Consider the following 111,324-nt stretch of genomic DNA (forward strand, 5'->3'; position numbering starts at 1 on the left):
CCGTTCGCGTTGATCGCGGCGCTCTGGGCGAGGCTGCAGCGGGCGCCTTGCTGCAGCGGTTTGCCAAGGATCAGGACGCCCGCAGCGTCATTGATGTGGGCTTTGAACTGATCCGGCGGGGATCGGCCTGACGGATCCTCCACACGGGTAACTGCAACGACAGTTGTGCTGCGCGTGACGCCAGCTCACCTCGAAATGGAAAACGGGCCGCCTAGATAGTGGCGACCCGCGAGTTACACGGAGATGGTCCGGTTAGGGATGGTAGAAATCCGTCCGGTCCCAATCAGGGTTTACGACCCAAAGGGCTGCCCCTAGGCCACGGCCCCCCTGACTGTTCCGACACCTCTCTCCAATATCACTCTCGACACTGGACCACCTCCTTTCAAAATGTTGCCGTTGTATGAGAGAGGGTGCCACAGATTCCGAATCTGTCAATCAGATTTCTTGTGTCTTGCTCAACAAATTGTTGATGATGATGCGGAAGGGCACAAGAGCCAGTAGAGCCAACGTCAATTTGACCAGCCAATCTGCGAAGGCCAGCGATACCCAAAGCGGCACTGCCGGACCCATGCCCAGCAGCGGCAGGACCTCATTCGCCCAGCCAACATTATCGGCGGGGTCGATGAATGACAGCCCCGACGAGAAGGCGATCGAAAAGAACAGCGAAGTGTCGACCAGAGAGCCAACCAGCGTCGAGGCCAGCGGCGCGCGCCACCATGCCCCACCGCGCAGGCTGTCGAACACGGCGACATCCAGCAACTGTGCCACCAGAAAGGCCGTGCCAGAGGCAATGGCGATGCGCAGGGTGGTGACGTTCAGCCCGGCTGCGATCAATGAGCAGACAACGCCGATCACAAATCCCGACAGGACCACGCGGCGGGCGGCAGCGGGGCCGTAGACGCGGTTCATCACATCGGTGACCAGAAAGGCGATGGGATAGCTGAGTGCACCATAGGTGAGCCAGTTGCCCAGCTGGTATTGCACAAGGATATTCGAGGCCGCAACGATGACGGCCATGGCAAGCGTGCCAGGAAGATAGCGGATCATTTGGCTTTCCGTTTTACAAGGTGGCGGAACAACTCGGCCCCGATGATCGGGACGTGGCGCGCATACGCCCTTGCGGCCCGGCTTGTCAATCGCGGGCTTGCGACAGGGTTCCGCGGCGCTTGCCAGAACTTTGGCGGGTGCGAACGAAAAACGCTGCGCCAGGGTCCCCCGCGCAGCGTTCAGCTGTGATGGGCCGGATCGGCCTCGTCAGACCAGTTCGATGGCGATGGCGATGCCCTGCCCGCCGCCGATGCACATGGTGATCAGGCCGCGTTTTCCGCCTGTCCGCTCTAGCTCGTAAAGGGCCTTAACGGTCAGGATCGCACCGGTTGCGCCGACCGGATGGCCCAAGGCAATCGCACCGCCGTTCGGGTTCACCTTGGCCGGATCCATGCCCAGTTCCTTGCTGACCGCCAGCGCCTGCGAGGCAAAAGCCTCGTTCGATTCGATCACGTCGAAATCGCCGATGCTCAATCCGGTCTTTTCCATCAGCTTCCTGACCGCCGGGACCGGCCCGATGCCCATGATCCGCGGCGGCACGCCTGCCACGGCATAGCCCAGCACCTTGGCGCGCGGCTTGAGCCCGGCGGCCTCGGCGGCCTCGGCGCGGGCCAGAACCACTGCTGCCGCGCCGTCATTGATACCGCTGGCATTGCCCGCGGTGACGCTGCCATCCTTTTGGAACACGGTTTTCAGGCCGCCCAGCTTTTCGATGCTGGTTTCCTTGGGGTGTTCGTCCGTGTCAAAGGCGACCATGCCCTTGCGCGTCTTGATCTCGACCGGGACGATCTGCTCCTTGAAATAGCCCTCCTTGATCGCATTTGCCGCGCGGTTCTGTGATTGCAGGGCAAATTCGTCCTGCTGTTCGCGGGTGATCTCGTTTTCGGCGGCCACGTTTTCCGCTGTTACACCCATATGACCCGTGCCCATCGGACAGGTCAGCGCGCCGGTCATCATGTCCAGCATCTTTTGGTCGCCCATCTTTGCGCCGAACCGGGCCGAGGGCACCGCATACGGTGCGCGGCTCATGCTTTCGGCGCCGCCGGCAACGGCGAAATCCGCATCGCCCAATTGCAGCGCCTGGACCGCCGAAACGATGGCCTGCGCACCGGAACCGCAGAGCCTGTTCACATTCATCGCAGGTGTAGTTTCGGGCACCCCCGCATCCAGCATCGCCACGCGCGACAGGTACATGTCGCGTGGCTCGGTGTTGATGACATGGCCAAACACGACCGTGCCGATCTTGTCAGCGTCAATGCCCGCACGCTCGATTGCCGCCTTTGTGACGGTCGATGCCAGGTCGATCGGTGGAATTGCGGCAAGGCTGCCGCCGAAGGTGCCAATGGCTGTGCGCGCACCGGACAGGATGACGATATCGGTCATTTCGGAATGCTCCCCCAACAGTGAGTAGACCCCAAGACTAGCGCCACGCCCGGGCGGCGGAAAGCCCTTGCGTTACGGTACGGAACGCCCCGATGATGCCCGTCATGAGCGTTCAGTCCGAACCACCCCGTATCAAGTTGCGCCTCGAGTTCGGCGATGAACTGGTCCTTGGCCCGGGCAAGGCCGAGCTGTTGGAGGGGATCGCGCAGCTTGGTTCGATCTCGGCAGCCGGGCGGCGCATGAAGATGAGCTACAAGCGCGCCTGGTCGCTGGTCGAGGAAATGAACGCCGCCTTTCGCGAGCCTCTGGTGGATAGCAGCCGAGGCGGGCCGGGTGGCGGTGGTGCTGCGCTGACGACGGCGGGGCAGACCGTGCTGGCCCATTTTCGCGCGTTGGAGGTGCTGGTCAGGCAGCAAGGGCAGGTGCAGATCGACGGTATTGGCGGGATGCTGGCCGATATGCCCGATGGGAAATAACGCTTGCCTTGCCTCCGCGCCGCTGGTTATGTCCGCTGAGACATAACCGAAGGTTGCCATGCGTCTCGCCCTTGCCGCCGTCCTGTCTCTCTTTGTCCTGCCAGTGCAGGCCGAAGAGATCACCGTCTTTGCCGCCGCCAGCCTGAAAACCGCGATGGATCAGATCGCCGCCGACTGGCAGGAACAGACAGGCGATATGGTTTTGGTGTCTTATGGTGGTTCGTCGGCATTGGGGCGACAGATCGTGCAGGGCGCGCCGGCTGATCTGTTCATTTCGGCCTCGCCGGCATGGATGGATGAGGTAGAGGCCGCCGGGCTGGTTCAGCCGGGCAGCCGCCGCGATCTATTGGGCAATACGCTGGTCCTGATCGCCAGTGGTGAGGCCGACCCGCTGACCGCAGTGCCCGCCGATCCGGTCGCGATGCTGGATGGCGGCAAGCTGGCCATGGCGCTGGTCGATGCCGTGCCTGCTGGGCAGTATGGCAAGCAGGCGCTGCAATCTCTGGGCGTTTGGGACGCAATGGAACCGCATGTCGCGCAGGCCGACAATGTCCGCGCGGCATTGGCGCTGGTCGCCACCGGCGCCGCGCCCTATGGCGTTACCTATGCCAGCGACGCCATAGCCGAGCCAAGGGTGACGGCGGTCTATACGTTTCCCGACGGTAGCCACGATCCGATCACCTATCCCGCCGCGCTGACCACCGATGCGGCACCCGCTGCCGCAGCCTTTCATGACGCCCTGTCCGGACCCGAGGCCGCCGCGATCTTTCGCGCAAATGGCTTCATACCGCTGACATGAGCTGGCTTGGCCCCGAGGAATGGCAGGCAGTTGCCTTGTCGCTGCGGGTCGCGGCGGTAGCAACGCTGGCTGCGCTGCCCTTTGCGGTCGGCATGGCCTGGCTGCTCGCGCGGCGGCGATTTCCGGGCCACGCGCTGCTGAGTGCGGCTATCCATTTGCCGCTGGTCCTGCCGCCGGTTGTCACGGGCTATCTGCTGCTGATGACCTTTAGCCGGAACGCGCCGGTTGGCGGATTTCTGGACCGGATCGGCCTGTCGCCAGCGTTTCACTGGACCGGTGCCGCCATCGCGGCTGGTATCATGGGTTTTCCGCTGATGGTCCGCGCGATCAGATTGGGTTTCGAGGCCGTTGATCCGCGTCTGGAACAGGCGGCGGGCACGCTTGGTGCAGGCCGGGCGGCGGTGTTCACGACCGTGACCCTGCCCCTGATCCTGCCCGCTGTTATCGCCGGAACGGTGCTGGGTTTTGCCAAGGCGATGGGTGAATTCGGCGCGACCATTACCTTTGTGGCCAATATTCCCGGCCAGACCCAGACCGTGCCATCCGCCATCTACGCCTTTCTGCAGGTTCCCGGTGGCGAGGGTGCGGCGCTGCGGCTGGTCGCGATTTCGATCGTCATCGCCGTGGCCGCCGTGATCTTTTCGGAACTGCTGGCCCGCCGTGCCGCGCGGCGTATCGCTGCATGAGCCTGAGCGTTGCCTTTCGCCGCCGTTTCGATGGGCTGTCGCTGGACGTGGCATTCGACGCGCCCGATGGTGTGACGGCGATTTACGGGCCATCGGGTTGTGGCAAGACCTCGACAGTGAATGCGGTTGCGGGGTTGTTGCGGCCCGATCAAGGCCGGATCGCGCTGGATGATCGCGTGCTGTTTGATGACAGCACGGATCTGCCGCCCGCACGCCGGCGGATCGGCTATGTCTTTCAGGACGCGCGGTTGTTTCCACATCTGACCGTGGCCAAGAACCTTGGCTATGGCGCGCGTTTCGCGCCAAACCCGCCCGATGCGGCGATGCGCGCGCGGGTCATCCAGATGTTGGGGCTGGACGACCTGCTGGACCGCCGACCCGCCGGGCTGTCGGGCGGGGAACGCCAGCGCGTCGCCATCGGTCGCGCCCTTCTGTCATCGCCCGATCTGCTGGTGATGGACGAGCCGCTGGCCTCGCTGGACCCGGCGCGCAAGGCCGAGATCCTGCCCTATCTGACGCGGCTGCGGGCGGGCGGAGGCCCCCCGATCCTGTATGTCAGCCACGCAATGGCCGAGATCGCCGCGCTGGCCGATCATCTGATCGTCATGATCGAGGGCAGGGTGACCCATGCCGGACCGCTGGCAGACGCGCTGGCCGATCCCGATGCCGCTGCGCTGATCGGCCCGGCCGAGGGCGGCGCGCTGTTGCCCGCGGCGCCCACCGGCCTGATCGAGGATGATCTGGCGCAGCTTGACACGCCTGCCGGCACGCTTTGGCTGCCCCGTCCCGCCGCGCATCCCGGGCCGCTGCGGCTGCGTATTCTGGCGCACGAGGTCATCGTGTCGCGCGACGAACCAAAGGCGATTTCAGCGTTGAACGTGTTGCCGGCGCGGGTGCTGCGGCTGGTCGGCGGACCCGACCGGACCTTGGTGCAGTTGCAGGTCGGCCAAACGCAGATTCTGGCCGCCATCACAGCACGTTCGGCCCGGACCCTTGGGCTGGTGGCCGGTGTGTCCTGCTTTGTCGTGATCAAGACGGTGGGTCTGATCCAGACCGGCTGAGGCCGCCTAATCGGCAACCACAACCCGCGTATCCCATTCGCGGCAGCGGCGCATCAGTTCTGCGGGCAGGGGTCTGTCGACAAACACCGAATGCAGCGCCTCGACCGAGATGATGCGCATTGGCGCGGATCGGTCCAGCTTGCTGAGATCGGTGACCAGAAACGCCTTGCGCGCCTGCGCGACAATGGCTTGGCTCACGCGCACCTCTGCCATATCGAAATCCAGCAGATCGCCATCCGCATCCAGCGCCGAGGTGCCGATCACCGCGTAGTCGGGCTTGAACTGAGCCATGAATTCGATGGTCAGATCGCCGACCAGCCCACCATCCGATCGCCGCAACGCGCCGCCGGCCACCATCACCTCGCAGCTGTCATTCGCGACCAGAATATTGGCCACGTTCATATTGTTGGTGATGACCGTCAGGTTGCGGTGGTGCAGCAATTCGCGGGCCACGGCCTCGGTCGTGGTGCCAAGGTTGATGATCACCGATGAATTGTCGGGGATCTGGGCGGCGCAAGCCCGCGCGATGGCGGATTTGGCCTCTTCGTGCATGCGCCGACGTTCGTCATAGCCGATATTGCTGACACCGCTTGGCATCACGGCACCGCCATGCACGCGGTCCAGCATTCCCTGATCGGACAGGTCGGACAGGTCACGACGGATCGTCTGAACGGCAACGTCGAACCGTTCGGCCAGGTCATCAACCGAGACATGGCCGGACTGGCGGGCCAGGTCCAGGATCTCCAACTGTCTGATATTCAGGGCCATCCACTTCCTCCTGACCCGAGGTAAGGTTTATGCGCGGTTTCTGTCAATACGAACATTGACGAACCAAAGCGAAGAATTTCGATTGACAGCGCGCACGGCTCTGTGATCGGATGCGCAGCGTTGGAAGGGGGATCCATGCCGGAAACAACCGATCTGTTCATCATTGGCGGCGGGATAAACGGCTGCGGAATCGCGCGCGATGCCGTGGGTCGCGGGCTATCGGTGCGGCTGGCCGAGATGGGCGATCTGGCACAGGCGACCAGTTCCAAATCAACCAAGCTGTTCCACGGTGGGCTGCGCTATCTGGAATATCTGGAGATCCGGCTGGTACGCGAGGCCCTGCGCGAGCGTGAAACCCTGCTGCGCGCCATGCCCCATATCAGTTGGCCGATGCGCTTTGTACTGCCGCTGGACCCGGAGATGAGCTTTGAATCCAACACGCCTGTCAGCAAGGCGTTGTCGCTGGTCATGCCGTGGAAAAAGGGCCATCGCCCGAATTTCCTGATCCGCACCGGTCTGTTCCTGTACGACAGCCTTGGTGGGCGCAAGATCCTGCCGGGGACCAAGTCCGTCGATCTGACCAAGGGCCCTGAGGGGCGGCCACTGAAATCACGGCTGACCCAAGCCTATGAATACAGCGATTGCTGGGTGGATGATGCGCGGCTGGTGGCGCTGAATGCGCGCGACGCAGCCGAACGCGGCGCAGATATCCTGGTTGGTGCAGAGGTGTCCGAGGCCGCCCGCGAGGGCAAGCTGTGGCGCATCGCGCTGACCGATGGCCGTGTCTTTCACGCGCGCGCGCTGGTAAATGCGGGCGGTCCCTGGGTTGGTCACGTGATCCGCGATGTGGTCCATTTGCCCACAACCGAATCCGTTCGGCTGGTCCGGGGCAGCCATATCGTGGTGCCCAAGCTATACGACCACGACAAAGCCTATTTCTTTCAGGGCGCCGATGGTCGGATCATCTTTGCGATCCCGTATGAGCGCGATTTCACGCTGATCGGCACCACCGATCAAGATCACGAGGGCAGCCCGCTGGATGCGCAATGCACGCCCGAGGAACAGCAGTATCTGTGCGATTTTGCCAGCCGTTATTTCAAACAACCGGTCACGCGCGCGCAGATCGTCTGGACCTATTCCGGCGTGCGCCCGCTGTATGATGATGGCGCGAAGTCAGCCACGGCGGCGACGCGCGAATATGTGCTGTCGCTGGACGATAACGGCGCGCCCTGCCTGAATGTCTTTGGCGGCAAGATCACCACCTATCGCAAGCTGGCCGAACATGCGCTGGAAAAGCTGGCACCGAATTTCCCGGATCGCGGCGGCGACTGGACGGCTGGCGTGCCCCTGCCCGGCGGGAATTTCCCGGTGACTGCGGTCGCTCAGTTGATCGCGGCACTTCGCCGCGACTACCCGTTCCTGACCAAAGATTGGGCGCACCGCTTGATCCGTGCCTACGGGCTGGATGCGCGCGCCATCCTTGGTGATGCGCGCGAGGCGGGTGATCTGGGCCGCGATTTCGGGGCCACCCTGACCGAGGCGGAACTGCGCTGGCTGATGGATCACGAATTCGCCCGCCACGCAGAGGACATCGTCTGGCGGCGCAGCAAGCTGGGATTGAGGATGCAGCCCGAACAGATCGCCGCACTGGACGTGTGGCTAAGTGAAAAGAGAGCCGCCGCATGAGCCTGGAGCTGAAAAATATCGTGAAATCGGTGGATGGGCGGACGCATATCCACACCACCAGCCTGACGCTGCAACCGGGCAGCATGAATGTGCTGCTGGGCCCGACGCTGGCGGGCAAGACGACCCTGATGCGTCTGATGGCCGGTCTGGACAAGCCGACCGAGGGCCGCGTGATGTGGAACGGTGAGGATGTGACCGGCCAGCGCGTTCAGGACCGCAAGGTCGCGATGGTCTACCAGCAATTCATCAACTACCCCTCGATGAGTGTGTACGAAAACGTCGCATCGCCTCTGCGGCTGATGGGCGTGGCCAAGGACGAAATCGACCGCCGCGTCCGCGAAACGGCCGAGATGATGCGGCTGACACCGATGCTGGATCGCAAGCCGCTGGAACTGTCAGGTGGCCAGCAACAGCGCTGCGCCTTGGCCCGCGCGCTGGTCAAGGGCGCCGGGCTGGTGCTGCTGGACGAACCGCTGGCTAATCTGGACTACAAACTGCGCGAGGAACTGCGCGCCGAGATCCCGCGCATCTTTGAGGAATCTGGCGCGATCTTCGTTTACGCCACAACCGAACCCGAAGAAGCGCTGCTGTTGGGCGGGCATACCGCGACCCTGTGGGAGGGCCGGGTAACGCAGTTCGGCCCGACGCCTCAGGTCTATCGCACACCTCAGGATGCCACGACGGCGCGGGTGTTTAGCGATCCGCCGATGAATTTCAAACGGGTCACGGTGCGCGGTGGCACAACCGCGATTGACGGGGCCGAATGGTCGGTCGATCTGCCGGACGGTGATTATCAGGCCGGATTCCGTCCTGCGCATCTGACGCTGCATGACCGCGCCGGCGCCCTGCCGCTGCAAACCACGCTGAACGTGACCGAGATCACCGGCGCCGAGACCTTCCTGCATCTGCATCATGGTGACGACCGTTGGGTCGGTCTGGTCGAGGGCGTGCACACGCCCGACCACGGCACACCGCTGACGGTCTGGGTTGATCCCGCGCATATCTATCTGTTCGGCACCGATGGCGCGCTGGCGCGACCCGCGCCCTATGCGGCGGCGGCCTGAGGGGGAACCATGGCAAAGATCACACTGGAAAACCTGGCCCATTCCTATCTGCCCAACCCGACGCGGGACGAAGACTGGGCGTTGAAATCCATGACCATGGCCTGGGACGATGGCGGGGCCTATGCGCTGCTTGGCAGTTCGGGCTGTGGGAAATCGACCCTGCTGAATATCATTTCGGGCCTTTTGAGGCCCTCGCAGGGCCGTATCCTGTTCGGCGATCAGGACGTGACCGGATTGCCCACGTTGGATCGCAACATCGCTCAGGTTTTCCAGTTTCCGGTGGTCTATGACACCATGTCCGTGCGCGACAATCTGGCGTTCCCGCTGCGCAATCGCGGCATGGCCGAGGCGCAGGTCGCAACACGGGTGGCCGAGGTGGCCGAGATGATCGGAATGGCCGATATGCTGGATCGGCGCGCCCGCGGGCTGACCGCCGATGCCAAGCAAAAGATCAGCCTTGGCCGCGGCATGGTGCGGCAGGATGTGAACGCGATCCTGTTTGATGAACCGCTGACGGTGATTGATCCACATATGAAATGGGAATTGCGCACCCAGTTGAAAGACCTGCACCGGCGCTTCGGTCACACGATGATCTATGTGACCCATGACCAGACCGAGGCGCTGACCTTCGCCGATCAGGTCATGGTCATGTATGATGGCCGGGTGGTGCAGGCGGGCACCCCTCAGGCGTTGTTCGACGCGCCGGAACATACGTTCGTCGGCTATTTCATCGGCTCGCCCGGCATGAACCTGCTGGATGCGCAGGTCGAGGGCGCAACGGCCCGGATCGCAGGTGCGTCCGTGCCGTTGGCCAATGGCTATGGCGCGCTGGCGGGCAAGGTGCAAATCGGCATCCGGCCAGAATTCATGCGCCTCAGCAATCAGGGCCAAGGCGTTCCCTTCCGGATCAAGCGGGTCGAGGATGTGGGCCACCACCGCATCGTGCGTGGTCAGGTCGAGGGGCAGGAGGTCAACGTGATTGTTCCCGAAGGCCAGCCGATCCCCGAGGCCACCGACAGCGTTATCCCCGACCCCGCGCATATCCATGTCTATGTCGATGATTGGCGGGTTGACCCCGCGCAAGCCGAGAGGGCCGCCTGATGGATAAACCCGTCAACAACCGCGCATGGTTTCTGGTGCTGCCCGTGCTGGCGCTGGTCGGATTTTCGGCGGTGCTGCCGTTGATGACCGTTGTGAATTATTCAGTGCAGGACACGTTCGGCAACAACCAGTTCTTCTGGGCCGGGCTGGAGTGGTTTCAGGAAACCATCAGCTCTGACCGCATCCGCGCCGCATTGGGGCGGCAGTTGCTGTTTTCTGGCATCATCCTGCTGATCGAGATCCCGCTTGGGATCTTTATCGCGCTGAACATGCCGAAAAAGGGTTTTTGGGCCAGCTTTTGCCTTGTCTTCATGGCATTGCCGCTGCTGATCCCGTGGAACGTGGTCGGCACCATCTGGCAGGTCTTTGGCCGCGTCGATATCGGTCTGCTGGGCTATACGCTGACCAAGCTGGGCATCGACTATAATTACGTCAACGACGCGGTGGATGCGTGGGTGACGGTCATCGTCATGGATGTCTGGCACTGGACCAGCCTTGTCGCGCTGCTGTGCTATGCCGGGCTGCAATCCATTCCTGACGCCTATTATCAGGCCGCCAAAATCGACCAGGCCAGCCGTTGGAAGGTGTTCCGCTATATCGAGCTGCCCAAGATGCAAGGCGTGCTGCTAATCGCCGTGTTGCTGCGCTTTATGGACAGCTTCATGATCTATACCGAGCCCTTCGTGGTCACCGGCGGCGGGCCCGGCAATGCCACCACTTTCCTGTCCATCGACCTTGTGAAGATGGCCGTGGGTCAGTTCGACCTTGGCCCGGCGGCGGCGTTCAGCCTGATCTACTTCCTTGTGATCCTGCTGATCTCGTTCGTCTTCTACACCGTCATGACCAAAGAACAGGAGACGCTGTAATGGCCGCTGTTGCCGAATCCAAAGGCCGTGGGTCCGCCCTTGTCATGGCGCTGTATCTGCTGTTCCTGATGCTGCCGATCTATTGGCTGCTGACCATGAGCCTCAAGACGAACACCGAGATCCTGGGCCAGTTCAGCCTGTGGCCGCGCAATCCGACGCTGGCAAATTACAAGGTCATCCTGACCGATCCCAGTTGGTATATGGGTTACGTCAACAGCATGATCTATGTGGTGATGAACACCGTCATCTCGATCAGTGTGGCGCTGCCCGCCGCCTATGCCTTCAGCCGCTATCGCTTTCTGGGCGACAAGCATCTGTTCTTCTGGCTGCTGACCAACCGCATGGCCCCCGCGGCGGTTTTTGCGCTGCCCTTCTTTCAGCTTTATTCTTCCATCGGGTTGTTCGACACGCATATCGCCGTGGCGCTGGCGCATTGCCTGTTCAATGTGCCGCTGGCCGTCTGGATTCTGGAAGGCTTCATGTCCGGCGTCCCGCGCGAGATCGACGAGACCGCCTATATCGACGGCTATTCCTTCCCGCGCTTCTTCGTCAAAATCTTCATGCCGCTGATCGCCTCGGGCATCGGGGTGGCGGCGTTCTTCTGCTTCATGTTCTCATGGGTGGAACTGCTGCTGTCGCGCACGCTGACCTCGGTCAACGCCAAACCCATCGCCGCGACGATGACCCGCACGGTCAGCGCCTCGGGGATGGATTGGGGCGTGCTGGCCGCCGCCGGTATCCTGACGATCATTCCGGGCGCTTTGGTGATCTATTTCGTCCGCAACTACATCGCCAAGGGCTTTGCCCTGGGGAGGGTGTAATGACCAAATCCGTCAACACCGGCTTTGCCATTCTCGGCCTGATCTGGCTGGGCTTCATCGGCTGGCTGCTCATGCTGGTCCCCATGCGTGATGAGGCGAAGGACTGGACAGGCAGCCTCAACCCTGGCGGCTGGATGGCGTGGACCTTTCCAAGTGCGCTGTTCTTTACCATCATCGCAGGTCTGCTGATCCTGTTCACATGGCTTGCGATTCGCTTCCCCGAAACGCCGCGCAAGGGCATTCTGGGGATCATGTCGACACGCGGCGACCGGCTGTTCATCAGTTTGCTGGGCAGCGCCTTTATCTGTCTGATCTGGCTGGGCCTTGTGGGCGCGCCGGTCTGGGGCGGGCTGGTCGTCGCATTGATTTACGCCGCAGCGGTGTTTCGCTGGGTGTGACAACGGCCGGTCAACCGGCATCCAAGGGAGGAAAAGGAAAATGAAACTGCACATGACAACGGCCATGGCGCTTGTGCTGATGGCCACCGCCGCACAGGCGGGCATGGAAGAGGCGACTGCCTTTCTCGATGCGGAAATAGACAACTCGACCCTCACCCGCGAAGAGCAAGAGGCAGAGATGCAATGGTTCATCGACGCCGCCGCGCCCTTTGCCGGCATGGATATCAACGTGGTGTCGGAAACGATTACCACTCATGAATATGAATCCAAGGTGCTGGCGCCTGCGTTCAGCGCCATCACTGGCATCAACATCACGCATGATCTGATCGGCGAAGGCGATGTGGTCGAAAAGCTGCAAACCCAGATGCAGTCGGGTGAAAACGTCTATGACGCTTATGTCAACGACAGCGACCTGATCGGCACGCATTGGCGCTATCAGCAGGCGCGTGGGTTGAATGACTGGATGGCGGGGGCCGGCGCGGATGTGACGAACCCCAACCTGGATATCGACGATTTCATCGGCAAATCCTTCACAACCGCGCCGGATGGCGAGATGTATCAGCTGCCCGACCAGCAGTTCGCGAACCTTTACTGGTTCCGCTATGACTGGTTCAACGACGAGACGATCAAGGCCGAGTTCAAGGAAAAATACGGCTATGATCTGGGCGTTCCGGTCAACTGGTCGGCCTATCAGGACATTGCCGAATTCTTCACCGGGCGCGAAATCGACGGCAAGCAAGTCTATGGCCATATGGATTACGGCAAGAAAGACCCCAGCCTTGGCTGGCGCTTCACCGATGCGTGGCTGTCGATGGCCGGAAACGGCGACAAGGGCGTCCCGAACGGCAAGCCGGTCGATGAATGGGGCATTCGCGTTGATGAAAACGACCGTCCGGTCGGATCTTGTGTGGCCCGCGGTGGCGACACCAACGGCCCAGCTTCGGTCTATGCGATCCAGAAATACCTCGACTGGATGGAGGCTTTTGCCCCGCCCGCAGCCCAGGGCATGACCTTCAGCGAAAGTGGTCCGGTTCCGGCACAGGGCGAGGTCGCTCAGCAGATGTTCTGGTACACCGCCTTCACCGCCGATATGGTCAAGGAAGGCCTGCCCGTCGTGAATGATGATGGCACGCCGAAATGGCGCATGGCACCGTCACCGCATGGTGCATATTGGCAGGACGGCATGAAGTTGGGCTATCAGGATGCCGGTTCCTGGACGCTGCTGAAATCGACCCCGGATGACCGCGCCAAGGCCGCATGGCTGTATGCGCAATTCGTGACCTCGAAGACCGTCGACGTGAAAAAATCGCATGTCGGCCTGACCTTCATTCGCGAATCGTCGATCCAGCACGAGAGCTTTACCGAACGTGCGCCCAAGCTGGGCGGTCTGGTCGAATTCTACCGCTCGCCCGCCCGCCTGAACTGGTCGCCCACGGGCACCAACGTGCCGGATTATCCCAAGCTGGCACAGCTGTGGTGGCAGGCCATCGGTGATGCCTCCTCGGGCGCGAAAACCGCGCAAGAGGCGATGGACAGCCTGTGCGCCGAGCAGGAAAAGGTGATGGAGCGGTTGGAACGCGCCGGTGTTCAGGGCGATATCGGTCCGCAAATGGCCGAAGAGCATGACCTGGAATGGTGGAACAACTTCGCCACCGAAAACGGCACCATTGCGCCTCAGCTTGCGTTGGAGAATGAAAAGCCCCAGCCCGAAACCATCGGCTATGATGAGCTGGTAAAGAGCTGGCAGTAAGATCACCGAAAGGGGGCGGCGCGATCTGCCCCCTTTCTTCTTCATTCAAATATCCATTCCGATGGCGATGCTGGGTGCCTCCGGCGGGGATATTTGCATGAAGAAGAAGCCGGGCGCTGCCGACAGGCCGAAAGGTTATCCAGGATGCAATCTGTTCCGCGCCAGATAGGCTGCAAGGCCGGCCCCGTCGTTCGCCGCGCCGATCCAGCCGATGTGACCGTCCGGGCGGATCAGATAGGCGGTGTGGCGGCGAAAGCCCACCTTGCCGGCCGCAGCCGTCCAGTCCCAATGGTGCAAGGGCAGGCCGGCGCCCCGCGCGGCGTTGATCAGGGTTTCGGGCGGTTGATCGTACAGGTGCAGTTGCCAGCGTTGCCCCTGCAGGGGCGCGAAGTTGTCCGGACCTTCGTCGCCGACCCACGGCAACCTGTCGCCGGCGCGCAGACGGCCGGCGCGCCCCCTGCTAAGCGGGCTGTCGGGATAGGCGATACGGATTTGCGAGATCGTCCGAAACAGCGTCCGGCGACCTCTTGCTGTCCTGACCACCAGTCGAACAAGCGCCGGCATCATCCATTGCCGGGCCAGTCGTCCGGGCAGGCCGCCGGCGATCAGGGGGCGAAAGGCTGTGTCGGTCGTGCCGACCAGCTTGCGGGCGAAGGCGATGCGTTCGGGCTCATAGCTGTCCAGCAGGGTAGGCCCGGCGCGGCCCTGCGCGACCATCGCCAGTTGCCAGCCGAGATTGATCGCATCGCCGATGCCGGTGTTCATGCCTTGACCGCCGACCGGCGAATGGACGTGTCCGGCATCCCCCAGCAGAAAGGCGCGGCCGATCTGAAAGCGGTCGGCGACGCGGTGATGCACGTGATAGGCCGAGAACCAGTTTACCTGCGCCACCTTCATTCCGATCAGTCGCTCGACGCGCGGCTGGATATCAGCGAAATCCACATTCTCGCGCAGGGCCAGATCCGGTGGCAGCAGCCCGATCAGCCGTTGCGTGCCACCATCGCGAAGGGGCAGCACCAGCGCCAGCAACCTGCCACCCAAGGTCATGGTCACATCCGAGGGGAAGCGTTCGTCCAACAGGACATCGGCGACATAAAAGGGCTGCGGGTAGGTGCCGCCCTCGAAGCCGATCCCGAGGCTTCGGCGCATCTGGCTATGGGCACCGTCGCACCCTGCGGCCCAATCGAAACGCGCCTCGGAAGGGCCGTCCGGTCCTTCGATCAATGCGGTAATGCCCGCCTCGTTCTGCGTCACCTCTGCCAATCGGGTGTTCCATTCGACCGCTCCGCCAGCAGTCTGAAGATGGCGCAGCAAGGCGGTTTCATGCTGGTCCTGCGGCAGCGCCAGCATGAAGGGAAAGGGCGAAAGGCCTTGGCCGAAATCACCCAGCCTGAAGTTCGCGATGCCGCGGATCGGCCCATCGCTTTCGGCGCGGCGCAAGGCGACCGTGTCAACCTTGATCCCTTTCGCGATGATGTCTTGGGCGATGCCCATTTGCGTGTAGAGTTCGAGAATACGGGCGTGAATGTTCATCGCGCGCGATTGCTGACCCGGCCCCGAATTCTTGTCGATCAGGCTGAAGGGCACACCGTGCCGCGCAGGGACCAGCGCAAGCGCCAGTCCTGTCGGGCCAGCTCCCGCGATCAGGATCTTCGAATTGCTGTGTGCCGTCATGCGCTGGCCCTTCGCTTCGCAGCGGTCGTCAACAAAGCATTGCGCGCAACGACACGGTTATCAACAATAGACGCAACAGGCTCCACAGGGGGAACGCAATGACCATTCTAGCCATTGATCAAGGCACCACATCCTCGCGCGCGCTGGTCTTTTCGGATGACCTGAAGGTGCAGGCGACCGCGCAGCAGGAATTCCCGCAGCACTTTCCCAAATCGGGCTGGGTCGAGCATGACCCCGACGATATCTGGACCACGGTGGCCGCGACCGCGCGCGGGGCCATCGAAAAGGCCGGCAACCCGCGGATCGATGCAATCGGCATAACCAATCAGCGCGAGACGACGCTGATCTGGGACCGCAAGACCGGGCAGCCCATCCACAACGCGATCGTCTGGCAGGATCGCCGCACCGCCGATCTGTGCGCGCGACTGAAGGACGAAGGTCACGAGCCTGCGGTGACCCAGACCACCGGGTTGCTGCTGGACCCCTATTTCAGCGCGACCAAGATCGGCTGGATACTTGATCAGGTCGAAGGCGCCCGCGAGCGGGCCAAGCGCGGCGAACTGGCCTTTGGCACGGTCGATACTTTCCTGATCTGGAAACTGACGGGCGGTCGCAGCCACGTGACCGATGCGACCAATGCGGCACGGACCATGCTGTATGATATCCGCGCCGGCCAATGGTCGGACGCCATGTGCGAGCTGTTCGACGTGCCTGCCTCGATGTTGCCAGAGGTGCGCGACAGCGCCGCCAAATTCGGGATGACGCGTAGCGATCTTTTCGGACGCGAGGTGCCGATCATGGGGGTCGCTGGCGATCAGCAAGCCGCGACCGTGGGGCAGGCCTGTTTTCAGCCGGGGATGATGAAATCGACATACGGGACCGGCTGCTTTGCGCTGTTGAACACAGGCGATGACGCGGTCGTGTCGCAAAACCGGCTGCTGACGACCATCGCCTATCAGCTGGATGGCCGGCCAACCTATGCGCTGGAGGGCAGCATTTTTATCGCCGGTGCCGTGGTGCAATGGCTGCGTGACGGTTTGCAGATCATCCGGGATGCGGCCGAAACGGCGCCGCTTTCGGCCAAGGCTGATGACAGCCAGAAACTGATCATGGTGCCCGCCTTTACCGGGCTTGGCGCGCCGCATTGGAACCCGAATGCCCGCGGGGCCGTGTTTGGTCTGACGCGCAATACCGGCCCTGCCGAATTCGCCCGCGCGGCGTTGGAAAGTGTCGGTTTTCAGACCCGCGATCTGTGGCAGGCAATGCGCGCCGACTGGCCGAATGCCGGCGATGCGGTTCTGCGCGTCGACGGTGGCATGACCGCCAGCGAGCCTGCGATGCAGTTTCTGGCCGATATTCTTGGCGCGCCGGTCGATCGGCCGGTCAACACCGAAACGACCGCACAGGGTGCGGCGTGGCTGGCGGGGTTTAAGGCCGGGCTTTGTCCCGAACCCGAGGAATATGCAAAGGCATGGCAGCTTGACCATCGTTTCGAGCCGCAGATGGATCAGGAAACACGGGATGCGCGATATGCCGCCTGGGGCCGTGCAGTGCAGGCCGTCATGACCGTCTGAGCCATTCGTGATTTCACCCTGGCGCGATTTCCCCTATGATCGCGGGAAAACGAAGAAACGGGGCGAGCGAAATGAACAGGCTTCTCAAACTGGCCATCGTGGGGCTGGTGGCATCTTGCGGCGGGGGAAATTACAGCGCGCCGCGCAATCTGGACAATGCCTGCGCCATTGCGGCCGAGCGTCCGGCCTATTTCCGCGCGATGAAAGCAAGCGAACGGAAATGGGGCGTGCCGGTCCATGTGCAGATGGCGTCGATTCACCAGGAATCGAAATTCGTTGGCGATGCGCGGACACCGCACCAATACGCGCTAGGCGTCATTCCCATCGGACGGCAATCGTCGGCCTTCGGCTATTCACAGGCGCTGGACGGCACCTGGGAGGAATACCTGCAAGAGACCGGCAAACGTCGCGCAAGACGTGACAATATCGGTGACGCGACGGATTTCATGGGCTGGTACATGGATGGATCGACCAAACGGTTGGGCATCTCGAAACAGGACGCGACCTCGCAATATCTGGCTTATCACGAGGGTCGGGCGGGTTTCGCGCGGCGCTCTTACCTGTCGAAAAGCTGGCTGGTCCGGGTCGCCAATAATGTAGGCACGCGCTCTTCCTTGTATCGTTCGCAGCTTGCGTCTTGTGGTCGTGGATAAGCGACGGGCGTCTTAAGGGCGGTTGACCTTGCCGCTTGGCTGCGGCCTGATACAGCAGTCGCAGCCAAGCCGGAGAAACGATGTATACGGTCATCGGCACAGCCAATAGTCGCACCTTGCGGGTCCTCTGGATGTTGGAGGAACTGGGCGTCGCGTATCAACACGTGCCCGCCAATCCGCGCAGTGACAGCGTGGTGGAGTTCAACCCGGCGGGCAAGGTGCCGGTGCTGATCGCCGATGGCACGCCGATCACCGATTCAACCGCGATCCTGACTTTTCTGGCCGATCATCACGGCGCACTGACCCATCGCGCCGGCTCGATCGAGCGTGCGCGGCAGGACAGCCTGACACAGTTCATTCTGGATGAGTTCGATGCGGCGCTTTGGACCGCGGCGCGGCACAGTTTCATCCTGCCAGAAGAGTTGCGAATGTCCGGCATCAAGAACACCTTGAGGTGGGAATTCGAGCGCAGTCAAAAGACCCTGATGCATCGCATGGCCGAGGGTGATTTTTTGATGGGTGATCAGATGACTGTGCCGGACGTCATTCTGGCGCATTGCCTGACCTGGGCCTTGATCGCGCGGTTTCCAATCGTCGATGCACGGTTGTCCGACTATCTGGACCGGATGCGAAGCCGCCCCGCCTTTCAACGCGCCGCGGCGAAATAGCGGTCAGCTATGATTGGCGCAGATGATATTGCGCTGCTGCCCGACCCGCGTGGCGACCACTGGCAAGGCAGCCGGTCAGCAGATAGCCGCCCGTCGGCGCCTCCCAGTCAAGCATTTCGCCAGCGACGAAAACGCCGGGCAGGGCCCGCAATTGCAAGCCCTCGTCTACCGCATCGAAACGAATGCCACCCGCCGAAGAGATCGCCCGCGCGATGTCCATCGGCCCCTCATGTCGCAGGGGCAATGACTTGATCAATCGGGCCAGGGTCTGCGGATCGTGGGGCAGCGGCCGCCCCCATTCCAACAGCAGCGCAACCTTTGGCGGATCGCCCAGCACACGGCGCAGCCAATTGCCGACCGAAAGCTTACCCCTTGGACGGTTCAGGTGCTGCATCAGCGCCGCGTGATCAAGATCGGGGGCCAAATCGACCGAACCTGCAGCGCCGTCACGCAACGCGGCCGAAATTTCATAGACCCCGCCACCCTCGGTCCCGTGCTGCGAGATCACCCATTCGCCGCGGCTGCTCGCATTGCCCGCATGAAGGGCAACACCTTTGATCGCACTGCCGAAAAATCGCTGCATGGGCGCGGACCAGTTCACGCGAAAGCCCATATTCGCCGGCTGAAAGGGTGCGATATCGACGCCGGCGTCGCGCAGCCATCCCATCCATGCGGCATCCGACCCAAGTTGCGGCCAGCTTGCGCCGCCCAGTGCCAGCACCGTCGCGCGGGGGCGCAGGTGTTGAACTCCCTCGGGCGTCTGAAAACGCAGCCCGTCCTCAAACCCTGTCCAGCGCCAGCGCACGCGCAACTGCACCCCGCTATCGCGCAATCGCGCCAGCCAGGCACGCAGCAACGGCGAGGCCTTCATGCCGACAGGGAAAACCCGGCCGGTCGAGCCGGTAAAAAGCTCGATCCCCAGCCCCCGGGCCCAGGCCATGACCTCGTCGGGGCCAAACGCGGCAGTATCGGCGCAGGGAACCCCCAAAGGGTCATGCTCCGCGTGCGACCTGCCCGCGCTGATATTCGCCCAGAACGCGGCGGCTGGCTGTTCCTTGGTCAGGTTCAGACCGGATTTTCCCGCCATCAGGAATTTGCGGGCCGGTGTGGGCATCGCCTCGGCGATCGCCACGCTGATCCCATCGGCGGCAAGTTGTTCGGCGGCCATCAGACCGGCCGGTCCCGCGCCGATGACCAGCGCGTCAGGTGTCTGGCTCACCGCCGGCCCCGTGGCATCATCGCCAAGCGGATCAGGGCGCGTTCGATCAGCGGCATTTGCGGGGCGCGGCTGCTGGAGCGCAAGGTCAGGTCGGTTTCCAGCAGATGATGAACCGCATCCTCGAGCGGTCGCATCCCCCAGCTTTGCGCCTGACGTGCCATGCGGTCGCGTCGCGGTCCAAAGACCGGTGGGCGCTGGCGCATCAGCCCCGCAGCCGGCCCACCCGGGTCGGCGGCGGCGGCATGCAGCGCGCGGAAATGGCGCAGCGCGGTGATGCATAGTGTGACCGGATTGGTGCCCTGCGCTTCGATCCGGCGCATCAGCGCACCGAATTGATCGGATTTGCCCTCGGCAACCGCGTGGATCAGATCGTCCAGATCGGCCTCTATGCTGGCAGGTGCCAATAGCGCGATCTCGGACGGCGTCAGCGGCTCGGGGTCGTTGTGCTTGTAAAGGCCGATCTTTTCAATGGTCTGGCGCAGATCGCCCGGGTCCAGCGCACGGGCCAGCACCAGCATGTCCTGCATCGCATCGCGGGGCACCTCGCGCAGACCGGCATCGGCCAGCCATTTGGCGACATCATCCTCGCCCGGCGGATCGTCATAGATCGGGGCGGTGACGGCGCTCTTGTGTGGTTCAAACAGCTTGCGCAGCGCCGAGGATTTGGCCAATGAACCTGCCGTGACCACCATCGCCGCATCGCCCGACTGCCATTCCTCGATCGCGGTCTTGATCGCGGGGGCGGCGCTGTCGGGCGTGTCCTCGACCAGCACGACGCGTTGACCGGGGAAAAAGCCGACCTCCTTGATCGCGTCCAGAAGTTGCGCCGGGTCCTTGCGCAGATCACCGCCGGCCATGCGGGCCACGCGCATATCCTGTTCCGCATCGGGACCGGCCAGCGCCGCCACCGCCTCGGCCCGTTTCAGCGAAACGCGCATGGCGTCCTGACCATAGATCAGCAGCGCCGGGCGCGAGGGGTCGGGACGCGCCAGATAGCGCGCGATCTCGCCCCCCTTCAGGATCATGGGGCCGCAGCCAGCAGCCTGGTAACGACCTGATCGGCCAGCATCCGCGCAAGCCGCTGCCGCGCGTCATATTCGGCCGTCAGCGTCGCCACCGTCGTGCCGGTGGTCGAATAAGAGGTAAAGCTGCTGACCTGCCCCTGCGTGACGGTCGCCCCGCTGGCTGTGTCGGTCAGCCGGAAATCGGCGCTGCCGTTCAGCGAATAACGCGTCGTGATCTCATCGGGCGTGATGCCCTGCGCGACGACACCGATACGCAGCGTGTAGTCCAGATCATAGGTGCTGCCCTCACCCCCCAGCCTTTCGGCCAGGCGCTGGTTGAAGATGAACGCATCCGGTGTATCGGGCTCGGACGGGCGAACCTGCCCGAACAGTTTGGTCGCAGCGCCGCCGGGTCCATAGACCGGCTGCAACCCGCAGGCCGACAATGCCAGCAGGCCAGCCAGCAGTGCCCGGCGGGGCAGCCGGTCGGGGGCGGTTGGATAGGAAAGCAGCTTAAGCCACGACATTGACGATCCGCCCCGGCACAACGATCAGCTTTTTCGGCGCCACGCCTTCAAGAAAGCGTTGCACGGTTTCATCTGCCATGACCAGTGCTTCGATCTGATCCTTGGGCATATCCTTGGGCACGATGATTTCGGCGCGGCGCTTGCCGTTGATCTGGATCGGCAAGGTCACGCTGTCATCGACCAGCATCGCCGGATCGGCCTGCGGCCAGGCCGCGTCGATGACCATGCCTTCGCCGCCGGCCTTGGACCAGATTTCTTCGGCCAGATGCGGCACCATCGGCGCCATCAGCTGTGCCAAGACCCGCAGCATCTCGCGGCGCTGTTCGCCGCCGGCCTTGGATTTGCCGATTGCGTTGGCCAGTTCGTATAGCTTGGCGACGGCCTTGTTGAAGGCAAAGCCCTCGATGGCGACGGTCACATCCTGAATTGCGCGATGAGCTATGCGGACCAGGTCAGGATCGTCGGTGCCATCGGTGGGGATCTCGTCCGCCATCCGCCAGGCGCGGTTCAGGAACTTATGCGCGGCCTCGGCCCCGGCGGCGGTCCATTCCACGTCGCGTTCAGGCGGGCTGTCGGACAGCATGAACCAGCGCGCGGTATCGGCGCCAAAGCTTTCGACGATATTCACCGGGTCGACGACGTTCTTCTTGGATTTGGACATCTTGGCCGAGGGGATGACCTCGACCGGCGTTCCGTCCGCGAGTTTGCCGTCGCCCACGTCCTCGGGCAGGTGATAGATCGGGCGCCCCTTTTCATCGCGGGTCAGATAGATCTCGTGCGTCACCATCCCTTGCGTGAACAATGCGTCAAAGGGTTCCCTGGCCGTCGCGGGCAAATGTCCGGTCTCGACCATCGCGCGGGCGAAAAAGCGGGAATAGAGCAGATGCAGAATCGCGTGCTCGACCCCGCCGATATACTGATCGACATTCATCCAGTAATCGGCATCCGCGCGGTCGGTCGGCGTGGCGGCGTGGGGCGAGGTAAAGCGTGCGTAATACCACGACGAATCGACAAAGGTGTCCATCGTATCGGTTTCGCGCAGCGCCGCGCCGCCGCAAACCGGGCAGGTGGTCTGACGCCAGCTCGGGTGCCGGTCCAGCGGGTTGCCGGGCACCTCAAAGCTGACATCTTGCGGCAGGATCACCGGCAGGTTTTCCTTGGCCTCGGGGACGGTGCCGCAAGCGTCACAATGCACCACCGGAATCGGGCAGCCCCAGTACCGCTGGCGCGAGATGCCCCAATCGCGCAGGCGGAATTTGGTCACGCCCTCGCCATAGCCCGCTGCCTCGGCATGGGTGATGGCGGCGTTGACCGCATCCTCGCCGGTCTGGTCCTGATCGCCGGCAAAGCCGCGCACATAGGTCACGGTTTCCGATTTCAGCGGCACATAGGGCGCGGCGGCGACCAGCGTATCGGCCTGTTCCAGCGTCATGCCCTCTTCGCCGAAGGTGGCGCGAATCGGCAAGCTGTACTTGGTCGCGAACTCGTGGTCGCGTTCGTCATGTGCCGGGCTGCCGAAGATGGCGCCGGTGCCGTAATCCATCAGCACGAAATTCGCGATCCAGATCGGCAGTTGCAGATCGGCGTCCAGCGGATGGCGCACGGTCAGTCCGGTGTCAAAGCCCAGCTTGGGCGCTGTTTCGATGGCCTCTTCGGTGGTGCCGATGCGGCGGCATTCCTCGATGAAGGCCGCGACCTCGGGGTCATCGGCCAGCGTCTTGACCAAGGGGTGGTCTGGCGACAGCGCGATGAACGACGCGCCCATCAGCGTATCAGGACGGGTGGTATAGACCTCTATTTCGTCAAAGCCGGCGGGGGCATCGACCGTCTGGAACCTGAATTGCAATCCGCGCGACTTGCCGATCCAGTTGGCCTGCATCAGGCGTACCTTGTCCGGCCAGCCGGTCAATCCGTCCAGCGCCTCCAGCAGTTCTTCGGAGTAATCCGAGATGCGGAAGAACCACTGCGTCAGTTCCTTGCGCTCGACCGCCGCGCCAGAGCGCCAGCCCTTGCCGTCTATGACCTGTTCATTGGCCAGAACCGTCATGTCCACCGGATCCCAGTTCACCTGCGCGGATTTGCGGGTGACCAGTCCGGCCTTGAGGAAATCCAGGAACAACGCCTGCTGCTGCGCGACATAATCGTCGTCGCAGGTGGCGAATTCGCGGGACCAGTCGATCGACAGGCCAAGAGGGCGCAACTGATCGCGCATGGTGGCGATATTGGCATAGGTCCAGTCGCGCGGATGGCCGCCCTGTTCCATGGCCGCGTTCTCGGCCGGCATGCCGAAAGCATCCCAGCCCATCGGGTGCAACACGCTGAAACCCTGAGCGCGCTTATAGCGTGCCACAACGTCGCCCATCGCATAGTTGCGGACATGGCCCATATGGATGCGCCCTGACGGATAGGGGAACATCTCTAGCACATAATATTTGGGCCGCTCGTCGCGAATGGCGGCAAAGCTGCCCGCATCGGTCCAGGCCTTTTGCCAGCCGGCTTCAATGGTCGCGGGATCATACGGCATGGGACATCCTCGGGCGGTCATGGCATTGCCCGCCGGGTTTATACGCCGATGAAAGTCAGGTCCAGTAGTGCGAGGCGGCCCTTACAGCCCGCCGTCGCGAATGCGCAGCTGGCGCGCGCGGGTCAGGATGGCGTCCTCGACCGCGCGGACGGTGCCCGGCTCGACCGCCGCGCCGCCGGCGCCTTGCAGCGCCAGTTTCAGGGAACGCGCGTCCAGCGCCGGATCGCTGACCCTGATGGTCGCGCGATAGGAACGGCCACCGCCGGGCGGAGTGCCGTAGCCGGTGACGATCACGCCAGTATAGGGATCGACCGACTGGATCGGCAGAAAGTTCAGCACGTCCAGACTGGCATTCCACAGATATTTGTTGACCGCGACGGTGTAATTCGGGTTCTCGCGATTGCCGAAAAGATCCCAGATGGTCGATTCCGCGCGCTGCGGATCGTCGCCAGTCAAACGGGCTTCGCCGCTGTTGCCGCCTCCACCCGTGAGTCCGCAGGCTGCAAGGCCAGCGCAAAGCGTCATTGCGATTGTCAGGCGCGTGGCGCGTGCGGTCATCATAATGTCCCCCGTCATCTGGGTATTCTGCTTAGCCGCAGCTTTAGCGCGGAACAGCCTGTCGCCACAAGCGTCTTGGTCCGCTGGCTGCTATAACAGGCCGGATTACAAGGTGTGGCGCAAACGCATCACAGAAAAGAGTAAAGATTTGAGTGGGTAGGCGATTCCGTTGCATCCGGGGTCCGAAAGAAGGATGACAGATGCATCCCCAAGGCGGGCGATCCGGTTTGGGCATTGAGAGAGACAAGAGGGATCAAAACCATGAAGAAGGTTCTTTTCGCGACCACTGCCCTGGTCATGACCGCCGGTGTTGCCGCTGCTGAAGTCAGCCTGTCGGGCGACGGCCGCATGGGTATGGTTTACGATGGCGACGACCTGCAGTTCACCAGCCGCGCTCGCGTCAAGTTCACCCTGACCGGCGAGTCGGATTCGGGCCTGTCGTTCGGCGGTGAGTTCCGCGTTGACCACGAAGACGAAGATGGCTCCTCGGCTTCGCGTGGCGGTGCTGGCCACGTTTACATCTCGGGCGCCTATGGCAAACTGAGCATGGGCGACATCGACAGCGCTTCGGAAAAAGCCAACGGCGACCTGCATGGCGTCGGCCTGACTGGCCTGGGCGACATCAACGAGTTCGTTTACCTGACCTCGGATTTCGAATCGAATGACAACCCGGGCGCGCTGTATGAATACACCACCGGTGCGTTCACGGCCTATGCCTCGATGATGGACGCTGGCGACGACTACGGTTTTGACGGCGACAACGACACTGTGTGGTCGATCGGCGGTAAATATGCTGCCAGCAACTATGCATTCGGTCTGGGCTATGAAGCTGTCGACGTTGACGGTTTCGACCTGAACCAGTGGACCATTTCGGGCGAAGGCACCTTTGGTCAAGCGACCGTCAAAGCCATCTACTCGGATATGGACAACGACGGTGTGTTTGATGACGTGAAGCAGTATGGCCTGTCGGTCATGTATGATGCCGGTGCGACCGACGTCAGCGCTTTCTACAAGAAAGACGAATACTCGTTTGCCGGCGTCGATACGGGCGATGCCGACACTTGGGGTATCGGTGCTGCCTATGACCTGGGCGGCGGTGCGACCCTGAAAGGTGGCATCGTGGACAGCGACTACAACGCTGACACCATCGCCGACTTCGGTGTTGCCTTCACGTTCTGATCGAACCTGAAGATCACTTAGGGAAGAGCGGGCCTTGCGCCCGCTCTTTTCTTTTTGGATGGTCCGGTCATGGAATTGGATGACATCAGGAATCGTGTTGCCAGCGCCGCGCGTCAGGCCGGGCGGGATGCGGGCGAGATTACGCTGATCGCGGTCAGCAAGGTGCAGCCGGATGACCGCGTTGTCGCGGTGCTGGATGCCGGCCAGCGCGTCTTTGGCGAGAATTATGTGCAAGAGGCGCAAGGAAAATGGCCGGCATGGCGTGATCGCTATGATGGCGTCGCGCTGCATATGATCGGGCCGCTGCAATCGAACAAGGCCAGGGCGGCGGTCGGGCTGTTCGATGCGATTCACACGCTGGACCGCATGTCGCTGGCCAAGAAGCTGGCCGCGCAGATCACTGAACAGGGCCGCGCGCCGCAGCTGTTCGTGCAGGTGAACACCGGGGACGAGCCGCAAAAGGCCGGCATTCTGGCCGATGAACTGCCGGGTTTTCTGGCCGCCTGCCGCGATCTGGGCCTGTCGCCCGAGGGTCTGATGTGCATTCCGCCCGAGGGCGAGGATCCGGTGCCGCATTTCCGCCTGCTGCGGCGGCTGGCGGGCGAGAACGGGCTGCCCTTGCTGTCGATGGGCATGAGCGCCGATTTCGAGGCGGCGATTGCCGAGGGCGCGACGCATATCCGGGTCGGTTCCGCCATTTTCGGCGCCCGTGACTACGGTTGAGACCGGGTCAGGGTATTTTTACAAGAAAGAAGCCACGATCAGCCGGGTTCCCGGCGCGGCGCGTTTCGCGATCCAGATCAGATGCGGGCGGGCGAAGGCGATGCAGCCCTCGGTGCCGAAATGCGGGCGGCGCCATTGGTGCAGGAATATGGCGCTGCCATGGCCGGGCGTGGCCTCGGGCCAGTTCCAGTCCGTTGTCAGGATCAGATCATACAGCGGATCAGAGCGGCGCAGGCGTTCATGGCTGGCCTTCAGTGGCACGCGGGCGTGGTGGTTATAGGCCGGGTGGTCTGGGGCGTCGCACCACAGGTCGCCGGGGCCAATGGGCCGGGCCCAGGGCGCAGGGCGAGGCAGGCGGTCGGGCCGATACCAGAGGCCGGTCACAAGGTGCAGCCCTGTTGGCGTTGCGCCGTCGCCTTCGCGTTTGGTCGTCGTCAAACCGGTCTTGCCGATGCTGCAGGGAAACAGCCGGCCCTGATAGCGAATGCCTTGCGGGGTCAGCACGAGGTCGTCGGGGCTCATAACAGATGCCCCGATTTCGCCGCCTTTGCGTCCAGATAGCCGGTATTGTGACGGTTGCGCGGGGTGATCAGCGGCACGCGCTCGGCGACGGATATGCCGTTTTCCTCAAGCATGGTCACCTTGCGCGGGTTGTTCGTCAGCAGCCGGACCTGATCAAAACCCAGCTTGCGCAACAGCGCCGCACCGATGCGGAAATCCCGCTCGTCATCGTCGAAACCCAGACGATGGTTGGCCTCGACCGTGTCAAAACCCTGGTTCTGCAACGCATAGGCCCGCATCTTGTTGGCCAGCCCGATCCCGCGGCCCTCCTGATTAAGATACAGCAAGATCCCTGCCCCTTGCTGACCCATCAGCTGCAACGCGGCGTTCAACTGCGGGCCGCAATCGCATTTCAGGCTGCCCAGCACGTCGCCGGTAAAGCAGGCCGAATGCAGGCGGGTCAGCACCGGCGCATCGCGCGGTGGGTCGCCGATTTCGACGGCGTAATGTTCTTCGCCACCATCGTCGGGCCGAAAGATATGCAGGCGCGACCGCTCGGACGCTTGCAGGGGCAGGCGGGCCGCTGCGACCGGCGCCATCGCCGCCTGCGCCTGCAGCAATTCGGTCAGCGCGGCGGGGTCCAGCACGGTCAGCCCCGGCTGCGCGGGGGCCTGCACCATCAGGACGGCGGGCAGCAGTTGCGCCGATTTCGCCAGCCCAAGCGCGGCGCGGTGCGGTGCCGCATCGCCTTCGCGGTCGGTGAAGAGTGGCCCCTTGAGCGGGGTCATCAGATCGCCGGTTGGATCGGCAAGCGCGCGCAGCCAGGCCAGATCCGCATCGGCGGGCACCTGCACCCGGGCCAGACCGATGTCATAGGCGCGTGCCTTGAGCGTCTCGGCCCGCCATTCGGTGATCGCCAGGACCGGGCGGCCAAGGGCGCGCATATCCGCCAGGCGGGCCGCTGACAGGGTTTCAACCGCTGCGGCGATGTGACCTCCGATCATCACCGGCAAGCCCATGCGCAGATCGGCGCGGGCGCGTGAAACCGTTTCAGCGAGAGAGGGAATCAGGGTCATCGGGCCGGAATTTTTGAAACAATCTGAAACATAACGCCTTCCCCCGACAACTCCATGTGAGAATTTCGACATGATGCTGGACGAAAAACCCGCGCAACCCCATCCATCACGTAATGAGGCAAAGGAGGCAAGTATGCCCGGACTGAAAAAGATCCTGTTGGTGGATGACGAAGACGATCTGCGCGAGGCGCTGGCCGAGCAACTGGTCGCAACCGATGATTTCGACGTGTTCGAAGCCGGCACTGGTGCTGCGGCGGTCGAGTCGAGCAAACAGAACATCTTTGATCTGGTGATCCTCGATGTGGGCCTGCCCGACACCGATGGGCGCGAGCTGTGCAAGAAGTTGCGCAAGCACAATGTCAAATGCCCGATCGTGATGCTGACCGGTCATGATACGGATGCGGACACCATTCTGGGGCTGGACAGCGGCGCGAATGATTACATCACCAAGCCGTTCAAATTCCCGGTTTTGCTGGCCCGGCTGCGCGCGCAGCTGCGCACGCATGAACAGTCGGAAGACGCGATTTTCCAGCTTGGGCCCTATACGTTCAAGCCGGCGATGAAGATGCTGATCGACACCAAGGAACGCAAGATTCGCCTGACCGAGAAGGAAACCAACATCCTGAAATTCCTGTATCGCGCGCAGGATGGCGTGGTGCCGCGGGACATTCTGCTGCACGAGGTCTGGGGCTATAATGCGGGCGTTACAACGCATACGCTGGAGACGCATATCTATCGCCTGCGCCAGAAAATCGAGCCCGATCCCAGCAATGCGCGGCTGCTGGTGACGGAATCGGGCGGCTATCGTCTGGTCGCCTGACCCGCGGGGATTAACGTTTGTGAACCGCCGGAACCCTTGAGGCCCTCCGGCGTTCACATCCCGAAGCCCAGTGGTCGGTGGATGCGGCCACATCAGTTAGAGCGGCCCCGGTGTGATCCCCACCGGGGCCGTTTCCATTTGCGACAACCCACCCGTCCGCAACAGCCGCGCGTTGCGTGGCCTGTGCGCGCAACGGGGGATTTCAGCCGGAATTGGAAACAGCCTGCAAACGCTGGGTTTGAGGCCGCACAGCCCGTACACAGACCGCGCACAACCTGTACACAGGGCGTACACAGGCAGCGCGCGGTAGTGTAGCATCCAGGGTAGACCTTGTGGACCTTGGTTCGATGCGCTTCAAGGTTCGCTTAGGTGGACCATTCAACAAACGGTCGATATCGCCGGTGACATCAACGTATGAGTTTTGACCAAATCAGACGGCACAGCGGACCTTGATCTAGGGTCGATCACCGTCTGGTGTGCGGACGAAGTGTGCATTCGCTGCGGCTGCGCCAAAGTCTGCTTTACTTGCCGTTGAAGCCGCGACATGACACCGTCGGTCGAAACTAAATCCTCGAATGCGTCGCAAAGATTTTGAGACATGGAAGAAACCAAGAGATGCGTCGAGTGCCGAAAAGCAATCCAACCAAGAGCGAGCCTTTGCGTTGAATGCGGCTCACATCAAGACTGGCGTCGGCATATCAAGACATGGACACCTGTTCTTGGGTTCATCCTCGCTTTTCTCGCCTTTGTGATCTCGATTGCCCCACAAATCAGGTCAAGTTTCTTTCCGTCCCCGCCGAAAATCAGCGCTCAAGTAAGCTCTGTCTCCGCGCGCAACCTGACCATTCTTGTGTCAAACTTGGGAGAAAGACGGCTGATCATTGATCCTGTGCTGAAATGCGTCTCTGCCGACACAATTGACGAGGAGATAGTGGACTACGAGGAGCCTTTCCGAGTTTGGTCCACAACGGTTGAAGGCCAACTTGAGAACCCGTTAACTGTTGCTGAGCTAGGTGGAAATGAAAGTGCAACGTTCTCTATATCCGAAAATTTGGTTGGGTCATGGTTAGAACATGAACCCTTATTTCTTCCACCGGATGATGAGAGAGTGAGCGCCGTAAGCGGCGCTTTTTCACTTGGATTGGGAAAGGGCTGGATTGGAATTAACAGATCATCAAATATCCCAACATTCCACATAATCGGCGAAGACAACGAGATTTCTCTGCAACCGGTCTCAGAGATTGCAACGTTCTGCCAATTGTCGATGTTGGACCCAGTCACCGGGGAACAGTTAAATGAGGGTTTTGCGGTTTGGTCGATTGGAAGTGGTCGTTGGCGAGGGGGTCGCGCCAACCAACTTTACAATGTCTTGGGAAGTCTGATTAGTCTGGGTGCACTCGGCCTGAACGAAACCGATCCTCAAATATGTGCTGTCGAATCCTCGCCATCCCACTGTATAACTGCTGATTAGGCAGTGTGCGAATGGAGTGTAAAGCAGACGTTAGTGCATTACGCAGCATCAGTGAGATTGGGCTCTTCACACGCCTTCGCCGCGCTGAGAACGAATGGCTGCTTAAATTCTGGCGCGGCGAAAACGGTCGTTTGCGCCGGTGACATCAACCTATGAATTTTGGCAATCTGAGCGCCGCACGGTGCTTGGCGGACGGTCTATGAAAATTTGCGATATTTCCTCGCCGAGTCAACGCAGGTGCAGAGATGCGCCACACATTTTCTGAGTTTCTCCGCACCGGCGGGGAGGGTGAATGTGTTCTTTCCCGTTCTTCCAGGGGAATTGTCGGAGGGCGAACCGGGTTGTCTGTCGGGAACACATTCTCGAACTATTCAGACCTGAGAGTGGGTTTCTGCGGCTGCACCGTTCGGGCAAAAAGGGGGGCGGACTCCATGTCAGTTTGCGCGGCCATGGACGAGGATCACGACAATCGACCGCGGATCAGGCAGGCTAGCCGGCCGACAGAATTGAAGGCTCTCGCCGTGCAGGGCAGGCATCGCGCGGGCAGATGCGGCAGCTAGAGCCGATGGGCAGAGGCGGCTCGGCGCGGTCGGCGCCAGCCGGCACGATCAGCATCTGCGCGCGGCTGAGAATAGGGCCCAGCAGCCCGCCCGGCTGCGCGCGGGTGGCATAGCTGAGCGTGTCGAACGTGGCCCCGTCCGGCATTTCGACACGGACACGCAGCGCGGTTTGCGGGTTGGCCAGCGATTGAAAGAGCGGCCACAGAGCACAGGCGTCGCCCTGACGCGGCAGACCAAAGCCGTGAGCGGCGCGGCGCAGGACCATCACCCCCGCACCATCGCAGATCAGCAGTCCGGCGCCATCGTAGCCAGAGGGACGCACCAGCGCCAGCCGGTGCATGACGAGATCCAGCGGCTGGCCCAGCATCTGCGCCATGGCCAGGGGATCGCCGGCCTCGGCGGCAGCGCGGGTCAGATCTTCATCGGGCAGGATCTGCCGCTCGGCATCCATGCGGTCCAGATGCGCCTGCGCCAGATCGCGGGCCGCATCCGAGGCCAGATCCGTCGCCTGATCCAGCGGCGCGCTGCCGGCGGCCATCCAGGCCTCGACCTCGTCCTGCGGGGTCAGGATGGCGCTGTCGGCCTCGAAACTATCGAGATAGGCAACCAGCGCCTGTGCGGTTCGCGAAAGCCGCTGGCTGTCATCATCAAGATTGGCGAAAAACCGTGCGCGCCATTCGGGCGTCAGCCCTTCGCCCCCTTCGGCGAGGATCGCGGCGGTGGACCGCAGTGCCGTTGCCGCCGACAGGGCCTCGTGCAGCGTGTCCAGCAGATAGGGGTCGCGTGTCATCCGTTCCGACAGCGAAACCAGCCGCTGCGACAGCGCCTGATTCTGCCCGGCGGCGGATACGAGCGCGTCGGCCCAGCCCGGAAACCGGGCGGCGAATTCGGCGGTCTGGTCTAACTCGGGCGCATTGCTGCCAAGTCGCCCGTCCAGCGCCGCCGCCGCCTCGCGCAGCGATGCCAATCGCGCCTCTTCGCGACCCGATTCCAGTTCGGCTGCCGGCACCGCAAGTGCATCCGCCAATCTTGCCATCAACGACGCGCCGACCGGTCGCCGATTGTGTTCGATGAGGTTCAGATAGGCCGCCGATATCCCTGCCGCCGCCGCGACATCGGCCTGCTTGCGCGACAGCGACAGCCGCCTTTCGCGAATGCGCGTGCCGGTGAGAATATGCATGGTGCCACGGTTGCTCATATCGAGGATGAAAGCCCGGCGCGCGGCGCGACGCAAGAGGCGACGCTGACCGCCAGCAGTTCCCCCCTGTCGCAGACCCGATTAGAGCCGCCGCATCGCGTTCATGCCCAACACCCGTGCGCGCTTGCGCGGATCGGCATCGAACAGCGCCGCCAGTTGTTCCGTCATTGCACCGGCCAGTTGCTCCACATCGGTGATGGTGACCGCGCGCTCGTAATAGCGGGTGACATCATGGCCGATGCCGATGGCCAGCAGTTCGACCTGTTTGCGGCGCTCGACCATGGCGATCACATCGCGCAGATGCTTTTCCAGATAGTTTGCCGGGTTGACCGAAAGCGTGCTGTCATCAACCGGCGCGCCGTCCGAGATCACCATCAAGATCCTGCGCGCCTCGGGTCGTCTGGCCAAGCGCCGATGCGCCCATTCCAGCGCCTCGCCGTCGATGTTTTCCTTGAGCAGGCCCTCTTTCATCATCAGGCCCAGATTCGGCCGCACGCGCCGCCAGGGGGCATCGGCGCCTTTGTAGATGATGTGCCGCAGGTCGTTCAGGCGGCCGGGCTGGGCCGGGCGGCCCTGTTTCAGCCATTCCTCGCGCGCCTGCCCACCCTTCCAGGCGCGGGTGGTGAAGCCGAGGATCTCGACCTTGACCGAAGACCGCTCCAGCGTGCGGGCCAGAACATCGGCACAGATCGCCGCGATGCTGATCGGCCTGCCGCGCATAGAGCCCGAATTGTCGATCAGCAGCGTCACGACCGTGTCGCGGAACTCGGTGTCCTTTTCGATCTTGAACGACAGCGGCATGGTCGGGTTTGCCACCACACGGGCCAGACGGCCGGCATCCAGCACGCCCTCTTCCTTGTCGAATTCCCAACTGCGGTTCTGCTGCGCCTGCAGCCGGCGTTGCAGCTTGTTGGCGAGGCGGCTGACCGCACCACGCAGCGGCTCTAGCTGCTTGTCCAGATAGGCCCGCAGGCGTTCCAGTTCCGCCGGATCGGCCAGTTCCTCGGCCTTGATTTCCTCGTCCCAGGTCTGGGCAAAGACCTTGTAATCGGCATTGGCCTCGCTGACCGGAGGCGGCATGTCGGGCGGGCTTTCGGCCTCGGGCATCTCGGCCTCGTCGGACAGTTCGTCCTCGGACTGGTCATCCATGCTGACCTGGGCCTGCCGCTCGTCCTGCTGCTGTTCCTGAGATTGCTCGGGCGAGGCTTCGGCATCCTCGCCGTCATCCTCTTCGCCGGACTGGTTGTCGCCGCCCTCTTCATCCTGCTCGGCGTTTTCATCGGCATCGTCGTCTTCGGGCTCGTCGGGGTCTTCGCCCAACTGATCGCCATAGCCCAGATCACTGATGATCTGGCGCGACAGCCGCGCGAAGGCCGCCTGATCGGCCAGCGTTTCGCCGACGCTGTCCAGCGTTTCGCCAGCCTGCTGTTCGATGAAGGGGCGCCACAGATCGGCCACATGATCGGCGCCGGGTGGCAGTTTGCGGCCGGTCGCTGCCTGACGCAGCAGATAACCCGCCGCAACGGATAGCGGCGCATCCGAGGGTGCCTTGATCTGGGCATAGCCCTTTTTCTCGGCATCGACCGCGATCCTGGCGTCGATATTGGACAGAGCACCGGGCATGTCGCGCGCGCCCAAAGCCTCGACCCGCGCGGTTTCCATCGCCTCATAGAGTTCCCGCGCCATCGGCCCTGCGGGGACGTATTTCGCATGCGTGCCCGCGTCGTGGTGGCGCACCCGCATCGCCAGGGCATCGGCCGTGCCGCGCGCCAGCAGAATTTCATCCCGCGACATCCGTCGGCTGATCTGCGGCAACCGCATCGTGTCACCCGCCACGCCCGAAGGATCGGCGCTGTAGGTGACGTTCAAATCGCCATCATCGGCCAGCGCACGCGTGGCCTCTGTCAGGGCCTTCTTGAACGGATCAGCGGGGTTGTCGGTTTTCTTCATGGCTCTCATAGATCACTGCCCGCGCCCTGTCGCAAGAGGCAGGCGGCGCGGCGCGTCGACACGCATTGGTTTCGCCATCTGAAAAACCGGCTTGCCAGATATGTCAGGGGCCGGTCGAGGAGAGGCGCGGACCGCCCGCGACCAATTCCTTGTCGTTTTCCAGATGCCGCCTTACGAACATCCTTTGCCGTTTTCCCTCGGGGATCAGGCGGACGCCATCGCGCTGCACCATATCGGGAAACAACGTGGCCAATTCCTGCATTGCCGCTGGAGACAGCGTTTGAAGCGCATTGTCGCCGCGATAGAAACTTTCGGTCGGCGCGCCCTCGGCAAAGATCACCAGATGATCATCCAGGATCAAATGATAGTAGTCGACCTCTTCAACCGCCGTATCGACATAGATGCCGGGTAAATCGGTCAGCTTGATGGCGCTGATCAGCACTTCGCTGACACCGAACATCCGCCGTGCGATCGGTGAGACGGCCAACATCCGGTGCTGCCGCGAGACCAGCAGATCACGCGCAGGCAACATGCCGCCAAGTGCGCCTGCCTTGATGCGCACAGGGCGCAGTTTCGGCGTTTCCCGCAATTCCGGCGATGTGACCTTGCGCGACAGTTTCAGCCGCAGAGGCTGAAAACCGGCATCCAGCGTCGCAATCATGTCGCCTTCGCGCAGATCCTCGACGGCCACCTGGCCACGATCAGTCTCGATGCGCGTACCGGCAGCAAAACAGGCGAAATAGCCAGCATAGCCGTTTGCTTGCTGGTGCGACGTCCGCTCTTGATTAAAGACATAGGTGCGGCCGGGAACAAGTTCGACGGTCGAGACAAGGCCATCAACCGCGCCCTGCTGAAAGCCGTCGCCACCAAACATGAGCGAGGTGACCTTGTGACCGCTAGAGGGGTTCAGCAGATCATAGGCCGTGTGTACGGTCGTGCCGGCAGGGATCGTTCGGCCATCGATGGTCACGGTCGATGTCACCGTCTGGTTTTCATCGACCTCGTCGAACACCGCGTCATCGTCGGAAATTTCTATGGCTGTCGGGGTTGCGCCGGGGCGAAGCGTCAGCCTGAAGTTCGGCGATCCCGCAGCAGCTGAGCCTTGCTCATCGGGCAGGCCCTGGACGAAATCGGACGGGCTGTAAACATATACTACTGGCATAAAAAACCTACATCGCTTGGCAACTCTTGCCAGCTATATAGCCGGTTTGAACCTGGCAGACCAGTTCCGGCACCAGGCAGCGGTCAAATGTCCCGGTTCCGCTACCTGGTTGCAACAGCATCTGTCGCGCGGTCGGGCGGGGCTGTCAGGTCGACGCAACCAGTTAAAATCGCGCCATTCCCTCATCCCGCCATTGCCGCCGCGCTTTCCGGCAGTTCCTCGTCGAACAGGCGCTGATAGAATTCGGCCACGGTCTGGCGTTCCAGTTCGTCGCATTTGTTCAGGAAGGTCAGGCGGAAGGCGTAACCCACATTGTCGAAGATGCGGGCGTTCTGGGCCCATGTGATCACCGTACGCGGCGACATGACGGTGCTGAGATCGCCCTGCATGAACGCGGTGCGGGTCAGATCGGCCAGCGTGACCATCTGGTTGATGGTTTTGCGGCCCTTCTCGTTATTGTAGTTCGGGTTCTTGGCCAGAACGATGGCGGCCTCTGCATCGTGGCGCAGGTAATTCAGCGTGGCGACCAGCGACCAGCGGTCCATCTGGCCCTGGTTGATCTGCTGGGTGCCGTGATAAAGGCCGGTTGTATCACCCAAGCCCACCGTGTTGGCCGTCGCGAACAGGCGGAAATAGGGGTTCGGCGTGATCACCTCGTTCTGGTCCAGCAGGGTCAGCTTGCCGTCGGCCTCGAGCACGCGCTGGATCACGAACATCACATCGGCGCGGCCGGCATCGTATTCGTCGAACACGATGGCCGTCTGGTTGCGCAGCGCCCAGGGCAGGATGCCTTCGTGGAATACCGTCACCTGCTTGCCATCGACCAGCTTGATCGCGTCTTTGCCGATCAGGTCGATCCGGCTGACATGGCTGTCGAGGTTGACGCGCACGCAGGGCCAGTTCAGCCGGGCTGCGACCTGTTCGATATGGGTCGATTTGCCGGTGCCGTGATAGCCCTGGATCATCACCCGGCGGTTATAGGCAAAGCCCGCCAGAATCGCCAGGGTCGTGTCGGGGTCGAATTTATAGGTGCTGTCGATATCAGGCACGCGGTCGGTCTTTTCGGCAAAGCCCTTGACCTTCATGTCACTGTCCAGACCGAAAACCTCGCGCAGGTCGATCTCTTCGGTGGGTTTGGCGTGTTCGTCCAGCATATCGGCCCCTCATACTCGTATCCGCAGCTTGATCGCGCATTCGTGGGGCGGACGCAAGATGGGCGGCGTTGACGACTGCACCTTGTGCAGCCTAACTAGGGGCGTGTTTGCCAAAGGACAGCCTTGCCCATGGATCGCCGTCTAGCCGATGTAGAAGACATGATCGCCCGCGTCGCGTTGGGCGACCGGCATGCATTCGAGGCGCTTTACGACGCCACCTCGGCCAAGCTGCATGCCGTCTGTCTGTCTGTGCTGAAGGATCGACCGCTGGCAGAAGAGACGTTGCAAGAGGTGTTCATCCGCGTCTGGAAGAATGCCGACCGCTATGCCGCGAACGGGCTGTCGCCGATGACCTGGCTGATCACGATCGCGCGCAACCGCTCTATCGACAAGCTGCGCGCCAAGAAGGGACGTCCCGGTGCCGCGCCGGCGGAAATGGCGGAGGCCGTGCCGTCCTCGGCCCCCGGCCCCGAAGAGATGACCATTCGCAATCAACAGCGACGGATGCTGGAAAGCTGTCTGGATGAGATCGGCTCGACGCAGGCCAAGGCGTTGCGCGCGGTTTATCTGGAAGGCGCCAGCTACGCCGAACTGGCGCAGACCGCCGGTGCCCCGATCAACACCGTGCGCAGTTGGCTGCGTCGCGGGCTGGTGCAGTTGAAGGACTGCGTGAGCCAATGAGTGATGAACACCTGACCCCGGAACAGGAAAACGAGGCACTGGCCGCCGAATTCGCGCTTGGCCTGCTTGAGCCCGACGAGGCCGAGGCGGTGCATCAGCGCATGGTCAATGACCCGGTCTTCGCCAGCGCCGTGCGCGACTGGCAAGAGCGGTTTTCGGCAATGGCCGATGAACTGACTGCCGTGATGCCGCCTGCCCGCGCCATGCTGAACATCCAGCGCGCCCTTGGCCTGGTCGATGAACCGCTGTCGAAGGTGCCAGAGATCCGTCGCGGACGCGGCAAGCAAACGGGCGGTGGCTGGTTCGGCTGGCTGGCCGGTGCGGTCGTGGCCGGTGCCGTGGCGCTGGCGGTGATCTTGTTGCCGCAGACGGATGCGCCCGGTTTCGCCGCCGATCTGGTGGCCGAACAGGGTGTGTTGCGGGTCGAGGCAAGACTGGACGGGCGCGATATGGAAGTCGCGCTGGCCGAGGGTGCGCCTGCGGATGATCGGGATTTCGAGTTGTGGTGGATTGCCGATCAGGATGCCACGCCTGTCTCGCTTGGGGTGTTGCCGCGCGATGGTCGGGCCAGCATGACCCTGCCCGAGGGGCTGGAGCCGGGTGATACCGTGCAACTGGCCGTATCGGACGAACCTCTGGGCGGTTCGCCCACCGGTGTGCATGGTCCTGTGCTGGCAATCGGGCCGCTCACACGTTTGTGAAACAAAAACCTGCGCGGGCAGGCGCAACTTTTCTGAAATGGCCTCGTGGATGTTGGCAGAGGGCGCGATTGGCGCGCCTCGCTGACAGACGGAGGAACTACCATGACCCCGAAGAAAACCACGATCCGCGCCGCGATCATCGCTGCTGGTGTCACTTTGGCCGCACCTATGGCCTTTGCCCAGAACACGATGGTCGGCGGAGCCGAGATGTTCCCGGACCGCAATATCGTCGAAAACGCCGTGAACTCGGCGGATCACACGACGCTGGTTGCTGCAGTTCAGGCCGCCGGTCTGGCTGAAACGCTGTCGGGTCCTGGCCCGTTCACCGTCTTTGCACCGACCAACGCAGCCTTTGCTGCCCTTCCCGATGGCGCAGTCGATGATCTGCTGAAGCCGGAAAACAAGGACGCGCTGACCACCGTTCTGACCTGCCATGTTGCCGCTGTGGACGCGATGTCGCCTGCCATCGGCCAGATGATCGCTGATGACGGCGGTTCGCACGCCATCGAAACGGTCGGCGGTTGTGTCCTGACCGCAGCGATCCGCGAAGGCGACAATGCGCTGACGCTGACCGATGAAAACGGCACCGTGGCGACCGTCACCATCCCCGATGTGGACCAGTCGAACGGCGTCATCCATGTCATCGACGCGGTTCTGATGCCGAAAATGTAAGCAGAGGCGCGCCTTGGGCGCGTTTCTACCACCCATTGTCCCCGTACCTTCCATGCGGAACGGGGCCACCCGCGCGCCCCCTCTTGAGCGCGGGACCGCCCGCCCGCCTCACCCGGCGGCGCGGGCGGTATTTATTCCGATATCCGGGCAGGTCGGCTTGCTCTTCTTGACCTGACAGCCTACGGCGCCGTGAACCAAGCTTGCATGAGATGCGTTAGCCCGGCAGGTTCGGACATAACGCGAGATGGAGTAGCAGTATGAGCGGTTTGATTGCCCTGTTGGACGATGTGGCCTCGATCTCGAAAGTCGCGGCGGCCTCTATCGACGATGTGGCAGGTCAGGCCGCCAAAGCCGGCGCCAAGGCTGCCGGTGCCGCGATCGACGATGCGGCCGTCACGCCCAAATATGTGCAGGGCTTCGACGCCAGCCGCGAATTGCCCATCGTCTGGAAGATCACGCGCGGGTCCATTTTCAACAAGATGGTGATTCTGCTGCCCGCGGCGCTGCTGCTGTCGGTGTTTGCACCCTGGCTGATCCCGCCGCTGCTGATGCTGGGCGGCTGTTATCTGTGCTATGAGGGCGCCGAAAAGGTTGCGCATGCCCTTGGCAGCAAATCCGACGCGCATGACAGCGAAAAGCACACCCACCCCGAATCCGAAGGCGCTGCACTGGAAGAAAAGCGCGTGGCAGGTGCGATCAAGACCGATTTCATCCTGTCCGCCGAAATCATGACCATCGCGCTGTCCACCATCCCAAGCGATGAAACGCTGTGGATGAAGGGGCTGATCCTGGCCGTGGTCGCCATTGGCATCACCGTCGCCGTTTACGGATTTGTCGCGCTGATCGTGAAGGCCGACGACGTTGGCGTGCATCTTGCCACCAGCCGCAGCGGCATTCTGGCCGGGTTGGGTCGGGGGATCGTGAAATTCATGCCCTATTTCATGAAGGTCCTGACCATTGTCGGCACCGCCGCAATGATCTGGGTCGGTGGCCAAATCATCATTCACGGCCTGCATCAGATGGGCCAGCACCAGCCCTATGAGTGGATCCATCACCAATCCGAGGCTGCCGCAGCCGCACTGCCGCAGGCGCCGGGTCTGGCCGCTTGGGCCACGACGGCCTTTTTTGACGGCATCGTCGGGCTGATCCTTGGCCTGATCCTGATCCCCATCGTCAAATACGTGGTCAACCCGTTGCTGAACGTGACGATCATCCCGTTGATCGCCTGGGTTAAGGGATTGTTCGGAAAGACTGAGCAGGTTTAGCATCGTTGACCGGACGGTCAAAGACTGTCACATTTCCTTCATAAAATGGTTGCCGGCTTGTCACGGAGGGGCGCTAGATCGCCGACAGGTCAGTAATCTCAACAGGAGGAAAATCTGATGAAAGCAATGTTCACGGGCACAGCCATGGCGCTGGCACTTTCAGTGACGGCGGCGCATGCGCAGACCGAGGTCCAGTGGTGGCATGCCATGGGCGGCGAACTGGGCGCCAAGCTGGAAGAAATCGTTCAGGGCTTCAATGACAGCCAGTCCGATTACAAGGTCGTGCCGTCCTACAAGGGTACCTATCCCGAAACCATGACCGCCGCGATTGCTGCGTTCCGCGCCGATGAGCAGCCTGCCATCGTGCAGGTCTTCGAGGTCGGCACCGGCACCATGATGGCCGCCGAGGGCGCAATCGTCCCGGTCTATCAGTTGATGGCCGATCAGGGCGCGAGCTTCGATCCCGCCGCCTTCCTGCCGCAGGTCGTGGGTTATTACACCGATACCGATGGCAATATGCTGTCGATGCCGTTCAACAGCTCGACCCCGATTCTGTATTACAACAAGAACGTCTTTGAAGCCGCCGGTCTTGATCCGGAAACCCCGCCCAAGACCTGGGGCGAGATGGAAGAGTTCTCGAAAAAGATCATGGAATCGGGCGCGGCTGACTGCGGCTTTACCACCGGTTGGGTCAGCTGGATCCAGACGGAAAACTTCAGCGCATGGCACAACCAGCCGATCGGCACGATGGAAAACGGTTTCGGCGGGCTGGATGCGCGGCTGTCGCTGAACGGTCCGGTGCAGGTCAAGCATTGGGGCAATCTGAAGAAATGGGCTGACGAAGGCATCTTCAAATACGGTGGCCCGGTTGGCGGCGATAACGCACCGCCGATGTTCTATTCGCAGGACTGTGCGATGATCATGAACAGCTCGGCCAGCCGCGCAGGCGTGATCGCCAATGCCACCGACTTCGAGGTCGGCTTTGGCCAGTTGCCCTATTACGACGATGTCGAAGGCGCACCGCAGAACACCATCATCGGTGGCGCGACGCTGTGGGTCCTGTCGGGCCGCCCCGACGAGGAATATGCGGGTGCTGCGAAGTTCTTTGAATACATGGCCAGCGCCGACGTTCAGGCTGACTGGGCCTCGTTCTCGGGCTATCTGCCGATCACTCAGGCAGCAGCCGATCAGATGTCGGGCTATTTCAGCGAAAACCCCGGTGCTGACACGGGCCTGAACGAGATCACGCTGAACGAGCCGACCGAGAATTCCAAGGGTCTGCGCTTTGGCAACTATGTCCAGATCCGCGGCATCATCGACGAGGAATTCGAGCAGCTGATGGCCGGTTCCAAGGATGCCCAGGGCGCGCTGGACAGTCTGGTCGAGCGCGGAAATGCGCAGATCGAAGAGTTCCAGGCACAGAGCCAATAACACCGGACCGGGGCCGAAGCAGTTCGCTGTGGCCCCGTCCTTTCACCTGCCGGGGCCGCGATGAAGCGCACAATCTTTCGCAACCAACTGTTGCCATGGCTATTGCTGGCCCCCCAGCTTGCCATCACATTCATCTTTTTCATCTGGCCCGCCGCGCAGGCCGTCTGGCAAAGTTTCCTGCGCGAAGACGCCTTTGGCATCAAATCCACCTTTGTCGGGATGGAGAACTATCTGCGGCTGATTGACAGCGCGGAATATATGAACTCGCTCAAGGTGACGGCCCTGTTTTCCGTCTCGGTCACCATCATGTCGATGGGCACGGCGCTGTTGCTGGCCATCGCGGTCGACCGGATGATCAAATCGACGCGCATCTATACGACGCTGCTGGTCTGGCCCTATGCGGTGGCGCCTGCCGTCGCCGGTATCCTGTGGTGGTTCATCTTCAACCCGACCATCGGGATCATGCCCTATATCCTGTCGGGGTTCGGCTATGACTGGAACCACATCTCTGACAAGGGCGACGCGATGCTGCTGGTGGTGATCGCCAGCGCGTGGAAGCAGATCAGCTATAACTTTCTGTTCTTCGTCGCCGGTCTGCAATCCATTCCGCCATCCCTGCGCGAGGCCGCAGCCATCGACGGCGCCGGCCCGGTAAAGCGCTTTTTCACCATCACCTTTCCGCTGCTGTCGCCCACGACCTTCTTTCTGCTGGTCGTCAACATCGTCTACGCCATGTTCGACACCTTTGCCGTGATCGACAGCACCACCGAGGGCGGACCGGCGCAGGCCACCAATATCCTGGTCTACAAGGTCTATTTCGACGGCTTCGTCGGCCAGAACCTTGGCAGTTCGGGTGCGCAGTCGGTGATCCTGATGGGGATCGTCATCATCCTGACGGTGATCCAGTTCCGTTGGGTCGAGAAGAAGGTCGAATACTGATGATCGAGAACCGGCCTGTTCTGAACTTTCTGGCGCATCTGGTGCTGATCCTTGGCGTGGCGATTGTGGCCCTGCCTGTCTGGATCGCCTTTGTCGCCTCGACCCATACCGCAACCGATTTCAGTTCCGGCACGATCCCGATGTGGCCCGGGCCCCATCTGGTCGAAAACTACAGCCGGATGCTGGACAGCGGCCTGTCGACCAGTGGCACGCCGCCGGTCGGGCGGATGATGTTCAACTCGATGATCATGGCGCTGTCGATCGCGATCGGGAAGATCATCATCTCGGTGCTGTCGGCATTCGCCATCGTCTATTTCCGCTTTCCGCTGCGCAATATGGCATTCTGGTGCATCTTCATCACCCTGATGCTGCCGGTCGAAGTGCGGATCGTGCCGACCTTTCAGGTGGTCGCAGGGCTGGGCCTGTTGAACAGCTATGCCGGCCTGTCGATCCCGCTGATCGCGTCGGCCACGGCGACATTTTTGTTCCGACAGGTCTTTATGACCATCCCGGATGAACTGACCGAGGCCGCACGCATCGACGGCGCTGGCCCGATGAAATTCTTTCGCGATATCCTGCTGCCGCTGTCGCGCACCAATATCGCGGCGCTTTTCGTCATTCTGTTCATCTATGGCTGGAACCAGTATCTGTGGCCGCTGCTGATCACGACGGACGCGCAATATTACACCATCGTCGCGGGCATCAAGCGGATGGCCGATGCGGTCGACGGCCTGCCGCAATGGCATCTGGTCATGGCGACGGCGATGCTGGCAATGCTGCCGCCCGTGGCGGTGGTGATCTTCATGCAAAGGCTGTTTGTCAAAGGCCTTGTCGAGACGGAGAAATAATCGTGGCATCCATTACCCTCGACAATGTCGGCAAGGTCTATCCCGACGGCACCCGCGCCATCGGCGGCGTTGATCTGGACATCGCGGACGGCGAGTTCATCGTGCTCGTCGGCCCGTCGGGCTGCGGTAAATCCACGCTGCTGCGCATGGTCGCGGGGCTGGAGGAAATCACCGACGGCACGGTCAAGATCGGCGACCGCGTCGTGAACAAAGTCGAACCCGCCGACCGCGACATCGCCATGGTGTTTCAGAACTATGCGCTCTATCCGCATATGTCGGTCAGGAAGAACCTGGAATACGGGCTAAAGAACCGCCGCACGCCACGCGCGGAAATTGATCGCCGCGTGAACGAGGCCGCAGCCATCCTGCAGATCGGCGATTACCTGGAGCGCAAACCCCGCGCCCTGTCCGGCGGCCAGCGTCAGCGTGTCGCCATGGGCCGCGCCATCGTGCGAGAACCCGCCGCCTTTCTGTTTGACGAGCCGCTGTCCAACCTTGACGCCAAACTGCGCGTTGCCATGCGGCTGGAAATCAAGGAACTGCAAAAGCGTCTGCGCACGACATCGCTGTATGTGACCCATGACCAGTTGGAGGCAATGACACTGGCCGACCGTCTGGTGGTTCTGAATATGGGCACGGTCGAACAGATCGGCACGCCGCTGGAGGTCTATCGACGCCCCGCCAGTGCCTTTGTCGCGGGGTTCATCGGCAGCCCTGCGATGAACCTGATCTCATCGCGTGCGGTGCCACAGCTACCGGGCAGTGCCCATGCCGGCCTGTTGGGCATCCGCCCCGAAGACCTGCAGATCGACCCCGCCGGACCGATCGAGCTGAATATCGGCGCGGTCGAGGAACTGGGTGCGCAACGCCTGGTTCATGGGCTTGTCGGCGGCGAGAATTTCACCGTGGCCATGCCATCGGACGCAGAACTGGGCGAGACGTTGCGCCTGACGATCCCTCCGCAGGCGCTGCACCGTTTCGACGCCGAAAGCGGCAAACGGCTGGACTGAACGCGCTTATCCACCCGGATCACGGCACGATCACAAGGTTGATTTTTGAGGACACTTTGCCGCCTGCGGTTGATGTTCCCCCTTTGTTCCGGGCCGACGATGTGTTAACCTCTATTCCCAAGCGAGAGGATAATGCGCATGTGCTTTTCGGTCTGTTCCCACGCCTCCCACCACCCCATCAACTGTATCGTGCCGCCGCATATTCTGCGGGTCGTTGCCCTGCGCGGTGACGAGCGTACGGCCGAGATGGCGCGCAGTCTGCTGAAGCAAAGCGAACAGTTGCGCGAGGAACGGCAGGACCACAGCCATGTCACGCCGCCACCACCCGAGGGGTCGCCCGCCGCGGTCAGGGCGCGCGCCGCAGGTGCGGTTGCAGCCTCGAGGTACAGTCCCAACCGACAGATCCATGACGGCCAGAACAAGGCCACACTGCCCGGCAAACTGGTGCGCGAGGAAGGCGATGACCCCTGCGGCATCGAGGATGCCGATCGTGCCTATGACGCGGCAGGCGAGGTCTTTGCGCTGTTCGGCGATGAGTTCGATCGCGATTCGCTGGATGGCAAGGGCATGCCCCTGATCGCGACGGTCAATCACCGGCGCCGCTATAACAACGCCTTCTGGGATGGCGAGCAGATGGCCTATGGCAATGGCGACGGTCAGTTGTTCACCACCTTCATCGATTTGTCGGTCATCGCCCATGAGATGACCCATGGCGTGATCCAGCATTCCGGCGGGTTGGTTTATCAGGATCAGTCGGGCGCGCTGAACGAAAGCATTGCGGATGTTTTCGGCACCATCGCGCTGCAGCGCCACAAGGGCCAGGATGTCTATCAGGCCGATTGGGTCATCGGCGGCGAAATCCTGGGTCCGGACATCAACGGCGTGGGTTTGCGCAGCATGAAGGCCCCCGGAACGGCCTATCACGACGATTTGATGGGTCAGGACCCGCAGCCCTTTCACATGGACAACTTCCTGTCCACCAGCGACGATCATGGCGGGGTGCATATCAATTCGGGCATCCCGAACCACGCCTTTTATCTGTACTGCATGTATATGGGCAGCAATTCCTGGGAAAAACCGGGGCAAATCTGGTATCGCGCGCTACAGGAACTGAACAATCCGCTGGCCAGCTTTGCCCAATGGTCCGACCAGACGGTCGCGGCGGCCATCGAGCTTTACGGCATCGGCAGCCTCGAAGTGACCATGCTGCGACGGGCCTGGAAGCTGGTCGGTCTGCCCACCTGAGCATCCTGTCCTTTCAGCGAACTTGCCGGAATCGGCATCAGCCCTTATCTTTTGCGTGATGAGTTGCGCAACGATAACGGCTGGATGCATCGCCATGATCATTGAAATTTCCTCCAGCGGTGGCTTTGGTGGGCTTGCTGCTGCTGGGCTGAACAAACGGATCGACGTGGATCAACAGGCCCCTTCGGTCCGTCAGGAAATCTGCGAGATGTTCGAACCACAGGATCTGCGCCAATTGGCCGCGCTGACCCCGAATGCGCGGCGCGCGGATGGCATGGTCTACCGCATCACCGTGACCGATCGTCAGGACGGCGCGCATGTCTATACCATCCCGGAGGATCAACTGCCGGCCGAGATGCTGGATCTGATCGACGCGATGTAACCCGGACCCGTGGCCGCAGAGCCGTAGGATCACGGCCCACACGCTGCGCCTGCCGGCCTAGACCCGCGCCTCGCTGCCGGGCAGCACCCCGAATTCCCGACGATAGGCGCGTGAAAACGCATCCGGCGCGCCATAGCCGAATTGCCGCGCCACCCGTTCGACCCGCGCGCCCTTTTGCAGTTCTCCGCGCGCCAGAATCATGCGCCAGCGCCGCAGATAGGTCATTGGCGACACGCCCACGGTTTCCCCGAAAAGCTGCTTGAAATGGCTGTGCGACAGCCCGGCCCGCTCGGCCAGATCAGTGCTGCGCCAGCCGCGTTCGGGCGCGTCATGCATCGCAACCAGCGCATGACTGATGCGCGGATGCGCCAGACCGCCGAACAGTCCCGGGGCAGCGGTTCCGCGTTCGATCTGGCGGCGCAGGATCCAGACGACCAGAACCTCACCCAAGCGCGCCATCACGGCAGGGCCGCCGCAGCGACCGTCGCGATATTCATGCGCCAGCAGCGCGGTCAGATGGCCTGTGTCACTGTCTGGCTGAGCCGTCTCTGAGACCAGCGCCGGCATGGCATTCAACAAAGGGCTGTATTCGCTGCCGAAATCCACCGACAGGCTGAACAGGATCCGCCCCGATGTATCAGGCACGATCCCGATTTCGCGGGGCTGCAAACAGATCTCGATCCGGCCCGAGGCATCCTCGACCGCCGCAAGATTGGCCTGATCGGCAGGCACGGCATGCACGCCAAGCCGCATCCGGTCCAGCAGCGCCGTCAGTCGGTCCAGGCCCATGAAAATCCTTTCAGTCGGTTCTTTCGGATCTATTCCGCTTATAAGGCTGATATCGACACCCGACAACAACATTTGAAGGAAATCGATATGCTTATCCCCCGTCAGAAAACCCCTGCGCTGGCCCTGCCTACCGTCGCCAATGGCGCGTTTGATCTGGCGACCGAGACCAGCCAGCGCGGCACCGTGGTCTGCTTTTACCGTGGGCTGCATTGCCCCATCTGCGCGACCTATCTGACCGAGTTGGAACGTCAGACCCCGAAATTCGCCGAGCGCGGCTTTGGCACCATTGCCATCAGCACCGACGGCGCCGATCGCGCGGCTGCGATGGCCGAGAAGATCAAGGCAAGCCAGCTGCGCATCGCCTATGATCTGAGCCTGCAGCAAGCGCGTGAATGGGGGCTGTATCTGTCGGCAGGACGCGGCAAGACCTCGATCGGGATCGAAGAGCCAGAACTGTTTTCCGAACCGGGCGTGTTCATCCTGCGCGAAGATCAGACGCTGTATTATGGTTCGGTCCAGACGATGCCATTCGTGCGTCCGCATTTCGCCGATTTCATGGGTGCGCTGGATTTCACCACCGCCAATGATTACCCGGCACGCGGCGAATTCACCGGCGAAGTCTGACCCGGAAACCGATCGCGGGCCGGTTCAGCCGGCCCGCAGCACGCCTAACCGGCAGCGGCCTTGGCGGGTTGCGCCCGTTCGACCAGCCGCGCGAAAAAGCTGGCCCCCACCGGCGCGATCTCGTCATTGAAATCATAGGCTGTGTTGTGCACGCCCGCGCTTTCGCCCTGCCCGATGAACAGATAGCAGCCCGGTCGTGTTTCCAGCATATAGCTGAAATCCTCGGCCCCCATCTCGCGCCCGCCATCGCCGATCACGCCATCTTCGCCCGCGATGTCTTGCGCGGTTTGCACGGCAAAGCTGGTCTGGTCGATATCATTCACGGTCGCGGGATAGCCGCGTTCGTAGTCCAGCTGGATCTGAATATCATAGGCCGCTGCCTGCCCGTCGCAGATCTGCTGCAAGCGGCGCTGCACCATCTGGCGCACCTCATCCGAAAAACAGCGCACGGTGCCGCAGATATAGGCGGTTTCAGGCACGATATTGTCGGCGCTGCCGGTGTGGATCTGGGTGACGGAAATGACCAGATCGTCCATCGCATAATGGTTGCGGCTTGAAATGGTCTGGATCGCACTGACGATAGCCACGGCAGCAACGACCGGATCGGCGGTCAGGTGCGGCATGGCGGCGTGGCCACCGCGCCCGCGCAGATTGATGTGGAAATTGTCGACCGAGGCCATGATCGGGCCGGGCGTCGTCTGAAACGTCCCCGCGCTCTGCCCCGGATTGTTATGCAGCGCAAAGACACGGGCGATGTCGAACTGGTCCATCATGCCGTCCTGCACCATGGCGTTGCCGCCGCCGCCATCCTCTTCGGCCGGCTGAAAGATCAGGGCGACGCGGCCGGCGAAATTGCGGGTCTCGGCCAGATAGCGCGCGGCCCCCAGCAGCATGGTGGTGTGCCCGTCATGGCCGCAGGCATGCATCCGCCCCGGCACTGTAGAGGTCCAGTCCGCGCCCGTTTCCTCATCCATCGGCAGCGCGTCCATATCGGCGCGCAGCCCGATGGTCGGCCCGGCACCTTGCCCGTTGATGATCGCGACGACGCCGGTGCGTCCGATGCCTTCGTGGATCTCATCGACCCCGAATTCCCGCAAACGCGCGGCCACGAAAGCCGCGGTCTCGTGGCAGTCGAAACCCAGTTCCGGGTGCTGGTGCAGGTGGCGCCGCCATGCGGTCATGTCGGGGCCGAATTCGGCGATGCGGTTCAGGACGGGCATGATGTGGACTTGGCTTTCAGGCTGTGGCACTTGGCGCGCATTGGTGCAGGAATGACGGGGGAATGCAATGCGTGACACCAGAGAGGCACAGGCCCAGATTGCGCGGCTGATTGGCATCATGGCCGATTTGCGCGACCCCGACAGCGGCTGCCCGTGGGATATCGAGCAGGATTTCGCATCCATCGCGCCCTATACGATCGAAGAGGCCCATGAGGTCGCGGATGCCATCGACCGCGCGGCATGGGATGAATTTCCCGGCGAACTGGGCGATCTGCTGCTGCAGGTGGTGTTTCACGCACAGATGGCGGACGAACAGGAGATGTTCGACTTTGCCGATGTCGCGCGTCGGATCAGCGACAAGCTGGTCGCGCGCCATCCGCATGTCTACGGCGACGAGTCGCGCGACAAGTCAGCCGAGCAACAGGTCAAGGACTGGGAAACGATCAAGGCTGCCGAACGCGCCGGCAAGGCCGAAAAGGGCGTGCTGGACGGGGTGGCGCTTGGGCTGCCCGCGCTGACCCGTGCCATCAAGCTGCAAAACCGTGCCGCGCGGGTCGGCTTTGACTGGCCGTGTGCGGCCGATGTGCTGGACAAGATCACCGAGGAGGCAGCCGAACTGGTCGAGGCGCGTGATACCCTTGGCCCAGAGGCACTGAACGAGGAATTCGGCGACCTGATGTTCGTCATGGCCAATCTGGCACGGCATCTGCAGATCGACCCCGAGCAGTCACTGCGTGCGGCCAACGCCAAATTCACCCGCCGTTTTCAGGCAATCGAGGCCGCGCTGGCCGCCGAGGGCCGCCGCGCCGAAGACAGCGATCTGGCGGAAATGGACGCGCTGTGGGATGCGGCAAAGCGGGTCGAAAAGGGCCGGGCCTGATCAGGGGCGCGGTCCGCCGGTCGACACCTGTCAGGGCAGAATGAAAAAGGCCGGCCCATGAGGTCCGGCCTTTCTGCGTTCCTGAACCCTGCGGTCAGCCCGCCTTGGCCCGTGCGGCAACGCCGTTGGTGCGGCGGTCGCGCAGTTCTTCGGCCACCAGGAATGCCAGTTCCAGCGACTGGCTGGCGTTGAGGCGCGGATCGCAGGCGGTGTGATAGCGGTCCGACAGATCCTCATCGGTCACGGCGCGCACGCCCCCGGTGCATTCGGTCACGTCCTTGCCGGTCATTTCGAAATGCACACCGCCGGGGATGGTGCCCTCGGCCTTGTGGATGGCAAAGAATTCGCGCACCTCGCGCAGGATCGAATCGAAGGGCCGCGTCTTGTAGCCGGTCGAGGATTTGATGACGTTGCCGTGCATCGGATCGCAGGACCAGACGACATTGGCGCCCTCTTCCTGCACGGTCTGGATCAGACGCGGCAGGTGGTCGCCGACATTGCCGGCGCCGAAACGCGCGATCAGGGTCAGGCGGCCAGCCTCGTTTTCCGGGTTCAGCTTGGCCATCAGCACCTTGAGATCCTCGGCCGTGGTCGAAGGGCCGGTTTTCAGGCCGATGGGGTTTTGAACGCCGCGCGCAAACTCTACATGGGCGCCGTCCGGCTGGCGGGTGCGGTCGCCGATCCAGATCATGTGGCCCGACCCCGCAACGGGAATGCCGGTGGTGGTGTCGATGCGGGCCATTGCCTCTTCGTATTCCAGCAACAGCGCCTCGTGGCTGGTGTAGAAATCGACCTTGGACAGTTGATGCGCGGTATCGCCGGTCACGCCGGCTGCCTGCATGAAGGCCATGGTATCGGCAATCCGTGTGGCCACTTCGCGGTATTTCGAGGCCTCGGGACCGTCAACGAAATCAGCGATCCAGCTTTGGACGCGGTGCATGTCGGCATAGCCGCCGGTGCTGAACGCGCGCAGCAGGTTCAGGCTGGCCGCGGCCTGCGTATAGGCCGCAAGCATCCGCTGCGGATCAGGGATGCGCGCATCGGCAGTGAAGTCAAAGCCGTTGACGATATCACCGCGATAGCTGGGCAGTTCCACGCCATCGACGGTTTCCGTGGGCGCGCTGCGCGGCTTGGCGAATTGCCCGGCCATGCGACCGACCTTAACCACGGGCAGTTGCGCGCCCCAGGTCAGCACGACGGCCATTTGCAGCATCACCTTGAAGGTGTCGCGGATATTGTCGGCGCTGAATTCGGCAAAGCTTTCGGCGCAATCGCCGCCCTGCAACAAAAAGGCCTCGCCGCGCGAAACCTGAGCCAGTTCGTCCCGCAGGCGGCGGGCCTCGCCTGCAAAAACCAGCGGCGGATATTTGGTCAGTTGCGCTTCGACCGCGTTCAGCGCGGCCTGATCGGTATAGTCCGGCATCTGGACGCGGGGATAGGCGCGCCAGCCGGCCTTGTCCCAACCTTGTGCGGCGGATACGGCGGTGCGATTTTCCTGCGTCGTCATGATACGAACTCCAAAGGGTTTATGTTCACCCCATATATGGAGAACTGACGTCGAGGAAAAGCCTTGCCTCTTGCGGCGGCTGCAATAGCGTGGATAGTCAAGCCGAAACGATAAGAATGCACTCGCATGACCAACGCGAAACCACGGCCCTATACTTTCCTACTGACTGATCGCTTTACGCTTTTGCCGTTCGCAGGCGCGATCGAGGCGATGCGGCTGGCCAACCGTGCTGTGGGGCACAGACTATATGACTGGCGGCTGATAGGTCCTGACGGCGACGTCGCCACCTGTTCCAATGGCGTACGAATCGCGCTGGATGGCGGGCTGGAGGACCTGCCCGGCCCGTCCCGCAGCGACGCCGTGGTGATCGTCTGCGGCGGCATCGATGTCCAGAAAGCGGCCTCGAAACCGGTGCTCAACTGGCTGCGCAAGCAAGAGCGCAGCGGCGCGATGATCGGTGCTGTTTGCACCGGCGCGTGGGTGCTGGCCGAGGCCGGCATGCTGGACGGGCGGCGCGCGACGATCCACTGGGAAAACCATGACGGTTTCGCCGAGGCCTTTCCGCAGGTCGATCTTTACCGCTCGGTCTTTGTCAATGACGGCAACCGGATCACGGCGGCGGGCGGCACGTCCTCCATCGACCTGATGCTGCACCTGATCGCGCAGGATCACGGCGATGCCCTGGTGGCCGAAATCGCCGACCAGATGCTGCACACGACGATCCGCAGCGATCAGGACGATCAGCGTCTGTCGATCCCCACCCGCATCGGCGTGCGCCATCCGCGTCTGGCCGAAGTGATCGCGCGGATGGAATCCAATCTGGAGGAACCGATCAGCCCCGCGCAACTGGCCGCCGATGCCGGCATGTCGACCCGCCAGCTTGAACGGCTGTTCCGCCGATACCTGAACCGCAGCCCCAAGCGGTACTATATGGAAACCCGGCTGGCGCGGGCGCGCAATCTGCTGATGCAAACGCAGATGTCGATGATCGAGGTGGCACTGGCCTCGGGCTTTTCCAGCCCTTCGCATTTTTCGAAATGCTACCGGGCGCGCTATGGCAGCACGCCTTACCGCGAGCGGGGCACCGGCAGCGCGTAGATGCCCGACCTGCCCCGCCGACCCACGGAAATCCGGTTAACCCGCTGTTAACACTTATTGGTTAACGCTGTTTCTGGCTCGGGTTCGCAGACGGCCCGCGCCACTGGGCAAGCGGCGCATGGCGCCAGTCAGGCGGGACGCGCGGATGGAACAGCAGATCACGATTCTGACGCTGAAAGCGCAAGCGCCGGTGAAAACCAGTGGCGGGCTGAACGAACGACAGACCCCTTTTGCGGCCAGCCCGCGAACACAGCCATTGAACCTCGATCATGTCGAGGTCACCACCATGCATGTCAGCGATGACGACACCGAACTGGACGGCATCTACGCCAGCAAAAGCTATGCGGGCGGGGTCGATGCCAATCAGGTGCTGTCTGAGGATCTGGTGTTGCAGACCGGCCAGACCGGCCATACCCAGACTTTCGCCGCCGGCACCCAGGTCGGCTATGACTTCTCGGGGCTGATGCTGCAGATCGAGGATGACGTTGTCGTCGCAGCCTACGAGGTCGCCTTTCCTCGCCTGGTTGGCAGCAGCGCCTTTGGCGATATCATGGGCGGCCGGTTTTCGGTGATGATCATTCCAGTGCCCTATACGACCGATGATGGCGTGGCCCTGGACCCTCAGCCCTTCGACCCAATGAAAACCTATTTCTTCAAGGATTACAAAGACTACAACAGCGCCGATTTTGCGATCGACTATCAGTCGGTCGATTGCTTTGCCACCGGCACGCTGATCGCCACGCCCGGCGGTCTGCGCCGGGTCGAAACGCTGCAGGCCGGCGATCTGGTGACCACGCGAGACGAAGGGCCGCAGGTCCTGAGATGGGCCGGTCACGTTCATGTCAATGCCCGGCGGCTGGACCAGCAACCGAACCTGCGCCCGATCCGCATTGCCGCGAACAGCCTTGGGCCGGGGCACCCCAAGCGTGATCTGGTGCTGTCACCGCAGCATCGCGTGCTGGTCAGATCACCGATCGTGCAGCGCATGTTTGGCGTTTACGAAATACTGGTCGCGGCCAAGCATCTGGTCACGCTGCCGGGCATCGAGGTCATGACGCCGCCGCATGGGGTTGGATACCATCACCTGCTGCTGGACCACCATCAGATCCTGTGTTCGGAAGGGGCGTGGACCGAAAGTCTGTATCTGGGTCCACAGGCGATGAAGGGACTGCCCGCGGCGGCGCGGCGCGAGATCATGGCGTTGTTTCCCGAACTGAAAACGGCTGAATTTCGGCCCCCATCCCGCCGTCGGTTGCTGGATGGGCGCGAGGGGCGCAGGCTGGCGATGCGCCACGGCAAGAACCGCAAACATCTGTTCGATGCGGACAAAACCATGGCGGGACAAAGACTATTGTCTGTTTGATCGGGCCGGATTAGCCTGCCGCGCATGAGCAGTTTCACCATCGATGACGCTGAATTTCCCGCCGATGAGGGCGATGTCATTCGCATGATGCGCGACTATGCCGACTGGCTGGGCGTCGATATCGGGTTTCAGGGATTTGAAAGTGAAATCAAGGCTTTGCCGGGGGAATACGCGCCTCCGAGCGGGGCGCTGCTGGTGCTGCGCGACAGCGACGGCCAGCCGGTGGGCTGCGCGGCGTTCCGCGATCTGGGACAAGGCCGTTGCGAGCTAAAGCGCATGTATCTGGACATCGCCGCACGGGGGCAAGGTCAGGGCCGCGCCCTGGGCGAGGCGATCATGGAGCGCGCGCGGGCGGCAGGCTATCGCCGTATCGTACTGGACACGCTGGATTATATGGGCGCGGCCGTGAAATTGTACGACAGGCTCGGGTTTCAACCGATCGCACCCTATTACAACAACCCGCTCCCCGGGGCGATCTATTTCGGCCGCGATCTGTAGCGCGCACACTGCCCCTTGCACCAGCGCGCCGCTGAGGCGCGCGTTGCGCAACGGGTGATTTCAGCCGGAATTGAAAACAGCCTGCAAACGCTGGGTTTGAGGCCGCACAGCCCGTACACAGACCGCGCACAACCTGTACACAGGGCGTACACAGGCAGCGCGCGGTAGTGTTGCATCCAGGGTCCGCTTTGCGGACGAAGTGTGAATTCGCTGCAGCTGCGCCAATGGCTGCTTTCATGGCCACCACGAAAAGGTCGCAACCGACCGGCAATGGTCTTACAAAGTCCAATGAGACGCACGGTTGCGCTGTACCGGCCAGGAGTTTGTAGTGAGCCAGAAGCTTTCAGCGGCTTTGTCCGCAGCAGAGAAAATTCGTGCCCAGTTTTTCCGGGATGCAAGCACCTTCATGCTCGCGGGTTCGGTGGTTCGAGGTGACGCAACAGCTTATTCTGACCTTGACTTGGTCGTGGTCTTTGAACGCGTTGATAGCGCCAAAAGACAATCTTTTGTTTTCGAGGGCTGGCCCGTTGAAGCCTTCATTCACGATCCGCAAACTCTGGAATACTTCTTTCGGGAGGTGGACCGTCCGTCGGGAGTGCCATCTCTGCCCAACATGGTCAGCGAAGGCATTGAGCTATCCTGCGAAACCAAATTCGGCAGTCGTATGAAAGACCTAGCATCCCGAGTTTTGGCAGAAGGCCCGATCATATGGGGTCAGAAAGAACGCGAAAACTCACGATATGCAATCAGCGATATGGTTGAAGATATCCGCGAGCCTCGCAACAGAGCTGAGCTTCGTATCGTCGTCTCAAATCTATACTCGGCCATCGCAGATCATTTCCTCCGGTCGCAAAGTCAATGGTCGGCTAAAGGCAAGAGCATTCCTAGAAGGCTCATGAGCGTTGATCCCGAGTTCCACAATCGTTTCGCACAGGCTTTCGAGACAGCATTCACAAGCGACGATGCCGCAGCTGTCATTCGACTTTGCGAAGACGTTTTGGAACCGGATGGAGGCTTTCTTTTTGACGGCTATATCCGCGATGCACCAAAAGAGTGGCGTATTCCTAACGCGTGATGGCGTGTTAGCCGCCATTCGTACTCAACGCAGCATCGCTCAAAATGGCCTCAAAGCGGCCTTCCGCGCCGCTTGGCCTGCGAAAGCCAGGGTCCCTCAGCCGCCCCGCCCATGCGGCTTGTCCCAGTCGATCACCGGGTTGATCGGGATGATGCGGTTGGGGTTAATCGTGGGGTGGCTGTAGTGATAGTGCCGCACGATGTGGGCGAAGTCGACGGTTTGGGCGACGCCGGGCCATTGGTACAGCTCTCGTGTCCAGCCCCAGAGGTTGGGGTATTCGCGCAGCCAGGCTCGGTTGCATTTGAAATGGGTGTGATAGACCGGGTCGAAGCGGGCGGCGGTGGTGAACAGGCGCCAGTCGGCCTCGGTGATCCGGTCACCTGCGAGGTAGCGGTTTTCCGACAGGATGCCTTCGATCCAGTCGAGGCTGTCAAAGAGCGGGTGGACCGCCTCGTCATAGGCCTTTTGGCTGGTGGCAAAGCCGGATTTGTAGACGCCGTTATTGACCGTGTCATAGATGCGGTCGTTCAGCGCGTCGATGCGGTCGCGCAGGGTTGCGGGGTAGTTGTCGTCATCATTGCCGGTCAGGTCGTTGAAGGCGCTGTTGAACATGCGGATGATGTCGGCGCTTTCGTTGGACACGATCTGGTCGGTTTGCTTGTCCCACAGGATCGGCACCGTGACCCGGCCGCTGCATTCGGGTTCGCTGCGCAGGTAGATGTCGCGCAGGAAGGCTGATCCGAACAGGGTGTCGCCGGTGGCGCCGGGGAAGTCGGTGTCGAAGCTCCAGCCGTCCGACATCATGTCGGGATGCACGGTCGAGACGTCGATATGCGGTGTCAGCCCTTTCAGCGCGCGAAAGATCAGCGTGCGATGCGCCCAGGGGCAGGCCAGCGAGACATAGAGGTGATAGCGCCCGGTCTGGGCCTTGAAACCGCCCTGACCCGTCGGGCCCGCCGCGCCATCCGCCGTCACCCAGTTGCGAAAGCGCGAGGTGTCGCGTTTGAACGCGCCTCCGGTGGATTTGGTGTCGTACCATTCGTCGTGCCAGATCCCATCGACAAGCTGACCCATCTGCTGCTTCCTCGTCTCTGCTGTTGCCCGTGCCAGCCGACCCGCCCCGGGCGGGCTTGTCAATGCCGGTTGCATCGCGTTACCTCGCGCCGTCTGACAGGAAGGAAGCGCGTATGTTCACGATTGCCACTTGGAACATCAACTCGGTCCGGCTGCGCGAGGCGCTGGTGTGCCGGTTGCTGGCGGACGAGGCCCCCGACATCCTGTGCCTGCAAGAGATCAAATCGCCGGTCGAAAAGATGCCGGTTCAGAGTTTCGCCGATCTGGGTTACCGCCATGTCGTGGCGCGCGGGCAAAAGGGTTACAACGGCGTGGCGATCCTGTCGCGCCTGCCGATCGAGGATGCGGGAGATCGGGACTACGCCGCGATGGGCCATGCGCGGCATGTGGCGGCGCGGCTGGAAAACGGCGTGGTGATCCATAATTTCTATGTGCCGGCGGGGGGTGATATTCCCGACCGCGAGCAGAACCTGAAATTCGGGCAAAAGCTGGATTTCCTGACCGAGATGCGCGACGTGTTTCACGCCGAGCGGCCCGAGCGGTCGATTTTGGTGGGCGATCTCAACATTGCCCCGCGCGAGGATGACGTCTGGTCGCACAAGCAGTTGCTGAAGATCGTCAGCCATACGCCGGTCGAGGTCGAGCATCTGGGTGCGGCGCAGGATGCGGGCAAATGGGTGGATATCACGCGGCAGGACATCCCCGCGGGGCAGTTGTACAGCTGGTGGTCCTATCGCGCGCGGGATTGGGATGCGGCCGACAAGGGGCGGCGGCTGGATCATATCTGGGCGACCTCGGATATCGCGGGTGCCGGGCATGGCAGCCGGGTTTTGCGCCCGGTGCGCGGCTGGACGCAGCCCAGCGACCACGTGCCCGTTTTCGCCAGCTTTGATCTGTAACCATGGGCCGTTTTACGCGCCGCGCGCTGCTGCTGGGAACCGGGGCGATCATCGGTGCCTATGCCGCCAACCGGCTGGCGCCGTGGCATGACACATCGCACGGCGTGGCGCAGATCGGCGAGACGCCTGCGGGGTGGCTGAACGATGCCTCGCTGCTGTCGCCGACGCCGGTGGCCAAGCATATCGTGCTGAGCGAAGATCCGGGCGAGGCGCTGATTGCCCGTTTGCGCGCTGAACTGGCCGAGGCGCGGCAGGCGGGCCGGCCGCTATGTCTGTCTGCCGCGCGTCATTCGATGGGCGGGCAGTCGCTGCCGCGCGACGGCACTGCGCTGGGCTGGGACAATGGCCAAATCGAGATCGACAGCGCCGCGCAGACCTATCTGGCGCCGGGCAATGCGCGCTGGTCGCAGATCATCGCCGCGCTGGACCCGGTGGGGATGTCGCCCAAGGTGATGCAGTCGAACAATGATTTCGGGCTGGCCGCGACGTTCAGCGTCAATGCGCATGGCTGGCCGGTGCCGCATGGGCCGATGGGATCGACCGTGCGCGGACTGACGATGATGCTGCCCGATGGCGAGGTGGTGACCTGTTCGCGCGACGAAAACGCGGATCTGTTTGGCATGGCGATGGGCGGCTATGGCCTGATCGGGTTGATCCTGACGATGGAGGTCGAGGCCGCGCCGAACATGCGCATCACGCCCGGCTTTGAGCGGATGCCGGGAGAGGGGCTGGCGGATGCGTTTCTGGCCGCGCTGGATGATCCGGCGGTGGGCATGGCCTATGGCCGGCTGTCAGTGCAGCGGGCGGAGTTTCTGGATCAGGGGCTGATGATCGCCTATCGCCCCGACGAGGATCAGTCGGACCTGCCGCCGGCCTCTGGTTCGGGCTGGGTGTCGCGGGTCGCGGCCCATATCTACCGCGCGCAACTGTACCGAGAGCCCGCCAAGCGTCTGCGCTGGTGGACCGAGGCCAGCCTGAACCCGCGCCTTGGCGGCACATCGACGCGCAACTCCTTGATGAATGAGCCGGTGGTGACGCTGGATGACGGTGATCCGACGCGGACCGATATCCTGCATGAATATTTCGTCCCGGCGGATCGCTGGGCCGATTTCATCGCGGTTTGCAAACAGGCGATCCCGCCCAGCTATCAGGAGATGCTGAACGTCACGATCCGCTATGTCGCGGCTGACAAGGATAGCTGGCTGGCCTATGCGCCGACCCCGCGCCTTGCCGCCGTCATGTCCTTCAGTCAGGAAATGTCGGACCGGTCCGAGGCCGACATGGCGCGCATGACACGCGAGATGATCGACGGCATGGACCGGATCGGGGGCAGTTATTACCTGCCTTACCGCCCCCATGCGACGGTCGAACAGTTTGCCACGATTTACCCCCGCGCAGCCGGGTTTGCCGCAGCCAAGCGCCAGCTTGACCCGAGGCTGACCCTGCGCAACGCCCTTTGGGACACTTATCTGGAGCCGCTATGAGTTTTTATCAACGCGTCGCGCTGGTCTATGCCGTCATCCTGTTTGCGGTGGCGGCGATCAATTATATCCCCGGCCTGACCGACCCGGACGGGCTGGCATTCGGCATCTTTGCGCTGGATGTGTTCGACGATCTGCTGCATCTGGGGTCGGGGTTGTGGGCGCTGGCGGCGGCCCTGATCTCGGCGCGTGCGGCGCGGAATTTCCTGCTGATCTTTGGGGCGCTGTATCTGGCTGACGGGGCGATGGGGCTGGCCGTCGGATCGGGCTATCTGGATCTGGGGATCATCAATAACGGCGTGCTGGACCTGCCGTTCACCTTCAAGATCATGGCCAATGCGCCGCATATCCTGCTGGGCGGTGTGGCCCTGTGGGCCGGGCTGCGGAAATGAGCTTTCTGTGGCGCTGGTTCAAGCGGCTGCTGCTGGCGGCGCTGATCGTGGTGCTGCTGCTGGCGCTGCCGGTGATCCGCAACGAGGTGATGTGCCGGGGCGAGGCGCTGCCGCAGGATTACACCGCCATTGTCAGCGAAACACGCGACGAAAGCCGGACCTTTACCACCTATCCCGAATGGCACATCGTTCACGCCTATGCCGATTATGCGCGGGTGATTGCCGCCGATGATCCGCATGATTTCGGCTTTTTCGAGGCGATTTCGGGGTTCTGGTCCTCGCTGTGTCCGTTGACGGAAATGGCGGACCGGCATGGCGGCTTTACCACCGAATCCAAGATGACCATTTACACGATCGGGGTCAGCTTTACCGCCGAACTGGCGATGAAGGCGCTGTATGAGGAAACACTGGGCCGCGTGGCCACTTGGATACGGGGGCCGGGGCACAGCCCGCTGGACCAATTGTCCGCGCAGCAGGCCGCCGATTACGCCGCCTTTTTGCAGCAGACGCCGTGGTATCAGTGGGATTTCAGGGCCGATGCGCAGGCCCTGCGCGATACCGCGACCGGTGTCTTTCGTGATCGCGAGCGGCGCTTGGCGCTGGGCTTGGAATATGGCGCCAAGGCGGCCTATGCCGGCGTGATCGCAGATGCGGTGGCGGCGACCGGGCAGGACGCGCTGACGCTGCGCGCCATCGTCACGGGCCTTGCGCCCGAGGCGCTGTCGGCCATTCCCGGTGTCACCATCATCCAGCAGCGCCCTGAGGGAATAGAGGTGGAAACGCCGCGCTATCGCGAATTGACGCGGGTCCTGCAACGCATCGCGGCTCAGGGCGGAGAGATCGCCGAGATTGCCGGCAATGATGATATCCTGCTGACGGCGATCAGTGACGGGCCGGCCGATCTGGGCGCGCTCTTTACCTTTGCGATGCAGGGCAGCGATCAGGTCAGGCATCTGATCGTGGTCAAGGTGCCCGCGCTGGCTGACCGGCTGCGCGAACTGGAAAGCGATGGTGCGCAACTGGAACATATCCATGATTACTAGGGTGCTTGGCATTGCCCTGCTGGTGGTGCTGGGCTGGCTGGCGATCCTGGCCGGGGGGATGTTCATCCCCGGTGCGGCGCCCTCGGCGCTGGTCATTCTGCCGCGATCGGACCTGCTGGCGCGGCTGCCGGATGCGGGGCTGGTGCATGCGGCGCGCTTTACCGCCACGGTCAGCGGCGTGAGCGCGGGTGAAATCTATGGCAGCGGGGCGGGGCTGCTGGTTTTGCCCGCCGGATTGCCCCTGTGCATGATCCCCGATCCCCGGCCCTGACCTTGCAACCCACGGGGCCATGCCCCTATCTAAGGGGCAACCCCATGCGACGAGAGAGATCATGCTGACCCTAGGTTCCGATACCCCCGCACCGGCCACAGGCGATTTCATCAAGGACGTCACAGAGGCGACCTTTATGGACGAGGTCGTCCAGAAATCCATGGAAGTGCCGGTCATCGTCGATTTCTGGGCGCCGTGGTGCGGCCCCTGCAAGACGCTTGGCCCCCAGCTTGAGGCCGAGGTTGCGCGTCACAAGGGCCGCGTGGTCATGGCCAAGGTGAATGTCGACGAAAACCAGATGATCGCCTCGCAACTCAAGGTGCAGTCGATCCCGACGGTGTTTGCGTTCTTTCAGGGCCAGCCGGTCGATGCGTTTCAGGGTGCGGTGCCGCAGAGCCAGATCAAGAGCTTTGTGGACAAGCTGGCCGCCATGAGTGGCGATGATGGCGGGCTGGGCGAGGCGCTGGCCGCGGCCGAGGCGATGCTGGAAGAGGGTGCGGCCGCTGACGCCGCCGAGACATTCGCGGCCATCGCGGCCGAGGAGACTGAGAACGCCGAGGCCTGGGGCGGGCTGATCCGCGCCCATCTGGCCGCGGGCGACAAGGCCGCAGCGATCTCTGCCCTTGGGCAGGTGCCCGACGCGGTGGCGACATCCGGCCCGGTCGAGGCGGCGCGGGCGCAGTTGCAATTGGCGCAGCAGGCGGCCAATGCCGGTCCGCTGGCCGATTTGCAGGCCAAGGTCGATGCCGACCCTGCCGATCAGCAGGCGCGGCTGGACTATGCGCAGGCGCTGCATGCCTCGGGGGATGTCGAGCAGGCGATCGAGGTGCTGCTGGACAGTTTCCGGCGCGACCGTGAGTGGAATGACGGTGCCGCGAGGGCGCAGTTGTTCACCATCTTCGACAGCCTCAAGCCCAATGACCCTCTGGTGCAGAAGGGGCGTCGCAAGCTGTCCTCGATGATCTTCGCTTGATGCGGGTCCCTCATCCGCTGCCTGACCGGATTGCGCTGTTTCCGTTGCCGGGCGCGCTGCTGTTGCCGCGTGCGCGTCTGCCCTTGCAGATATTCGAGCCGCGCTATCTGCAGATGCTGGAGGATGTGCTGAAAAGCGGGCATCGGATGATCGGGATGATCCAGCCCGAAGGGGACGGCCTGACGGCGATTGGCTGCGCCGGGCGTGTGGTGGCCTTTAACGAGACCGAGACCGGGCGGATGCTGATCCAGTTGCAGGCGGTGTCGCGCTTTCGTCTGGGCGAGGTGGTCGAGGGCTTTCAGCCCTATCTGATCGGGCAGGTGGATTGGAAGGAATTCACCCGCGACACCGGCAAGACCGAGATCGATGAGCAGTTTCAGCGCGAGCCGTTCCTGGCCAATCTGCGGCGCTATATGGACGAGCACGACTTGTCGACCGATTGGGACAGCGCCGCCGATGCGGAAACCGAGACGCTGATCAATTCGCTGTCGATGCTGCTGCCGTTGGAGCCCAAGGAAAAGCAGGCGCTGCTGGAGGCGCCGACACTGGCCGAGCGGCGCGAATTGCTGGACGGGTTGATCGAATATGCGCTGCGCGTCGGCAGCGAAAACGAGGAAAGACTGCAATGACCGATGAGTCCCCGACCCCGCCAGAGCCGGGCTTTGACCGCCATATGCTGGAGGCGCTGGTCTGTCCGGTGACCCATGCGGTGCTGCATTACGACGCCGCCCGGCAGGAACTGGTATCGCGCGCGGCAGGTCTGGCCTTTCCGATCCGGCAGGGGATCCCGATCATGCTGGTCGATGAGGCGCGTCAGCTGAAGGCCGATGAGAGTGGACAGGGCTGAGACGCAGCCCCGGATGGGGGCACCGGCCTCTTGGCGGCAATTGCCGCTTTGGGTGGTCGCGCTGATTGCGGTGTGCTGCGCGGTCGAGGCGATCATCATCCTGCTGACCGTGACCGGGATGCCCGAGGCGCGGCAGATCGCGACGGTCTATGGCGCGTTCTGGTCGCAACTGGTCAACGGCTCGCTGTTGCCTGTCTATGCCGGGCAGCCGCTGCTGATGGTCGTGACCTATGGCCTGCTGCATGGCGGTGTGCTGCATCTGGCGATGAACATGGTTTCGCTGGCGGTGGTGGCACGCGAATTGACGCGGTTGATCGGATCGGGGCCGATGGCGATGGTCTATGTGGTGTCGCAGGTGGCGGCGGCGGGGCTGTTTGCGCTGATGTCGCCTGAAGCGGGGCCGATGGTCGGCGCATCGGGCGCGATCTTTGGGCTGGCCGGTGCGCTGGTCGTCGTGGTTGCGGCGCGGCGCCGGGAAATGGGGCAGCCGATGGGGCCGCTATGGCGCGCGGTGGCCAATATCGTCGCGCTGAACCTGGGCCTGATGTTTCTGGTGCCCAACATTGCCTGGCAGGCGCATCTGGGCGGTGCGATTGCGGGCGTCGTGCTGGGGCTGTTGCTGAACCTGCGGCGTCAGAGCCGGTTGGCGAAGGGCCGGCGCTGAGACGCCGGCCAAGCCCGTTTGGTCAGTCGTCTTCGGGACCCTGCCAACTGTCGATGATCTGGACCGCCTCATCGGCGGTTTCGACATAGCTGAACAGATCCAGATCAGAGGCGCTGATGGTGCCGGCCTCGGCCAGTGCCTGCCAGTTGATGATCTTGTCCCAGAACTCGCCGCCGAACAGGATCACCGGGATCGGTGACATGCGCCGGGTCTGGATCAGGGTCAGCGTCTCGAACAGTTCATCCAGCGTACCAAAGCCGCCCGGAAACACCGTGATCGCCCGTGCCCGCATCAGGAAATGCATCTTGCGGATGGCGAAATAGTGAAAGTTGAAGCTGAGATCGGGCGTCACATAGGGGTTCGGCGCCTGTTCATGCGGCAGCACGATGTTCAGGCCGATGGACTGCCCGCCGGCCTCGTCCGCGCCCATGTTTCCGGCCTCCATCACGCCGGGGCCGCCGCCGGTGCAGATGACGAATTCGCGGCCATAGGCCTTGAGGCTGCGCTCTGTCATCAGATAGGCAAAGCGGCGCGCCTGTTCGTAATATTGCGACATGTCCGACAGGGTGGTCGTGCGTGCCTGGTCCTTGACCTCGGGCGCGGGGATGCGGGTGCCGCCGAACATGACGACGGTGGATTCGATGCCGCGTTCGTCCATGATCATCTGCGGTTTCAGCAGTTCCAGCTGAAACCGCACCGGACGCAATTCCTCGCGCAGCAGAAAATCCGGGTCCGAAAAGGCGAGGCGATAGGCCGGCGCGCGGGTCTGCGGCGTGTCGGGTGTTTTCTGGGCCGCGGCGGCATCCAGCCGGCTGCCGCGAAACGGGTGGGCGCGGTCTTCGTCTTTGCTCATCTAAACCTCGACAGTCGGGGCGCGGTGATTGCGCGCATTGGTTTCCACGCTTATAGCCGATGGAACCTTAATGCCACCCGAAGAGAGGCCTGCCATGACCGCCGCACTGGAAAACGCCATCGAAGCCGCATGGGATACCCGTGCCGAGATCACGCCCGCAACCACGGGCGAAGTGCGCGAGGCGATCGAAGAGGCGCTGAGCCAGTTGGACAACGGCACCCTGCGCGTGGCCGAGCGTCAGGACGATGGCGCGTGGCATGTGAACCAATGGGCGAAAAAGGCCGTTCTGCTGGGCTTTCGCCTGAACGACATGGGCGAGATGTCGGGCGCGCCGCAGGGCAGCAGCTGGTGGGACAAGGTGCCGACCAAATTCGAGGGCTGGGGCGACAATCAATGGCGCGCGGCCGGTTTTCGCGCCGTGCCGGGCGCCATCGTGCGCCGGTCAGCCTTTATCGCCAAGGGCGCGGTGCTGATGCCGTCTTTCGTCAATCTGGGCGCGCGCGTGGGCGAGGGCACGATGGTTGACACATGGGCGACCGTGGGGTCCTGCGCGCAGATCGGCAAGAACGTGCACCTGTCGGGCGGCGTCGGCATTGGCGGCGTATTGGAGCCGCTGCAAGCCGGCCCGACGATCATCGAGGATGATTGCTTTATCGGTGCGCGCTCTGAGGTGGTCGAGGGCTGCATCGTCCGCGAGGGCTCGGTCTTGGGGATGGGCGTGTTCATCGGCCAGTCGACCAAGATCGTGGACCGCGAAACCGGGGATGTGTCCTATGGCGAAGTGCCAAGCGGATCGGTTGTCGTGGCGGGCTCGATGCCATCCAAAAACGGGATCAACCTCTATTGCGCGGTGATCGTGAAACGCGTGGATGCCAAGACCCGCAGCAAGACCTCGATCAACGAACTGTTGCGCGACTGACGCGCGTGGCCACGCTGTATATCGACGCCGATGCCTGCCCGGTGAAGGCCGAGGCCGAACGCGTGGCCACCCGCCTGAAAGTGCCGATGGTTCTGGTCTGCAATGGCGGGCTGCGGCCATCGGCCAATCCGCTGGTGACGCTGAAGATCGTGGCCGAGGGCCCGGATGAGGCCGACAAGTGGATCGCCGATGAATGCGGTCCGGGCGATGTGGTCGTCACCGCCGATCTGCCGCTGGCCGATCGTTGCCTGAAGGCGGGGGCGCAGGTGATCCAGCATGACGGCGAGGTGCTGAGCATCGCCAATATCGGCCCGCGTCTGGCCACGCGCGACCTGATGGCCGATATCCGCTCGGCCAATCCGTTCCATCAGGGCGGCGGGGCTGCGTTTTCCAAGGCGGATCGGTCGCGGTTCCTGCAATCGCTGGACCGGGCGCTGACCGCGGCGTTGCGGGCGTCGTGAAGCCCGGCTTTTGCTGCCCTGCCACCATGTTGAAAGATGGACGCGATGAATGATCTGATGAACCTGATTGGCCGCCTGATGATCGCGCTGCTGTTTCTGGGTGGAGCGGTGCAGAAATTCACCGATCCACGGCCGGCGCAGCAGATGATTGCCAGCATCGGGTTGCCCGACTGGGTGATCTGGCCGATTGCGGCGTTCAATCTGGTCGCGGCGATCTGTCTGGTGACGGGGCCAAGGATCCGGCTGTGGGCGCTGGCCTTGGCGGGCTATTGCCTGTTTACCAGCTGGTTTCACTGGCAGCTGCGCGCCGATCCGTGGCAGGTGACGATCATGGTCAAGAACTGGGCCATCGCGGGCGGATTGCTGATCCTTGCCGCGCAGGGGCCGGGACGGTTCGTGGCCCGGCGCTAGGCGCCGGGTTTGATCCGGGTTCAGGGCCGGTTCCGGCGCAGCAGCCTGGTCGATACCTGCCGCGCCTTGCGGCGAACCTTTTGCGTGACGGGCGAGAAGGGAAGGCCGAGGCTGCCGCCCCCGGCATCCGCCGAATATCGCATCGCGGCAAGCAGTTCGACATCCTCCAGCGCCGAAGATGCGCTGTAGGGCGCGGGGGCCTGATAGCGAGCGCTGTCGCCCATGCGGACCAGCAGTTCGGCCACGGCGATCTGTTCGTCGTTCAGCCCGGAGCCGTGAAACGGGTTGTGCCAGTTGATGATCCCATCGGGGGTCTCGACTGACAGGCCAGCAAGATCGCCCGCGTCCTCGTTCCGAATGACGTTTGATCCTGCGGGGGCGGTTGCGGCATCGCCAAAGATCATCTTGTCCGACATGATCGTCCCCCGGTCGCCGTAGATCCGGATGTCGCCTGCCGGGCGTGCGTCTGACTGGCGATACCGGGCAGAGTAATTGTGAGCGATCAGCCCGCCATCCTCCAGACCGATTGATCCAAGCAGCCAGTCCTCATCGCCGATGCGCGCCTGACGACCATTCGCGTTGATCGCCCGGCGTTCGCGTCCGATCAGCGTTCGCAGCAGCCCGATCCCGTGATAGTCATAGGCGCAAAAGTCATTCATCACCGCATTGACCGGGCCAATCAGGCCCAGCTCGATGATTTTCCGTTGCAACTGCGCCTCGGGCATAAAGGGGAATTGCTCGGCCACGCCGACCAACAAACCGGCCTTGTCTATTTTCTGCAGCAACTGCCGGCCTTTGATTTCGCTCCAGCAGAAGGGTGTCTCCAGAAACAGCGGCAGGCCAAGGTCGATGAGGCCTGGATAGGTTTCGTCGATGCTGGCGGAAGGCAGTGCCGCGACCAGAAAATCAATGCCCTCCTGGCCCGCGAGCGCCGCGATATCTGTCCCTGCCGGCCAGCCCGTTTCCGCCGCAATCCTGTCTGCGCCGGCGGCGGTTTTCGTGGCGATGCCCGCGACCTCGAAGCGGTTTTCCAGCGCCTTCATGATCGGTGCGTAGATATTCGCGACGCGGTGCCCGCCGCCGATAAAACCGATGCGAATGCGTGATGGCGGCTTTGCCTGGGCCGCAGTGGCGTCCTTGTTGTCCACGATCTTGCCTTTCAGGTGATCCGCCAGACGGATGCTCAGAGAAACGATGGTATGGGTCGGGTTCATGTGACCGGGCGTCGAAAAGACAGAGCTGCCGGCGACATAAAGCCCGTCGATGCCATGGATTTTGCAATTGGCGTCAACGACCCCGCTGGCGGGATCGTCAGACATGCGCGTCGTGCAGGACGGGTGCGCCAGATCAAGCAATTGCGCCGCCCAGGCCTCTTGGCCGCTGGTCAGCCAGTCGGGCCGTGCCGGCATGTCATGGCCGAGACGTTGCAGTTCGGCGTGAAAGTCCCCGGCCACAGCCTGCGCTGTCCGGTATTCAAGATCGGACAGCCGCCAGTCGAGTTTCGCCATCGGCTGACCCAGCCAGTTGCTTTCCTCCGACAGCGTAACCCGGCTGTCGGGATCCAGTTCCTGTTCGACGACGCAGCCCAGCAGCGTCAGTTCGGGCGAATTCAGCGGCGGGCGGTGATGGATCAGCCGGTCATTTGCCGCAGCCAACAGGTTGCGCGGGCGTTTTGCCGTGCTGGACAAGCTGCTGAGAAAGCCGTCCTTGTCGCGCGCCTTCGCGCCCCGGACAGCGCTGGCCAGTGTGGACAGGGCGTTTGGCTGGCCGCCGAATTCGGTCATATGGATCGTGGCGTTGAGCAACCCACGTTCACGCTGGATGGCGGGGGAGGAGCGGATGCCCATCTGATAGATGGTCCTGGTATCCGCATCGGCGTGCCATCGGCTGCCAAGGCGCCGCCGGACCATCGCCCCTTTTGGCCCCTCGAAGCGGCCGATTTCAGTGAAATGATGATCTGTCAGATAGCGGCCGACCTGATCTGCGTCATTCCCCAGACCCTTGGGATTTGCACTGCGCGAGGCCAGAAGCAGCCGCGCGTTTTCGATGCCGCCACAGGCCAGAATGATCGTTCTGGCGTGAAATCTGACAGTGGTGCCGTCGGGCCGCGCCACCAGAACCGAGCGCGCGGTGCGGCCATCGGGCCGGGTCTCGATCTCCATGGCGGTTGCGTGCAGGAAAATATCGATGTCGCTGCTTTGCAGAAGGGGTTGGCGCAAGCGCTCGGCGAAATTGACGGCCTTGGTTCTGCCCGAATGCTGCAGGATGCCGATGCCGCTGGCCTCTGTCACATCTGCCGCGGCGAGTTGCCGGATCAGGCTGCCACCTTCGTTTTCGCCATTGCTGTACTGCCAGACCTCGTTGCTGAACAGCGCCGTGTCCCATGGCGGACTGTCATCTGCATCGAACAGGCTCTGCGCGGCCTGACTGTCATCCAACGTTGCCGCCAGACCCAGATAGGCACCCGCACGGTGATAGAACTGCCGCAACGCGCGGGGCTCGATCGGCCAGCCTGAGCGCGGAAGCCAGGGGCGATGGTGAAAGTCGATGGCGTCCAGCATGCCGCAGCGGCCTGTCCACATGGCTGAACTGCCACCAAAGCCACGGCAGCGCACCTCATCATGGTGCGCGCGGCGCTGGCCGATCGACTGAAAGTCGTTCAGGGCATTGCTGCGTTCATCGGCCTCTTCACCGCCGCTTTCCAGCACGGCGACCTTGAGGCCGGTTCCCATCAGCTCTGTCGCCAGCACCAATCCCGCCGGACCAGAGCCAATGACAATCAGGTCGTGTTCATGCGACGAGCTGTCCTCGGCTCGCAGATCTCTGAGGCTCAAAACGGTATTCCGGATTTCAGCAAGGATATTTCACGGCGTCGATAAGCTGAACTTTGCAAAAAAGCAGGCGTTTTCGCAAGCTTGCTGCGTCGGTGCGATGACGAATGGCGCGCATGCGTTACTTTGGTTTGATCTTGTTGGCTGTGCCGGTGGCAAAGGCGGCCAGTCGTTCCCTGGCGGCGTCCTGGGTGTTGACGACGCCGGCGACCACCGCCTCGGCATAGGCTGCGTCCAGCGCCGACATGTTCTGCATGTGGCTGATGGCCGAGCAAATGGCAAAGTTCGACAAGGGCGGGTTCCGGGCTGCGGCCTGGGCGATTTCCATTGCCTTGGCCTCGGGGTCCTCGATCAGATATTGGCACAGGCCCACATCGACCGCCTCTTGTCCGCGATAGAGGCGGCCCGACAGCATCATGTCGATCATCCGTGCCTTGCCGATCAGGTCGGCCACGCGGATCGTGGCACCGCCGCCGGTGAACAGGCCGCGCTGGCCCTCGGGCAGGCCGAAATAGGTGTCGGGCGCCGCCACCCGGATATGGGCCGCAGAGGCCAGTTCCAGCCCGCCGCCGACCACGGCGCCCTTGAGCACGGCGATGATCGGCACGCCGCCATATTCCATCTTGTTGAAGGCCTCGTGCCAGCGCAGGCAGACATGCATGAAATCGGACGCACTGCGTTCTTCGCGGTGATGTTCGACCAGATCGAGGCCGGCGCTGAAGTGATCGCCATTGGCGCGCAGGATGGCTGCGCGCACGCCGGCGCGGGGCAGGGTCGAGAAGATATCGACCAGTTCGTCGATGGTGGCCAGATCCAGCGCGTTGCGTTTGCTGGGCCGGTTCAGCGTGACAGAGGCGATGCCGTCCTGATCCACGTCCAGGAGAATGTTCTGCAGCTTCAGGTCGGAAAGATCGCGCATGGGTCAGCCTTGAGTAATCCAGTGAATGACAACAGGGATAGTGACGATACTGACCGCCGTCGAGATCAGGATCGCCGAAGAGACGCGCTGCACGCCCACATTGAAATATTGGGCGAGGATATAGACGTTGCCGGCCACCGGCAGGGCGGCGGCGGCGATCATCACGCCCGCGGAAAAGGGCTCGACCCGAAAGATAAACAGCGCCGCGATGCCCACCGCCAGCGGATGCAGGAACAGCTTGGCAAAGGACAGCCACAGCGCCGGGCCGGTGCGGCGCAACTGGATGCCGGTCAGGCTGGCGCCGATGGCAAACAGCGCGCCGGGCGTCGCGGCGGCGCCGAGGATCGACAGATATTCGTCCAGCGCCTCGGGCATGGGCAGGTTGAACCAGCCCCAGGCCAGACCGGCCAGCATCGACACGACCATCGGATTGGCGGCAACACCGCGCAGGGCCGGGCCGATCACCGACAGGCGAAACCGCCCCTGCCGACCGATGCCGATGACCAGTGTGATCAGCGATGAAAAGATGATCGTGTCCATCGACAGGACCAGCAGGACCGGCCCCACGGCGGGCTCTCCCAGCAGGACCAGCAGCATGGGCACGCCCAGAAAGCCGGTATTGCCGATCATGCAGCACTGCGCCTCGATCGCCATTTCGTCCAGCGCCAGCCCGCGCCGATAGGCCACCACCATGCCCAGCGTCCAGATCAGGATCGAGCCGGACAGGTAGGCGGCCACGAAACGCGGATCGAAAAGCTGCGCCAGATCCAGCTGCGAGGAAAAGCGGAACAGCATCGCCGAGAGCGCGAAGTAAAAGACGAACTTGGTCAGCCAGCCGGCGGCTTCGGTCGGCAGAATGCGCAGCCTGACGGCCAGCCACCCGGTGCCGATCAGCAGAAAGAACGGCAGCGTCTTCAGAAAAATTGCCAGCATCAGAAGACTGACATGATCTCGGATAGCGGCTTTTTGCGTTTGGCGGCGGCGGGCACGGTGGCTGCGGCAGAGGGCAGGCCGACGGGCAGGATCATCACCGGTTTCTCATTCTCGGGTCGTTCGCACATCTGGTTGAGGAACTTCATCGGATTGGGCGTGTGTTCCAGCGTCACCAGACCGGCATGATGGATCGCCGAAATCAGCATGCCGCAGGCGATGCCGACGCTTTCGGGCACATAGTAATGCTTGTGGCGCTGGCCATCATCCAGGCCATAGCGCTGCGCAAAGATCACGATCAGCCAGGGCGCCGTGGTCAGGTGCGGCTTTTCGGGGCCGGTTCCCACCGGTTCCAGCGCGGTCAGCCATTCATCGCCGCCGCCGCCTGCGTAAAAGGCGCGTTCTTCCTCTTCGGCGGCCTCGCGGACGCGGGCTTTCATCGCGGGATCGCTGATCGCCACGAAATGCCAGGGCTGCTGGTTGGCACCCGAGGGCGCGGTGCCGGCGGTTTCGATACAGGCCTCGATGACGGCGCGGTCCACCGGATCGGGGGAAAAGTCGCGCACCGAGTGGCGCCTGCGCATGTAATCGCGAAACGCCTGTACCTGCTGCAAGGACGCCTCGGGCGACAGTTGCACACGGTCGGGCAGCGGCAGTGGGATATAGCTCATGTTTCCTCCCGATCAATTGGCGGGCATCAGCCCGAGCCGATCAGCACCCCGGTTGCGAAGACCAAACCACCGCCGAGGACCACTTGCAAGGCGGCGCGCCAGAAGGGGGTTTCCATATAGCGGTTCTGGATCCAGGCGATGGCCCACAGCTCGATGAAGACGACGATGCAGGCGATGGTCGTCGCGGTCCAGAAATGCGGGATCAGATAGGGCAGGGCGTGGCCCAGACCGCCGAGCGCGGTCATTACGCCCGAGGCAATGCCGCGTTTGATCGGCGAGCCGCGCCCGGACACGACGCCATCATCAGAGGCGGCTTCGGTAAAGCCCATCGAGATGCCGGCGCCCAGACTGGCCGCCAGCCCGACCAGAAAGGTCGTATGCGTGTCCTGCGTGGCAAAGGCGGTGGCAAAGATCGGCGCAAGCGTCGAGACAGAGCCATCCATCAGCCCGGCCAGACCGGGCTGCACCCAGGTCAGCACGAATTCCCGATGCGCGGTGTCGTCCTCGGCAGCCTTGGCGTCATCGGTCAGGTGTTCTTCGGCCAGTTCATCGGCGCGCTTTTCATGGCCCAGTTCCGCCGCTGCCAGATCACCCAGCAGCTTGCGCGTGTCCGCATCGCTGCTGCGCTGGGCTGCGCGGGTGTAGAAATCGCCGGCGCCGCGTTCCATCTGGGCGGCCTCTTCACGGATCGCATCCAGCGACAGGTTCTGCATCATCCAGGCGGGCCTGCGGGCGTAATAGCCTGCCACATGCTCGCGCCGGATCACCGGGATTGCATCGCCGAAACGCGCCTGATGCGCCTCGATCAGGCGCTGGCGGTGGCCGTCTTCTTCCTCGGCCATGCCTTCGAAGACGGCGGCGGTTGCGGGGTATTCGTCGCGCAGAAAGACAGCCCAGTTGCGATAGATGCGTGCGTCATCCTCTTCCGAGGAAATCGCCAGCGCCAGGATCTGCTGCTCTGTCAGCTCTGAGAATTTCTTGCGCCCCATCCCGGACATCAACGTCATGCCTTTATCCCTGTCTTGCAGCCTCTGTTGCGGGGCCATCCTTGTCCGCGCCGGCCTGCGGTCCGCGTTCCACCGTGTATTCGTGCGCGCCATCGCCCATGTCCCGCGTTCCGCGCAGCACATGGCCGCCCTCTGCGCAGAAATGCGGCACGTCGATCACCGCCGCCGGGTCGGTTGCGATCAGCCGCAGCGACTGGCCCGGCTGGACCGCCAGCAGCCGCTTGCGCAGGCGCAGCACCGGCAGCGGGCAAAGCAGACCGCGGGCATCGACCTCATCGCTGGCGGGGCTTGTGGTCATGCGGCAGTTCCCCGCGTGACCGAGCGGCACCATGTGGCCAGCGCCTGTGGCTCGACCCATTGGGCAAACTCGCCGGCGAAGGCCTCGAAGGCGGCATATTGGCCGGCGGGCACATGGGTCAGCACCGGAATTTCCTGATCGAGCGCCTGGCCGATGCAATCGCGAAAGCCCAGACCCATTGCCTCTTGCTTGCCGAATTTGGGCAGGATGCACAGATCGGCGCCCTGTTGCAGGGCGGCAGAGACCCGCCCGGCCGCCATTTGCAGGCCGCCCGCATCGAGACGGCAGCCGACTGATCCCGGTCCCAATGACTGGGAAATGCGCACCATCGGCCCCGTGTCGCCCAGTATCCGCAGGTCCATGTCGCAGGCGCAATCGGCCGAGGGCGCAGAGTTGACCTGCACCGCGCCGGCGATGCGCAGACCCTCGGCGGCCAGCTGCCCGGCCAGTGCCTCGAGCAGCCGGTCGGCCTTTCCGGGTTCGGCACCGTTTAGCACAAAACATCCCAGCATGGTCATGGCCCCTTTCGCGGCAGCAGAATAGATCGGCCTGCCGAAAGCACAAGTCGCGCCCCGGCGTGACACCGGTCATCATAAGCGATATGCCAAGCGCATCCGAATGTCAGTTGGGCAATAGAGCAGCATGGTTCCAAATATCCTGATGTCCCGCAATGACGGGCTTGGGGCACGTTTGATCCCGCTGCTCAGTGCCTTGCGATTGGCCGAGGCGACCGGCGCCAGGCTGCGTGTCCACTGGCCGTCGCAAGACAAGCGGGCCAATGTGTCGCATTATCAGGGTCTGTTCGACGCCGCGTTCTGTGACCGCTATTTCATCACTGACGACGAAGCCAAGGAGCGCCGGCTGCGGATTATCGGGGCAAGCCGGTTCCAGCGGCTGACACGGCAGGAATTCATCGCGCAGGCGGATGCCGAATACGATTATTTCGTCGAGGAAACCGGCGGTCCGGCCATCTTGCAGGGCGAAGACCCCGCAGAGGTCGCCCGCGCCTATCGCAACGCGATGGGGCTGATCACCTTTACCCCGCGCATTCGCGAAATGATGGCGCAGATTGACGCGGCCTTTGCCGGGCGGCAGGTCACCGCCTATCACATCCGCCATGGCGACGTGACCAGCAGCTATCGCGCGCGGGGCAAGGCCTGGCCCAACAAATACGTGCCGCCCGAGATCTATCTGGAACATATGCGCCAGTCCGGCACCGGGCCTGACCGGCCGGCATTGCTGATTTCGGATACGGCGGCCTCGATCGACTGGCTGGCGGCGCGGCAGGACGGCGTTCTGCGGCTGCCCGATCTGATCCAGCTGGATGATCTGGATTCGCTGCAGTTCGATTTTCTCGAACTTTATGCGATGTCGCGCGCGGCGCTGATCGTTGCCCCGGAAATGAGCGGCTTTTCCCGTGTGGCCGCCGCCATTGGTGCGGTGCCCATCGACGATGTCGGCCAGTCGCTGACGGATGCGTCCATGGATGCGGCGATGACCGCGCTGCAACAGCGTCTGCTGAATGATTCCGGCAGCTTTCTGAACGATGGCGAGATCGCGCAATCCACCGTGCATTTGCGCCGCTGGCTGGACCGGCAGGATCAGCCCGGCGATCTGTCGGAACTGCTGGATCAGCAGCTTGATCAGGGCAACACCGTGCCGCTGATGTACCGCATGCGCGCCGAGGATGCCTATCGCGCGGGCGATGCCGCGATGCTGGCCGAGATCGCGCATCAGGCGCGTGATGCGATGATTCCGTTGCCGCATGTCCTGAGTGAGATCGACACCATGCAGGCGCTGCTGCATCTGCGTGCGGGGCAGGCCGACACGGCCACGGTGCTGCTGCGCCGGGCGTTGTATCACTGGCCGATGCAGGCCTTTACCGCCGAGGCGGTGCGAACATGGCTGCTGGCCGATCCGGCGCCCACAGAGAGGTTTTATCCGTTCGAGCCGATGGTTCTGGATCTGGTCAGCCTGTCGCGGGGCGCGCCGCAAAAGCGCGTCGATATGCGCAGTCTGGTCTGGGAAATCCGGCAATTTCTGTCCTCGACCTTTCGCGGCCCGCTGATCGCGGCAGGGGCCGATGCCGACCTGCGTGACAGGGTGCTGGCGGTCGAGGCGCAGGACAGCATTCGCGGCACGCCGGCGGAACGGTCGCTGAAAAGCTTTCGCAGCCTGATCGAGATCGAGGGGCCGGACCCCGCATCCGCCCTGGCCCTGTCGCGCGAGATGGCCCATGATGCGCCGGTGAGCGAAAACCGCTGGGCGGCGCAGCGATTTGCCATCAACCTGTTGCACCAGCACAAGTTTCAGCGCGCGCGTTTCTGGTTCGCGCGGCTGGTCGAGGCGTTTCCGGATGAGCCGGTCTATTCCGGCTATCTGGCCGGCACGATCATGCGCGACGGCGAGAACGAGGTCGCGCAGGCCCATTTCGAACGGGTGAACCCGCCGGGCGAACCGCTGCGTTATCCGGTGTTTGCGACGCGCCAGATCCAGTTGCTGGACCGTCTGAAACGCGAGAACGAGGCCGACGCCCTGTACGAACAATTGCTGATCGCGACCGGCTGGGCGGAAACCCATGTGACCGGCGCGGTGCGACGCGCGTTGCGGCAGGATCGGCCTTTCCCGCATCTGGAACGCCTGACCCGGCTGGCCGAAGAGGCCGGCCCGCACCGCGCCGCCGGTGCGCTGGTCGCGCAGTTGCTGCACCGCGATGGCCACCATGATGAGGCCCGTCAGCGGGCGCAATCCGCGCTGGACAGCGGCGCGGTCCCGGCAGGTGATCTGGAGGGGATACGGGCCTTGCTCGAGGCGACTGCGGACAATCCGACGACGCGGGATCCCGGATGAGCGCCCATTCCATTCTATTGCTGGCCTATGGGCAGTCGAATTCGGATGTTTACCCGGCCAAGCCTGCGCAGGCCTGCGATGCCTTCAACGACCCCCGCATCGTGACCTTCGACGATGGCAATGCGTTTCGCGGCTTGCTGGGTGCGTTGCCAAAGGCGCCGGTCACGGCGCTGGTTCCGGCTGCCTCGGCCTCGTATGAGACCAAGAAATGCCGCGATTACCAGTCGTTCCAGATCGCCGCTGCGGCGCGGTTGTTTCACGAGGGCGCGCCAGAGGGGCTGCGTCAGGTCATCGTCCGGGCCGAGGGCCGTGGCGGCCGCAGATTTCATGGAATCGTCAAGAACGAACGCCATATCGAGGGTATTCTGGACAATGCCGACGGGACCGATTCGCAGATCCTGTTGAACATGCTGGAAACGATCCGGATTGCCGCAGAGATGGCGGCGGGTTCGGGCGCGCCGCTGCGCCGGATCATCGTCAACTTTATCCACGGCGAGGCGGATCGCAGTACGCCACGGGATTTTTACCGAAAGAACTTTGAGGCGCTGATTGCGCGGGTCGCTGAACTGGCCGCGCAGTTGGGGGTAGAGGTCGACTGGCTGATCCTTGACCCGGCGGGGACTGCGAGCCTTGGCAGTGGTAACAACTGGCCCTGCCGTCTGGCCATGCAAGAGGTCGCGGATGCTTATGACAACGTCCATCTGATTGGCGGCGGCTATGGTTATGAACTGGATGACGTCATCCATTACAGCAGCGCATCACGTGCGCTGTTTGGCGAACATTTCGGCGCTGCCATCGCCGCGCTGCTGGCGGGTGGTGCCGGGGGCGCGGCGGACACGGGCTGGTTGCTGTCTGCCCCGCGCATCGAACGTGCGGTCCTGTCGGGGCGGCAGGTCGAGTTGCATCTGGGCGGCGATAAAGAGTTCCAGCTTGTCCCCGGCATCTCGGACCCGAACCTGAACTGCGAGGGGTTTGACGTGACGCTGGCCACCCGATGCCAGATCGAGGCCGTGCAGCAAACCGGCCCGCGTTCGGTCAGGGTCACGCTGGAAAAACCGCCGATCGACGATCACCGCGCCGCGCTGACCTATGCCTATCAGATCATCCACGGCAAGGATAACCGCATGGATTCGCTGATGCCCGCAGGTCGCGGTGGGTGGCGCAGCGTCGCGGCGCTGGAATCGATGGTGCTGCCGGGTCGGCGGATTCACCAATGGGTGCCCGGCTTTTTCATGCCCTTTGCCGAGATGGAGCAGGGTTAGGAGAACTTGTTGGCGCCGCGCACTGTGCCGGACTTTTGCCGTTCGATGAACCTTTCGCGGTTTGCCATGCGGAAGAACTTGGTCCCTTCGTGCAGCACTCGCAATCTTTCGCGCTCATCCGCGCGTTCGGCATCGCTCAGGTCGCGCCATGGCTGCTGACCGGAGGCCATGCCCCGTTCGACCAGCGCCTCGTGCAGCCGGGAAAAGCTGATTTCGCCGCAAGATCGACGGCCCGGGCGCTTGTCCGGATGCGGTAGCCATTCATCGACAAGGACATCGACCTCGAACGCATCGATGTCCTGAAACAGCCGTAATTGATCGACGAAATAGGGCACCAGTTCCATGCTGCGGCGCTTGATGATGGCGACCTTCTGTTCCGAATTGCCGACAAAGCCGACCAGATGCAGGGGCGAACAATCGACCGCCACGATTTGCTTGGCCGCCTTGTATTGGGCCACCTGATCGACCAGCGGGTGGTTTTGCGGATGGTAGATCTCGTAGCCCTCTTGTTGCAATTGCTGTTCCAGCAGCCATTCGCCGATCAGGCCGCCCCTGTCGCGTTGCAGACCCGAGCGCGAGATATAGATTTTCTCGGCACCCTGCGCCGGGATGCGACGCCCGGCATGGCGGCGCATATAGGCGCGAAACGCCTCTGAGCCGCGCATCAGTTCGAACTGCCCAAAGCCCTGACGCGGCACGAACAACCGGTCGACGCGCAGGGGCACGGGGGTTGACCGCACGGGAACGGTCGCGCCCAGAACGTTGAACAGTGGGCGGAACTGGCGCACGAATTGCATGGGTCGGGCATTGATCTTGGGCGTATAGGCGATGCTTTCGATGGCCGGTCGCAGCTCTTCCAGACCCCAGAGGCGGGTGGTCGATTCGACAAGGAAATGTCCGAAATGCCCGAACATGATGCCGCCGAACATGTGCTGGCCCGGAAGATGCTCGATGGTGTCGGGGTCGGGCATCTCGGGCGCAACGTTGATCTGGCGACCTTCGCCCCAGGTGATCGAGTTCTCGACCATTTCGCCCTCTGCCGTCAGCACGCCCGACGCCTGGAAACGGTTGTTCGATCCGCGCTCACGCGGGGGCGGCACGATGATTGCATTGTCGACGATGACGATGTTTTGCTTTGTATCATCAAGGTCCAGATGCATCGTCTTCTCCGTTCAGTGCGCGACTTGCGGCAGCGCCGCCAGGGTCATCGCGGTCAGGGTGCGGGCCGCGGATTGCATCAGCCCGGCTGCTCCATCGCGATACGGATCAGCCCGTTCATGCCGTCGACGCCCAGTTTGCGCTTGAGCGCGGACGAGGCGTTGGCGACGGTCTTGTAGCTGACGCCCAGGTCGTCGGCGATGGCCTGCAGCGACAGGCCTTGCCCGATCAGACGCAGCACCTCGGTCTCGCGCGGGGTCAGTTGCGACAGCGGATCGGCTGCATTGACGCCGCGCGTGGCCAGGGCGATGGCATGCTTGGGGGCAAGGTAGAATTCGCCGGCCTCCTGCGCGCGGACGGCCTGACGAAATTCCTCGGGCGGTGCGTTCTTGGACAGGAATCCATGCGCGCCGCATTCCAGCGCGCGCGCGGCAAAGCTGGTCTGATCATTCATCGAAAAGACCAGGATACGCGCGTCGGGAACCGCCTCCAGTAGTTGCGAGACCAGCGACAACCCGTCGCCATCGGGTAGGGTGATGTCCAAAACGATCAGCCCGGGACGATGGTTGCGGGCCTCTTGCAGGGCCTCTTGCGCCGTCATTGCCTGATGCACCTGCTCATAGCCCAGATCGCGCAGCAGCCGCGCTGCGCCCAGATGGGTGATCGGATGGTCATCGACGATGAGGGCGGCGTTCATGGCAAGGGGTCTTTCGGCAATTCGGCGGTCAGTCTGGTTCCCCCTTTATCCGATTGGATGGCCAAACGGCCAGACAGAAGCGCGATCCGCTCGCTCATGCCGGACAGGCCGGTGCCGTGCGGGGTGTCCGGGACCATGCCGGTGCCGTCGTCGCTGACGGTCATGATCCATTGGCCGGGTCGGGTGCTGAGTGAGACCTCGATCCGTTCCGCGCCGGCGTGGCGCAGGGCGTTGGTCGTTCCCTCCTGCAGGATGCGGAACAGGGTGATCGCGGTGGCCTCGTCCGGCTCGCCCAGACCCGGCGGCAGGTTTACCAAGATTCGATGGTCTGGAAAGCGGGCGGCAAGATCGGCCACATAGCCCGTCAAAACATCGGCAAAAGGCAATTGCCCGATTGCGCCGGGGCGCAGATCGTCCAGCAGGGCGCGGTTCAACCCGCCGATCTGATCGGCGATCCGGGTGATTGCGGCGGCGTGCTCGGGGATTTTCGGGTCCTCGGTGGCGGTGGCCAGGGCGTCTGCCTCGACGCGCAGGCCGAACAGGCAGGGACCCATTTCGTCATGCAGGTCGCGGGCGATCGCCTTGCGCTCGTGATCGGCGCGGGTGACGACTTGGCGCTGCAGTCTTTTGCGGTCGTTTCGGGCCTGTTCCAGGGTCAGCGCCAATTGATCCACGCCCCGGCCAATCGGGGCGAGGTCCGGTTCAGTCACGGGGCCCACGCGGGCGTCGAACCGGCCTCGCGTCAGATCCGCCAGTCTTGCCGCGATATTGCCGACGGGCCGTAACGCGCGCCGCGTCAGCCACAGGATCAGCGCGGCCTGTGCCAGTGCCGCCAGCGCCGTCATCCCGACGATGCGCTGAATGTCGCGCCAGGCGCCTGCGATCTGGCCCGCGGGATCGGCCGCGATGACGACAAAGCCCAACATCTGCTGGTCGATCACCACGGGCAGACGGGTTTCCTGCGGCTGAGGGGTGATCAGCCGGGCGAACCACATCGGTGCATATGGCGGGCTGGTCGCCGGTGCCGCGGGCTGCCGGACCGTGTCATCGCGGGCGTCAAGCACCGCGATCGAGGCGTTGGCCGGGCTTATCAGGCGCTCTGGCAAGGCGGCCATCAGCCTGTCGGTCGGAACGTTTCCCTGCAGGGTGCCGATGGTTGCCAGAACCAGCGAACGCGCCGTGCTGATGCCGGTGCGCTGTTCTGCCGCCGCCTGCACGCTCAGGTCCCGCAGGCTGGCTGCGGCGAGGGTGGTCAGCAGAACCAGCTGGATCGCCAGAATTACGACCAGAATATGCTGGGTCAGGGTCAATCGGCTCATAGGGGGCAGATTGACCGATGCGATGATCCGCGTCCATGGGCGGATTGATCCGGATCCGGGCGGCCAGATCGGCCAAAGCGTCTGGGTGGTCGGTCGTGCAGTTGAAAGGATCGGTCCGCGCAGCGATGAGGCCCGAATGCAGGCGGAGATACTGCTGGCGCAGGATGGCTGTGGGATGATTGCGGCGTGGAACAGCTTTCTCATGGTCGCGAGATTGGCGGCCAGTCGGCTTTCGCGCGCGCTGCTCTAAGCGGCTGGCTTTCGCGTGCGCCCGGTTTGTACCTTGTCGCCGGCAGGGCGAAGCAGTGGTCATGGGGTTGCCGGCACGGTTAACCGCGCAGAAGTGTCAGGGCGATGGAATAGGATGAGGCCCCGCCTCCTTCGGAAAGTTGCGATCTTAGCAGAAATGTCTGGACCAGTTTGTCGATGCCCGCCTCGGTCGCAATCACATCGAAGGACGAACTGCCAAAGACCGCCTCGGCCTTGGCCGTGAACTCTGCCAATTGGCGATCGATCGGCAGTCGTCCATAAGCCGAGGAAAAGCCAAAGGCCTGTTCAAAGACCTTGCGCAACGGGGGATTCCCCATCACCTCGTACCACATGGTGTTTTCCGAAGAGTCCCTGCCTGCCATCTGACGCAGCTCTCGCTGGGCATTCAGCGAAAGACGCAGGTTCTGGTCGCCTTCACCCACGCGACGTTCGAACTCGAGGTCGATATATTTGTTGATCATCCGATCGGCGAATTCCGGCGTGGCCACGATCTGATTGCCAAGGTCATAACCAAAGCTGTTTGCCAGGCGCAGGTAGCGTTTGTCAGACAGCCGGTTGACCAGGGCATCATCATCCGAGCGAGGCGATTCAAGGATCTTGCGAATGAACGCCTTGCTGCCGATATCTGATTCCAGCCCATGCGCGCCCAATGCGACGCTGAGCATTCGGTAATCCGAAACCAGATCGGCTGCCTGATCGGTGCGCGCGATGTTTTCGCGAAAATACTGGGTCGATCTGGCCACCAAGGGATCGGCGGCCAAGAGTTGCTTTTGCTGGGCGGCGGTCCGCTGCAACATATTCCAGCCCGCCAGACCGCCCGTTCCGGTCAGGATCTGATAGCTCATTGCAGCTTGTCCGAAAGCAGGCGGGTCTCTCGTGGCAGCAGGTCACGCAACTTGCGCAGGCATTGATAGATATTGCCCTCGACCGCGTGATCACTTGCCACGGCGAGCAGCCGGCGACTGTCGGGATCGTCGAAAACCTGGGACAGTTGTTCGATGCCGCGAAGCAGCTGACGGCCGCCCTCATCCTCTGCTGCGTCACCTGACAGGATCAATTGCGCGACATAGCAAACCCGCGTGACCGGTGTCCGCGCCTGGTCGGGATGTATTGCATCCTTCAGCCGCAGGACATTCGCGTTGGGCGTCTTGATCGAGATCTTTGACCGCCGGCCGCCGTTTTCGATCACGGCGCCGTTGATCAGGATCCGTTCATTCGGCCCGAGTTTGATGACAAGACCGCTCATGCCGGGACCTCGCCGCGCAGACCTTTCATGACGGCGACGTTGACGTCGATCAGCGGATCAAGTTTCGCACCACTGTTCAGGACCGCAAGCCCATGGCGGATGGCGAAGCCCGCCAGTGAGATAAGGCCCGCCTTGATTTCATCGGCAAGAGAATTGCCGGGTTGCGCCAGATCTGTGGCAAGGATCGACCAAAGCTCTGTGTTCTTGTTGATTGCAACGACAATGTCGGGGCCAAGTTGCTCGCTTCTTGCGTTGCGCAAGAGGCGGGTCACATGTGAAAACGCTTCGTACTCAGAGTCGCGCTCTGTCCGAAGTCCTGCCGAACCGTATCGGCCATAATCTGTCAGTGGCGTAACCGCGTTCAAGGTATCATTCCCGGATTCTAGGATTTCTGAAGAGGTGGACGTGGGCCGCCGCTAACAGCGGCCCACGAAATGTCATCAGCCGCGGAACAGCGCGAGGATCGACTGCGGTGCCTGGTTGGCAATCGACAGCGACTGGATGCCCAACTGCTGCTGGGTTTGCAGTGCCTGCAGACGCGCTGAAGCCTCTTCCATGTTGGTATCGACAAGTGCGCCGATCGCCGTAGTCATCGAGTCCGAGAGCTTCGAGATGAAGTTCGACTGGATCTCGATCCGCTTGCCTGCCGAACCGAAGGCAAAGGCAACGTCGATCACGTCTGCCACGGCGTCCTCGACGGTTTGCAGATCGGCACCCAGATCCGCACTGGTCGTGACGTCGATGGCATCCATCGCGGCAAGGATCGTGCCGCCCAGCGACAGGTCCGTGGCCGTCGGATCGACATCGATGGTCGACGGCGTCATGGTGCCATCGGCTGCGCGGTCCAGCGAGGCAAGCACCTCGAAGTCGACCGTCTCGGAGCCGTTGACAAGGTTGATACCGTTGAACTGCGATGCACTGACCGCCGAGGTGATCTGTGCCTTCAGATCGTCGATATCGGCCTGCAGCGTTTCGCGGTTGAAGCTGCCATCCTGGGCGGCAACCACCTTGGTCTTGATCTGATTCAACAGATCGCCGACCGTCTCGGCCGCGACGCGACCGTTGGTGATCACTGACGCGCCCATCGACAGGTTGCTTTGGATCGACTTGAACGCGCTGACGTCCGAATCCATCACCTTCGAGATGGCCCAGATCGCCGCGTTGTCCTTGGCGTTGTTGATCATCTTGCCGGTCGAGATCGAGTCCTGGGTTTTCCCAAGGTTCTGGTTGATGCCCTTCAAGGTCTGCAGGGCAACGATGGCACCGTTATTGGTCAGAATGCTGGACATGGTGTCCTCCTATTCAGTGGGCGCTTTGCGCCCGAGGTTTTTAAGAAACCGGCCGTTCTGAACCGTCGGGCTTTAGAGCCCCACATTTTCCAATGCGATCACCCTTCTAAGGGCAGATGATTTACAATCGGTGAAATCGGTCAGCCGCTCAAAGGCTAAGCGACTGGCATTTTACTTAAAATCGACGCGGCTGGGCCGCGGCGGTGTCGGCAACCTTGCGCTTGCCCTGTTGGTCATAGGTCTCAAGCGAGCGGGCGGAATGGATGATTGCCTGCATCTGTGCGGCCGCCGACTGCGCACCGGCAAGCGCGGCCTGGGCCAGTCCGCGCAGTTCTGCCATTCTTGCCTGCAATGTCTCGGCGCAGGCTTCGTCTGGTGGATCGCGCTTCAGCAGAGACACGAGGTGTTCGACCCCATCAAGCGCCTCTTGCGGGCGGCCACCCATGACAGCGGCCTTGGTCAATTTGATCTGTTTGTCGATGAGATCGGGGATCATGACGCCTCCTTCCGGCCAACGCTGAAGCCGAAATCAATCGAATCGGCCAGCAGCGCCGCGTATTCGCGCGTCAGGAAGGTCGAAAACTGTTCTTCGCCGATGCCACCGCCAAACATATCCTTGGACGGTTTGGGACCCGCATATTTCAGCATCTCTTCGAGAAAGACCTGTTCCAGCCGCTGATCGGAACGCTGCTGCGAGAGTTGGGGCGGGGCCGCCGGGGCGGCGATGAGATTTGTTTGCATTTTTTCCATTTTCGATGATTCACAAGGCCATCATGGCAGGCACCGGTAAATATTCGGTAATCTGCTTGGGGTATGTTCACTGCATGTTCGAACAGGACCTTTAGATGGATCGTGATCTTGTTTCTCTTGCCGCAAAGCCCGCAATTGCAGGGCATCGGGGGGCATTTCGGCCTGCCGCCGAGACCGGCGAATCGGCCTTTGCGGCGCGTTTGGGTGCCGATAGTCCGGCGCAGTCAGGGGCGGTCCCTGGGCCGGTTCAGCTGCCTCGAGAGGTAGAGGCCGCCCAGGCTCCGGTACAAGCAGGTCTGGTGAATGCCCCTGAATCTGTGCCTGATTCGGAAAGCGCTGCTGACACTGTTGCTGATGAAAGCGATGGGGCCGTGTTGGCGGAAGCTTGGGCGGATGCGCCCGATCAAGGCATGTTGCGGCCAGCCTACACGGAGGTCGAAGAGTATCCGGATGTGCCGTCGGCGACGGTTCAGAAAGAAATCGTGTTCGCATCGGACGGTGTCACCGACGGAGAACATGTCGCGGCGGGCATCCAACCAGCAAACGCTGATGGCGACAACACAGCCGGGGCGGTGGCAACAGCGGCGGGATCGGCAAGAGACCCGGCAGTGGGTTCGGCCTTTGAGCAAGGCGGGACCGAGCGATCGAGCCATTCGGCGGGCGGGTCTGCTTTGGGCGATCAGATCAAGATGGGCGATGATCGGGGGACAGGGCTACTGTCATCTGGACTTTCTACGTTGCCCGATGCCGGAGGGCTAATTCGCGCCACCTTGTCTGCGGGCTCAGCGCACACAGGCGCGGTGATGCAAGCTGCTGCTGAGCCGGCGATTCTGGCCGATTCTCGGCCCGTTGAACATCGCGCAGTCCTGGCCGAGGCGCTGCGCGGTCAGCGCGATGTGTTGCCCTGGCGTGAGGTGGGGGCATCTGCGACGGATATGCGCGCCCCTGCAGCGGGCAATCATCCGCTGCCGACTGGGCCGCTGACATTCGATAATGCGCTGATGCCCCGGCCGACGATGCCTGCGGTTTCTGCGGGTATCCTCTTGCCGCCTGAGGCCGGCCTTATGGGCGACGCCGAGGGCGACCCGTCGTCGCTGCCATCCGTTACCCTTTCGTCCGGTCCTGCCGTCGCCTTTTCGGCCACTGCCGGATCGGCGGCGGCGGTCTCTGCGGCGGGTGCGAGCCGGCAAGTGGCCGAGGCCGTGCTGCATCTTTACGGCGATCGAACCGAAATCGCCTTGTCACCGGAAGAGCTGGGCTCTGTCCGGTTGGTGGTGTCACGCGGCGAGAACGGGCCGTCGCTGACGGTCTGGGTCGAGCGGCCCGAGGTTCTGGAGATGTTGCGCCGCAACAGCGACGCGCTGCTGGCGGATCTGCAGGACGGTGGGCTGGACGGCGCGGCGCTTGATTTTCGAGATAGCGGGGAATGGCAGGATCAGGGTGGTGGCGGCTCGGGTGATGACGCAGCGCAGACGCTGGCGATTGGCCTGACGGGGCGCGGCGATGCGGTGCCAGACAACGAAGCTGATCATCGGGCGAAGTCAGGCGGCCATGATGTCGGTCGCCTGGATATCAGAGTTTAGAAACAGGAGTTAGAAATGGTCGTACCGGTTTCGGGCAGCGCCGCCTTCGCGGCGCCCGCAGCGCAGGGCAGCGCGGGTGGGCAAAAATCACTTGCCAGTGGTGATTTCGAGACGTTCTTGCGCATGTTGACGGCGCAATTGAAAAACCAGGATCCGCTGAATCCGATGGAGGGTTCGGATTTCGCTGTGCAGTTGGCGACCTTCTCGGGTGTCGAGCAACAGGCGCAGACGAATAGCCTTTTGTCGAGTTTGACACAGCAGATGGGTGGCGGCGTCGGGCAGCTGTCGGACTGGCTTGGTCGCGAGGTGCGCGTGACCGGGCCGGTCTGGTTCAGTGACAGGCCGCTGACCCTGGATATCAACCCTGATCCGCGCGCCGATAGCGTGCAGTTGGTGACCCTGACAGCAGGCGGTCGCGAGTTGATGCGCGAGGAGATCGGTGTTGGCGAAGGGCAGGTTGATTGGTTTGGTCATGACGCGCTGGGCAACAAGATGCCGGATGGCCTTTACACATACCGGGTCGAAAGCTGGCAGAACGGCGACAAGATCGCAGAAGCCGAGGTGGGCAGCTATGCCCGCGTTCTCGAGGCCGAGTTGGCGCGCGGCGGCGTTCAACTGGTGCTGGAAGGCGGCGCGATGACCATGGCCGATGAGGTGCAGGCGGTTCGCGACCCGCGCGTGCAGTGATGCCGACCCCGTTGCCGCCTTGGATCTGCGCGGATGTTGCCGGAACGGGCCGTGAGGCGGCGCGAGGCGCAGTGGGCGCGCTGGCAGCCATCGCGCGCAGTGGGATCAGCCGATCGCCAGGCCCAGAGAGAGGCCGATCAGGGCAAACAGCGTGCCGGCGACCCAGGTTGGCATTCTTTTGCGCGGCGCGGCCTTCTCGGCCTCGATTTCGGCGCGATGGGCGCGGTCCCACAATGCCTGTTCTACCACCTCGGGCAGCAGCGGGGCGTAGCGGCTGATGGTCTGGGCGATGCGCTTGGCGTCATTTGCGATGGCGCGGGGGCCAAGATTGTCGCGGATATAATCCGTGACAACGGGGCGCGCGGATTCCCAGATGTTCAACTGTGGATCCAGCGATCGCGCGACCCCTTCTACCACCACCATGGTGCGTTGCAGAAGGATAAGCTCGGTCCGCGTCTGCATCCCGAAACGTTCGGTGACCTCGAACAGATAGGACAGCAGGCTGGCCATCGATATCTTGCTGGCATTGGCGCCGAAGATCGGCTCGCCCACGGCACGCAAGGCGCGGGCAAAGGCGGCCTCGTCGCGGTCGCGGGGAACATAGCCGGCCTCGAAATGCACGCGCGCGACGCGGCGATAATCCCGCTGGATGAAGCCCATCAGGATCTCGGCATAGACGCGGCGGGTATATTCGTCGATCTCGCCCATGATGCCGAAATCATAGACGATCAGATCGCCATTCGCGGCGACCTTGAGGTTGCCGTGATGCATGTCGGCGTGAAAGAAACCGTCGCGCAGCGCATGCTGCAGGAACATCTGGATGACCCGGCGGCCCAGATCGACCGTGTCGTGACCGGCGGCGACGATCGCATCGCGGTCACCAAGCGGGATGCCTTCGGCCCAATCGCTGATGAGGACCCGGCGCGAGGACAGCTGCCAGTCGGGCAACGGCAAATCCAGCCCCGGATCATCCTTGGTGTTTTCAAAGAATTCCGACGCAGAGGCTGCCTCTAGCCGCAGGTCCAGCTCGCCGGTCACGACCGATTCGAAATGATTGACCACGTCACGGGGGCGCAGGCGGCGACTGGCGGGCGAGAGCCGTTCGATCAGCGATGCCGCAAGGTGAAAGGCGTCGATGTCGCGGCGAAAGGCAGCCTCGATATCGGGGCGCAAGATCTTGACCGCGACATCCTGATCCGTCGCATGCAGCCGGGCGCGGTGAACCTGCGCAATCGAGGCGGCGGCGACGGGTTCGGAAAATTCGGCAAAGATCGCCTCGACCGGCTGGTGCAGCTCGGTCTGGATGATCCGGCGCGCGGTCTCGGTCGGAAAGGGCGGCAGCTTGTCCTGCAACATGCGCAGCTGGTCTGCCAGCTCGGTCCCGACCACATCGGCGCGGGTCGAAAGGATCTGGCCGAACTTGATATAGGCCGGCCCAAGCGCGGTGATGGCGCGGGTGACCGGCGGCAGGTTCGGGTCACCCTTGTAGCCCAGCCAGCGGAACGGCCAGCCCAGCACGCGGGCGGCCATGCGGACGCGCGGCGGGGCCTCGACGGCATCCAGCGCGACGCCCATCGCACCGCTGCGTTCGAAGGTCGCGCCCGTGCGGATCAGGCGCCAGATATTGTGTGGGCCGCGCATCCTACAGCTTCCACCCCGAATGCAGCGCGGCGACGCCCATGGTCATGTTGCGGTATTGCACACGCTCGAAACCGGCGGCGCGGATCAGGGCTGCAAACGCCTCTTGATCGGGAAAGCGACGGATCGATTCGACCAGATATTGATAGCTGTCGCGATCACCGGTCACGGCCTTGCCCATCGCAGGGATCACGTTGAAGGAGTACCGGTCATAGGCCCATTGCGCCATAGGTACGGGCAGTTGCGAAAATTCCAGCACCATCAGACGACCGCCGGGACGCAGCACGCGAAACGCCTCGGACAGTGCGTCGGGAATGCGGGTGACGTTGCGGATGCCAAAGCTGATCGTATAGCGATCAAAGGAATTATCCGCGAAGGGCAGCGCCATGGCATCGCCCGTGACCCAGTCAAGACGCTCGGCCAGCCTTGCGGCCTCGGCCCGTTTGCGGCCTTCGATCAGCATCTGTTCGGTCATGTCGCAGACGGTGACCTCGGCCTCGGGCGCGCGTTCCAGAAAGCGAAAGGCGACATCGCCCGTGCCGCCCGCCACATCCAGCAAACGCTGGCCGTTTCGCGGTGCCAGCCAGTCCATCATCGCGGCTTTCCAGACGCGGTGGATGCCCACGCTCATCAGGTCGTTCATCACGTCATAGCGCGATGCGACGCTGGTAAAGACGTCATGGACCTTGCCGGCCTTGGCGTCCTCGTCCACTTCCTGAAAGCCGAAATGCGTGGTTTTCTTATCGCTCATGCGCTTGCCGTTTTCTGCCTGCGCGACCAGATAGAGCCCGCGCGCCGCCGGCACAATGACCGGGATGACGCGCACGTGCAATGCGACGAAAGGGAATGATGTGCCCGAATTGCCCGAAGTCGAGACCGTGATGCGGGGCCTGAGGCCGCATCTCGAGGGCCGCGTCATCGCCCGGGCCGAGGCGCGCAGGCCGGATCTGCGCTGGCCGATGCCGGTCGATCTGGTGCAGGTGCTGACCGGCGCGCGGGTTCTGGGTCTGCGTCGACGGTCGAAATATCTGCTGGCCGATCTGGATCGTGGCGGCGCGCTGCTGATGCATCTGGGCATGTCGGGCAGGCTGCTGGTCGAGGGCGCGGGGCTGGCAGGCATGCACCGCGAGCCTGCGATTCGGCCGCGCCACGATCATGTTGTGCTGACAACGGATGAGGGCACGACCATCACCTTCAACGATGCGCGCCGGTTCGGCATGGTCGATTTGATCCGCGAGGGCGAGGATCACCCGCTGCTGGGTCAGATCGGGCCAGAACCCTTGGGTCCGGACTTTACGCCGGCCTGTCTGGCCGCGGCTTTTGCGGGGCGAAAGGCGCCGGTCAAGCAGGCGCTGCTGGATCAGCGCATCGTGGCGGGTCTGGGCAATATCTATGTCAGCGAGGCGCTGCATCGCGCCGGCATCGACCCGCGCAGGGCGGCCGGGCGAATCGGCGCGGCGCGGATTGCGGCGCTGGTCGGACATATTCGTGATGTGCTGACCGATGCCATCGCCGCCGGCGGCAGCAGTCTGCGCGATCACCGTCAGGCCACCGGCGAGTTGGGCTATTTCCAACACAGCTTTCGCGTCTATGACCGCGCGGGTGCGGCATGTCCGATGCCGGGTTGTGGTGGCACCATCCGGCGGATCGTTCAGTCGGGGCGGTCCAGCTTTTACTGCCCGGTCTGCCAGCGCTGATACGGCAACCGCTGGCCTAGCCGCGCCTGGCCTGCTAGGAAATGCTCGACATAAAATTTCACAAGGGTCCAACCCATGGCTTATGAAAGCATCATCGTCGAGATCGAGGATGAGGTCGCGCTGATCCGGCTGAACCGGCCAGACGCGCTGAACGCCTTGAACAAGCAACTGCTGGACGAACTGGCTGCGGCACTGACAGAGGCAGATCAGAACGACAAGGTGCGCTGCATCGTTTTGACGGGCAGTGAAAAAGCGTTCGCCGCCGGCGCCGATATCAAGGAAATGGCCGACAAATCCTTTGTCGATGTCTTTACCGAGGATCTGTTCACCGGCCCGACCGAGGCGATCTTGCGCGTGCGCAAACCGATCATCGCCGCGGTCAGCGGTTATGCCCTGGGCGGCGGCTGCGAATTGGCCATGACCTGCGATTTCATCATCGCGGCCGAGAACGCGAAATTCGGACAGCCGGAAATCAATCTGGGCGTTATCGCCGGCATCGGCGGAACGCAGCGCCTGACCCGATTCGTCGGCAAGGCCAAGGCGATGGACATGAACCTGACCGGGCGCTTCATGGATGCGGCCGAGGCCGAGCGTTCGGGGCTGGTCAGCCGCGTCGTGCCCACCGGCAAGGTGGTCGCCGAGGCATTGGCCGCGGCGCAGAAGATCGCAGAAAAATCGCAGATTTCGGTGCGCGCGGCGAAAGAATCGGTGAACCGGTCCTATGAAACGACATTGCGCGAAGGGCTGCTGTTCGAGCGCCGCCTGTTCAATGCATTGTTCGCCACCGAGGACCAGAAAGAGGGCATGTCGGCCTTTTTGGAAAAGCGCGAGCCGCAGTTCCGCGACAAGTAGGCCTTTACTTCCCTGACCCCCTGGCTTAAAGGCGCTTCCCACATGCGTGTGGGCCCGCTTAGGCAAGAATCATGATCCGCTTCTGGTCAGAAGTGGATTGCGTGGGTCTTTTTTTGCGCAAACGAAATGCAACCAGATCCACGGAGCCGATCACATGGCTAATACCATTCAATCCAAAAAACGCGCTCGCCAGGCCGAGCACCGCACCGCCATCAACAAGGCGCGCCGTTCGCGTATCCGCACCTTCCTGCGCAAAGTCGAAGAAGCCATCGCCGGCGGCAATGTCGAAACGGCACGCGACGCGCTTAAAGCGGCCCAGCCCGAACTGATGCGCGGCGTGACCAAAGGCGTTTATCACAAGAACACTGCATCGCGGAAAATCTCGCGGTTGTCGTCGCGTGTGAAAGCGATGTCGAACAGCTGAGTCGACGATCGTCGATGCCGCGTTGCGGTACTGCAACGGGTGCAACAGGCAATACTGGGGCGTGGGGGAAACCCTGCGCCCCAACTGCTTAACGACTTGTTAACTATTTGATTCGCAGCGCATTTTTCGAGCTATTTGGTTTTTTTCCTTATTGGTCAAAGTGCTGTGCAGATTCGATGCGTGCCAAGTCGTGTCAAGCGCAATGATCGGTTGCGCGGCTGTGTTGCGGATTGCTAGTTTGCCTCCAGCGATTCACATCGCGCCTTGGGGGTTGTTGCGAAACCGACCTTAGCTGCCGCTTCGGATGATTTTCGCGACTGGTGTCAGGGATGGGAACATCTCTCGAAAGGGAACGATGACGGCGGGCTGCCACCTGCCAGCGTCTGGCCTTTTGATATCACATCGGCTGTCTCGGCCGGGTGATGGCGGGTCCGCCATCTCTCGGGTGACGCATGTCGTGCTTCTTGTCGGGCTGTGGGTTTGCGGTGCCGTCACCTCTGAAACGGGGGGCGGTTTGGGGACAGGTTGCAGTGACAGGGTACGGGCAAAAAAAATGGACAAGATCTGGGGGCAGGCATGCGGGCAGTTGGAACAAGAGGTCGGGGCGAATAACTACAATCTGTGGATCAAGCCGCTGCGGTTGGTTGATCTGAAGGATGGCAACGCTGAATTTGCCGCACCTACCCGTTTTCTGTCCGACTGGGTCAACCGGCATTTCGCGCAGGCCATTCTGGCCGAGCTTGATCGTCTGGGTCACCGGGCCGAACGCCTGCGCTTCCATGTTCGCCCCGTCGGTTCATCCGACGCTGCCGCGCCCCGCCAGCCGCGTTCCGACCGCTCTGCCGACACTGCCGCCGCGTCCTTGCAGGTCGAACGCAGCGCCGATCTGGGCGCGCCGCTGGACCCGCGCTTTACCTTTGAGAATTTCGTCGTTGGCAAGCCCAACGAACTGGCCCATGCCGCCGCGCGTCGCGTGGGCGAGGGCGGGCCGGTCAGTTTCAATCCGCTGTTCCTTTATGGCGGTGTGGGGCTGGGCAAGACCCATCTGATGCACGCGATTGCGCGTGAATATATCGACCGCCATCCCGATCACCGCGTGCTGTACCTGTCGGCCGAGCAGTTCATGTACCGCTTTGTGCAGGCGCTGAAGGAAAAGACCGTGATGGACTTCAAGGAGATGTTCCGCACAGTCAATCTGCTGATGGTCGATGATGTGCATTTCATCGCCGGAAAGAACTCTACCCAAGAGGAATTCTTTCACACGTTCAATGCCTTGGTCGATCAAGGCAAGCAGATCGTCATTTCGGCCGACCGCGCGCCGGGGGAAATCAAGGGTCTGGAAGAACGCATCAAGTCGCGCCTGTCCTGCGGGCTGCTGGCCGACCTGCACCCGACCACCTATGAGCTGCGACTGGGCATCCTGCAGGCCAAGACAGAGGCATTCCGCAGCCAGTATCCCGGCCTCGAGATCGCGCCGGGCGTGCTGGAATTCCTTGCGCACCGGATCACCTCGAATGTGCGGGTGCTAGAGGGCGCGTTGCAGCGGCTCTTCGCCTTTGCCAGCCTGATCGGCCGTGAGATCACGCTGGATATGACGCAGGAATGCCTGACCGATATTCTGCGCGCCTCGGACCGGCGGGTTTCCATCGAGGAAATCCAGCGCAAGGTGGCCGAGCATTACAACATCCGTCTGGCCGACCTGATCGGGCCCAAACGGGTGCGCACCGTTGCCCGCCCGCGCCAGATCGCGATGTATCTGTCCAAGCAGTTGACCAATCGGTCTCTGCCCGAGATCGGCCGGCGCTTTGGCGGTCGCGATCACACCACGATCATGCACGGCGTGAAGAAGATCGAGGAACTGGCGGGCAGCGATGAGGGTCTGTCAGAGGACATTGACCTGCTCAAGCGCCTGCTTGAGGCTTGACCACCCCTGACTTTCTATTGAAATTCTTGTGACCGCCTGCAAGGGCGGCTACAACGCGGGTCCGGGCAAGGGCTACGGATACAGGGTGAGGGACGGTCATGAAATTTTCCATTGAACGCACGGTATTGGTCAAGGCCGTTAGCCAGGCCCAATCGGTCGTCGAGCGCCGCAATACCATACCGATCCTCGCCAATGTGTTGATCGAGGCGACGCCCGAAGGTGTCAGCTTTCGGGCAACCGATCTGGACACCGAAGTCGTGGATCGCGCCGCAGCCCAGGTCGAACGCCCCGGCGCCACCACCGTCAGCGCGGTGATGCTGAACGAGATCGCGCGGAAACTGCCCGACGGGGCGCTGGTCAATATCACCTCGGATGACGCCTCGGCGCGCCTGACCGTGCAGGCCGGGCGGTCGAATTTCAGTCTGGCGACCTTGCCGCGCGAGGATTTCCCGGTGATGGCCACCACCGAATACAGCGCCAATTTCAGCGCCAAGGCCGCGCAGCTGCGGCGCCTGTTCGACAAGTCGAAATTCGCCATCTCGACCGAGGAAACGCGCTATTATCTGAATGGCGTCTACATGCATGTGGCGACCGGCGAGGATGGCCCGGTCTTGCGCTGCGTTGCGACCGATGGTCACCGGCTGGCACGCATCGACGCGACGCTGCCTGATGGTGCCGCCGAGATGCCGGGCGTGATCGTGCCGCGCAAGACCGTGGCAGAGCTGCGCAAGCTGCTGGACGATGATGACACGGCCATCGCGGTTTCGGTCAGCGAGACCAAGGTGCGCTTTGCCACGCCCGACATCACGCTGACCTCGAAGGTCATCGACGGCACCTTTCCCGATTACAGCCGTGTCATCCCGGCGGGGAACACCCGCAAGCTGGAGGTCGATGCCAGTGATTTCGCCCGTGCCGTCGACCGCGTGGCCACCGTCAGCAGCGAGCGTTCGCGCGCCGTCAAGCTGGCGCTTGAGACGGACAAGCTGATTTTGTCGGTGAACGCGCCTGATGCGGGTGCCGCCGATGAGGAACTGATCGTGGCCTATGCCGACGAGCCGCTGGAAATCGGTTTTAACGCCAAATACCTGCAGGAAATCGCCAGCCAGGTGGATCGCGAGAATGCGGTCTTCATGTTCAACGGCTCGGGCGATGCGGCGCTGATCCGTGAGGGCGGCGACACCAGTGCTGTCTATGTCGTCATGCCGATGCGGGTGTGACACTTAGCCATCTGGCCCTTGCGCAGTTCCGGTCATGGCCGCGACTGGCCCTTGATCTGGATGAACGCCCGGTAGCGATCTATGGCGCGAACGGATCGGGCAAGACCAACATTCTGGAAGCTGTGTCGATGCTGTCGCCGGGCCGGGGTCTGCGCGGCGTAGCGGCGGCAGATCAGGCACGCAAGGGCGTCGAGGCCGGATGGCGAATCCGCGCGGCCATAGGTGAAAGCCAGGTTGAAACGACTGCGCCCGCGGGGCAGGTGCGCGGCGTGGAGATCGACGACAAGCCGTCACCGCAGATTGCCCTGGGGCGGATGCTGCGGGTCATCTGGCTGGTGCCGGCGATGGACCGGCTGTGGTCTGATCCGCCCGAGGTGCGGCGGCGATTTCTGGACCGGGTGACGCTGAGCCTGCTCCCCGATCACGCTGATTCTGCGCTGGCCTATGACAAGGCGATGCGCGAACGGAACCGGCTGTTGCGCGACCAGATCAGCGACGGGGGTTGGTATCGGGCGCTGGAAAGCCAGATGGCCGAGGCCGGTGCCAGTCTGACCCGCAACCGGCTGTCGGCCATTGCCGCGATCATGGCGTCGCAGCGCGATGCCGAGACCAGCTTTCCCGCAGCAACCCTGAAGCTGCTGCCGGGCGAGGGCTTTGCTGATGACGCGAATACGGCCAGCATTGCCGACCGGCTGGCCACGATGCGACCGCGCGATCTGGCGGCGGGCCGCACGCTGAGCGGCCCGCACCGCGCCGATCTGGGGGCTCATTGGGGGCCGCAGGATATGCCGGCGGCGCTGTCATCGACCGGAGAGCAAAAGGCACTGCTTCTGTCGCTGGTTCTGGCAAATGCGCGGGCGCTGTCGCAGGAATCGGTGGTGCTGCTGTTGGACGAGGTCGCAGCGCATCTTGACGCGGATCGCCGCGCGGCGCTGTATGCCGAAATCACGGCCATGCCTGCTCAGACGCTGCTGACTGGCACCGGCCCTGAACTCTTTGAGGGGTTCGGGCCGAATGCACGCCGGCTTTCCATCACCAAACACGACGGCGCATCAAGCGTAGAGGAAATCGCATGACCCTGACCGCCGAGGCGATCCTGCTATATGCCGGCGCGATGGTTGCCATCTGGCTGACCCCCGGCCCCGTCTGGGTCGCAATCATGGCGCGGGCGCTGTCCTCGGGCTTTGCCGGTATCTGGCCCTTGGCACTGGGCGTGGCCGTGGGCGACATGATCTGGCCGCTGGTGGCGATTTTCGGGCTGTCGGTCGTGGTCGCCCAAAGCGCCGTGCTGATGGAGGCGTTGCGCTGGATCGCCGCCGTGGTCTTTGTCGGCATGGGCTTGGCGTTGATCCGCACCGCGAACAAGCCGGTCGAACGCGACAGCCGCCTGACCCGGCGCGGGGGCTGGGCGGGCTTTACCGCCGGTCTGCTGGCGATCGCCGGAAACCCGAAGGCCGCGCTGTTCTATATCGGCGTCTTGCCGGGCTTTTTCGATATGGCCAGCATCACCGCCACCGATGTGACCGTCATCGTCGCGATGTCGGTGACGATCCCCTTCATGCTGAACCTTGGCATGGGGGCCGCCGTCGCCGCCGCGCGGCAAAAGCTGGCGACGCCCGCTGGAATACGCAGGATGAACCTGATTTCAGGCGGTCTGCTGATCGCCGTTGGCTGCGTGATCGGGTTGGGGCAACTGCTCGCCGGGTGAGGCCGGGCCTGTGCCGATTACAGCAACCACTCAATCGGCAGCACGTTCATTACATAGACCACCACACGGTCGAACACGCCCAGCCCCGGCTCGTGCTCAATGGTGTTGACCGACCCGTCGGGTTGCGGATCGCGCCAGACCATCTTGTCGCCCTCTAGCTCTGGCTGAAAGCTGCGCGTGGCCAGCCCTTCGGTCAGCGCGGCGCTGCCCGCGCGGGCGATCGAGGGGCTGTCGATCAGAAACCCCATTTCGCAGTTCAATGAGGCAGAGCGCGGGTCGAAATTGAATGAACCGATAAACACCCGCGCGCCATCGGCAGAGAAGGTCTTGGCATGAAGGCTGGCCCCGGACGATCCGATAGGGCCAAGTTCATCCTTGCCCTGCGACAAGCCGGCGATGGGTTTCAATTCATACAGCTTGACCCCGGCTTCCAGCAATTCGCGGCGGTATTTGACATAGCCCGCGTGGACCATGGGGACATCGGTTGCCTCCCATGAATTGGTCATGATGCTGACATTGATCCCCTTTTCCGCCAGATCGGCAAAGATCTGGCTGCCGGCCTTGCCCGGCACGAAATAGGCTGAAATCACATCCAGATTCTTCTGAACATCGCCCAGAATGTTGCCGAGGCGCGAAATCATCAGCTGCTCTTTGTCATGGGTGCCCATGCCCTTGATCGGATCGTCGGCCACGACCTGCACATCGGTCCATTCCAGCGGGGGTGTCTGGCCGTTGACGAACTGATCCACCGCGCTTTGGGCATTTGCCGCAAAGATCTGACCCTCTGTCGATGCCTCGGCCTCGGCCACCGCGCTGTCGAATGAGGCCAGATCGCCCTGACCCTTGATCACCTTGTCCAGCGCCAGAACAGGCTGGCTGTTCCAGTATTCGTCAAAGATCGCAGCGGTGTCGGTCACGACCGAGCCCACGCCCACGACATCCAGATCCAGATAGGCCGGGGCGTCGCCCATGGCGAAATACTCATCGCCGATATTGCGCCCGCCGACGATGGCAACGGCGCCATCGACGAGGAATGCCTTGTTGTGCATGCGCCGGTTCATCCGCAGCGGATACAGCGCATAGCCCAGCATCTTGGGGCTGCGCGTGGTCGACGGGTTAAAGATCCGTACACTGAAATTCGGCATCGCGTTCAGCGCCGCCAGCGTCGGGTCCAGCCCGTGAATGCCGTTATCGTCCAGCAACAGCCGCACGCGCACGCCGCGCTCGGCCGCCTTGCGCAGCGCGTCCAGCAGGATCAGTCCGGACGCATCCGAATGCCAGATGTAATACATCGCATCGATCGAGCGTTCGGCACCATCCGCCAGCTTGACCCGGCTGATCAGCGCGCCCTGACCGTCAGGCAGCGGGATGACGCCGCTTTGGTCGGGATGGGCTGATTGCGCCTCTTGCGCCTGCGGGCCGAGGGTCGTTGCCGGGTCGAAGGGGATCGAGGTTTCGACTTCCTGGCCGTCGCCGGAGGGAACCGGGAATATCAGTCGCCCGACAAACCAGAGGATGAGGATGATCAGCAGGACCCAAAGTATCATTTTCAACCACCGCATTGCTTGTCCCCATCAGGATATTATAACCGCGATTGTCCACCGCCCAACGGATCGACGCAAGGGGGCGGCGGATTGCGTCTTCAAGCCACGAAATATGGTGTGTTTCCCGTGACTTTCCCCGCAGGAGTGACTATATCAGGCGCAGAAAAACAGGAATGTTCACGCATGTCAGAACACGAGCAGCAACCCGCCGAATACGGCGCCGATTCCATCAAGGTTCTCAAAGGACTAGAGGCCGTGCGCAAGCGGCCCGGTATGTATATCGGCGATACCGATGACGGCTCGGGTCTGCATCATATGGTCTATGAGGTCGTGGATAACGGCATCGACGAGGCGCTGGCCGGTCATGCCGACTATGTTCACGTGAAAATTCACGCCGATAACAGCGTTTCGGTGCGCGACAACGGTCGGGGTATCCCGGTCGACATGCACAAGGACGAGGGCGTCAGCGCAGCCGAGGTCATCATGACCCAGCTGCATGCAGGCGGTAAATTCGACCAGAACAGCTATAAGGTTTCGGGCGGGTTGCACGGCGTCGGCGTGTCGGTGGTGAACGCGCTGTCGGACTGGCTGGAACTGCGCGTCTGGCGAAATGGCAAGGAACACATCGCCCGCTTTGAACATGGCGAGACGGTAGAACATCTGAAGGTCGTGGCTGATGCGCCCGGCGAGACCGGAACCGAGGTACGGTTCTTGGCCTCTAACCGGCAGACCGATCCGAACGGCACGTTCAGCAATCTGGAATACAACTTCAAGACGCTGGAAAACCGCCTGCGCGAACTGGCTTTCCTGAACAGCGGTGTGAGGATCATCCTCGAGGATGAGCGCCATGCCGAACACCAGCGCTCTGAGCTGGTCTACGAAGGCGGTGTACGCGAGTTCGTGCGCTATCTGGACCGCTCGAAAACGGCGGTGATGCCAGAGCCGATCTTTATGACTGGCGAAAAGAACGGCATCGGCGTCGAAGTGGCCATGTGGTGGAATGACAGCTACCACGAAACGGTGCTGCCCTTTACCAACAACATTCCGCAGCGCGACGGCGGCACGCATATGGCGGGCTTTCGTGGTGCGTTGACCCGCGTGATCACGAAATATGCGCAGGATAGCGGCATCGCCAAGCGCGAAAAGATCGACTTCACCGGCGACGACGCGCGCGAAGGCCTGACCTGCGTGCTGTCGGTCAAGGTGCCAGATCCGAAATTCTCGTCCCAGACCAAGGACAAGCTGGTCTCGTCAGAGGTTCGGCCGGCGGTCGAGCAACTGGTGGGCGAAAAGCTGACCGAGTGGTTCGAGGAAAACCCGGCCGAGGCGCGTCAGATCATCGGCAAGATCGTCGAGGCGGCGCTGGCCCGCGAGGCCGCGCGCAAGGCACGCGAACTGACACGTCGCAAGACCGCGATGGACGTGGCCAGCCTGCCCGGCAAGCTGGCCGATTGTCAGGAAAAGGACCCGGCCCTGTCGGAACTGTTCATCGTCGAGGGTGACAGCGCCGGCGGCTCGGCCAAGCAGGGCCGTTCGCGCAAGAACCAGGCGGTGCTGCCTCTGCGCGGCAAGATCCTGAACGTCGAGCGCGCGCGTTTCGACCGGATGCTGGGCAGCGAACAGATCGGGACATTGATCACCGCATTGGGTGCCGGCATCGGGCGGGACGAGTTCAATCTGGCCAAGCTGCGCTACCACAAGATCGTCATCATGACTGATGCCGATGTCGATGGCGCACATATCCGCACGCTGCTGCTGACCTTCTTCTTCCGGCAGATGCCGGAACTGGTCGAGGCCGGGCATCTCTATATCGCGCAGCCGCCTCTTTATAAGGTCGGGCGCGGGCGCTCTGAGGTTTATCTGAAGAACGAGGCGGCACTTGAGGATTACCTGATCGAGCAGGGCATCGACGGCGCCAGTCTGGTTCTCAGCGGTGGCGAGCAGATCACCGGTGCCGATCTGACCCGCGTGGTCGAAGAGGCCCGTGTGACACGTCGTATCCTGCGCGCCTATCCCACGCATTATCCGCCCCATATCACTGAACAGGCCGCGATTGCCGGCGCGTTGGTGAGCGGCCGGATTGATGCGGATGCGCAGGGCGTGGCGTCGGCGGTGGCCGAGCGGCTGGACATGATCGCCGCCGAATACGAACGCGGCTGGACCGGACGCCCGACGCAGGATGGCGGTATCCGACTGGCGCGGCTGTTGCGTGGTGTCGAGGAAAGCAGGTTGCTGGACGGACCGATGCTGCGCAGCGGCGAGAGCCGCAGGTTGGGCGAAATGACCACAGTGCTGCAAGATGTCTATGCCAAGCCCGCTCGCCTTGTGCGCAAGGATCGCGAAACGCCGATCTATGGCCCGCTTGGGCTGTTGCAGGCGATCTTCCTTGAGGGCGAAAAGGGTCTGTCGCTGCAGCGCTACAAGGGTCTGGGCGAAATGAACCCCGATCAGCTGTGGGAAACGACGCTGGACCCGGATGCGCGCACCTTGTTGCAGGTGCGGATCGAGGACGTTGCCGAGGCAGAGGATCTGTTCACCAAGCTGATGGGTGACGTGGTCGAGCCACGGCGCGAGTTTATCCAGCAAAATGCGCTAAGTGTAGAGAATCTAGACATCTAGCGCCGGCTTTCGGTCGGTTTCCTGCTCGATTCTGTGTTGTTTTTGCCGCGCCCTGTCAGTTTATCGTCCAAAATAGGCCGCCTGACTGATTTGTTAACCGCACGTTGATCTGTCCTGTGTTAGGGCAGGGTGTATAATTTGCGGATCTATTGATTTTGTTCCGTCTGCGCCCGAAGATTAAAGAGGTAACCCACATGTTCACGACTTCTCGCTTGCGTATTGGGTCGGTCGTCGCACTTACGCTGATGGCCCCCGCAGCCTTTGCTGGCGGTTATGTTGCGCCAGTCGTGCCCGGTCCCGTCATCGTCGCCCCCGAAGTACAAACGCAATCTTCCTGGGCGGGTGCCTATGGTGGTGTTGCGCTTGGCTATGCCTTCGGTTCCGACGACCGGGTCGGCGTCCGCGCACCGACCGGCGGCCCCGCGATCACACGCGATAGCGCCGATATCAGCGGTATCGATTACGGCGTGCAGCTTGGGTATCGCTGGCAAACGCAAATGAGCGGCCGTCAGATCGTGATTGGCCCTGAACTGTCCTATGAAAAATCCAGCGCCGACGCCTCATTCGACACCGATGGCGTGACCGCCACGTCCGAAATGGACACTTTCATGGCGCTGCGCGTGAAGGCCGGCGTCCTGACCGGGGCCGGTGATTCGATGATCTATGGCATCGCCGGTGTTGGTCGCGGCGATTTCAACTATACGGTCGTGGGCGATGGCATGGATTATGCCGGTAGCTACTCTGACAATGCCTGGATCCTGGGTCTGGGTGCAGAGCGTAAGGTTTCGGAACGCATGTCCGTGTTCGGGGAATGGGAATTCCGCGGCACTGGCAAGACGGCGCTGACCGACGATGCAGGTTATGTGACGCAGGCAACGCCTGAGCATCACCACCTGAAAGTCGGCGTCAACTTCAGCTTCTGATCGGTTGACGAAAATCCGATTGGGCCGGCCGCCGCAAGGGCGCGCCGGCCTTTTTCATGCCCGCAGCTTACGTCGCAGTGGGACCGGGATGGCGCGCGCCGCACAGGCCACCGCGATTCCTGTCGGCACCAAGCGCGCCAATGCCGGATCGTCGGCAATCAGCCCGCCCGTATAGGCGCCGAAGGCGGGCAGAATCAGGTGATCCGCACCGATCAGAAAGCACCGGCGCCGTTGCCCGGCCAGTCGAATGCAGGGATGAAAATGTCCTGATATGTCTGGCCCCGACGCCGCCTCGTGCCGCAATATCGGCCCGCAATCCCATTCGGGCACGCTGTCGCCGGGCAGGCGGGCATGGGCCGGTGCAGGGTCGTGATTGCCGCTGATCCACAGCCATGTCCGACCCGCCGCAAGATCTCGCAGGCGGTCGCACATCGGATCCGCCAGGCCTTGACCGGCGGCATCATCGTCGAAACCATCGCCCAGACTGACAACACGGGCAGGATCGGTCGCCGCAATCTCTGCCGACAACCGATCCAGCGTTGCCTGCGTTTCATAGGGCGGAAGCAATGGCCCGCCGCGCCGCGCCATGCGTTCGGACTTGCCCAGATGCAGGTCGGCAACGATCAGCCAGCGCCGTTCTGGCCACCACAGCGCGCCCGACGGGCGTGCGATCAGGCCCAGCCCCGCGAAGGTGAACGCGTATCCCGTCATGCCAATCCTGCCTCTGCCATCAGCGCCGCCGCCTCTGCCTCGGCCAGCCGTTCGCGGCCCTGACCCGCGATCGGAACCCGGCCCACCTCTAGCAGCAAGGGCGCGGCCAGCGGTGTGACGCGATCCAGCATCCGGTGATCATGTCGCGGCGAATGGTCCAGCATGTCCTCGATCCGGTCAAAATCCACAAGGCCCCGCCGCGCCTCATCCGCCGTGATCCGTAGCATCAGATGATCGGGGTCGTATTTGCGCAGCGTGTCATACAGGATGTCGCTGGAAAAGGTCGCCTGCCGCCCGGATTTACGTTTTCCGGGCAGGTTGCGGTGGATCAGCCCCGCCACCGTTGCGACATTGCGGAACGTGCGTTTCATCACCGCATTGCTGGCCAGCCAATCGCCCAGCCCAGCCCGCAGTCCGGCGCGATCCAGCAGCGGTACGGGGTCGCGCACCGGGTCCAGCGACCAGATCAGCAGCGCGTAGTCGGTGCTGAGGAAACCCAAAGGGCCAAGCCCGGCCTCTTCCATCATCCGCGTCATCAGCAGGCCAAGCGTCTGCAACGCATTCCGCCCGGCAAAGCCATACAGCGCGAAATGCCAGCGCCCCTGATGCGGAAAACTCTCGCTGACCAGCACGCCGGCGCGCGGCAGGGCACTGACCCTGGCCTGTAGCGCCAGCCAGTCGCCTGTGTCAGCGGGCAAAGCTGCGTGCCGTGTCGGATCGCCGATCAACGCCTGAACCCGATGTGAAAGCTGGGTCGAGGTCGCCAGCTTCAACCCCGAATAGACGGCGATCTTGGGCTGTCGGGTGGGCTGTTTCGTCACTTCGACGACCATCTCGCGCAGGCCTTCGTAGCGCACGGTCTGGCCGCCGATCAGAAAGGTATCGCCCGGTTCCAGTGATGCGGCAAAGGCCTCTTCGACCTCGCCAAGGGGCGTCCCGCCGCGTCCGCGCAGCCGCACCTTGAGCATCTCGGCGTCGACGATGGTGCCGATATTCATGCGCAGGTCGCGGGCGGCGCGTGGGTCGCGCAGCCGCCAGAGGCCATCGCGCAGCATCAGCCGCTGCCAGCGGTCATAGGCCCGCAGCGCGTAGCCGCCGGTCGCTGCGAAATCCAGACAGGCATCGAAATCGGATCGCGTCAGATCCGCATAAGGGCCGGCAGTGCGAACCTCGGCACAGAGTGCATCCGCATCGAATGGCCCGGCGCAGGCGGTCAACAGGATATGTTGGCACAGCACATCCAGGGGGCCGGTATTCTGCGGATCGCCGTCCAGATCGTGCTGGGCTACAGCCTCTAATGCTGCAACGCATTCGATCACTTCAAAGCGGTTTGCCGGCACGATACGGGCGCGGGATGGGGCGTTATAGCGATGGTTCGCCCGTCCTATTCGCTGGACCAGCCGCTTGACGTTCTTGGGCGCGCCCACCTGAATGACCAGATCGACCGCACCCCAATCTATGCCCAGATCAAGGCTGCCGGTTGCCACAACGGCGCGCAATTCGCCCGCCGCCATCGCAGCTTCGCACCGCTGTCGCGCCTCTTTCGCAAGGCTGCCGTGATGCAGGCCGATGGGCAGGTTGTCATCATTCGCCGCCCAGAGGGCCTGAAAGAACAGTTCGGCCTGCGCGCGGGTGTTTATGAAGATGATGGTGGTATTGGCCTGCCGCACCTGGGCCAAGACCTCGGGGATGGCGTAATGCCCGCCGCCGCCTGCCCATGGCGCGGGCGAGGCCGTGGGCAGCATGGCGATGTCGGGGTCGGGGCCGGGATCGGCCTGCAATACCGCAGCACCGCCCATATAGGCAGCCAGCGCCGGCGGGTTGTCGACCGTCGCTGACAAGCCGGTCACCGTCAGGCCGGGTGCCAGCGATCGCAGCCGGGTCAGCGCCAGCATCAGTTGATCGCCGCGCTTGTTTTCAGCCAGCGCATGCAGTTCATCCAACACCACCCGCCGCAATCCGCCAAAGATCGCCGGCGCCTGTTCATAAGACAGCATCAGCGCCAGCGATTCGGGCGTGGTCAGCAGAATATCGGGCGGATCGACGCGCTGCCGTGCCCGTTGCGCCGGACGGGTGTCACCGGTTCGATCCTCGATCCGAATGTCCAACCCGAGATCCGCGACCGGACCGGCGAGGTTGCGCGCGATATCGGCCGTCAATGCCTTCAGGGGCGAGACATAGAGCGTGTGCATGCCCCGATGTGGCCCCCCGGCCATGTCGACAAGGCTGGGCAGAAAACCGGCCATAGTCTTGCCGCCGCCCGTCGGTGCGATCAGCAGAGCGTCCTTTCGCGCAGCAAGCAGCGCCAGCTGATGAGGATGCGGCTGCCAGCCCTTGTTGGCAAACCAGTCCTGAAACTGCGGCGGCAGGATCATGGCGTTGTCCTGCCGGGCAGCGGCGACGTTGGCGTCTGATGGCAGGGTTTGAAACGAGGGCTATCGTTTTGAGCCAATCTTGAGTTTAGTGGTGAACTGGTCCGTCTGATTTCTTTCCACGGCAAAAGGCGATGAATGCCATGATGCGAATTCTTGCCCTGCTGACGCTTGCTTTGCTGATTTCGTGTGGTGGCCGCACCTATCAGCCGGAAGCCACGACCGGTAACGCGCCCCGCATTCTGATGATGGGCGATTCGCTGCTGGCCTGGAACAGGCTGCGCGGCGGTTCTGTCGCGCGGGCGCTGGCAACCAGATTGGGCGAGCCGGTAACCGACAAAAGCATTTCTGGCGCGACCTATGCAACCCGCGAAACAGGCGATGCAGAAAAGTCGGGCGGTATCGGGTCGCAATACAAACCCGGATCCTGGGATTGGGTGGTCATGAACGGCGGCGGTAACAATCTGCTGTTTGGCTGCGGCTGCGCTGGTTGCGCGGATGAGTTGAACCGTCTGATCTCGGCAGATGGCAGGGCGGGCGTCATACCCCAGACCGTGGCCCGGGCGCGGCGCGGCGGGGCGCAGGTGATCTATACGGGCTATCTGCGCTCGCCCGGTTTCACCTCGCCGGTCGAACATTGCGGCCCGATCGGTGATCAGCTGGACCAGCGCCTCGCCCTGATGGCCGCTCGCGATTCCGGGGTGCATTTTCTGCGGCTGGCCGATCTGGTGCGAAGGCCGGGGGACACCACGTATCACTTTATTGACGGCGTGCATCCGTCGCTGAAAGGCAGCGCCGCGATTGCGGACCGCCTGGCGGCGATCATCCAGCCCTAGGGGCCGCGCGGTCTGGGCGACCGGGATCTGTGTTGCTGGCATGAGGCGTGAGATTCGAACGGCGCGCATAGAGGGAATATGCGGAACATTTCGTGAAAATCAACGTGGGATACGCAGCGGACGAGCGTCGAAGATCGTCTCCATCGAGAAAACGCCGGTGACGCGTTCCAGATCCATGTCCCCGATCAGCGCCTTGTAGCAGCGGTCATATCCCTCCATCGAGGTCGTGACCAGTTTGGCCATGTAGTCCCATTCGCCGCCAATCCGGTGAAATTCGGTGATCTCGGGGATTGATTCGACGCGGGCGCGGAATTTTCGTGACCAGGAATCGTCGTGATGGCGGGTGCGGATCATCATGAAGACGGTCAGGGCCAATCCGACCCTTGCCGCATCCAGAACGGCGCGGCTACCCTGCAGGACGCCCGCCTCTGTCAACCGTTGCAGGCGTCGCCAGCAGGCATTCTGTGACAGGCCGATCCGCTCGGCCAATGCACGTTGCGACAGGCTGGCATCCTGTTGCAGTGCCGCAAGGATGTTGTGGTCGATTTCATCGAGTTTTATCTGGTAGTCGTTCATATGATCTATTTTATATGGATATTTATATGAAGAAGAAATCATTTATTGCTTCGGGGCGTGTCAATCTATCGGAAATGCAGAAAGTGGGCGCGATGGATATCTTTGATCGGTTTCGGATGGGAGTTGGTGGTCTGGACGACCTGCATCAGGGCATGATTGGCCGTGATGCCGTGATCGAGGGGACGTTCGGGCCGCGCAAGATGATCTATGCCGATTATGTCGCCTCTGGGCGGGCGCATCGGCAGGTCGAGGATTTTGTCATGACCGAGGTGCTGCCCTGGTATGCGAACAGCCATACCGAGGCCAGCCATTGCGGGTCCAGAATGACGCGGATGCGCCGTGCCGCGCGGGCCGAGATCCTGCGCTGCGTGAACGGTGGGGCAGAGCATGCGGCGATCTTTACCGGTTCCGGGGCGACATCTGGATTGAACCGATTGGTTCATCTGTTGGGTGTGGGATCGGGCTGGACCGTTCTGATCGGCCCTTATGAGCATCATTCGAACATCCTGCCCTGGCGCGAAAGCGGCGCGCGCGTGATCGAGATTGCCGAAGCTGCCGCGGGCGGGCCGGATATGAATTCGCTGCGCGTGGCACTCGCGGCGGCCAAAGGGCCGGTTCTGGGGTCATTTTCGGCCGCATCGAATGTCACCGGCGCGCTGACCGATGTGGCGGCAGTTACGGCGGCGCTGCAAGCGGGCGGCGCGAAAGTGGTCTGGGATTACGCCGGCGGCGCGCCCTATCTGCCCATCGATATGGGGCTGGGGATGGATGCGGTCGTGGTTTCGCCGCATAAGTTCATCGGCGGGCCGGGTGCGTCTGGGGTGATGATCGTCCGGCGCGATACGGTGGTTTCGGACCGGCCGAGCCTGCCCGGCGGCGGCACCGTGCGGTTCGTCAACGATACCGCGCATGATTATGCGCTGTCGGTCGAGGCGCGCGAGGAAAGCGGCACGCCCAATGTGATCGGGGATATTCGCGCCGCGCTGGTCTTTGCGTTGAAGGATGCCATCGGTCAATCAGTGATCGACGCCCGAAACGCCGACTGGATGGCGCGGGCCCAGCGTCTGCGCGGGCTGCCCGATCTGCACCTGCTGGGCAGTCGAACGGCCCCGCGGCTGCCCATCCTGTCATTTCGCATCGGGGACGGGCAGGGCGGCTACATCCATCAGCAACTGGCGACCCGGATGCTGTCGGATCTGTACGGCGTGCAGGCGCGGGGCGGTTGTGCCTGCGCCGGACCCTATGTGCATCGGCTGCTGGGTATCGGCCTGGCCGAATCAGAGCGGCTGCGCGAGGCGATCCTGAGCGGTGATGAGATCAGAAAGCCGGGCTTTGTCCGCCTGAACCTGTGCTGGGCCGCGCCCGAGGAAGAGGTCGAAGCGATTCTGGATGCCGTGGCTGACCTGGCGGTCAATGCGGCGCGCTATCTGGACAGCTATCAGGTCGATCCGGCAACGGCGATATTTTCGCCCGTCGCGGCCTGATCATTCGAGATCACCTTGATATTGCTTGGTCGCCGCCGGTGGATAGTGGCGCCGCACCTGCAGGTAGTCGCGCACCAATGCGGCCCGGCGGGGGCGAAAGCTGTCGCCGGTCACCTCGGCCGCGCTGATGCGATTGACGTGAAAGACGCGGTGATCCATGCGCAGCCGACAATGCGCCAGCAACATCAGCGAGCGTTCCGAATAGGACAGGCCAAGCGGCCAGATGACCCGCTGCGTCTGATCACCCTTCAGGTCTGTATAGGTGATCTGGATGGCCTGCTCTTGCCAGCAGGCGTCACGCAGCAACGCCAGTTCGATCTGCGCTGGAGCGCGTTCAGGCTGGTTGGAAAAGCTGTGCATGATGGCGTGCAGCGCCTGCTGCGACTGGCGCTCGGGCAGGGTGGCGATGATGCGGGCCAGGGCAGCTTGGCCGGCATCGGTAAGATCGTCATCGCCGATCCGGCCCAGGGATTGTACAGCCAGATGCAGGGCCTCGATTTCCAGACGTGAAAAGCTTTGCGGCGGCAAAGCCGGGTCTTCGGTCAGCGTATAGCCCAGCCCGGCTTCGCCATCGATCAGCGCCCCGCCGGCGCGCAAGGTGGCGATGTCGCGATACAGTTGGCGTGGCGAGACGCCGGTTTCCTCTGCCAGCCGCGCCGCAGTGACGGGCGGCGTCAGCCGTCTGAGCACATCCATCAACCGCATCAGCCGGTCGGTCCGGGCCATCCTGTCACCTTTTGTCAGCAGCGTGGGCGTAAACCATGCCCATCACAGGTATAGGAGACAAGTCGTGCTGACATTTTATCATTCGCCCAACAGCCGCTCGACCAGCGTTGCAGAACTGATCGACGAACTGGGAATCGCTGATCAGATCAAGACGGTCGAGGTTTCGATTCCGCGGCAGGACGGTTCAGGCGGCCCGGACGCGGCCAACCCACATCCCGAAAAGAAGGTGCCCTATCTGACCGATGGTGATGACTTCGTGCGTGAACGCGGGGCCATAATGTTGTACCTGACCGACCGTTTCGACAGCGCGCTGGGCCGGCCCGTGGGCGATCCGCAGCGCGGGCGGTATCTGTCCTGGCTGAGCTGGTATCAGGGCGTGTTTGAACCCGTCGCGATCCTGTCCTGGGCCGAGATCGATCACCCGGCCATCAAGGCCAGCCTGCGCGATTATGACACTGCGCTGCAGCGGCTGGACGAGGTGCTGTCAAAGCAGCCCTATCTGCTGGGCGATGACTTCAGCGCTGTTGATATGCTGTGTTCGGGGCCGTTTGCATGGTTCGGGGATCAGTTGCCCGCCACGCCGGCGGTCAAGGATTGGGTGGCGCGCTGCGTTGATCGCCCGGCCGCGAAACGCACGGCCGAGCGGGATGCGCAGGCAATGGCGGGCGCGACGGCTCAGGCCTGAAGCGCGCGATCCAGCAATGCCTTGATGTCCTTCTGGGCCGTGCCGGCAATGATGCGGCCCAGTTCCTGATCACCGCGCAGGACGATCAGCGTAGAGCGGCGCGGAACGTTCAGATCGGTGACGATCTGGCTGTCTTTCCATTCGTCCCAATCGACCGGCATGAAGGTGATGCCCGCGTCATAGGCGGGGTCTTCTTCGCGCAGTGCTTCGATCACCCGGCCCTGGGCAGCGCAGGTCGTGCACCAGCTTGCCTTGAAGTCCAGAAACACGGTCTGGCCATCGGCCAGCGCGGTTTGCAGCGCCTCGGGCGTATAGGCGACATCCTTGCCCATTCCGGCCATCGCGGGCAGGGGCGCTGCCAGCGATATGGCGGCAGTGGCGATCATGAAATCACGGCGGTTCATGGTGGAAACTCCTGTTGGTTAGATGGAAACGGAAAGGTCTTGCAGCCAGATGGGCAGGTTTTCGACCGCCCAGGTCTCGGCCCAATGCATCACGCCCGACAACATCGCGATGCCGACGGCGATGAAGACGATGCCCAGAAACGGGCGGGCCTTGATAGCCAATGCCTGGGCGCGGGCGCGGTTGCGCATCAGGAAATTGCGTGCGCCATAGGCCAGCGCGAGGATGATTGTCGACACGCCGGCGGCAAAGGCCAGCATGATCGTTGCGGCCCAGATCAGGCTTTCGCCCTGACTGGCCAGCGCAATGGCACCGCCGAGAGTGGGACCGATGCAAGGGCTCCAGGCGGCACCCAGCAACGCGCCGCCGGCTGCCTGTCCGGCCAGCCCTGCGCTTTGCGTCTGGTCGATGCGGCTGTCGGCGCGCATGGCCAGCCCGGCGGTCGCGGTCTGAAACACCGCGCCCATGCGCGGCAGCAACAGCGCGCTGCCGAACAGGATCATGCCATAGGCGGCGATGGTGGTCAGCGTATCCTGGGTCAACCCGATCGCGCGACCAAACGCCGCGACACCCACGCCGAAAATCACGAAAGAGGCGCTCATCCCGGCGGCCAGCGCGACCGGGCCAAGCCGGTGCTGCGAGGTGGCCGAGGCCAGCACGATCGGCAGAACCGGCAGCACGCAGGGGTTGATCAGCGTCAGAAGGCCGGCGAGATAGGCAAAGATCAGGGTCATGCAACGTCCTTATTTCCTGACAATTCGCACGATGTCACACTGCGTTACATCGTGTTCGATAACACCCGCGTGAGCAGGCTGCCGGGAATGGCTTGACAGGCGAAGGTCCGCGACGCTTAGATTTCGTCATAGTGAGGCGTAATGCGTACCAGTTCTGTATCCGTAAGATGGACCGGTTTGGTCGATCTGGACCGACAAATATTCGGTTTCCCCGACCGCACGTTCCTGCAACTCAGGCGAAAACTGCAGGCACTGCCGCAGCTTGGCTTGTCGAATGGACGGCTCTGCAGAGAATATCTGACCGAGGGATTGAGCGTTTGCTATATTCTCGCCCCGGACCGGGTCGGGACGCTGATCTGCATTGCCGGGATCAGACCGCCCGAAACCTTGTGGAACTGGACCGGAGCCGCGTATTGGGCGCAGCACACCATCAGCCTGATCGAGGCGATCAAGGATATGCCGCGCCAGCCCTGGGTCGCGCCCGTTCTGACTGGCGAGACCAGCGATGCCGGGATCAGTCTAAGTGACTATCGGCGCCGCTCGAACGAGGAACGCGAGGTGTTGCGCATGCGGGCACTGAATAACTGCCTGACCAACTATCTGGCGTTGGGGCAGCAGAACGGCACGGCGAGCACGAGAAAAGCGAGGGGGCAAAACTTTCCGGGCTTTCCCCCGAACGCCGCTGATCATTGAAGCGCGGGCTGCTCGGTCGACCCCACCGCGCGGAAAACCCTATGCGGAGAGGTCTTGAGACGTATCAGATACCGGCGTCGACAATCGCCCGCGCCAGAACCGGAACCGTGTCCTTGTTCAGCCCGGCGATGTTCAGCCGCGAATCGCCCACCATATAGATCGCCGCATCGGCTTTCAGCGCCTCGACCTGTTCGGGCGTGGCACCGAGGCGCGAGAACATGCCGCGATGGTTGGCGATGAAATCGAAACGGTCGCTGCCTGACAGATCGCGCAATTCGCCGGCCAGCTGCGTGCGCAGGCCCAGCATGGTGTTGCGCACCTCTTCCAGCTCGGCGGCCCAATCGGCGCGCAGTTCCGCGTCGGTCAGGATTGTTTCGACCACCCTCGCGCCGTGATCCGGTGGGAACGAAAAATTCTGCCGGTTCAGAAAGGCCATCGACCCCTGCGCCAGATCGCGCGCAGCCGTATCGGTGCCAAGCGCCATCAGGATGCCGGTGCGTTCGCGGTAGATGCCGAAATTCTTGGAGCAGGACGCGGCGATCAGCACTTCGGGTAGCCGCGAGGCCAGCATTCGCGTGGCGGCGGCGTCTTCCTGCAGACCGTCACCAAAGCCCTGATAGGCCAGATCGATCAGCGGCACGGCGCCGGATTTTTCCAGGATCTCGGCGACCTCGGTCCACTGATCCATGCTCAGATTCGCACCGGTCGGGTTGTGGCAGCAGCCGTGCAGCAGCACGATGTCACCTTTGCCCGCCTTGGCGATATCGGCCTTCATCCCGTCGAAATCGACGCCGCGTGTTTCGTTGTCGAAGTAACGGTATTGGGTAAAGGGCAGACCCATGAATTTCATGATCGACAGGTGGTTCGGCCAGGTCGGATCCGAGACATGCACGGTGACGTCCGGGTTGGCCAGCCGCGCCAGTTCCAGCCCCTGCCGAATGGCACCCGTACCGCCGACAGATGCCACGCTGGCCAGTCGGTCAGCCGGCACATCCTTCAGCACCATTTCCGCCATAGCCGCACGATATTCGGGCGTGCCGGCCAGCCCGGTATAGGCCTTGGTCGTCTGCTCATCCCAGATGCGCTGTTCGGCGGCCTTGACCGCGCGCATGACCGGGGTCACGCCCTGCGGGTCCTTGTAGACACCGACGCCAAGGTCGATCTTGCCCTGCCGGGTGTCGGCCTTGAACTCCTCGATCAGCATGAGGATCTTGTCGGGGTCTTGCGGTTTGAGGTTGGCTAGCATCGCCTAGGCGTCTCCGGTTGCGATTTTAAGGTCGTCAAAGCTGCCCCATTCGGTCCAGCTTCCATCGTATAGCGAATGATTGCGGTGCCCGATTCGTTCGAGAGCCAGCGACAGGATCGCCGCTGTCATGCCAGAGCCGCAGGTGGTGATCACCGGCTTGTCCAGATCGACCCCGGCCGCCTTGAACGCGTCGCGCAGGGCATCCGCTTGTTTCATCGTGCCATCTGCGTTGAACAATCCGCCAAAGGGCAGGTTCTTTGAGCCGGGAATATGGCCCGAGCGCAGGCCGGGGCGCGGTTCGGGCGCATCGCCGCGAAAGCGTTCTGGGCTGCGGGCATCGACGATCTCATGATCGCCCAGCTTCGAGGCCGCCGCGACCTGCGTGACATCGCGCACCAGCCCCGCCTGCCGCTGCACGGTGATATGGCGGTCGCGCATCATCGGCGGCATGTCCTCGACCTCGCGGCCTTCGGCATGCCATTTGGCAAAGCCGCCATCCAGCACCGCAACATCGGTCTTGCCCATCAGCCGCAAGGTCCACCAGACCCGTGCGGCGCTGTGAATATCGGAATTGTCATAGATGACAACCTGATGCCCGTCGCCGATACCCATGGCGCGCATCCGGCTGATGAACAGCTCGACCGGAGGTGCCATATGGGGCAGCGCGGACCGCTTGTCGGCGATTTCGTCGACGTCAAAGAAACGCGCACCGGGGATATGGGCGGCGTCATATTCGGCCTTTGCGTCGCGGCCCGTGGCCGGCATGTGACTGCTGGCGTCGATGACACGCAGATCGGGGTCGTTCAGGTGATCGGCCAGCCAGCCGGTAGAAACGAGCGTCTTGGGATCATCGGTCATCTTGCCCTCTCGACTGGATTGGACAGGTGTTAGCAAGAAATTGCAGGCGTTTGAATGGTGAAATCGCGTCAACGGCGCGCGAAGATGCCGGCCAGTGTGCCACGGCCCAATGCCCCCAGCTTTGCAAGCTTGCGATCTTCGGCGGCGAGGATGCCGGCGGTCTCGTATCCCAGCCGTGCCAGCGCCAGCATGGCGAATGACGGATAGCGCCAGCCCCAACGCTTTGCCAGCAAAGCAGTATTGCGACCGATCTGGCGGCGGCGATCCGGCGAATGGCCGCCGGTTTGAAAGGTGCGACCAAGGGCGCGCCATTCGCGGCGCTGCCCGATTGCGTGATCAAAAACATGCGCCCCCGCGACCCAGATCGACAGGTTTTCGGCGGCGGCGCGCAGGGCCATTTCCGTATCGACGTGATCGACGCCCAGCCCTTCGTCAAAGGCCCCCAGCCGCGCCAGAGCCGCCCGGCGCCAGATCGTCATCGAGTTGATCGCCATGGTCGTTTGACGGATGTCAGCAAATTCACGCGGCAAATGCTCCACGCGCCAGCGCCCCTGCAGCACCGCTGGCCGGCCCCGCAGGCCCGTTGCGCGATCGCGATAAATGGGTGCGACGGCGGCCACATCACTGCGCGCCAGCAGTGCCGCCACCTGAGGGTCGGCCAGCAATTCCGGCAGAACCGTTGCATCGCTGTCCTGATCGACGAAAACGACCAGATCGGTCCCTCCGCCAAGATGTTCCAGCGCGCGGTTATAGGCGCCCGCCAGCCCGCCTCTGTTGCCGTTGGCAATGCTGTCGGCGCCTGCAATCCTCGGGGTGGGCATGTCGGGGGTGTTTTCGACCACGACGACGCGCTGGGCCACGCGTGACAGTTGATCGACCAGCCCGCCGATGCGGCTGCCGCCCTCACCAAAGGTCACGATGACGGCGGCCAGGGACTGCGTCACCAACTCAGCCCTGCTTCAGCAGCCGCTGCTTTTGACGGTTCCAGTCGCGCTTGGCGCTGGTCTCGCGCTTGTCAGCGACCTTCTTGCCCTTGGCCACGCCGATTTTCACCTTCACCAGACCGCGATG

Annotated in this window: 114 protein-coding genes (2 of these 114 cut by a window edge); 65 read left to right on the forward strand and 49 right to left on the reverse strand. The window is 62.8% G+C overall.

Going from position 1 to position 111,324, the window contains the following annotated elements; genetic code table 11:
• Positions 1–131 carry the 3' end of a LacI family DNA-binding transcriptional regulator gene (locus CUV01_RS07945; protein ID WP_232962609.1) on the forward strand. It extends 913 nt beyond the left edge of the window, so only the last 131 of its 1,044 coding nucleotides appear in the window; the start codon falls outside the window, past its left edge; the stop codon is at positions 129–131.
• A 304-nt stretch (positions 132–435) separates the two neighbouring features.
• On the opposite strand, the gene CUV01_RS07950 is transcribed toward CUV01_RS07945, so the two are convergent.
• Both CUV01_RS07950 and CUV01_RS07955 read right to left on the reverse strand, forming a co-directional pair.
• Complete coding sequence (locus tag CUV01_RS07950; RefSeq protein WP_101460000.1) at positions 436–1,047, reverse strand: queuosine precursor transporter; 612 nt, start codon at positions 1,045–1,047, stop codon at positions 436–438.
• Positions 1,048–1,254: 207 nt separating this feature from the next.
• The gene (locus tag CUV01_RS07955; RefSeq protein ID WP_101460001.1) at positions 1,255–2,430 is read right to left on the reverse strand and encodes an acetyl-CoA C-acyltransferase family protein; all 1,176 of its coding nucleotides are present in this window, start codon (positions 2,428–2,430) and stop codon (positions 1,255–1,257) included.
• A 104-nt stretch (positions 2,431–2,534) separates the two neighbouring features.
• Between CUV01_RS07955 and CUV01_RS07960 the strand changes: the two genes are divergently transcribed.
• The 4 genes from CUV01_RS07960 to modC are packed head-to-tail and all read left to right on the forward strand — an operon-like array spanning position 2,535 to position 5,452.
• Entirely contained in the window at positions 2,535–2,906 is a 372-nt protein-coding gene (locus CUV01_RS07960; protein WP_101461949.1) for a winged helix-turn-helix domain-containing protein, read from the forward strand.
• Positions 2,907–2,964: 58 nt separating this feature from the next.
• Positions 2,965–3,705, forward strand: a complete 741-nt coding sequence (modA, locus tag CUV01_RS07965; RefSeq protein WP_101460002.1) for a molybdate ABC transporter substrate-binding protein — start codon at positions 2,965–2,967, stop codon at positions 3,703–3,705.
• Positions 3,702–4,391, forward strand: coding sequence for a molybdate ABC transporter permease subunit (gene modB / locus CUV01_RS07970; RefSeq protein WP_101460003.1), 690 nt, complete (start codon positions 3,702–3,704; stop codon positions 4,389–4,391). The genes modA and modB overlap by 4 nt, the downstream gene beginning before the upstream one ends.
• The gene (modC, locus tag CUV01_RS07975) at positions 4,388–5,452 is read left to right on the forward strand and encodes a molybdenum ABC transporter ATP-binding protein (RefSeq protein ID WP_101460004.1); all 1,065 of its coding nucleotides are present in this window, start codon (positions 4,388–4,390) and stop codon (positions 5,450–5,452) included. The genes modB and modC overlap by 4 nt, the downstream gene beginning before the upstream one ends.
• 6 nt (positions 5,453–5,458) lie before the next feature.
• Here the strand turns inward: modC and CUV01_RS07980 are convergent, their stop codons facing one another.
• Complete coding sequence (locus CUV01_RS07980; RefSeq protein WP_101460005.1) at positions 5,459–6,220, reverse strand: DeoR/GlpR family DNA-binding transcription regulator; 762 nt, start codon at positions 6,218–6,220, stop codon at positions 5,459–5,461.
• A 135-nt stretch (positions 6,221–6,355) separates the two neighbouring features.
• Between CUV01_RS07980 and glpD the strand changes: the two genes are divergently transcribed.
• From glpD to CUV01_RS08015, 7 genes are all read left to right on the forward strand, one after another.
• A complete protein-coding gene (gene glpD, locus CUV01_RS07985; RefSeq protein WP_101460006.1) occupies positions 6,356–7,906 on the forward strand; it encodes a glycerol-3-phosphate dehydrogenase in 1,551 nt (516 codons plus the stop codon).
• Positions 7,903–8,970, forward strand: a complete 1,068-nt coding sequence (locus CUV01_RS07990) for an ABC transporter ATP-binding protein (protein ID WP_101460007.1) — start codon at positions 7,903–7,905, stop codon at positions 8,968–8,970. Before glpD ends, CUV01_RS07990 begins: the two co-directional genes overlap by 4 nt.
• A gap of 9 nt (positions 8,971–8,979) precedes the next feature.
• On the forward strand, positions 8,980–10,071 hold the full coding sequence (locus tag CUV01_RS07995) for an ABC transporter ATP-binding protein (protein WP_101460008.1): 1,092 nt from the start codon (positions 8,980–8,982) through the stop codon (positions 10,069–10,071).
• Positions 10,071–10,937, forward strand: a complete 867-nt coding sequence (locus tag CUV01_RS08000) for a carbohydrate ABC transporter permease (RefSeq protein WP_101460009.1) — start codon at positions 10,071–10,073, stop codon at positions 10,935–10,937. Before CUV01_RS07995 ends, CUV01_RS08000 begins: the two co-directional genes overlap by 1 nt.
• Complete coding sequence (locus CUV01_RS08005) at positions 10,937–11,758, forward strand: carbohydrate ABC transporter permease (RefSeq protein WP_101460010.1); 822 nt, start codon at positions 10,937–10,939, stop codon at positions 11,756–11,758. Before CUV01_RS08000 ends, CUV01_RS08005 begins: the two co-directional genes overlap by 1 nt.
• A gap of 83 nt (positions 11,759–11,841) precedes the next feature.
• Positions 11,842–12,156: a DUF2160 domain-containing protein gene (locus CUV01_RS08010; protein ID WP_338418350.1), complete on the forward strand. Its 315-nt coding sequence runs from the start codon at positions 11,842–11,844 to the stop codon at positions 12,154–12,156.
• Between the two features lie 40 nt (positions 12,157–12,196).
• Entirely contained in the window at positions 12,197–13,906 is a 1,710-nt protein-coding gene (locus CUV01_RS08015) for an ABC transporter substrate-binding protein (RefSeq protein WP_101460012.1), read from the forward strand.
• A 135-nt stretch (positions 13,907–14,041) separates the two neighbouring features.
• Here the strand turns inward: CUV01_RS08015 and CUV01_RS08020 are convergent, their stop codons facing one another.
• On the reverse strand, positions 14,042–15,580 hold the full coding sequence (locus tag CUV01_RS08020; RefSeq protein WP_101460013.1) for an FAD-dependent monooxygenase: 1,539 nt from the start codon (positions 15,578–15,580) through the stop codon (positions 14,042–14,044).
• A 98-nt stretch (positions 15,581–15,678) separates the two neighbouring features.
• Here CUV01_RS08020 and glpK point away from each other — a divergent pair, with 98 nt between their 5' ends.
• The 3 genes from glpK (at position 15,679) to CUV01_RS08035 (ending at position 18,475) form a co-directional block, all read left to right on the forward strand.
• Positions 15,679–17,154 (forward strand): glycerol kinase GlpK, encoded by a 1,476-nt coding sequence (gene glpK / locus CUV01_RS08025; protein ID WP_101460014.1) that lies wholly within the window; start codon positions 15,679–15,681, stop codon positions 17,152–17,154.
• A gap of 71 nt (positions 17,155–17,225) precedes the next feature.
• Positions 17,226–17,807 carry a transglycosylase SLT domain-containing protein gene (locus tag CUV01_RS08030; protein ID WP_101460015.1) on the forward strand — a complete coding sequence of 194 codons (582 nt, stop codon included), beginning with the start codon at positions 17,226–17,228 and terminating at the stop codon, positions 17,805–17,807.
• Positions 17,808–17,887: 80 nt separating this feature from the next.
• Positions 17,888–18,475 (forward strand): glutathione S-transferase family protein, encoded by a 588-nt coding sequence (locus tag CUV01_RS08035; protein WP_101460016.1) that lies wholly within the window; start codon positions 17,888–17,890, stop codon positions 18,473–18,475.
• A 7-nt stretch (positions 18,476–18,482) separates the two neighbouring features.
• On the opposite strand, the gene CUV01_RS08040 is transcribed toward CUV01_RS08035, so the two are convergent.
• From CUV01_RS08040 to CUV01_RS08055, 5 genes are all read right to left on the reverse strand, one after another.
• A complete protein-coding gene (locus tag CUV01_RS08040; RefSeq protein WP_232962616.1) occupies positions 18,483–19,694 on the reverse strand; it encodes a BaiN/RdsA family NAD(P)/FAD-dependent oxidoreductase in 1,212 nt (403 codons plus the stop codon).
• Positions 19,691–20,719, reverse strand: a complete 1,029-nt coding sequence (holA, locus tag CUV01_RS20035; protein ID WP_232962618.1) for a DNA polymerase III subunit delta — start codon at positions 20,717–20,719, stop codon at positions 19,691–19,693. The genes CUV01_RS08040 and holA overlap by 4 nt, the downstream gene beginning before the upstream one ends.
• Positions 20,716–21,225, reverse strand: coding sequence for an LPS assembly lipoprotein LptE (gene lptE, locus CUV01_RS08045; RefSeq protein WP_101460018.1), 510 nt, complete (start codon positions 21,223–21,225; stop codon positions 20,716–20,718). The genes holA and lptE overlap by 4 nt, the downstream gene beginning before the upstream one ends.
• Complete coding sequence (gene leuS, locus CUV01_RS08050) at positions 21,212–23,749, reverse strand: leucine--tRNA ligase (RefSeq protein ID WP_101460019.1); 2,538 nt, start codon at positions 23,747–23,749, stop codon at positions 21,212–21,214. The genes lptE and leuS overlap by 14 nt, the downstream gene beginning before the upstream one ends.
• 81 nt (positions 23,750–23,830) lie before the next feature.
• Complete coding sequence (locus tag CUV01_RS08055; protein WP_422385871.1) at positions 23,831–24,325, reverse strand: DUF3576 domain-containing protein; 495 nt, start codon at positions 24,323–24,325, stop codon at positions 23,831–23,833.
• A 243-nt stretch (positions 24,326–24,568) separates the two neighbouring features.
• Here CUV01_RS08055 and CUV01_RS08060 point away from each other — a divergent pair, with 243 nt between their 5' ends.
• Both CUV01_RS08060 and CUV01_RS08065 read left to right on the forward strand, forming a co-directional pair.
• Entirely contained in the window at positions 24,569–25,486 is a 918-nt protein-coding gene (locus CUV01_RS08060) for a porin (protein ID WP_101460020.1), read from the forward strand.
• A gap of 69 nt (positions 25,487–25,555) precedes the next feature.
• On the forward strand, positions 25,556–26,209 hold the full coding sequence (locus tag CUV01_RS08065; RefSeq protein ID WP_101460021.1) for a YggS family pyridoxal phosphate-dependent enzyme: 654 nt from the start codon (positions 25,556–25,558) through the stop codon (positions 26,207–26,209).
• Between the two features lie 18 nt (positions 26,210–26,227).
• Here the strand turns inward: CUV01_RS08065 and CUV01_RS08070 are convergent, their stop codons facing one another.
• Both CUV01_RS08070 and ribA read right to left on the reverse strand, forming a co-directional pair.
• The gene (locus tag CUV01_RS08070) at positions 26,228–26,731 is read right to left on the reverse strand and encodes a L,D-transpeptidase family protein (protein WP_101460022.1); all 504 of its coding nucleotides are present in this window, start codon (positions 26,729–26,731) and stop codon (positions 26,228–26,230) included.
• A complete protein-coding gene (gene ribA, locus CUV01_RS08075) occupies positions 26,728–27,786 on the reverse strand; it encodes a GTP cyclohydrolase II (RefSeq protein ID WP_101460023.1) in 1,059 nt (352 codons plus the stop codon). The genes CUV01_RS08070 and ribA overlap by 4 nt, the downstream gene beginning before the upstream one ends.
• A gap of 133 nt (positions 27,787–27,919) precedes the next feature.
• Here ribA and CUV01_RS08080 point away from each other — a divergent pair, with 133 nt between their 5' ends.
• Together CUV01_RS08080 and CUV01_RS19615 are read left to right on the forward strand one after the other, a co-directional pair.
• Positions 27,920–28,606 carry a response regulator transcription factor gene (locus CUV01_RS08080; RefSeq protein ID WP_101461951.1) on the forward strand — a complete coding sequence of 229 codons (687 nt, stop codon included), beginning with the start codon at positions 27,920–27,922 and terminating at the stop codon, positions 28,604–28,606.
• 598 nt (positions 28,607–29,204) lie between these two features.
• Complete coding sequence (locus CUV01_RS19615) at positions 29,205–30,077, forward strand: hypothetical protein (RefSeq protein WP_157994810.1); 873 nt, start codon at positions 29,205–29,207, stop codon at positions 30,075–30,077.
• A gap of 489 nt (positions 30,078–30,566) precedes the next feature.
• Here CUV01_RS19615 and CUV01_RS08085 read toward each other — a convergent pair whose 3' ends face one another.
• The 4 genes from CUV01_RS08085 to cobS all read right to left on the reverse strand — a co-directional run bounded on the left by CUV01_RS08085 (position 30,567) and on the right by cobS (position 36,101).
• Positions 30,567–31,817, reverse strand: coding sequence for a helix-turn-helix transcriptional regulator (locus CUV01_RS08085; RefSeq protein ID WP_232962628.1), 1,251 nt, complete (start codon positions 31,815–31,817; stop codon positions 30,567–30,569).
• 99 nt (positions 31,818–31,916) lie between these two features.
• Entirely contained in the window at positions 31,917–33,785 is a 1,869-nt protein-coding gene (gene cobT / locus CUV01_RS08090) for a cobaltochelatase subunit CobT (RefSeq protein ID WP_101460025.1), read from the reverse strand.
• A gap of 103 nt (positions 33,786–33,888) precedes the next feature.
• A complete protein-coding gene (locus CUV01_RS08095; RefSeq protein ID WP_101460026.1) occupies positions 33,889–34,947 on the reverse strand; it encodes a Hint domain-containing protein in 1,059 nt (352 codons plus the stop codon).
• Positions 34,948–35,129: 182 nt separating this feature from the next.
• The gene (gene cobS / locus CUV01_RS08100) at positions 35,130–36,101 is read right to left on the reverse strand and encodes a cobaltochelatase subunit CobS (protein ID WP_101460027.1); all 972 of its coding nucleotides are present in this window, start codon (positions 36,099–36,101) and stop codon (positions 35,130–35,132) included.
• A 129-nt stretch (positions 36,102–36,230) separates the two neighbouring features.
• Between cobS and CUV01_RS08105 the strand changes: the two genes are divergently transcribed.
• The 10 genes from CUV01_RS08105 to CUV01_RS08150 all read left to right on the forward strand — a co-directional run bounded on the left by CUV01_RS08105 (position 36,231) and on the right by CUV01_RS08150 (position 45,275).
• The gene (locus CUV01_RS08105) at positions 36,231–36,782 is read left to right on the forward strand and encodes a sigma-70 family RNA polymerase sigma factor (protein WP_101460028.1); all 552 of its coding nucleotides are present in this window, start codon (positions 36,231–36,233) and stop codon (positions 36,780–36,782) included.
• A complete protein-coding gene (locus CUV01_RS08110; RefSeq protein WP_101460029.1) occupies positions 36,779–37,483 on the forward strand; it encodes an anti-sigma factor in 705 nt (234 codons plus the stop codon). The genes CUV01_RS08105 and CUV01_RS08110 overlap by 4 nt, the downstream gene beginning before the upstream one ends.
• A 102-nt stretch (positions 37,484–37,585) precedes the next feature.
• A complete protein-coding gene (locus CUV01_RS08115) occupies positions 37,586–38,155 on the forward strand; it encodes a fasciclin domain-containing protein (protein ID WP_101460030.1) in 570 nt (189 codons plus the stop codon).
• A 257-nt stretch (positions 38,156–38,412) separates the two neighbouring features.
• A complete protein-coding gene (locus tag CUV01_RS08120) occupies positions 38,413–39,420 on the forward strand; it encodes a DUF808 domain-containing protein (RefSeq protein WP_101460031.1) in 1,008 nt (335 codons plus the stop codon).
• 117 nt (positions 39,421–39,537) lie between these two features.
• Positions 39,538–40,851, forward strand: a complete 1,314-nt coding sequence (gene ugpB / locus CUV01_RS08125) for a sn-glycerol-3-phosphate ABC transporter substrate-binding protein UgpB (protein ID WP_101460032.1) — start codon at positions 39,538–39,540, stop codon at positions 40,849–40,851.
• A gap of 60 nt (positions 40,852–40,911) precedes the next feature.
• On the forward strand, positions 40,912–41,790 hold the full coding sequence (gene ugpA, locus CUV01_RS08130) for a sn-glycerol-3-phosphate ABC transporter permease UgpA (protein WP_101460033.1): 879 nt from the start codon (positions 40,912–40,914) through the stop codon (positions 41,788–41,790).
• Complete coding sequence (ugpE, locus tag CUV01_RS08135) at positions 41,790–42,638, forward strand: sn-glycerol-3-phosphate ABC transporter permease UgpE (RefSeq protein ID WP_101460034.1); 849 nt, start codon at positions 41,790–41,792, stop codon at positions 42,636–42,638. The genes ugpA and ugpE overlap by 1 nt, the downstream gene beginning before the upstream one ends.
• 2 nt (positions 42,639–42,640) lie before the next feature.
• A complete protein-coding gene (locus tag CUV01_RS08140) occupies positions 42,641–43,648 on the forward strand; it encodes a sn-glycerol-3-phosphate import ATP-binding protein UgpC (RefSeq protein WP_101460035.1) in 1,008 nt (335 codons plus the stop codon).
• A gap of 138 nt (positions 43,649–43,786) precedes the next feature.
• Positions 43,787–44,893: a M4 family metallopeptidase gene (locus CUV01_RS08145; protein WP_101461952.1), complete on the forward strand. Its 1,107-nt coding sequence runs from the start codon at positions 43,787–43,789 to the stop codon at positions 44,891–44,893.
• 94 nt (positions 44,894–44,987) lie between these two features.
• The gene (locus CUV01_RS08150; RefSeq protein WP_101460036.1) at positions 44,988–45,275 is read left to right on the forward strand and encodes a protealysin inhibitor emfourin; all 288 of its coding nucleotides are present in this window, start codon (positions 44,988–44,990) and stop codon (positions 45,273–45,275) included.
• 57 nt (positions 45,276–45,332) lie between these two features.
• On the opposite strand, the gene CUV01_RS08155 is transcribed toward CUV01_RS08150, so the two are convergent.
• Positions 45,333–46,064, reverse strand: coding sequence for a helix-turn-helix transcriptional regulator (locus CUV01_RS08155; protein ID WP_198731898.1), 732 nt, complete (start codon positions 46,062–46,064; stop codon positions 45,333–45,335).
• An 87-nt stretch (positions 46,065–46,151) separates the two neighbouring features.
• On the opposite strand from CUV01_RS08155, the gene CUV01_RS08160 reads away from it, so the two are divergent.
• On the forward strand, positions 46,152–46,688 hold the full coding sequence (locus CUV01_RS08160; RefSeq protein ID WP_101461953.1) for a peroxiredoxin-like family protein: 537 nt from the start codon (positions 46,152–46,154) through the stop codon (positions 46,686–46,688).
• Between the two features lie 44 nt (positions 46,689–46,732).
• On the opposite strand, the gene CUV01_RS08165 is transcribed toward CUV01_RS08160, so the two are convergent.
• Positions 46,733–47,908: a M20 aminoacylase family protein gene (locus tag CUV01_RS08165; RefSeq protein ID WP_101460038.1), complete on the reverse strand. Its 1,176-nt coding sequence runs from the start codon at positions 47,906–47,908 to the stop codon at positions 46,733–46,735.
• Positions 47,909–47,975: 67 nt separating this feature from the next.
• Here CUV01_RS08165 and mazG point away from each other — a divergent pair, with 67 nt between their 5' ends.
• Positions 47,976–48,788 (forward strand): nucleoside triphosphate pyrophosphohydrolase, encoded by an 813-nt coding sequence (gene mazG / locus CUV01_RS08170; RefSeq protein WP_101460039.1) that lies wholly within the window; start codon positions 47,976–47,978, stop codon positions 48,786–48,788.
• Between the two features lie 94 nt (positions 48,789–48,882).
• Here the strand turns inward: mazG and CUV01_RS08175 are convergent, their stop codons facing one another.
• A complete protein-coding gene (locus tag CUV01_RS08175) occupies positions 48,883–50,295 on the reverse strand; it encodes a class II 3-deoxy-7-phosphoheptulonate synthase (RefSeq protein ID WP_101460040.1) in 1,413 nt (470 codons plus the stop codon).
• Positions 50,296–50,421: 126 nt separating this feature from the next.
• Between CUV01_RS08175 and CUV01_RS08180 the strand changes: the two genes are divergently transcribed.
• The 4 genes from CUV01_RS08180 to CUV01_RS08195 all read left to right on the forward strand — a co-directional run bounded on the left by CUV01_RS08180 (position 50,422) and on the right by CUV01_RS08195 (position 54,329).
• Entirely contained in the window at positions 50,422–51,393 is a 972-nt protein-coding gene (locus CUV01_RS08180) for a GlxA family transcriptional regulator (protein ID WP_101460041.1), read from the forward strand.
• 145 nt (positions 51,394–51,538) lie between these two features.
• The gene (locus CUV01_RS20040; RefSeq protein ID WP_232962630.1) at positions 51,539–52,756 is read left to right on the forward strand and encodes a Hint domain-containing protein; all 1,218 of its coding nucleotides are present in this window, start codon (positions 51,539–51,541) and stop codon (positions 52,754–52,756) included.
• A gap of 24 nt (positions 52,757–52,780) precedes the next feature.
• Complete coding sequence (locus tag CUV01_RS08190; RefSeq protein WP_101460042.1) at positions 52,781–53,254, forward strand: GNAT family N-acetyltransferase; 474 nt, start codon at positions 52,781–52,783, stop codon at positions 53,252–53,254.
• Positions 53,255–53,582: 328 nt separating this feature from the next.
• Entirely contained in the window at positions 53,583–54,329 is a 747-nt protein-coding gene (locus CUV01_RS08195; RefSeq protein ID WP_157994811.1) for a nucleotidyltransferase domain-containing protein, read from the forward strand.
• 96 nt (positions 54,330–54,425) lie between these two features.
• Here CUV01_RS08195 and CUV01_RS08200 read toward each other — a convergent pair whose 3' ends face one another.
• Positions 54,426–55,403, reverse strand: a complete 978-nt coding sequence (locus CUV01_RS08200) for a glutathione S-transferase family protein (protein ID WP_101460044.1) — start codon at positions 55,401–55,403, stop codon at positions 54,426–54,428.
• Between the two features lie 113 nt (positions 55,404–55,516).
• On the opposite strand from CUV01_RS08200, the gene CUV01_RS08205 reads away from it, so the two are divergent.
• The 9 genes from CUV01_RS08205 to CUV01_RS08245 all read left to right on the forward strand — a co-directional run bounded on the left by CUV01_RS08205 (position 55,517) and on the right by CUV01_RS08245 (position 61,973).
• The gene (locus tag CUV01_RS08205; protein WP_101460045.1) at positions 55,517–56,302 is read left to right on the forward strand and encodes an exodeoxyribonuclease III; all 786 of its coding nucleotides are present in this window, start codon (positions 55,517–55,519) and stop codon (positions 56,300–56,302) included.
• Positions 56,303–56,304: 2 nt separating this feature from the next.
• Positions 56,305–57,786 carry an FAD-binding oxidoreductase gene (locus CUV01_RS08210; protein ID WP_101460046.1) on the forward strand — a complete coding sequence of 494 codons (1,482 nt, stop codon included), beginning with the start codon at positions 56,305–56,307 and terminating at the stop codon, positions 57,784–57,786.
• Positions 57,783–58,175: a DUF4383 domain-containing protein gene (locus CUV01_RS08215; protein ID WP_101460047.1), complete on the forward strand. Its 393-nt coding sequence runs from the start codon at positions 57,783–57,785 to the stop codon at positions 58,173–58,175. The genes CUV01_RS08210 and CUV01_RS08215 overlap by 4 nt, the downstream gene beginning before the upstream one ends.
• Positions 58,172–59,218 (forward strand): hypothetical protein, encoded by a 1,047-nt coding sequence (locus CUV01_RS08220; protein ID WP_101461955.1) that lies wholly within the window; start codon positions 58,172–58,174, stop codon positions 59,216–59,218. The genes CUV01_RS08215 and CUV01_RS08220 overlap by 4 nt, the downstream gene beginning before the upstream one ends.
• Positions 59,208–59,489, forward strand: a complete 282-nt coding sequence (locus tag CUV01_RS08225; RefSeq protein WP_157994812.1) for a hypothetical protein — start codon at positions 59,208–59,210, stop codon at positions 59,487–59,489. Before CUV01_RS08220 ends, CUV01_RS08225 begins: the two co-directional genes overlap by 11 nt.
• A gap of 61 nt (positions 59,490–59,550) precedes the next feature.
• Positions 59,551–60,462 (forward strand): thioredoxin, encoded by a 912-nt coding sequence (trxA, locus tag CUV01_RS08230; protein WP_101460049.1) that lies wholly within the window; start codon positions 59,551–59,553, stop codon positions 60,460–60,462.
• Complete coding sequence (locus CUV01_RS08235; protein ID WP_101460050.1) at positions 60,462–61,091, forward strand: LON peptidase substrate-binding domain-containing protein; 630 nt, start codon at positions 60,462–60,464, stop codon at positions 61,089–61,091. Before trxA ends, CUV01_RS08235 begins: the two co-directional genes overlap by 1 nt.
• Positions 61,088–61,309: a Trm112 family protein gene (locus CUV01_RS08240; RefSeq protein ID WP_101460051.1), complete on the forward strand. Its 222-nt coding sequence runs from the start codon at positions 61,088–61,090 to the stop codon at positions 61,307–61,309. The genes CUV01_RS08235 and CUV01_RS08240 overlap by 4 nt, the downstream gene beginning before the upstream one ends.
• Positions 61,296–61,973: a rhomboid family intramembrane serine protease gene (locus CUV01_RS08245; protein ID WP_157994813.1), complete on the forward strand. Its 678-nt coding sequence runs from the start codon at positions 61,296–61,298 to the stop codon at positions 61,971–61,973. The genes CUV01_RS08240 and CUV01_RS08245 overlap by 14 nt, the downstream gene beginning before the upstream one ends.
• A 22-nt stretch (positions 61,974–61,995) precedes the next feature.
• On the opposite strand, the gene CUV01_RS08250 is transcribed toward CUV01_RS08245, so the two are convergent.
• Positions 61,996–62,826 (reverse strand): LOG family protein, encoded by an 831-nt coding sequence (locus CUV01_RS08250; RefSeq protein ID WP_101460053.1) that lies wholly within the window; start codon positions 62,824–62,826, stop codon positions 61,996–61,998.
• A 94-nt stretch (positions 62,827–62,920) separates the two neighbouring features.
• Here CUV01_RS08250 and dapD point away from each other — a divergent pair, with 94 nt between their 5' ends.
• From dapD to CUV01_RS08265, 3 genes are read left to right on the forward strand one after another with little or no spacing between them, the layout of a single operon-like run.
• Positions 62,921–63,745: a 2,3,4,5-tetrahydropyridine-2,6-dicarboxylate N-succinyltransferase gene (dapD, locus tag CUV01_RS08255; RefSeq protein WP_101460054.1), complete on the forward strand. Its 825-nt coding sequence runs from the start codon at positions 62,921–62,923 to the stop codon at positions 63,743–63,745.
• Between the two features lie 5 nt (positions 63,746–63,750).
• Positions 63,751–64,206, forward strand: a complete 456-nt coding sequence (locus CUV01_RS08260) for a YaiI/YqxD family protein (RefSeq protein WP_101460055.1) — start codon at positions 63,751–63,753, stop codon at positions 64,204–64,206.
• A gap of 45 nt (positions 64,207–64,251) precedes the next feature.
• Entirely contained in the window at positions 64,252–64,617 is a 366-nt protein-coding gene (locus CUV01_RS08265; RefSeq protein WP_101461956.1) for a DoxX family protein, read from the forward strand.
• A gap of 20 nt (positions 64,618–64,637) precedes the next feature.
• On the opposite strand, the gene CUV01_RS08270 is transcribed toward CUV01_RS08265, so the two are convergent.
• The 7 genes from CUV01_RS08270 to CUV01_RS08300 form a co-directional block, all read right to left on the reverse strand.
• Positions 64,638–67,451 carry a GMC oxidoreductase gene (locus tag CUV01_RS08270; protein WP_101460056.1) on the reverse strand — a complete coding sequence of 938 codons (2,814 nt, stop codon included), beginning with the start codon at positions 67,449–67,451 and terminating at the stop codon, positions 64,638–64,640.
• A gap of 118 nt (positions 67,452–67,569) precedes the next feature.
• Complete coding sequence (locus CUV01_RS08275) at positions 67,570–68,367, reverse strand: crotonase/enoyl-CoA hydratase family protein (protein ID WP_101460057.1); 798 nt, start codon at positions 68,365–68,367, stop codon at positions 67,570–67,572.
• Positions 68,368–68,370: 3 nt separating this feature from the next.
• On the reverse strand, positions 68,371–69,300 hold the full coding sequence (locus tag CUV01_RS08280) for an AEC family transporter (protein WP_101460058.1): 930 nt from the start codon (positions 69,298–69,300) through the stop codon (positions 68,371–68,373).
• On the reverse strand, positions 69,300–69,968 hold the full coding sequence (locus CUV01_RS08285) for a nitroreductase family protein (RefSeq protein WP_101460059.1): 669 nt from the start codon (positions 69,966–69,968) through the stop codon (positions 69,300–69,302). Before CUV01_RS08285 ends, CUV01_RS08280 begins: the two co-directional genes overlap by 1 nt.
• 26 nt (positions 69,969–69,994) lie before the next feature.
• Positions 69,995–70,966, reverse strand: a complete 972-nt coding sequence (mbfA, locus tag CUV01_RS08290; protein WP_101461957.1) for an iron exporter MbfA — start codon at positions 70,964–70,966, stop codon at positions 69,995–69,997.
• A gap of 13 nt (positions 70,967–70,979) precedes the next feature.
• Positions 70,980–71,273: a sulfurtransferase TusA family protein gene (locus CUV01_RS08295; protein WP_101460060.1), complete on the reverse strand. Its 294-nt coding sequence runs from the start codon at positions 71,271–71,273 to the stop codon at positions 70,980–70,982.
• Positions 71,270–71,785: a DUF2478 domain-containing protein gene (locus CUV01_RS08300; RefSeq protein ID WP_101461958.1), complete on the reverse strand. Its 516-nt coding sequence runs from the start codon at positions 71,783–71,785 to the stop codon at positions 71,270–71,272. The genes CUV01_RS08295 and CUV01_RS08300 overlap by 4 nt, the downstream gene beginning before the upstream one ends.
• A 148-nt stretch (positions 71,786–71,933) precedes the next feature.
• Here CUV01_RS08300 and CUV01_RS08305 point away from each other — a divergent pair, with 148 nt between their 5' ends.
• Both CUV01_RS08305 and CUV01_RS08310 read left to right on the forward strand, forming a co-directional pair.
• On the forward strand, positions 71,934–74,123 hold the full coding sequence (locus CUV01_RS08305) for an O-fucosyltransferase family protein (protein ID WP_157994814.1): 2,190 nt from the start codon (positions 71,934–71,936) through the stop codon (positions 74,121–74,123).
• A complete protein-coding gene (locus CUV01_RS08310) occupies positions 74,120–75,385 on the forward strand; it encodes a hypothetical protein (protein WP_101460062.1) in 1,266 nt (421 codons plus the stop codon). Before CUV01_RS08305 ends, CUV01_RS08310 begins: the two co-directional genes overlap by 4 nt.
• Here CUV01_RS08310 and CUV01_RS08315 read toward each other — a convergent pair.
• From CUV01_RS08315 to CUV01_RS08325, 3 genes are all read right to left on the reverse strand, one after another.
• Positions 75,382–76,545, reverse strand: coding sequence for a glycosyltransferase 61 family protein (locus tag CUV01_RS08315; RefSeq protein ID WP_101460063.1), 1,164 nt, complete (start codon positions 76,543–76,545; stop codon positions 75,382–75,384). The two genes, CUV01_RS08310 and CUV01_RS08315, sit on opposite strands and share 4 nt — an antisense overlap.
• Before the next feature lie 77 nt (positions 76,546–76,622).
• Positions 76,623–77,240 (reverse strand): response regulator transcription factor, encoded by a 618-nt coding sequence (locus tag CUV01_RS08320; protein ID WP_101460064.1) that lies wholly within the window; start codon positions 77,238–77,240, stop codon positions 76,623–76,625.
• Entirely contained in the window at positions 77,237–78,559 is a 1,323-nt protein-coding gene (locus CUV01_RS08325) for an ATP-binding protein (protein WP_157994815.1), read from the reverse strand. The genes CUV01_RS08320 and CUV01_RS08325 overlap by 4 nt, the downstream gene beginning before the upstream one ends.
• Before the next feature lie 10 nt (positions 78,560–78,569).
• Here CUV01_RS08325 and CUV01_RS19620 point away from each other — a divergent pair, with 10 nt between their 5' ends.
• Complete coding sequence (locus tag CUV01_RS19620) at positions 78,570–78,809, forward strand: hypothetical protein (protein WP_157994816.1); 240 nt, start codon at positions 78,570–78,572, stop codon at positions 78,807–78,809.
• Positions 78,810–78,888: 79 nt separating this feature from the next.
• Here the strand turns inward: CUV01_RS19620 and CUV01_RS08330 are convergent, their stop codons facing one another.
• From CUV01_RS08330 to CUV01_RS20045, 6 genes are all read right to left on the reverse strand, one after another.
• Positions 78,889–79,674 carry a DUF1217 domain-containing protein gene (locus CUV01_RS08330; RefSeq protein ID WP_101460066.1) on the reverse strand — a complete coding sequence of 262 codons (786 nt, stop codon included), beginning with the start codon at positions 79,672–79,674 and terminating at the stop codon, positions 78,889–78,891.
• Complete coding sequence (gene flbT / locus CUV01_RS08335) at positions 79,671–80,075, reverse strand: flagellar biosynthesis repressor FlbT (protein WP_101460067.1); 405 nt, start codon at positions 80,073–80,075, stop codon at positions 79,671–79,673. The genes CUV01_RS08330 and flbT overlap by 4 nt, the downstream gene beginning before the upstream one ends.
• The gene (locus tag CUV01_RS08340; protein ID WP_157994817.1) at positions 80,072–80,440 is read right to left on the reverse strand and encodes a flagellar biosynthesis regulator FlaF; all 369 of its coding nucleotides are present in this window, start codon (positions 80,438–80,440) and stop codon (positions 80,072–80,074) included. The genes flbT and CUV01_RS08340 overlap by 4 nt, the downstream gene beginning before the upstream one ends.
• Before the next feature lie 75 nt (positions 80,441–80,515).
• Positions 80,516–81,364 (reverse strand): flagellin N-terminal helical domain-containing protein, encoded by an 849-nt coding sequence (locus CUV01_RS08345; protein WP_101460069.1) that lies wholly within the window; start codon positions 81,362–81,364, stop codon positions 80,516–80,518.
• A gap of 175 nt (positions 81,365–81,539) precedes the next feature.
• A complete protein-coding gene (locus CUV01_RS08350) occupies positions 81,540–81,860 on the reverse strand; it encodes a hypothetical protein (RefSeq protein WP_101460070.1) in 321 nt (106 codons plus the stop codon).
• Entirely contained in the window at positions 81,857–82,105 is a 249-nt protein-coding gene (locus CUV01_RS20045; protein ID WP_232962633.1) for a flagellar biosynthesis protein FlgJ, read from the reverse strand. The genes CUV01_RS08350 and CUV01_RS20045 overlap by 4 nt, the downstream gene beginning before the upstream one ends.
• Before the next feature lie 812 nt (positions 82,106–82,917).
• Between CUV01_RS20045 and fliK the strand changes: the two genes are divergently transcribed.
• Together fliK and CUV01_RS08365 are read left to right on the forward strand one after the other, a co-directional pair.
• A complete protein-coding gene (gene fliK, locus CUV01_RS19625; RefSeq protein WP_157994818.1) occupies positions 82,918–83,697 on the forward strand; it encodes a flagellar hook-length control protein FliK in 780 nt (259 codons plus the stop codon).
• A gap of 15 nt (positions 83,698–83,712) precedes the next feature.
• Entirely contained in the window at positions 83,713–84,384 is a 672-nt protein-coding gene (locus CUV01_RS08365; protein ID WP_101460072.1) for a flagellar hook capping FlgD N-terminal domain-containing protein, read from the forward strand.
• Between the two features lie 105 nt (positions 84,385–84,489).
• Here the strand turns inward: CUV01_RS08365 and ubiB are convergent, their stop codons facing one another.
• A complete protein-coding gene (gene ubiB, locus CUV01_RS08370) occupies positions 84,490–86,025 on the reverse strand; it encodes a 2-polyprenylphenol 6-hydroxylase (RefSeq protein ID WP_101460073.1) in 1,536 nt (511 codons plus the stop codon).
• A 1-nt stretch (position 86,026) separates the two neighbouring features.
• The gene (gene ubiE / locus CUV01_RS08375) at positions 86,027–86,773 is read right to left on the reverse strand and encodes a bifunctional demethylmenaquinone methyltransferase/2-methoxy-6-polyprenyl-1,4-benzoquinol methylase UbiE (protein ID WP_101461960.1); all 747 of its coding nucleotides are present in this window, start codon (positions 86,771–86,773) and stop codon (positions 86,027–86,029) included.
• A 100-nt stretch (positions 86,774–86,873) separates the two neighbouring features.
• Here ubiE and mutM point away from each other — a divergent pair, with 100 nt between their 5' ends.
• The 7 genes from mutM (at position 86,874) to CUV01_RS08410 (ending at position 93,844) form a co-directional block, all read left to right on the forward strand.
• Positions 86,874–87,719 (forward strand): bifunctional DNA-formamidopyrimidine glycosylase/DNA-(apurinic or apyrimidinic site) lyase, encoded by an 846-nt coding sequence (gene mutM / locus CUV01_RS08380; RefSeq protein ID WP_101461961.1) that lies wholly within the window; start codon positions 86,874–86,876, stop codon positions 87,717–87,719.
• A gap of 75 nt (positions 87,720–87,794) precedes the next feature.
• Positions 87,795–88,571, forward strand: coding sequence for an enoyl-CoA hydratase (locus tag CUV01_RS08385; protein ID WP_101460074.1), 777 nt, complete (start codon positions 87,795–87,797; stop codon positions 88,569–88,571).
• A gap of 154 nt (positions 88,572–88,725) precedes the next feature.
• Positions 88,726–88,995, forward strand: a complete 270-nt coding sequence (rpsT, locus tag CUV01_RS08390; protein ID WP_101460075.1) for a 30S ribosomal protein S20 — start codon at positions 88,726–88,728, stop codon at positions 88,993–88,995.
• A 553-nt stretch (positions 88,996–89,548) separates the two neighbouring features.
• Positions 89,549–90,919 (forward strand): chromosomal replication initiator protein DnaA, encoded by a 1,371-nt coding sequence (gene dnaA, locus CUV01_RS08395; RefSeq protein ID WP_232962636.1) that lies wholly within the window; start codon positions 89,549–89,551, stop codon positions 90,917–90,919.
• 98 nt (positions 90,920–91,017) lie between these two features.
• Positions 91,018–92,136, forward strand: a complete 1,119-nt coding sequence (dnaN, locus tag CUV01_RS08400) for a DNA polymerase III subunit beta (RefSeq protein WP_101460077.1) — start codon at positions 91,018–91,020, stop codon at positions 92,134–92,136.
• Complete coding sequence (gene recF, locus CUV01_RS08405; protein ID WP_101460078.1) at positions 92,133–93,212, forward strand: DNA replication/repair protein RecF; 1,080 nt, start codon at positions 92,133–92,135, stop codon at positions 93,210–93,212. Before dnaN ends, recF begins: the two co-directional genes overlap by 4 nt.
• Positions 93,209–93,844 (forward strand): LysE family translocator, encoded by a 636-nt coding sequence (locus tag CUV01_RS08410; protein WP_101460079.1) that lies wholly within the window; start codon positions 93,209–93,211, stop codon positions 93,842–93,844. The genes recF and CUV01_RS08410 overlap by 4 nt, the downstream gene beginning before the upstream one ends.
• 17 nt (positions 93,845–93,861) lie before the next feature.
• Here the strand turns inward: CUV01_RS08410 and CUV01_RS08415 are convergent, their stop codons facing one another.
• Complete coding sequence (locus CUV01_RS08415; protein ID WP_232962638.1) at positions 93,862–95,391, reverse strand: phospholipase D-like domain-containing protein; 1,530 nt, start codon at positions 95,389–95,391, stop codon at positions 93,862–93,864.
• Between the two features lie 180 nt (positions 95,392–95,571).
• On the opposite strand from CUV01_RS08415, the gene gyrB reads away from it, so the two are divergent.
• Both gyrB and CUV01_RS08425 read left to right on the forward strand, forming a co-directional pair.
• Positions 95,572–98,007: a DNA topoisomerase (ATP-hydrolyzing) subunit B gene (gene gyrB, locus CUV01_RS08420; RefSeq protein WP_101460081.1), complete on the forward strand. Its 2,436-nt coding sequence runs from the start codon at positions 95,572–95,574 to the stop codon at positions 98,005–98,007.
• Between the two features lie 194 nt (positions 98,008–98,201).
• Positions 98,202–98,930, forward strand: a complete 729-nt coding sequence (locus CUV01_RS08425) for an outer membrane protein (RefSeq protein WP_101460082.1) — start codon at positions 98,202–98,204, stop codon at positions 98,928–98,930.
• A 54-nt stretch (positions 98,931–98,984) separates the two neighbouring features.
• On the opposite strand, the gene pdeM is transcribed toward CUV01_RS08425, so the two are convergent.
• On the reverse strand, positions 98,985–99,641 hold the full coding sequence (gene pdeM / locus CUV01_RS08430) for a ligase-associated DNA damage response endonuclease PdeM (RefSeq protein ID WP_101460083.1): 657 nt from the start codon (positions 99,639–99,641) through the stop codon (positions 98,985–98,987).
• Entirely contained in the window at positions 99,638–102,016 is a 2,379-nt protein-coding gene (locus CUV01_RS08435; RefSeq protein ID WP_101460084.1) for a ligase-associated DNA damage response DEXH box helicase, read from the reverse strand. Before CUV01_RS08435 ends, pdeM begins: the two co-directional genes overlap by 4 nt.
• A 140-nt stretch (positions 102,017–102,156) precedes the next feature.
• Here CUV01_RS08435 and CUV01_RS08440 point away from each other — a divergent pair, with 140 nt between their 5' ends.
• Positions 102,157–102,849 carry an SGNH/GDSL hydrolase family protein gene (locus CUV01_RS08440; protein ID WP_232962640.1) on the forward strand — a complete coding sequence of 231 codons (693 nt, stop codon included), beginning with the start codon at positions 102,157–102,159 and terminating at the stop codon, positions 102,847–102,849.
• Positions 102,850–102,948: 99 nt separating this feature from the next.
• On the opposite strand, the gene CUV01_RS08445 is transcribed toward CUV01_RS08440, so the two are convergent.
• Positions 102,949–103,425 (reverse strand): Lrp/AsnC family transcriptional regulator, encoded by a 477-nt coding sequence (locus CUV01_RS08445; RefSeq protein ID WP_101460086.1) that lies wholly within the window; start codon positions 103,423–103,425, stop codon positions 102,949–102,951.
• A gap of 92 nt (positions 103,426–103,517) precedes the next feature.
• On the opposite strand from CUV01_RS08445, the gene CUV01_RS08450 reads away from it, so the two are divergent.
• On the forward strand, positions 103,518–104,909 hold the full coding sequence (locus CUV01_RS08450) for an aminotransferase class V-fold PLP-dependent enzyme (RefSeq protein WP_232962642.1): 1,392 nt from the start codon (positions 103,518–103,520) through the stop codon (positions 104,907–104,909).
• Here the strand turns inward: CUV01_RS08450 and CUV01_RS08455 are convergent, their stop codons facing one another.
• Complete coding sequence (locus CUV01_RS08455; protein WP_101460087.1) at positions 104,910–105,635, reverse strand: helix-turn-helix transcriptional regulator; 726 nt, start codon at positions 105,633–105,635, stop codon at positions 104,910–104,912.
• A gap of 64 nt (positions 105,636–105,699) precedes the next feature.
• On the opposite strand from CUV01_RS08455, the gene CUV01_RS08460 reads away from it, so the two are divergent.
• Positions 105,700–106,320, forward strand: coding sequence for a glutathione S-transferase family protein (locus tag CUV01_RS08460; RefSeq protein ID WP_101460088.1), 621 nt, complete (start codon positions 105,700–105,702; stop codon positions 106,318–106,320).
• Here the strand turns inward: CUV01_RS08460 and CUV01_RS08465 are convergent.
• Together CUV01_RS08465 and CUV01_RS08470 are read right to left on the reverse strand one after the other, a co-directional pair.
• A complete protein-coding gene (locus CUV01_RS08465; RefSeq protein ID WP_101460089.1) occupies positions 106,311–106,724 on the reverse strand; it encodes a thioredoxin family protein in 414 nt (137 codons plus the stop codon). The two genes, CUV01_RS08460 and CUV01_RS08465, sit on opposite strands and share 10 nt — an antisense overlap.
• Positions 106,725–106,742: 18 nt before the next feature.
• Complete coding sequence (locus CUV01_RS08470) at positions 106,743–107,456, reverse strand: cytochrome c biogenesis CcdA family protein (protein ID WP_101460090.1); 714 nt, start codon at positions 107,454–107,456, stop codon at positions 106,743–106,745.
• Between the two features lie 141 nt (positions 107,457–107,597).
• On the opposite strand from CUV01_RS08470, the gene CUV01_RS08475 reads away from it, so the two are divergent.
• The gene (locus tag CUV01_RS08475) at positions 107,598–108,149 is read left to right on the forward strand and encodes a hypothetical protein (RefSeq protein ID WP_157994819.1); all 552 of its coding nucleotides are present in this window, start codon (positions 107,598–107,600) and stop codon (positions 108,147–108,149) included.
• A 64-nt stretch (positions 108,150–108,213) separates the two neighbouring features.
• Here the strand turns inward: CUV01_RS08475 and CUV01_RS08480 are convergent, their stop codons facing one another.
• The 4 genes from CUV01_RS08480 to smpB form a co-directional block, all read right to left on the reverse strand.
• Positions 108,214–109,395: an amino acid aminotransferase gene (locus tag CUV01_RS08480; protein ID WP_101460092.1), complete on the reverse strand. Its 1,182-nt coding sequence runs from the start codon at positions 109,393–109,395 to the stop codon at positions 108,214–108,216.
• 3 nt (positions 109,396–109,398) lie between these two features.
• The gene (gene sseA, locus CUV01_RS08485) at positions 109,399–110,253 is read right to left on the reverse strand and encodes a 3-mercaptopyruvate sulfurtransferase (RefSeq protein ID WP_101460093.1); all 855 of its coding nucleotides are present in this window, start codon (positions 110,251–110,253) and stop codon (positions 109,399–109,401) included.
• A gap of 68 nt (positions 110,254–110,321) precedes the next feature.
• A complete protein-coding gene (locus CUV01_RS08490; RefSeq protein WP_157994820.1) occupies positions 110,322–111,197 on the reverse strand; it encodes a glycosyltransferase in 876 nt (291 codons plus the stop codon).
• A gap of 4 nt (positions 111,198–111,201) precedes the next feature.
• Positions 111,202–111,324 carry the 3' portion of an SsrA-binding protein SmpB gene (gene smpB, locus CUV01_RS08495; RefSeq protein ID WP_101460095.1) on the reverse strand. 351 nt of this gene lie beyond the right edge of the window, so only the last 123 of its 474 coding nucleotides appear in the window; its start codon lies beyond the right edge, outside the window; it ends in the stop codon at positions 111,202–111,204.

The organism is Paracoccus tegillarcae (assembly GCF_002847305.1).
GTDB classification, from domain to species: domain Bacteria; phylum Pseudomonadota; class Alphaproteobacteria; order Rhodobacterales; family Rhodobacteraceae; genus Paracoccus; species Paracoccus tegillarcae.

Bases quoted from the DNA above. Each gene is read 5' to 3' on its own strand.
- CUV01_RS07950 (WP_101460000.1), bottom strand. From the start codon at position 1,047: ATGATCCGCTATCTTCCTGGCACGCTTGCCATGGCCGTCATCGTTGCG.
- CUV01_RS07955 (WP_101460001.1), bottom strand. From the start codon at position 2,430: ATGACCGATATCGTCATCCTGTCCGGTGCGCGCACAGCCATTGGCACC.
- CUV01_RS07960 (WP_101461949.1), top strand. From the start codon at position 2,535: ATGAGCGTTCAGTCCGAACCACCCCGTATCAAGTTGCGCCTCGAGTTC.
- modA (WP_101460002.1), top strand. From the start codon at position 2,965: ATGCGTCTCGCCCTTGCCGCCGTCCTGTCTCTCTTTGTCCTGCCAGTG.
- modB (WP_101460003.1), top strand. From the start codon at position 3,702: ATGAGCTGGCTTGGCCCCGAGGAATGGCAGGCAGTTGCCTTGTCGCTG.
- modC (WP_101460004.1), top strand. From the start codon at position 4,388: ATGAGCCTGAGCGTTGCCTTTCGCCGCCGTTTCGATGGGCTGTCGCTG.
- CUV01_RS07980 (WP_101460005.1), bottom strand. From the start codon at position 6,220: ATGGCCCTGAATATCAGACAGTTGGAGATCCTGGACCTGGCCCGCCAG.
- glpD (WP_101460006.1), top strand. From the start codon at position 6,356: ATGCCGGAAACAACCGATCTGTTCATCATTGGCGGCGGGATAAACGGC.
- CUV01_RS07990 (WP_101460007.1), top strand. From the start codon at position 7,903: ATGAGCCTGGAGCTGAAAAATATCGTGAAATCGGTGGATGGGCGGACG.
- CUV01_RS07995 (WP_101460008.1), top strand. From the start codon at position 8,980: ATGGCAAAGATCACACTGGAAAACCTGGCCCATTCCTATCTGCCCAAC.
- CUV01_RS08000 (WP_101460009.1), top strand. From the start codon at position 10,071: ATGGATAAACCCGTCAACAACCGCGCATGGTTTCTGGTGCTGCCCGTG.
- CUV01_RS08005 (WP_101460010.1), top strand. From the start codon at position 10,937: ATGGCCGCTGTTGCCGAATCCAAAGGCCGTGGGTCCGCCCTTGTCATG.
- CUV01_RS08010 (WP_338418350.1), top strand. From the start codon at position 11,842: ATGCGTGATGAGGCGAAGGACTGGACAGGCAGCCTCAACCCTGGCGGC.
- CUV01_RS08015 (WP_101460012.1), top strand. From the start codon at position 12,197: ATGAAACTGCACATGACAACGGCCATGGCGCTTGTGCTGATGGCCACC.
- CUV01_RS08020 (WP_101460013.1), bottom strand. From the start codon at position 15,580: ATGACGGCACACAGCAATTCGAAGATCCTGATCGCGGGAGCTGGCCCG.
- glpK (WP_101460014.1), top strand. From the start codon at position 15,679: ATGACCATTCTAGCCATTGATCAAGGCACCACATCCTCGCGCGCGCTG.
- CUV01_RS08030 (WP_101460015.1), top strand. From the start codon at position 17,226: ATGAACAGGCTTCTCAAACTGGCCATCGTGGGGCTGGTGGCATCTTGC.
- CUV01_RS08035 (WP_101460016.1), top strand. From the start codon at position 17,888: ATGTATACGGTCATCGGCACAGCCAATAGTCGCACCTTGCGGGTCCTC.
- holA (WP_232962618.1), bottom strand. From the start codon at position 20,719: ATGATCCTGAAGGGGGGCGAGATCGCGCGCTATCTGGCGCGTCCCGAC.
- lptE (WP_101460018.1), bottom strand. From the start codon at position 21,225: ATGTCGTGGCTTAAGCTGCTTTCCTATCCAACCGCCCCCGACCGGCTG.
- leuS (WP_101460019.1), bottom strand. From the start codon at position 23,749: ATGCCGTATGATCCCGCGACCATTGAAGCCGGCTGGCAAAAGGCCTGG.
- CUV01_RS08055 (WP_422385871.1), bottom strand. From the start codon at position 24,325: ATGACGGGGGACATTATGATGACCGCACGCGCCACGCGCCTGACAATC.
- CUV01_RS08060 (WP_101460020.1), top strand. From the start codon at position 24,569: ATGAAGAAGGTTCTTTTCGCGACCACTGCCCTGGTCATGACCGCCGGT.
- CUV01_RS08065 (WP_101460021.1), top strand. From the start codon at position 25,556: ATGGAATTGGATGACATCAGGAATCGTGTTGCCAGCGCCGCGCGTCAG.
- CUV01_RS08070 (WP_101460022.1), bottom strand. From the start codon at position 26,731: ATGAGCCCCGACGACCTCGTGCTGACCCCGCAAGGCATTCGCTATCAG.
- ribA (WP_101460023.1), bottom strand. From the start codon at position 27,786: ATGACCCTGATTCCCTCTCTCGCTGAAACGGTTTCACGCGCCCGCGCC.
- CUV01_RS08080 (WP_101461951.1), top strand. From the start codon at position 27,920: ATGCCCGGACTGAAAAAGATCCTGTTGGTGGATGACGAAGACGATCTG.
- CUV01_RS19615 (WP_157994810.1), top strand. From the start codon at position 29,205: ATGGAAGAAACCAAGAGATGCGTCGAGTGCCGAAAAGCAATCCAACCA.
- CUV01_RS08085 (WP_232962628.1), bottom strand. From the start codon at position 31,817: ATGCATATTCTCACCGGCACGCGCATTCGCGAAAGGCGGCTGTCGCTG.
- cobT (WP_101460025.1), bottom strand. From the start codon at position 33,785: ATGAAGAAAACCGACAACCCCGCTGATCCGTTCAAGAAGGCCCTGACA.
- CUV01_RS08095 (WP_101460026.1), bottom strand. From the start codon at position 34,947: ATGCCAGTAGTATATGTTTACAGCCCGTCCGATTTCGTCCAGGGCCTG.
- cobS (WP_101460027.1), bottom strand. From the start codon at position 36,101: ATGCTGGACGAACACGCCAAACCCACCGAAGAGATCGACCTGCGCGAG.
- CUV01_RS08105 (WP_101460028.1), top strand. From the start codon at position 36,231: ATGGATCGCCGTCTAGCCGATGTAGAAGACATGATCGCCCGCGTCGCG.
- CUV01_RS08110 (WP_101460029.1), top strand. From the start codon at position 36,779: ATGAGTGATGAACACCTGACCCCGGAACAGGAAAACGAGGCACTGGCC.
- CUV01_RS08115 (WP_101460030.1), top strand. From the start codon at position 37,586: ATGACCCCGAAGAAAACCACGATCCGCGCCGCGATCATCGCTGCTGGT.
- CUV01_RS08120 (WP_101460031.1), top strand. From the start codon at position 38,413: ATGAGCGGTTTGATTGCCCTGTTGGACGATGTGGCCTCGATCTCGAAA.
- ugpB (WP_101460032.1), top strand. From the start codon at position 39,538: ATGAAAGCAATGTTCACGGGCACAGCCATGGCGCTGGCACTTTCAGTG.
- ugpA (WP_101460033.1), top strand. From the start codon at position 40,912: ATGAAGCGCACAATCTTTCGCAACCAACTGTTGCCATGGCTATTGCTG.
- ugpE (WP_101460034.1), top strand. From the start codon at position 41,790: ATGATCGAGAACCGGCCTGTTCTGAACTTTCTGGCGCATCTGGTGCTG.
- CUV01_RS08145 (WP_101461952.1), top strand. From the start codon at position 43,787: ATGTGCTTTTCGGTCTGTTCCCACGCCTCCCACCACCCCATCAACTGT.
- CUV01_RS08150 (WP_101460036.1), top strand. From the start codon at position 44,988: ATGATCATTGAAATTTCCTCCAGCGGTGGCTTTGGTGGGCTTGCTGCT.
- CUV01_RS08155 (WP_198731898.1), bottom strand. From the start codon at position 46,064: ATGGGCCTGGACCGACTGACGGCGCTGCTGGACCGGATGCGGCTTGGC.
- CUV01_RS08160 (WP_101461953.1), top strand. From the start codon at position 46,152: ATGCTTATCCCCCGTCAGAAAACCCCTGCGCTGGCCCTGCCTACCGTC.
- CUV01_RS08165 (WP_101460038.1), bottom strand. From the start codon at position 47,908: ATGCCCGTCCTGAACCGCATCGCCGAATTCGGCCCCGACATGACCGCA.
- mazG (WP_101460039.1), top strand. From the start codon at position 47,976: ATGCGTGACACCAGAGAGGCACAGGCCCAGATTGCGCGGCTGATTGGC.
- CUV01_RS08175 (WP_101460040.1), bottom strand. From the start codon at position 50,295: ATGACGACGCAGGAAAATCGCACCGCCGTATCCGCCGCACAAGGTTGG.
- CUV01_RS08180 (WP_101460041.1), top strand. From the start codon at position 50,422: ATGACCAACGCGAAACCACGGCCCTATACTTTCCTACTGACTGATCGC.
- CUV01_RS20040 (WP_232962630.1), top strand. From the start codon at position 51,539: ATGGAACAGCAGATCACGATTCTGACGCTGAAAGCGCAAGCGCCGGTG.
- CUV01_RS08190 (WP_101460042.1), top strand. From the start codon at position 52,781: ATGAGCAGTTTCACCATCGATGACGCTGAATTTCCCGCCGATGAGGGC.
- CUV01_RS08200 (WP_101460044.1), bottom strand. From the start codon at position 55,403: ATGGGTCAGCTTGTCGATGGGATCTGGCACGACGAATGGTACGACACC.
- CUV01_RS08205 (WP_101460045.1), top strand. From the start codon at position 55,517: ATGTTCACGATTGCCACTTGGAACATCAACTCGGTCCGGCTGCGCGAG.
- CUV01_RS08210 (WP_101460046.1), top strand. From the start codon at position 56,305: ATGGGCCGTTTTACGCGCCGCGCGCTGCTGCTGGGAACCGGGGCGATC.
- CUV01_RS08215 (WP_101460047.1), top strand. From the start codon at position 57,783: ATGAGTTTTTATCAACGCGTCGCGCTGGTCTATGCCGTCATCCTGTTT.
- CUV01_RS08220 (WP_101461955.1), top strand. From the start codon at position 58,172: ATGAGCTTTCTGTGGCGCTGGTTCAAGCGGCTGCTGCTGGCGGCGCTG.
- CUV01_RS08225 (WP_157994812.1), top strand. From the start codon at position 59,208: ATGATTACTAGGGTGCTTGGCATTGCCCTGCTGGTGGTGCTGGGCTGG.
- trxA (WP_101460049.1), top strand. From the start codon at position 59,551: ATGCTGACCCTAGGTTCCGATACCCCCGCACCGGCCACAGGCGATTTC.
- CUV01_RS08235 (WP_101460050.1), top strand. From the start codon at position 60,462: ATGCGGGTCCCTCATCCGCTGCCTGACCGGATTGCGCTGTTTCCGTTG.
- CUV01_RS08240 (WP_101460051.1), top strand. From the start codon at position 61,088: ATGACCGATGAGTCCCCGACCCCGCCAGAGCCGGGCTTTGACCGCCAT.
- CUV01_RS08250 (WP_101460053.1), bottom strand. From the start codon at position 62,826: ATGAGCAAAGACGAAGACCGCGCCCACCCGTTTCGCGGCAGCCGGCTG.
- dapD (WP_101460054.1), top strand. From the start codon at position 62,921: ATGACCGCCGCACTGGAAAACGCCATCGAAGCCGCATGGGATACCCGT.
- CUV01_RS08265 (WP_101461956.1), top strand. From the start codon at position 64,252: ATGAATGATCTGATGAACCTGATTGGCCGCCTGATGATCGCGCTGCTG.
- CUV01_RS08275 (WP_101460057.1), bottom strand. From the start codon at position 68,367: ATGCGCGATCTTTCCGACCTGAAGCTGCAGAACATTCTCCTGGACGTG.
- CUV01_RS08280 (WP_101460058.1), bottom strand. From the start codon at position 69,300: ATGCTGGCAATTTTTCTGAAGACGCTGCCGTTCTTTCTGCTGATCGGC.
- CUV01_RS08285 (WP_101460059.1), bottom strand. From the start codon at position 69,968: ATGAGCTATATCCCACTGCCGCTGCCCGACCGTGTGCAACTGTCGCCC.
- mbfA (WP_101461957.1), bottom strand. From the start codon at position 70,966: ATGTCCGGGATGGGGCGCAAGAAATTCTCAGAGCTGACAGAGCAGCAG.
- CUV01_RS08295 (WP_101460060.1), bottom strand. From the start codon at position 71,273: ATGACCACAAGCCCCGCCAGCGATGAGGTCGATGCCCGCGGTCTGCTT.
- CUV01_RS08300 (WP_101461958.1), bottom strand. From the start codon at position 71,785: ATGCTGGGATGTTTTGTGCTAAACGGTGCCGAACCCGGAAAGGCCGAC.
- CUV01_RS08305 (WP_157994814.1), top strand. From the start codon at position 71,934: ATGTCCCGCAATGACGGGCTTGGGGCACGTTTGATCCCGCTGCTCAGT.
- CUV01_RS08310 (WP_101460062.1), top strand. From the start codon at position 74,120: ATGAGCGCCCATTCCATTCTATTGCTGGCCTATGGGCAGTCGAATTCG.
- CUV01_RS08315 (WP_101460063.1), bottom strand. From the start codon at position 76,545: ATGCATCTGGACCTTGATGATACAAAGCAAAACATCGTCATCGTCGAC.
- CUV01_RS08320 (WP_101460064.1), bottom strand. From the start codon at position 77,240: ATGAACGCCGCCCTCATCGTCGATGACCATCCGATCACCCATCTGGGC.
- CUV01_RS08325 (WP_157994815.1), bottom strand. From the start codon at position 78,559: ATGAGCCGATTGACCCTGACCCAGCATATTCTGGTCGTAATTCTGGCG.
- CUV01_RS08330 (WP_101460066.1), bottom strand. From the start codon at position 79,674: ATGAGCTATCAGATCCTGACCGGAACGGGCGGTCTGGCGGGCTGGAAT.
- flbT (WP_101460067.1), bottom strand. From the start codon at position 80,075: ATGAGCGGTCTTGTCATCAAACTCGGGCCGAATGAACGGATCCTGATC.
- CUV01_RS08345 (WP_101460069.1), bottom strand. From the start codon at position 81,364: ATGTCCAGCATTCTGACCAATAACGGTGCCATCGTTGCCCTGCAGACC.
- CUV01_RS08350 (WP_101460070.1), bottom strand. From the start codon at position 81,860: ATGATCCCCGATCTCATCGACAAACAGATCAAATTGACCAAGGCCGCT.
- CUV01_RS20045 (WP_232962633.1), bottom strand. From the start codon at position 82,105: ATGCAAACAAATCTCATCGCCGCCCCGGCGGCCCCGCCCCAACTCTCG.
- fliK (WP_157994818.1), top strand. From the start codon at position 82,918: ATGCAAGCTGCTGCTGAGCCGGCGATTCTGGCCGATTCTCGGCCCGTT.
- CUV01_RS08365 (WP_101460072.1), top strand. From the start codon at position 83,713: ATGGTCGTACCGGTTTCGGGCAGCGCCGCCTTCGCGGCGCCCGCAGCG.
- ubiB (WP_101460073.1), bottom strand. From the start codon at position 86,025: ATGCGCGGCCCACACAATATCTGGCGCCTGATCCGCACGGGCGCGACC.
- ubiE (WP_101461960.1), bottom strand. From the start codon at position 86,773: ATGAGCGATAAGAAAACCACGCATTTCGGCTTTCAGGAAGTGGACGAG.
- CUV01_RS08385 (WP_101460074.1), top strand. From the start codon at position 87,795: ATGGCTTATGAAAGCATCATCGTCGAGATCGAGGATGAGGTCGCGCTG.
- rpsT (WP_101460075.1), top strand. From the start codon at position 88,726: ATGGCTAATACCATTCAATCCAAAAAACGCGCTCGCCAGGCCGAGCAC.
- dnaA (WP_232962636.1), top strand. From the start codon at position 89,549: ATGGACAAGATCTGGGGGCAGGCATGCGGGCAGTTGGAACAAGAGGTC.
- dnaN (WP_101460077.1), top strand. From the start codon at position 91,018: ATGAAATTTTCCATTGAACGCACGGTATTGGTCAAGGCCGTTAGCCAG.
- CUV01_RS08410 (WP_101460079.1), top strand. From the start codon at position 93,209: ATGACCCTGACCGCCGAGGCGATCCTGCTATATGCCGGCGCGATGGTT.
- CUV01_RS08415 (WP_232962638.1), bottom strand. From the start codon at position 95,391: ATGATACTTTGGGTCCTGCTGATCATCCTCATCCTCTGGTTTGTCGGG.
- gyrB (WP_101460081.1), top strand. From the start codon at position 95,572: ATGTCAGAACACGAGCAGCAACCCGCCGAATACGGCGCCGATTCCATC.
- CUV01_RS08425 (WP_101460082.1), top strand. From the start codon at position 98,202: ATGTTCACGACTTCTCGCTTGCGTATTGGGTCGGTCGTCGCACTTACG.
- pdeM (WP_101460083.1), bottom strand. From the start codon at position 99,641: ATGACGGGATACGCGTTCACCTTCGCGGGGCTGGGCCTGATCGCACGC.
- CUV01_RS08435 (WP_101460084.1), bottom strand. From the start codon at position 102,016: ATGATCCTGCCGCCGCAGTTTCAGGACTGGTTTGCCAACAAGGGCTGG.
- CUV01_RS08440 (WP_232962640.1), top strand. From the start codon at position 102,157: ATGATGCGAATTCTTGCCCTGCTGACGCTTGCTTTGCTGATTTCGTGT.
- CUV01_RS08445 (WP_101460086.1), bottom strand. From the start codon at position 103,425: ATGAACGACTACCAGATAAAACTCGATGAAATCGACCACAACATCCTT.
- CUV01_RS08450 (WP_232962642.1), top strand. From the start codon at position 103,518: ATGGATATCTTTGATCGGTTTCGGATGGGAGTTGGTGGTCTGGACGAC.
- CUV01_RS08455 (WP_101460087.1), bottom strand. From the start codon at position 105,635: ATGGCCCGGACCGACCGGCTGATGCGGTTGATGGATGTGCTCAGACGG.
- CUV01_RS08465 (WP_101460089.1), bottom strand. From the start codon at position 106,724: ATGAACCGCCGTGATTTCATGATCGCCACTGCCGCCATATCGCTGGCA.
- CUV01_RS08470 (WP_101460090.1), bottom strand. From the start codon at position 107,456: ATGACCCTGATCTTTGCCTATCTCGCCGGCCTTCTGACGCTGATCAAC.
- CUV01_RS08475 (WP_157994819.1), top strand. From the start codon at position 107,598: ATGCGTACCAGTTCTGTATCCGTAAGATGGACCGGTTTGGTCGATCTG.
- CUV01_RS08480 (WP_101460092.1), bottom strand. From the start codon at position 109,395: ATGCTAGCCAACCTCAAACCGCAAGACCCCGACAAGATCCTCATGCTG.
- sseA (WP_101460093.1), bottom strand. From the start codon at position 110,253: ATGACCGATGATCCCAAGACGCTCGTTTCTACCGGCTGGCTGGCCGAT.